This window comes from Mesorhizobium sp. YC-39 (assembly GCF_025753795.1).
Lineage (GTDB): Bacteria > Pseudomonadota > Alphaproteobacteria > Rhizobiales > Rhizobiaceae > Mesorhizobium.
The window spans coordinates 560,812-672,000 of record NZ_JAOWPS010000002.1; the positions used below are offsets into that span (position 1 = coordinate 560,812).

Below are 111,189 nucleotides of genomic sequence, written 5' to 3' on the forward strand. Positions count from 1 at the left end.
CGGCATGATCTTCGGCCTGCTCGGGCTTGCCGCGCTCGGCTACACCCTCTTCTCATGGTTTGCCGGCAGCGTTTTGCCCGGCTGGACCAGCCTGGCCGCGATTGTCCTGATCCTGGGCAGCGTCCAGCTTCTGGTCCTCGGTATTTTCGGCGAGTATCTCGGGCGCATGTATATGGAGACCAAGCGGCGGCCCCTCTACCTCGTCAACGAGATCGCTGCCCACGATCCTGCCGCCGCGAAGCTGCCCGTCCATCACTTGCAGGAGCTGGCCCGGGAAATGACGAAAGGAGCCGCGCGTGCTTCAGGCCGAGTTTGACCAATTCGCGCTCGAATATCAGCAGCAGCACGCCGCAAGCATCCGGCTGAGCGGCGAAACGCCGGATTTCTTTGCGCAGTACAAGATCGACGACGTAGCGGCACGGCTCGCTCGCTCCGGCATGAAACCACGGCGGATACTCGACTTCGGCGCCGGCGTCGGCAATTCGCTCGGACCTATGCGCGCGGCATTTCCCGACAGCGACATCACCTTGCTCGACCCATCCTCGCAATCGCTCGATATCGCCAGCAAGCGCTTTCCCGGCCAGGCCGATTTCAGGCCCTTCGATGGCGAAACCATCCCTTATGAGGATGGCAGTTTCGATCTCGCCTTCGCGGCTTGTGTGTTCCACCACATCCCTGAAGACCTCCATGTCGGCCTGATCAAGGAGATCGAGCGCGTGCTGACCGTCGGCGGCAGCTTCTTCCTGTTCGAGCACAATCCCTGGAACCCGCTGACGACGCACGCGGTGAGAAACTGTGCTTTCGACGAGAATGCGGTGCTGATCAATGGCCGCGACATGCGCGCGCGAATGGAAGCCGCGGGCTTCTCCAGGCCCGACATCGTCTACCGGATTTTCTTCCCGCGCCTGCTCGCAAGATTGCGGCCCCTTGAACGTTACCTGACCAGGATTCCTGTGGGGGCTCAATATTTCGTGCATGCTGTCAAGCTTGCCGTCTGACCGAACGCCTTGCCGTCGGATGAGCGACCAGCCGAAACCTCTGACCAATCTGCCGCAGAGCGGCCTGGAGACATGACATGAACGCGGTTCAGGCGACCATGGCGGCCGTGTCGCCGGTCAACGACGCCCAGCGGGCCAGGTTGCTGTTCTGCCTGCTCGTCGCGCCTCTCGTGGCGTTCGCGCTTTCCACCCATGCTGTCGCAATCCTCCAGGATCCGGACTGTTGGTGGCAGGTCAAGGTAGGACTTGACCTGCTGGCTAACCGTACGTTCCCGCTTGTCGACAGCTATTCTCATACCTTCGCCGGCCAGCCGTGGATCGCCAAGGAATGGCTCGGACAGGTTTTCCTCGCGCTCGCCTACACTGCGGGCGGTTGGAACGGTGTGGCGATACTGATCATTGCCACCATCGCGCTGACGATCTCGCTGCTGTCATGGCATCTCAGCGCTTGGCTGAGGCCGACGGCGGCGGTCGGACTGGCACTGTTCACGGCGGCCATGATCTCGCCCATCTACACCGCGCGTCCCCACATCTTCACCTTGCCCCTCATCGTCATCTGGACCGCAACGCTTTTCCGCGCCGCGCGCGATGAGCAGCCACCGCCTTTGTGGCTGCTTGCCCTGCTTGTACTCTGGGCCAATCTCCATGCCACCTTTACCCTTGGCTACGTCATTGCCGCCTTCGCCGGTCTCGATCTTCTTGCGCGAACCCGCCTGTCCAACCCCATGCTGCTTGCCAAGTGGGTTGCTTTCGGTCTGCTTTGCCCGCTGGTCAGCCTGCTCAATCCCTACGGCGTCAAGGCCATCCTCGCCACATTCACGGTAGCCTACGGCAATGAAGCGGTTCCCCTGATCGTCGAGTGGCGGCCGTTCGACGCCTCGGATCAACCGCTCCAGGAAATGGGTATCCTGCTGTTCGTTTTCGCGCTGCTTGTGTCGAGACTGCGCATCGGCTGGGCCAAGGCGCTGTTCATCATCTTTGCCCTGCATGTCTATCTCACCCATTTGCGCTTCATGTATCTGTTCTTCCTGCTGGTGCCGATCGTGATTGCGGTCGAGGTGGCGGAGCAATATCCCGCACTTTCCCTGGCGAAATGGACGGCGGACAAGCGCGACGGGCTGGAACGGTTTTTCGCCAAATGGTTTTACCAGATCTGCGGCGTGGCCGGCGTTCTGGTGGTGGGCGCGGTAGCCATGCTCACCAGCGCCTATCAGGCAGAGCCAAGCCAGAAGACTTCCGCCAGGGACGCGCTTGCATTCGCGCAAAGCCATCATTTGTCAGGCAATGTCCTGAATTCGTACAATTTCGGCGGTAGCTTGATCTTCCATGGCATCAAGACATTCATCGACGGCCGGACCGATCAGCTCTTTCTCAACGGCTTTGCGAAGACAGATTCCGACATGGGCCGCAGCGGCGGAAAGCCGATCCTTGAGGCGCAGCTCGAGAAATATGCGATCGCCTGGGCGCTGCTGACGGCGGACGACAGCCGCATTCCCTTCTTCGACGAGCTGGGCTGGAAGCGGGCCTATTCAGACAAATACGCCGTGATCTACGTGCCTGGCACCTGATTTCGGTGTCGACAGGCAAATTCCTCGCAGTTCAAGCCGAACAATGCTTGTCGCCCAAAGAACGAGGCGGCAAGTTCGCCACTAAACCTATGACTTTTTAATATTTTTCCCTGTTCACCTCTCTCGAATCCAAATGCCGAACCTTCTATTTTTCTCGACGCAGCAGATCGCTGCGAACGGTCGCCACCTCGTGACGACGACCGAGAAGGAAGAAGGAAAAATCCGATGTATCGCAGCCACGGGCTTTGCGTGCCCACCCACCGTCCCCTGCCTGTCTCGTCGGTGAAGGCCGATATCCAGACAGTGGCCCACGGCGAGCGAAAGCGGCCAATCGCACCTTTCAGATTGACCAAGCTGCTTCTGACAATCGGCTTCCTGCTGACCGCCGCGGCCATCGCCGCCTCGGTTTCCTGAGCTATACCAAAGAGAAATATGATGCCCAACTCAGTACCTCCCCGAACTTCCAACGCTCTCCACCGCTTTGTCGTCGGGCGCGATGGCGAAGGCCATTGGATTGCCCGCGATGAACAGGGCCAGACCGGCGGCGTTTTCACCGACAGGATTTCCGCCATCCGTTTCGCCACCATGGAGAGCGACCATCAGGCGGGTGCGGTAAGGTTCGCGCCTGCGTCCGCACGGCTGTCATTGTTCAATTGAGCCGTGATCCGTAAGGCCCGGGCAACGACAAGCGAGCGACTTCAACAGTTGACGTCGCCGCTGCTCCGGGCAGATCGCGATAGCCGATCATGGAAACTCCGCATCTTGCCGATCTGAGCAGCCTGCTCGCGCGCTTGACGCATGCGCGCAGGCTTCTCGATCACCAACTGTGGGAAGCTGCGCGCAGCCTGTCCATCGACAAATCGTCTCCTGAAGGCCGGCGATTTGCCTGCCTGGTTGATGCCGACGCCACGCTCGACGCCACAATGTTGCTGGTCGCGGTATCAAGCCGCTCCGTGGTCAGCCTCGGCAATACAGGCGGACACTGGACATGCACGGTTCAACCGACGGCGCCTCTCGCCGGAGCCGCGACAAAGAGGTTCCGGATGGAGCATGCGGATCTGCCAGCCGCGGTTCTGGCATCGCTGATTGCCTCGCTTCTGCATGCGGAAGCCTCACGGGGCCTTCCAAACCAACAAAAGGAAATCCGTCCATGACGCCTGAACAAGCACGCCTGCGCCTGAACGGCGCCATGACCGCATTGGTCACGCCGTTTTCAGACGGAGAGGTCGACCTGGCGGGCCTGACGACACTGCTTGAGTGGCAGATCGAACAGGGTATCAACGGCCTTGTCCCGTGCGGCACGACCGGAGAGGCGCCGACCTTGTCGTGGGAAGAGCGTCTCGACGTCATCGCGCGATGCGTCAAGGTCGCCAGCGGCAGGGTGCCGATCATCGTCGGCAGTGGCACCAACAACACCGAAGCGACGATCGCTTTTACCGCCGCTGCGGAGGCCTTTGGCGCCGATGCGGCCCTGATCGTGACGCCTTACTACAACAAGCCTACCCAAGAAGGCATCTATCGTCATTTTGAAGCTGTCGCCCGCAAGGTCAGCATCCCGATCATTGTCTACAATGTCCCGGCCCGCACCGGCGTCGACCTGCTTCCCGAGACGATCAAGCGCCTGGCCCAAGTACCGACCATCGTCGGCATCAAGGACGCAACGGGCGATCTGAGTCGGCCGTCATCGCTTTCATCCGCGCTCGGCGATCGCTTCATCCAGTTCTCGGGTCACGATTCGACGTCCTTCGGCTTCAACACCGTGGGTGGCCGGGGCACGATTTCCGTGGTCTCCAACGTAGCACCCCGCCTGTGCGTCGAAATGCACGATGCATGCCGGGCGGGAGATCACCGCACTGCTCGGGCCATACACCATCGGCTGAGGCCGCTCATCGCGGCGTTGGAACTGGAAAGCAATCCAATCCCGGTGAAATACGCGCTGCACCTCGCACTTGGGCTAAGCGCCGATGTTCGCTTGCCGCTGACGCCGGTGCTACCGGAAACCGCTGATACCATCCGCGAAGCGATGCTGGCGGTGAGAACGACAGCAATGTCTTCAACTCGACACGGGCTATCGTGAGCGCGGGGCAATGGTGGTACTAATGCATATCGCCCAAAAGCCTGCCCTCGGGCTTGACCCGAGGGATCCGCAGCGGTTTTGGGATAACGCCATGCTTAGAAACAAGAACTAAGGCGCGTGGCATGAATCCCTTCAGTCGCGACGCGCTTTGGTCGAACAGGGCACGAAGGTTTTCAAGACACGCCGTCAAACTTTCCGCGGCCGCGCACCCTTCTCGTCCATGAGATAGACCAGCCCGGGTCGAACGATCCATTCGCCTGCGCGCAAGGAATCGACATCGAAGCGTCCGTCGGCAGTGCGCGGTGCAACACCCACATAACGATAGCGATGCCCGCTTGCGTCGACGACGGTTTCCGGGATCGGTTGACCTGCGAGATGGCCGATGGTCGCCCCTTCGGACTCAAGGTTCGCCAAAATGAAATACTCGATCGGCGGGCTTCGCCCAATCCTGGCACCCCGGTTGAACGGATTCAGGCCTTTGTTCATTTTGGACCACCGATCACATTTCAGCGGCGTGGTCAGGTGTGTCACCTTTCCATCAACCCGCGAACAGACCCGCATTAGATAATCGGCAGCCGCATATGAATTCGAGAGGTGTGCGTGGCCCAGTTTATTAGCGCCGCATAGTGAAAAGCGCTTCGGGCGGAGCCAAGCACCGTCTTTCGAAATCTTTATAGGAATTTTATTTCTTTCCTCTCCACCACGTCTCGAACCTTTATGGTGTTTCGATCCATATTCCGGCAGGCAAACCTGGTGGCGACTACCGTCGTTACGAGGTGTTTTCGTATGAATTCGACTGGCAGGCCGCAGAATTTCAACACAATGCGCAAAACCAAGCAAGACTAGTAGCCGCAAGTTTGAAATACAAAGCGCAAAAATAAACAAGGAACACGTACCATGGACATCGTCGTTATCGGAATAGGGGTTTTGTTTTTCGCCCTGTCCTTCGCCTACATCAAAGCTTGCGACAGTCTTTAACGGAAGGATCGCAACATGCTTGTCGACTATATCCTCGGTGGCGGTGTGACGCTGTTCCTTCTCGCCTACCTGACTTACGCCCTCGTTCGCCCAGAACGCTTCTGACAGCAACTGGCGCCAGGCACGGAAAGCTACATCAATGACTCTCAACGGATGGCTACAGATCCTCGTCTTTTGCGGGATCGTCGTTTTGCTGGTGAAGCCGCTCGGCGGCTACATGTATCGCGTTTTCAATGGCGATCGCACATTTCTTTCGCCTGTTCTCGGCCCGATCGAACGGGGTCTCTATCGCATCTCCGGAACCAGCGAGCGCGAGGAGCAGCACTGGACCAGCTATGCGGCGGGCATCATTTTCTTCAGCCTGGCCAGTTTCCTGGTGCTCTATTTCCTGCAGCGGCTTCAGGGTGTCCTGCCCCTGAATCCGGCCGGCATGACCGCGGTTGAACCCAACCTCGCCTTCAACACCGCTGTCAGCTTTCCGACCAACACCAACTGGCAGAATTACGGCGGCGAAAGCACGATGTCCTACCTCGTGCAGATGGCCGGCCTCACCGTGCAGAACTTCATGTCGGCTGCGGTCGGCATTGCCATCGCCGTCGCGCTGATCCGCGGCTTCGCCCGCGCCTCGGTGAAATCGATCGGCAATTTCTGGGTCGATATGACCCGCTGCACCCTCTACATCCTCTTGCCACTCTGCATCGTGCTGACCCTCGTTTATGTCTGGCTCGGCATGCCTCAGACGCTTGGGCCTTATGTCGACGCCACCACGCTCGAGGGCGCGAAGCAGACAATCGCGCTTGGGCCTGTCGCCTCGCAGGTTGCCATCAAGATGCTTGGCACCAACGGCGGCGGCTTCTTCAACGCCAATGCCGCGCATCCTTTCGAAAATCCCGATGCGATCTCCAACCTGATCCAGATGGTGTCGATCTTCGCCATCGGTGCTGCACTCACCAACGTGTTCGGCCGCATGGTCGGCAACCAGCGCCAGGGCTGGGCGATCCTGGCCGCCATGGGCGTGCTGTTCATCGCCGGCGTCGCGGTCTGCTACTGGGCGGAAGCGTCGGGCAACCCGCTCGTTCATGCGCTGGGCATCGACGGCGGCAACATGGAAGGCAAGGAGACCCGCTTCGGCATTGCCCTGTCGGCGCTGTTCGCGGTCGTCACCACGGCCGCATCCTGCGGCGCCGTCAACGCCATGCATGACAGTTTCACCGCGATCGGCGGCCTGATCCCGATCCTCAACATGCAGCTCGGCGAGGTCATCGTCGGCGGCGTCGGCGCCGGCTTCTACGGCATCCTGATGTTCATCATCGTCGCCGTCTTCGTCGCCGGACTGATGGTCGGCCGCACGCCGGAATATCTCGGCAAGAAGATCGAGGCCAAGGAGGTCAAGATGGCGATGCTGGCCATTCTCTGCCTGCCGCTGGCCATGCTGATCTTCACGGCCTTCGCGGTGGTGCTGCCGACCGGCGTCGCCTCCATGGCCAATGCAGGCCCACACGGTTTCTCCGAGGTGCTCTATGCCTACACCTCTGCCGCGGCCAACAATGGCTCGGCCTTCGGCGGCCTGACCGGCAACACGCCCTGGTACAACATCACGCTCGGCATCGGCATGCTGATGGGCCGCTTCCTGGTCATCATCCCGGCGCTCGCAATCGCCGGCTCGCTGGTGGCGAAGAAGACGGTTCCGGCCTCCGCCGGCACCTTCCCGACCGACGGTCCGCTGTTCGTTGGCCTGCTGGTCGGCGTCATCCTGATCGTCGTCGGCCTGACTTTCTTCCCGGCGCTGGCGATCGGACCGATCGTCGAGCACCTGGCGATGATCAACGGGCAGACCTTCTGAGACAGTCATGAACCGGCTCGATATCAAGCGTCGCAAGGCTCGGCCCCGGGCCGGCAATGAGGGGGAGGCAACTCCCCCTCCCTTCCCGACCATCTCCACCTTCCTCGGCATTGCGGCAGTGATGATCGTGATCTGGCTGCTGGCCTACGGGCCGCCGCATCTTTTTTCGGCATCCGATCGATCGGCGCCGTCCACCAACATTGATACTGGAGCCACCAAATGAGCCAGTCCAAATCCGCTGTTATCATGGATGCCCGCATCCTGTGGCCCGCCATCGGTGGGGCCTTCAGGAAACTCGATCCACGCACGCTGATCAAGAATCCGGTGATGTTCGTCGTCGCCATCGTCTCGGTGCTCACCTCGGTCCTGTTCATCCGGGACCTCATAACCGGTGGCGGCGATTTCGGCTTCACCCTGCAGATCATCATCTGGCTGTGGTTCACCGTGCTGTTCGCCAACTTCGCCGAAGCAGTGGCCGAGGGCCGCGGCAAGGCGCAGGCCGACTCGCTGCGCAAGGCGCGCACCGAGACACAGGCCAAGCTTCTGACCGGTGAGGACCGCACCAAATTCAAGCTGGTGCCCGGCACCAGCCTGAAGGTTGGTGACGCAGTGCTCGTCGAGGCCGGCGACATCATCCCGTCGGATGGCGAGGTCATCGAAGGTGTCGCTTCCGTCAACGAGGCGGCGATCACCGGCGAATCCGCGCCGGTCATCCGCGAATCCGGCGGCGACCGTTCGGCGGTGACCGGCGGCACGCAGGTCCTGTCCGACTGGATTCGCGTGCGCATCACCGCCGCCTCCGGCCATACTTTCCTTGACCGCATGATCTCGCTGGTCGAAGGCGCCGCGCGCCAGAAGACGCCGAACGAGATCGCCCTCAACATCCTGCTCGTCGGCATGACGCTGATCTTCGTGCTGGCCACTGCGACGATCCCGAGCTTTGCCTCCTATTCCGGTGGCTATATCTCGGTCACCGTGCTGGTCGCGCTGTTCGTCACCCTGATCCCGACCACGATCGGCGCCTTGCTTTCGGCCATCGGCATCGCCGGTATGGACCGCCTGGTGCGCTTCAACGTGCTGGCCATGTCCGGCCGTGCGGTCGAGGCGGCTGGCGACGTCGACACGCTGCTGCTCGACAAGACCGGAACGATCACGCTCGGCAATCGCCAGGCGACGGAGTTCCGCCCGGTCAAGGGCGTCACCGAACAGGAACTGGCCGACGCGGCGCAGCTCGCCTCGCTCGCCGACGAAACGCCCGAGGGCCGCTCGATCGTCGTTTTGGCGAAGGAGAAATACGGCATCCGTGCCCGCGACATGGCAACGCTGCATGCCGCTTTCGTGCCCTTCACCGCGCAGACCCGCATGAGCGGCGTCGATATCGACGGCTCGTCGATCCGCAAGGGCGCCGTCGATTCGGTTCTCGCCTACGTCAACCAGTCGACATCAGCCGGCAGCGGCACACGCCCAGGCAGCGACTCCGTCCGCGATCTGCAAGCGATCGCCGACGAGATCGCCAAGTCCGGCGGCACGCCACTGGCGGTCGAGCGCGACGGGCGCCTGCTCGGCGTCGTCCATCTCAAGGACATCGTCAAGGGCGGCATCAGGGAACGCTTCGCCGAGCTGCGCAAGATGGGCATCCGCACGGTGATGATCACCGGCGACAATCCGATGACGGCGGCGGCGATCGCCGCGGAAGCCGGCGTCGACGACTTCCTCGCCCAGGCAACACCAGAGGACAAGCTGAAGCTTATCCGCGATGAACAGGCCAAGGGCAAGCTGGTCGCCATGTGCGGCGACGGCACCAACGACGCCCCGGCGCTGGCCCAGGCCGATGTCGGCGTCGCCATGAACACCGGTACGGTCGCCGCGCGCGAAGCCGGCAACATGGTCGACCTCGACAGCGACCCGACCAAGCTGATCGAGATCGTCGAGATCGGCAAGGCGCTCCTGATGACGCGCGGCTCGCTGACGACCTTCTCCATCGCCAACGACGTGGCCAAATACTTCGCCATCATCCCGGCCATGTTTGCCGTCTTCTACGTGGCGCCGGGGCAGACATCAGGCCCGCTGCAGGCGCTCAACATCATGCATCTGGCGACGCCGCAGAGCGCCATCCTGTCGGCGATCATTTTCAACGCGCTGATCATCATCGCGCTGATCCCGCTGTCCTTGAAGGGCGTCAAATACCGCGCCATCGGCGCCGGTGCGCTGCTCAGCCGCAACCTTCTCGTCTACGGCCTCGGCGGCATCATCGTGCCATTTGTTGGCATCAAGCTGATCGACATGATCATCACCGCCATCGGCCTCGCATAAGGAACCACGTCCATGCTCAATCAAATCAGACCCGCGATCATCATGATCGTCTTCTTCACGATCCTGACCGGCCTGATCTATCCGATCGGCATGACCGGCATCGCCCAGGCCCTGTTTCCCAACCAGGCCAATGGCAGCCTGATCGAGAAGGATGGCAAGGTCGTCGGTTCCGAGCTGATCGGCCAGGCCTTCGCCGGCGACAACTACTTCCACGGCCGCCCGTCTGCTGCCGGCGACGGCTACAACGCCGCCGCGTCCAGCGGTTCCAATCTCGGCCCGACCAACCCGAAGCTGATCGATCGCATCAAGGGTGACGCAGAAAAGTTGAAGGCTGAAAATCCGGGCGCGCCGGTGCCGATGGACCTCGTCACCACATCCGGCAGCGGCCTCGACCCGCATATCAGTCCCGAAGCCGCCTATTTCCAGGTCGCCAGAGTGGCCAAGGCCAGGGGCGTCGATGAAGCGAAGATCAAGGCGCTCGTCGACGGCCACGTCGAGGACCGCGAACTCGGCTTCATGGGCGAGCAGGTCGTCAACGTGCTGGCCCTCAACCTTGCGCTGGACGATGCGACGAAGCAATGATGGCGCGTACGGGGATGACGCCATCCCCGGCGCCGTTGATGATCGATGCTGATGCCGGACGAGAGCCGCAACGCAGAAACAAGACCCTCTCCCGACGCGCTGCTTGATCACGCGGAGCGCGAGGAGCGCGGTCGTCTGAGGATTTTCCTGGGCGCAGCCCCCGGCGTCGGCAAGACCTATGAGATGCTGATGTCGGGCCGCGCCAGACTGGCCGATGGGATTGACGTGGTGATCGGCATTGTCGAGACGCACGGCCGCAAGGAAACCCAGGCGCTGGTCGAAGGCTTTGAGGTCATCCCGCGCCGCCATGTCGACTACAAGGGCCGCAAGCTGGACGAGATGGATATCGATGCCATCCTCGCCCGGCGTCCGGCGCTGGTTCTCGTCGACGAGCTCGCCCACACCAACGCGCCCGGCAGCCGTCATCCCAAGCGCTATCTCGACGTCCAGGAAATCCTGACGCATGGCATCGACGTCTATACGACGCTCAATATCCAGCATGTCGAAAGCCTGAACGATGTCGTGGCCCAGATCACGCGCGTCCGGGTGCGCGAAACGGTTCCCGATTCCATCATTGACCAGGCCGACGATGTCGAGATCATCGACCTCACCCCCGACGACCTGATCAAGCGGCTAAGGGAAGGCAAGGTCTACTTTCCCAACACCGCCCAGCGCGCCATCGAAAACTATTTCTCGCCGGGCAATCTGACGGCGCTCAGGGAACTGGCGCTGCGGCGTACCGCCCAGCGTGTCGACGAGCAGTTGCTGAACCACATGCAGGCACACGCCATCCCCGGACCGTGGGCGGCGGGGGAAAGGGTTCTTGTCTGCGTCGACGCGCGTCCGGGCGGGGCGGCCCGCGTGCGCTATGCGCGCCGGCTGGCCGACCGCCTCCGCGCCCCCTGGACGGCACTTCATGTCGACACCCCTCGTTCGGCCGGCATGTCCGAGGAGGACAAGGATCGGCTGGCGAAGCTACTTCGCCTTGCCGAGCAGCTCGGCGCCGAAGTGACGACCATACCGGGTCAGAACGTCGCGCAGGACATCGTTCGACATGCGACCGCGAACAACTTCACCCATATCGTGATCGGCAGGCCGACCCGATCGCGCTGGCGCGAATTGATCGAAGGCTCGCTCACTTACGATCTCATCCGCAATGCCGGCGACATCAGCGTCCATGTCATTTCGGGGACCGATCGGGGCACCGACGCTGCGTCGAGGAGCGTCAAGGCGGCAACCGAGCAGACGCAGTTCGAGGTATGGCCCTATCTCAAGGCCACGGCCTATGTCGCCGGCTCGCTCGGCGTCAGCGCGGTTCTCGACCAGTTTCTCGACGTCCGCAATCTGGCGATCATCTTTCTCATCGGGGTCCTGACGTCGGCGGTGACCGGCGGTCTCTGGCCGGCTCTGTATGCCTGCCTTATCAGCGCCCTAGCCTTCAACTATTTCTTCCTGGAACCACGCTACACGCTGACGATCCAGGATCCGGAGAGCATCGTTGCGCTGGCTGTCTTCCTGGTTGTTGCCGTCATTGCCAGCAATCTGACGGCGCGCGTGCAGCGTCAGGCGGTCGCCGCCCGCTCGCGGGCACGGGCCACGGAAGATATCTATCTCTTCTCCAGGAAGCTCGCCGGCGCCGGCACGCTTGACGATGTGCTCTGGGCCACGGCCTTCCAGATCGCATCGATGCTGAAGCTGCGCGTGGTGCTGCTTTTGCCCGAGGACGGTTCGATCACCGTCAAGGCCGGCTATCCGCCCGACGACACGCTGGCCGAGGCCGACATCGCAGCCGCCCGCTGGGCCTGGGAGCACGATCGCCCCGCGGGCCGTGGCGCCGATACGCTGCCCGGCGCAAAGCGCCTCTATCTTCCCTTGCGGACCGGCCGCACGGCGGTTGGCGTCGTCGGCCTCGACAACGACAAGCAGGGGCCGTTGCTGACGCCCGAGCAGCAGCGTCTTCTCGACGCTCTCGCCGACCAGGCGGCGGTCGCCATCGAGCGCATCCAGCTTGTCGCCGATGTCGACCGGGCCAAGCTCGCGGCCGAGGCGGACCGCCTGCGCTCGGCATTGCTGACCTCGATTTCCCATGACCTGAAAACGCCACTGGCGGCCATCATGGGCGCTGCCGGCACGCTGAGGGAATTCGCGCCTGCACTTCCCGAGCAGGATCGGACGGAGCTCTTGTCGACCGTACTCGACGAATCCGAACGGCTGAACCGCTTCATCGCCAATCTGCTCGACATGACCAAGATCGAATCCGGCGCGATGGAGCCGAACTACGCCTTCCACTATGTTGGCGACATTGTCGGCTCCGCCTTGCGGCGGGCGAAGAAAATCATCGGCGAGCACAAGACAGAAATCGACATTCCGCAGAACTTGCCGATGCTGAAGCTCGATCCGGTCCTGTTCGAGCAGGTGCTGTTCAATCTGCTCGACAATGCCGCGAAATACGCACCGCCAGGGTCGACGATCCGGCTGCGGGGCTGGGTCGACAACGGCTTCGTTACCCTGCAGGTCATGGATGAAGGGCCGGGCATTCCACCGGCGGATCTGGAGCGAATTTTCGACACGTTCTACCGGGTTCGCAAGCGCGACCAGGTCCGGGCCGGCACCGGGCTGGGGCTGTCGATCTGCCGCGGCTTCATCGAAGCGATGGGCGGGACCATAACGGCGGCAAACAGGACCGACCGCTCGGGTGCGGTCTTCACCATCAGGATGCCGGTGCCGACGGAACTGCCCCCCATGGGCGACCCCAATATGGACGAGCCCAATACCGACGACCAGAATACTGGTGACTTGGCATGACACATTCGAACGTCAGCATATTGGTCGTCGATGACGAGCCGCCGATCCGAAAACTGCTTCGGGTCGGCCTCGGCAGCCAGGGCTATGCGATTAGCGAAGCGCCGAACGCCAAGGCGGCGATAGAACTCGTCGAGACGGAAAAACCCGATCTGATCCTGCTCGACCTCGGCCTGCCCGGCATGGGTGGTCACGATTTGCTGCGAAAATGGAGGGACGATGGCCTGGACATTCCGGTGGTCATCCTTTCCAGCCGCACCGACGAGTCCGGCATCGTCATGGCGCTTGAGCTCGGCGCCGATGACTACATCACGAAGCCGTTCGGCATGAATGAGCTTGTCGCGCGCATCCGCGTGGCGCTCCGCCACAAGTTCCAGCAGCAAGGCGAGAAGCCGGTGTTCCATACTGGCGATCTCACGGTCGATCTGGTGAAGCGCATCGTCAAGGTCGAGAACAGGGAGATAAAGCTCTCGCCGAAGGAATACGACATATTGCGCATCCTCGTGCAGCATGCGGGCAAGGTTCTCACCCACCAGTTCCTGCTGAAACAGGTCTGGGGCGATTCGACCGACGTGCAGTATCTCAGGGTCTATGTCCGTCAGCTCAGACAAAAGATCGAGAAAACGCCCGACCAGCCGCGCTACATCACGACCGAAACCGGCGTCGGGTACCGCCTGCGCGAGGTCGAGTGAGTGGGCGTCAACGTGCCCCCAATTCTGCTCCACATCGGAAATCAACGAGAACGATATGAAAATCGCCGAATTCATCCGGCCGGAAAGCGTGGTCCTTGATCTCGCGGCCAAGTCGAAATCGCGTGTTCTCCAGACTATGTCTGCGAAAGCCAGCGAGGCGCTCGGGATAGAAGAAGGGCCGATACTGCAAGCGCTTGTTGATCGGGAAAAACTCGGTTCGACAGGTATTGGCGAAGGGATCGCCATTCCGCATACGCGTGTGCCGGGCGTGGTCCATCCATTCGGCATGCTTGCCCGGCTAAGCAAGGCAATCGATTTTGAGGCCGTCGACGACATTCCGGTGGACATCGTCTTCCTGTTGCTGATGCCGGGCGAAAGCAGGAAGGATCATCTGGACGCGCTTGCCTGCGTGGCGCGGCAGTTGCGCTCGCACGAGGTTTTGAAAAATATCCGCAGCGCTACAAGCGCCGATGAACTGTACGCAGCAATAATTTTCCAGGCGGATTCGCCCGAATGAGAGATTGAAAGCATAATCGCGCAACACCGAGACGCTGGCCCAATCCGCCGAGAGTTCCGCGGTCCTGGCAAGCGCACCGCTGAAGCGGTCAACGAAATAGCCAGCATATTAGGATTGACGAATATTATGTTCTGGCGGCGGGCGCGTCGATTCCGCTGCGATCGAACCTCGACCATGGCATCGCCGGACAGACGCCCTATATTAAGGGTTGTCTCTTTTGGCGCGGGAATGAACGCAATGTCGCAGCCTCGTATTTCAACGATTTTCATGTCGGCAATGCTGGCTATGGGTGTGTTGTCGGGCGCAGCGTCGTCCGTTGCGGCGCAGACCGTCAACTCCGCCAATCGCAACACGCTGATCCAGCAAAATGAGTTGCAAATATTGGAAAACAGGCTGCAGCGGCAGCAATACCAGCAGCAGCAACAGCAGTTCCGTGCCCAGGATCGCCAGATCGCGCCACAACAGCGGCCGGTGGTGCCGCAGATGCAGCCGAGTTGCCAGTTGCAGCCATCGGGCAGCAGTTTTGTCAGAACGTGTCGCTGACAGGCTGGCGTTTTCCATTTATTTAGCCGACTTATTGGATCGAGGTGTCGTCTGATGTGGCGAACCTGATTTCGCTTCACTGGGGCGCTGCCTCGACTGAGGTTTCGCAAATGGCAGCCAGCAAGAAGAAGGCCGTACGCAAGGCAAGAAGAGGCGAAAGGATGCGCCAGGTCGCGGCGATTCCCTTTCGGCTGAGCGAACACGGCAATGTCGAGGTAATGCTGGTCACATCGCGCGCGACCAGGCGCTTCATCGTGCCCAAGGGCTGGCCGATGAAGCGCAAGAGCGGACGCAAGGCGGCCGCCATCGAGGCGCAGGAAGAAGCCGGAGTCGTCGGCAAGACGCTCAGGAAACCGGCCGGCACCTATTCCTATTGGAAGCGGCTTGAAAACCGCTTCGTGCGTGTCGACGTCATCGTCTATCTGCTGGCGGTAACGGAGGAGCTCGCCAGTTGGCGGGAAGCGGAAAGCCGGCAGCGGGCCTGGCTGGCGCCGGAAGACGCAGCGATGCTTATCGACGAGCCCGATCTGTCAACGCTGTTGAGAGACCTGAAGATTCCGGAACCAACCCCCGAGCCAGCCCCCCAACCAGCCAATGGCACATGAGGCCGTGCCTCAACGGCTCTCTTCATCCAGTCCAGGAAAAGGCCGCACCGGGGTGCCGGTATAGGCCCACAGCCACTCGCGCGGCAACGGCCCCTTGTTGCGGTCGCTCTGCTGCGACTGTTCCCACGCATGCGCCAGGATGCCGACGGAGCGCGACAGCACGAAAAGCCCACGTGTCAAAGGCGGCGGAAACCCGAGTTCGCCATAAATGACGGCGGTGGCGCCGTCGATGTTGAGCGGGATTTTCTTGCCCTTTCGCAACGCGACTTCGGCCTCGATAGCCTCGGCGATGTCGGCAAAGCGCCCGCTGACGACACCGCGCGCGGCAAAATCGCGGGTCACTTCCAGCAAGCGCGGCGCGCGCGGGTCGACCGGATGGAAGCGGTGGCCAAATCCCGGTACGTAGCCCTTGTCCTCGGCGAAGAAACGGTCGAGCCGCGCCGAGACGGCATCGGCAAGCGTCGATCCTGCATCCTGCGCCGCGGCGATGTCGCCGTAGAAGGCAAGCGCCTGCTCGCCGGCGCCGCCATGCACGTCGCCAAGCACATTGATGGCCGAGGCCATGGCGCTGTTGATGCCGACGCCACAAGTGGCCGCCATGCGGGCAATGGCGATCGACGGCGCCTGCGGCCCATGGTCGACGGCTGCACCGAGCGCGATGCCAAGCAAGGCGGCCTGCTCCTCGCTGGGCAATTCGCCGCGCAGCATCAGCCAGATCATCGCCGGGAAGCTGACGCGGCCGATTAGATCCTGAATCTCATAGCCGCGCAGCCGGATCACGCCGGGGCGCATCTCGATGATCTCGGTCTGCCACCATTCTTCGCCGCGCCCGCGCCCGGTCCTTTTTTCCGCATCACTCATCCACGCGCCCCCGTCTTGGCCGGCGCCCCAGCCTTGGCCCGCGGCGGCAGGCCGGAAAAGACCTCGTCCATGTGTTCGCCGAGCGCGGGCGGCGGCTTGACCGGCAAGGGTGCGGCGCCATCGACCATGAAGCCGCCGCGCACGACGGTCAGCGGCCGGTCCATGCCAGACACACCATCGAAACGGGTGGTCATGTCGCGCAGGGTCACTTGCTGCTCCTCGAGCACTTGCGGGATCGTCAGCACCCGGCCCGCCGGCACGCCCGCACGATTGAGCTTCTCCTCCCAGGCGGCAGCCGGGTCGCTGGCCAACGCGTCCTCGATCAGCACCTTCAATACGGCGCGATTGCGTTTGCGCGTCTCGCGCTCGGCAAAGCGCGGGTCTGACGCCAGCTCCGGCAGCCCGATCAGTCGGCACAGCGTGACGAACTGCTCCTGCTTGTTGGCGGCGATGTTGAGCAGGCCGTCACCGGTGCGAAACGCGCCGGAAGGTGCCGCCGTCATGTTCTCATTGCCCATCGGCTGCGGCTCGACATCGGCCGTCAGATAGTTGGAAACCGGCCAGCCGAGTGCGGAGAGCGTGCATTCCAGCATCGACACGTCGAGGAAGGCGCCCTCGCCACTTGTCTTCTGCTTCACCAGTGCGGCAGTGATGGCGAAGGCTCCGACCAGCCCGCCCAGCGTGTCGGCCACGGGATAGCCGACACGCAGCGGCGCCGTCTCCGGCGTGCCGGTGATGCTCATGATGCCGGAAAGCCCCTGGATGATCTGGTCGTAGGCCGGATTGTCGCGCATCGGTCCCGTCTGGCCGAAGCCCGATATCGCGCAATAGACAAGACTGGGCCGGACCTCTTTCAGCCTGGCATAGCCGAGGCCCAGCCGTTCCATCACCCCCGGCCGGAAGTTCTCGACCAACGCGTCCGCCGTGGCGACCAGATCGAGGAAGCGCTCGCGATCGGCTTCCTGCTTGAGATCGAGCACCACCGATCGCTTGCCGGCGTTCTGCGCCAGGAACGAAGCGCCCATCCCGGCCTCATTCAGCTCGGGCGAAGCGCCGAGTTGGCGCGCCAGGTCGCCGCCTTTCGGCGCTTCGACCTTGATCACGTCGGCTCCAAGTAGCGCCAGCTGATAGGCGCAGTAAGGGCCGGCCAGAACATTGGTCAGGTCGAGGACGCGGATGCCGGACAAAAGGTCGGTCATGATCTCACAAACAGGTCAGGCATCGCCCGGCACATGCTCCGGTCCGCGCCGGCGTCGGTGCTCGATATAGGCCCAGATATGCGGTCCGACCAGGCCGATGAAGGCCAGCGTCAGCAGCGTCAGCGACAGTGGATGCTTGTAGAACACCGACCAGTCGCCGTTCGAGATGGTCATCGCCCGGCGGAACTGCGTTTCGGCGAGCGGCCCGAGGATCATGCCGATGATCACCGGCGCCGTCGGGAAATCGAAGCGCCGCATCAGGAAACCGGCGGCACCCAGGAGATAGAGGATGACGAGATCGGTCGGCGATTGCGAAATGCCGTAGGTACCGACCGTGGCGAACACCAGGATGCCGGCATAGAGCTGCGGCGCCGGGATCTTGAGGAGCCGCACCCACAGCCCGATCAGCGGCAGATTGAGGATGACCAGAATGACGTTGGCGATGAACAGGCTGGCGATCAGGCCCCAGACGAGATTGGCCTGTGTCGTCAGCAACAGCGGCCCGGGATTTATGCCGTAGCTCTGGAAGGCCGACAGCATGATCGCCGCCGTCGCCGAGGTCGGCAGGCCGAGCGTTAACATCGGCACCAGCACGCCGGCGGCCGAGGCATTGTTGGCGGCTTCGGGGCCGGCAACGCCTTCAATGGCGCCGACCGTACCGAACTCCTCCTTGTGCTTCGACAGCTTCTTCTCGATCGCATAGGACAGGAAGGTCGGGATTTCGGCGCCGCCGGCCGGCATGGCGCCGATTGGAAAGCCGATCGCAGCACCGCGCAGCCATGCCTTCCAGGAACGCCCCCATTCGGCCGCGGTCATGTAGAGCGAACCTTTCAGCGGCACAATCTCGTCCTTGCCGGCATAGCGGCGCGAGGCCATGTACAGCGTTTCGCCGACGGCAAAGAGGCCGACTGCGACGATGATGACATCGACGCCGTCGAGCAGTTCGTTCATGCCGAAGGTGAAGCGCGGCTGCCCGGTCTGCAGGTCGACGCCGATCATGCCGATGACGAAACCGATGAACAGGCTGGTGAGGCCGCGCACCGAAGACGAGCCGAGCACCGCCGACACCGTGATGAAGGCCAGCACCATCAGCGAGAAATATTCGGCCGGACCGAAGGCAAGCGCGAACTTGACCACGACCGGCGCCAGGAAGGCGACGCCGAGCGTGCCGAGGGTGCCGGCGACGAAGGAGCCGATCGCCGAGGTGGCCAGTGCTGCGCCGCCACGGCCGGAGCGGGCCATTCTGTTGCCCTCCAGCGCGGTGACGATGGTGGCGCTTTCGCCCGGCGTGTTGAGCAGAATCGAGGTCGTCGAACCGCCATACATGGCGCCATAATAGATACCGGCGAACAGGATGAAGGATGCTTCCGGCGCCACCTGGTAGGTGATCGGCAAAAGCAGCGCGATGGTCAGCGCCGGCCCGAGGCCGGGCAGCACGCCGATCGCTGTTCCCAATGTCGTGCCGACCAGGCACCACATGAGGTTGACCGGCGTGAAAGCGACCGAGAATCCATGCGCGAGCTGATTGAGGGTTTCCATCGCGTCACCCCCTCAATGTGCTGATGATGGCGTTGATGACCGTGTTCAGCTCGTTCTCGATGAAGCCGGCGCCGATGTTGACGCCAAGCGCCCTGGCGAAGCCGAAATAGGCTGCAAGCGCCAGGATCAGCCCAAGCAGCGCGTCGCGCAGCGGGTGCCTGCTGCCGAATCCGTGGCAGATGAGAACGAACATGATCACCGAGGCGGCGGTGAAGCCGAGCGGCCGTATCAGCAAAAGATTAGCGACCAAGCCGGCAACCACGAAACCCATCGCCTTCCAGTCGGTCGACGTTTCCTTTTCCTCCTCCGGCTGCCAGCCGCCCCTGAGCGCGGCGACAATGAGCAGGAGGGAAAGGATCACCATGCCTGTCATGGTGATGTAGGGAAACACGGTCGGACCGACCTTGGAATAGAGCGGCGACACCGGGATCGCCAGGGTCTGCCATGCGACGGCCGCGGCGCAGGCCAGAAGCCCGATGCCGATCAACAATTCGGGCACGGCAAGGCGCGAGCGCGGCGCCTGCGGATCGCTAATGCTCATTTTGTCCTCCCAAGACGGCCGGCCTCCTCCCGCCGACATCACCGCAGTTTCACTCGCGCCGGATCACATGTCCATGCGATCGGCGAAGGCCGGAAGAAGGGGCGGCGCAGGCCGCCCCTTTCTGAACAATCAGGCGAGGCCGAGATCTTTGAGGATCGCCCCGATGCGGGCGGTGTCCTCGGTGAGGAATTTGGCATAGTCGTCACCGGTGAGCAGGATTTGCGTCCAGTTGCGGTTCTTGCATTCGGTGGCCCATGCCTCGCTCTTGGCCATGGTCTCGACCAGCGTGATCAGCGCCGCCTTGTCGGCGTCGGAAACGCCAGGCGGCGCGAAGACGCCGCGCCAATTGAACAATTCGACATCGATGCCGGCTTCCTTCAGCGTCGGGGCGTCGATGCCTTCCTGGCGCTTGTCGGCCGAGATGGCGAGCAGTCTGAGCGCTCCCGCCTTGACCTGCTCGGAGAACTCGCCAAAGCCCGAGATGCCGGCCGCCACCTGGTTGCCAAGCAGCGCCGACAGCGCCTCGCCGCCGCCGGCGAACGGCACGTAGGACAGGTTGGTTGCCGGAACACCGGCCGTCTTGGCGATGAGACCGAACAGGATGTGGTCCGAGCCGCCGGCCGAACCACCGGCGACCGGCACCTTGGTCGGATCGGCCTTGAGCGCGGCGACGAAATCGGCGGCGGTCTTGAACGGCGAGGCTGCCGGCACCACCAGCGCTTCGAACTCGCCCGTCAGCCGGGCGATCGGCGTCACCTCGGTGAGATTGTTGGCGGATTTGTTGGCGATGATGGCGCCGACCATGACCATTCCGGCCACCATCATCGAATTGCCCTTGCCATTCCATTGGTTGATGAACTGAGGCAGGCCGACCGTGCCGCCGGCACCGCCGACATTGGTGATTTGCGAACCGGAGATCAGCTTCTCACTGCGCAGCACCTGGTCCATCGTGCGCGCCGTCTGGTCCCAGCCGCCGCCGGGCGCCGCCGGCACGAAGATCTGGACCTGCGGCGCGTCCTGCGCAAAGGCGGGCGTAAGATGCAACGCTGCGAAACCGGCTGCGCCCGCTGCAGCGGTGCTCATCAAAAAACTGCGTCTGTTCAGCATGGGATTCCTCCAAATCACGACACCTCCTCCGGTGCCTGCCAGAAACGTAGCCTGAATTCAGACCCGCTCGGAAAAATTCTTGCTGGTTTTATTGCGTTCTGTCAAGAGGAACGGCATTCTACTAGACAGAACATCCTGAATAAGGCATCATCGTTCCGTTGGGTCCGCCTAACCGGAAATGAAATGAGATCGTCGCACAGATGACGCAAGCACGGTCCAAAACGGCATCAGCCGATGGCGTTGCCGCGCTCGATCGCGCCATCGCCATTCTCAACGCCTTCGCGGCGGCCGACCGGTCGCTCAGCCTGGCTGAAATCGCGGCGCGCACCGGCCTCTACAAGAGCACGATCCTGCGGCTGGCGAGCTCGCTGCTGCGCGGGCAGTTGCTGGAGCGCCTCGACGATGGGCGCTACCGCGTCGGCCCGGCAACCTTCCGGCTCGGCACGCTCTATCAGCGTTCGGTGGTCGCAAGCGACGTCCTGCTGCCGATCATGCGCGACCTCGCCGACCGGAGCTGGGAAAGCGTGGCCTTCTATGTACGCTCGGGCGATGTCCGCACCTGTCTCTATCGTGTCGAGTCCAAGCATCCCATTCGCTACACCATACGGGAGGGCGACGTGCTGCCTTTGCTGGCCGGTTCGGGCGGGCGTGTGCTGGCGGCATTTTCCGGTGAGCCAGGCGAGCCTTACGAAACGATCCGCGAAACCTATCACTATCTGACGGTCGGCGACCGCGACCCCGAGACGGCGGGCGTATCGGCGCCCGTGTTCGGGCCGGGGCGCGTCTTGCTCGGCGCCCTGACGCTGGCCGGTCCCAGCACCCGCGTCGACGCAGCCTTCCTCCAGCGCATGAAACGGCCGCTCATCGAAGCGGCAGCCCGCGCCACCCACGCGTTTGGCGAAGATGCCTCGATGCTCGACCAAGCGGCCCACGAGGCGAGCGCGGAACGCGTGGAAACCGTCAATTCGGCTTGACCAGAATCGCGTGATGGCGGGAGCTCAAGGCCGCCGTTCCAGCAGGATCGTCGCGGCGTCGTGATAGGTGGTTCGCAGCACTTCCCTGTAGCCGCACTTGGCCGCGACATTGAGCGAACCGGTATTTTCCGGATCGATGATGCATACGGTTCTGGCGCGCCCGAAAGTCTCGTCACCCCAGGCAAGGATCCGTCCGACAACCTCGCTGGCGAAACCCTGGCCGTGTGCGTTGGAAGCCAGCGCCCAGCCCGCTTCGGGCACGCCCTCGATCGACGGCTCGATATCGCGCTTCAGATCATGAAAGCCAGCCTCGCCGATGAAGCGGCCGGTCGCCTTGTCCTCAATCGCCCAGAAGCCGTAGCCGAGCAGCGACCACAGGCCGGCATGGCGCAGGAAGCGCAGCCAGCTTTCCTCTCGCGTACGCGGCTTGCCGCCGACGAAACGGGTGACGGACGGATCGGCCCACATGGCGACATAGCTGTCGAAATCATCCAGCCGATGCGCCCGCAGAAAAGTGCGCTCCGTCTCGATGACCGGCACGCCGGCTGCTTTCGAACTGCCCATAGGTCCCTCGCTGCGCCTGACCCGGCAAACCGCTCCCGATCCTGGAAAGGATCATGCGCAAATTGAAAGTGGGCAGTGTTAGCAACTTGCTTGCGCCGAACAAGAGCCAGGCCGCGCAGATCGCCTTCCAGCGCTAAAGTCCGCTCCAGGCAATGCCCGTGCTGAGGGCGGCAGCCGGGCCGGCGGCGTAGGCCGCTATGGGAATTTTGCCGAACGATGCTACCCTCGCAGAGGGGCTGATTCAGCGCGTCGGCGCATACCCGTCCGACGGAGGAGAAAGCGCATGGACACCACCGATCTTGTGCTGGCCATCATCCATCATCTGCTGGTGTTTTCGCTGGCCGGCATCATCGGCGCCGAATTTGTCCTGATCCGTAGCGAATTGCCGGCAATGACGCTCCGACGCCTTGTTGGCATTGACCGCCACTATGGCATCATCGCCATGCTGATCATCATCGTCGGCATCGGCCGCGTCATTTACGGCCTGAAGGGCTGGGAATTCTACGTCTACAACTGGGTGTTCTGGGCAAAGATGGCGGCGTTCGCCATCGTCGGCCTCTTATCGATCATCCCGACCGTCCGCTTCCTGTCCTGGAACAGGCAGGCAGTCGCCAATCCCGCCTTCGCCGTGCCGGCGGCTGAACTGGCCTCGGTGAAAACCTATGTTCGCGCCGAAGCCTTCATCTTCCTGCTGATCCCGGTCTTCGCCGCGGCGATGGCGCGCGGCTACGGCTACTAGACCTGATCGAACCGAAGGTCCGCGCCGACGACGGTTGCGGATATCAGAAGTTTGCCGTTTGAGTCCGGTTGCAATCTGCTAACTTGCGCTAATTGTTTCTAAATCCACGGCCGGTGTTGAGAGGAACGTCGCGCCGCGGCTGGAAAATGTATAACCTGGGAGGAAATCACGATGAAAACATTCGCCGCCGCTCTGGCCGCCGCAGCCGTCACGCTTTATTCGTTCGCTGCGGGCGCGCAAACCTATCCCGAACGCACCATCACCGTTGTGGTGCCGTTTTCGGCCGGCGGCCCAACCGACACGGTCACGCGCCTCGTCGCGGAAGCCATGTCGAAGGATCTCGGCCAGCAGATCATCGTCGAGAATGTCGGCGGCGCCGGCGGCACACTGGGTGCGGGTCGCGTCGCGAACGCCGAGCCGGACGGCTATACGCTGCTCCTCCATCACATCGGCATGGCGACCAGCGCGACGCTTTACCGAAAGCTGGCATACGACACGCTGAACGGCTTCGAATATGTCGGCCTCGTCACCGAGGTGCCTATGACCATCGTCGGCCGCAAGGACCTCGAGCCGACCGATCTGAAGAGGCTGGTCGACTACGTCAAGGCTAACAAGGATACCGTCACCGTCGCTAACGCCGGCATAGGCGCGGCCTCGCATCTGTGCGGCATGCTGTTCATGAGTGCGATCGGTACGCCGCTTGTCACCGTACCCTACAAGGGCACCGGGCCAGCCATGACCGATCTTCTCGGCGGTCAGGTCGACATCATGTGCGATCAGACGACGAACACCACCAAGCAGATCCAGGGCGGCACGATCAAGGCCTACGCCGTCACCTTGCCGGAACGCCTCGATGTGCTGCCCGATCTGCCGACAACGACGGAAGCCGGTTTCCCGGAGGTGCAGGTCGGCATCTGGCACGGCCTCTATGCGCCCAAGGGCACGCCGGCCGAGATCACCGAGCGCCTGTCGAAATCGCTTCAGGTCGCGCTGAAGGACCAGAATGTCGTCGCCCGCTTCGCCGAGCTCGGCACCAAGCCGTCGTCCGACGCAGACGCGACGCCGGCCGCGCTGAAGGCCAAGCTGGAAGGTGAGATCGCGCGCTGGAAGCCGATCATCGAAGCTGCCGGCCAGTACGCCGACTGAGGTTTTGAACGGGGCGCTATCGGCGCCCCGTTTTCGCTTCGGCCCGTTTTCGCATTGCATCGTCGCGCCTGCGGCGCGGCCTTGGGAGGAACGCCATGAAACCTTTCGCAATTGACAGGACCAACGGCCTATGCGCCGCGCTGTTCATCCTGTTCGGCGCATTTTTCGCAGCTCAGTCGCTCGGCCTCGAAATCGGCACCGCCTTCCGCATGGGACCGGGCTATTTCCCACTGGTGCTGGCGATCGTGCTGATCCTGCTTGGCGCCATCATCCTCGTCCAGGCGGTGCGCTTCGAGAGTGAGCCGATCGGCCACATTGCATGGCGCGGCATGCTGTTCATTCTGCCGGCTCCGATCTTCTTCGGCCTGACGGTGCGCGGCCTCGGCTTCATCCCGTCGATCTTCCTGACGGCGCTGATCGCATCGTTTGCCAGCGGCCGCATGAAGCCACTGACCGCGCTCGTGCTGTCGGCCGGCCTGACGCTGTTTGCGTTCCTCGTCTTCAGCTACGCACTCGGCCTGCCGTTCCAGCGCTTCGGCCCCTGGCTGCCCCCGTGGCTGACATTGTGAGGAGATGACCATGGAACTCCTCGCCAATCTGGCGCTCGGCTTTTCGACGGCCACATCGCTGGCAAATCTCGGTTTCTGCCTGATCGGCGTCCTTCTCGGCACGCTGATCGGCGTCCTGCCCGGCATCGGCGCCACAGCGACCATCGCCATGCTCTTGCCGATCACCTTCCAGATCGGCGACCCGGTTTCCTCCCTCATCATGCTCGCCGGCATCTATTACGGCGCGCAATATGGCGGCTCGACCACCGCCATTCTCATCAACATGCCCGGCGAATCCTCGTCAGCCGTCACCGCAATCGACGGCTACCAGATGGCAAGGAACGGCCGCGCCGGTGCGGCTCTGGCGATCGCGGCGATAGGCTCGTTCTTTGCCGGCACCGTATCAACCTTCCTCGTCGCCATCTTTGCCCCGCCGCTGACGGCCATTGCGTTGGAATTCGGCGCTGCCGAATATTTCTCGCTGATGATCGTCGGCCTCGTCTCCTCCGTGGCGCTCGCCCACGGCTCGATCGTCAAGGCATTGGCGATGGTCGTGCTCGGCCTGCTGCTCGGCATTGTCGGTACCGACATCTATACCGGCACGCCGCGCTTCACGCTCGGCATCCGCGAATATGCCGACGGACTGAATTTCGTCGCGGTGGCGGTCGGCGTCTTCGGCGTCGCCGAGATATTGCGCAACCTCGAAAACGAGCATGAGCGCTCCGTGCTGATCCGCAAGGTCTCCGGCCTTATGCCGACCCGCGAGGACTTTCGGCGCATGGCAGCACCCATCGTGCGCGGGACGATCATCGGTTCGGCGCTCGGCATCCTGCCGGGAGGCGGCGCTATCCTGGCGGCCTTTGCCTCCTACACGGTCGAAAAGCGCGTATCGAAAAACCCGGGGGAATTCGGCAAGGGCGCCATCGAAGGTGTCGCCGGACCGGAATCGGCCAACAATGCCGGCGCGCAGACCTCCTTCATCCCGATGCTGACGCTCGGCATTCCGGCCAACCCGGTCATGGCGCTGATGATCGGCGCGATGATCATCCAGGGCATCGTGCCCGGCCCCAATGTCGCGACCGAACAGCCGGCGCTGTTTTGGGGCATTATCGCCTCGATGTGGATCGGCAATCTGATGCTGATCGTCTTGAACCTGCCGCTGATCGGGCTTTGGGTGAAGCTGCTGACGATCCCCTATTACGTGCTTTTCCCGATCATCATGGCGTTCTGCTCGATCGGCGTTTACAGCGTCAACACCAATGTCTACGACCTCTATGCCGTCGCCTTCTTCGGCTTCCTCGGCTATCTCCTGACCAAGCTGCGCTGCGAACCCGCGCCGCTGCTGCTCGGCTTCGTGCTCGGCCCGCTGCTCGAGGAGAACCTGCGCCGAGCCATGATTCTCTCACGCGGCGACCCGAGCACCTTCGCGACGAGACCGATCAGCGCCGGCCTGCTCCTCGTCGCGCTCGTCGTGCTCGTCATCGTCTTCCTGCCCGCGGTCAAGAAGAAGCGCGAAGAGGTGTTCGTGGAAGAGAATTAGGTTATTGAATCCGGTGGATTTGACGTTTCATGCCATCAAAATAGCAGGAACTTCAATTCACCACACCAGCACCGCCAAGCACGGGATACGATCCGCCGCGCCTTTCACATTGACCACCGCCCTCGGCCGCCCTCTCCCGTCGCGATCGAAGCTCCTGTCGCGACGGCCGGAACGATGCTTCTGGTCGCCGAAATGGCTCACGCGGCCGTGCGTTGCAACCTGTCGTGCCACTCGGCGGAAATGCGCCTGTCATAGTCGTCCGCCAGGGCGCGCAAGGCGGCGGCGCCGTCGCCGGTGAAGGAAGGTCCGTGCATGAGCGCCATCGTGCGCGGCGCGAGCCCGGCGAGGCTGCGGATCGTTGCACCCATGCAGGGGTTGAGGGCGGAATACTTGAAAATATCCTCTGCGGCCGCTGCCGGTCCGACGATGTCGCCATCCGTCAGCGAGCGATCATTGCCGAGCTGAGTGAAGAGGTCGCCGCACAGCAGTGTGCCGGTCGACTCTTCGTACATGACGCCCGCGTCCCAGCCATGCGGTGTATGCGGCGTGTCGATGAAGCGGACGCGCTTGCCGGCGCCGAGTTCGATCACTTCGCCGTCCTGCAGCATACGGGGAGCACGGTCCGCGAAGTCGTTGAGCGACACGTAGACGCCGGTCTGTCCGTGCGCGGCCGTCGCCTGCGGCGCGACTGCGAGCCACTCGTTCATCGCGCCGCATTCATCGGCCTCGAAATGGCCAAATGCAATCCAGCGCAGCCGCTCGGGCGGGATAATGCGGCTCAGGGCCTCACGGTTGAGCGGGAACATCTTGCGCAGGCCGGTGTGGAACATCAGCGGCTCGTCGCCCAGCACGAGAAACTGGTTGAAGGTGAAGCCGGCGGGCGGCGCAATGTCGGGCACATAGGTTGAAAGGCGATACATGCCGTCGGCGATTTCGCTGATCTTTGTTTCCATTCCATTCTCCTCGAGTGCGGTTCGACGTTCCCTTCTCGCCAGCTGCGGCCGGGGGTGGACTTCGACGAATTTCGAAGTACATATGTGTGTAGTGAAAATTGGCAATTTTGTCAACAATGGATGCACATACATGTGCAGTGGAATTTCATGACGCGGAAATATACACTCAATCGCCGAGCCGAGCAGTTGGCGGAAACCCGTCGCCGCATCGTCGAAGCCGCGGTCGACCTGCACACGAGCGTCGGCCCGGCGCTCACGAGCCTCAGCATGATCGCGGAGCGCGCCGGCGTTCAGCGCCACACGCTCTATGCGCATTTTCCCGACGAACGCAGCCTCTTCCTCGCCTGTTCGGGGCTGGCCATGGAGCGCGACCCGCTGCCGAATGCCGAGCCATGGCGCGCGATTGGCGACAGACGCGAGCGCCTGCGCACCGGATTGCGGGCGATCTATGCCTGGTTCGAGCGCAATGCCGCACATGCCGCCTGCGTGCTGCGCGACGCCGAACATCACGTGCTTACAAAGGAGGTTGCCGAGATGCGGTTCGGGCCGTATCTCGCGGCCTATCAACAAGTTCTCGGCGACGGGCTGAGTGCCAGGCAGCGCCCGGTAATGCGATTGGCGCTGAGCTTCTACACATGGCGCACGCTGGTGCGCGATGGCGGCCTGGAAACGGGCGATGCAGTGGAGGCGATGGTCCGGGCCGTGGATTGCGCGCAGTGACGGCTGGGAGCAACCGTTCAATAGGCCCTGAGCCTAGTCCGACTCTACCGCCTCAGCCGTCCCGAGCGGCGCGATCTCGACCAGCGGCGCCGGTACGTCGGTCGTCTTCTCCTCGGCCTTGCAGATATCGGCGATGACACAGGCCGGACAGTCCGGCTTGCGCGCCTTGCAGATATAGCGGCCATGCAGGATCAGCCAGTGATGCGCGTGGTGCATATATTCGTCCGGAATGATCCGCAGGAGTCCTTGCTCGACCTGTTCCGGCGTCTTGCCGGGCGCGAGACCAAGCCGGTTGCCGATGCGGAAAATGTGTGTGTCGACCGCCATCGTATGCTGGCCGAAGGCCATGTTGAGCACGACATTGGCGGTCTTGCGCCCGACGCCCGGCAGCTGGACCAGCCGATCGCGATCATCCGGCACCTCGCCGCCATGGTCGCGGATCAGCGCTTCCGATAACGCGATGACGTTCTTGGCCTTGTTGCGCCAGAGCCCGATCGTTCTGATATAATCGCCGAGCTTGGCCTCGCCCAGCGCCAGCATCTTCTGCGGCGTGTCGGCCACTTTGAACAGCGCCCGCGTCGCCTTGTTGACGCCGGCATCGGTCGCCTGCGCCGAAAGCACCACCGCCACCAGAAGCGTGAAGGCGTTGACATGTTCGAGCTCGCCTTTCGGCTCGGGCCGCTGCACCGAAAACCGCCGGAAAATCTCGTGCACTTCAGCCGGGCTGTAGAGCGAATAAGATCGCACCGGCCTCGGCCGTGGCTTGGCGTTCGAGCCGTCGCGCCGGCCCGGCGGCAATTCATTTTTGGGTGTGGAGGATTTTTTGGACTTGGGACTCGTCATTCCCTTCCTATAATATCCCGCCATGAGCGACACAAACGCCTCTTTCCAGGCCGACGAGCCCTTCTTCCACGCCTTGCTGACACCACACCGCTCGCTCGGCAAGACTGGCTTTGCGATCCTGATGGGCGCGCTGCTGTTCGGCTGGCTGGTCACCGGCGCGTTTTTCCTGTCGCGCGGCGCCTGGCCGGTGTTCGGCTTCTTTGGGCTGGATGTGATCGCCATCTACATCGCCTTCCGCGCCAATTACCGCGCCGCCCGTGCCCGCGAGGAAGTGTCGGTCTCGCGCACCAGCCTCGACATCCGCAAGACCGCGCCCTCCGGCAAATCGGAAGCGCATCGCTTCAACCCGTTCTGGGCGCGTTTTTCGATTGCCCGCCACGCCGAGATCGGCATCACCAGGATGGCGGTGGAGGCGCAGGGACAGAACGTGCCGATCGGCGGCTTCCTCAACCCCGACGATCGTGAGAGCTTTGCCACTGCCTTTTCAAGGGCGCTGGCGACTGCGAAGGCGCGCTAATGCATGTCGCCCAAAAGTGTGCAGTGGTTTTGGGGCTACGACATGCACAAAAACAAAGACTTCAAAATTGAAACCGCATTAGCCTGCCGACCCTTCGAAGAGCCGGAATGCGGCTCCAGAGGCGAAAGATCAGCCCGGCGAACCAACTCACGCGGGCGGCGTGTTCGGGCTTGTAGGCCATGGTCTCCTCCACCAGCCGCAGGCCGGGCACTGCTTGCTCCAACGCGCGCGGATCGTTGATGGCCCAGTGGAGTTCGGCTCCGGTGGCACGGAACGCCGGGTTGAGACGCACCAGTTTCAGACCCAGATCGCTGTAGGCGTCGCAGACAAGTTCGCCGCTGGCCAGATGCGACACGAGCCGCGAAAACAGTCTTGGCCCCTCGTCGACCGCAAGATAAGGGGTAAGGCCCTCCGCCACGACCATGGCCGGACGATCGCCAGGCACTTCGTCGAGCCATCCCGGCTCGGTGACTGACGAAGCGACCAGGTGGTAATGGTCGCGCAGCGGATAGAGTTTGCGCCGGAGCTCGATCACCTCGGGATAGTCGACATCGAACCACTCCACGCCTGGCGGCGGATCGATGCGGAATACCCGCGTGTCGAGCCCGCAGCCGAGATGCAGCACGACGGCGTCTGGGTTCTTCGCCAGAAAGGCCGATGTCCAGTCGTCCAGTGTCTTCGCCCTGATCGCCAGACTGACGCCGAGATTGTCGTCGATCTTGAGCCTGGAGAAATCATAGTCGATCCGGCGAACCGCCTCGTCCGCGAAATGGTCCTTCAGCAGCGAGTTGGGAAGCCGGCTTTCCAGCGCCTTGCCATAGACGGTGATCAGCAGCGTCTCCTTCTCCTTGGTAAGATGCACCTTCTCGCCAGCCATCATTGTCTCCTCGGATCGAAGCCAGTCCTATCTGGGTATATGCGGCAGGAAGGCAAGTTTCGGGTGGTGGCAAAGGGCGGGAAGGACGATATTCGCGGTCAAGGAGATATTGCCATGAACGCCCAGATGACCATGAATGCACAGATGAAGCCGTCAGCCATCCTTCAGAACGACATCACGCCCGAGGGCGACGACTATGAAGTCGTCCGGCGCGCCATCGAGAAGATCAGCCTCGACTATCGCGACCAGCCCTCGCTGGAAGCCCTGGCCGCCGACGTCGGCGAGACACCGACCGGCCTGCAGAAACTGTTCACCCGCTGGGCCGGCCTGTCGCCCAAGGCCTTTCTGCAGGCGGTCACGCTCGACCATGCCCGCAAGCTGCTCGATTCCGGCATGCCGCTGCTCGAGACGTCCTTCGAGGTTGGCATGTCAGGCCCCGGCCGGCTGCACGATCTCTTCGTCACCCATGAGGCGATGTCGCCGGGCGACTACAAGACGCGCGGCGCCGGACTGACCATTCGCTACGGCTACCACATCTCGCCCTTCGGCATCGCACTGATCATGGTCACCGATCGCGGCCTTGCCGGCCTCGCCTTCAACGATGCCGGCGGCGAGCGCGCCGCCTTCGCCGACATGTCCGGCCGCTGGCCGAACGCGACCTATGTCGAGGACATGGCCGCCACCGCGCCCTATGCCGCGCGCATCTTCGATCCGGCGCTGTGGCGCGCTGACCAGCCGCTGCGCGTCGTCATGATCGGCACCGATTTCCAGCTGCGCGTCTGGGAAGCCCTGCTGCGCATCCCGATGGGCAAGGCCTGCACCTATTCCTCGATCGCCGCCCGCATCGGCGCGCCGAGCGCCAGCCGGGCGGTGGGTGCGGCTGTCGGTGCCAATCCGATGTCCTTCGTGGTGCCGTGCCACCGGGCTCTCGGCAAGTCCGGCGCGCTCACCGGCTACCACTGGGGCCTGACCCGCAAACGCGCCATCCTTGGCTGGGAAGCGGGACAGGTCGGCTCTTGAAGAACCGCCCTAGAACCAGGGCCTGACATCAAACCGCGCGGGATCGTCTCGCGCGGTCTGGCAAGCGGCGGCCTTACAGGATAGCTTCCCGCGCATTCAGCAGGAGGCTTTTCTTGATCATCGTTATCGGCTCAATCAATCTCGACCTTATCGCCAATGTCGACCGTTTGCCCGCACCCGGCGAGACGGTGCGCGGCTCCGGTTTCGCCACCGCGCCCGGCGGCAAGGGCGCCAACCAGGCGCTGGCCGCCGCGCGAGCCGGCGCCAAGGTGCGCATGGTCGGCGCCGTCGGCAGGGACAATTTCGCCACTGAGGCGCTGGCGCTGCTCAGGGATGGCAAGATCGACCTGTCCGGTGTCGGCGAAACCTTTGCCTCGACCGGCATAGCCGTGATCATGGTCGGCGACGACGGCGAGAACGTCATCGCCGTCGTGCCGGGCGCCAACGATTCAGTTGTCCCGGGCGATCTGTCCAAGGCCTTCGTCAAAAAGGGCGATGTCGTGCTCCTGCAGCAGGAGATCCCGCTGCAGACCGTCGATGCAGCACTTGAGGTAGCGCGGGCAGCCGGCGCCATCACCGTGCTCAACACGGCACCGTTCCGCGGCGAGGCCGCCCCTTTCCTCGGCAAGGCTGACTACGTCGTCGCCAACGAAACCGAATTCGACCTTTACGGCGAAGTGCTGTCGTTGAATGGCCGCGACCGTCCGGCACGGATGCGCGACTATGCCGGTAAAACCGGCCGCACCATTGTCGTCACGCTTGGCGGCGACGGCGTGCTGGCCGCGACTTCAGAGGATTTCCTGACGGTTCCAGCGCTGAAGATCACCCCGGTCGACACGGTCGGTGCGGGCGACACGTTCTGCGGCTATTTCGCCGCCGGCCTCTCGTCGGGCCTGCCGCTCGAACAGGCGCTCGCCCGCGCCGCCATTGCCGGCTCGCTCGCCTGCTTGAAACCCGGCGCCCAGCCGGCGATCCCGCTGGCCGGGGATGTCGATGCCGCCTCGCGGAAATCAGCATGACAAGCAACCGCCCTACCACGAAACACGCCGTGCCGGCTGCCGGCGATATCTGCCGCCAGTCGGCGATAGACCTTGCCGAAGCGATCAGGCAGCGCCGCCTGTCGGTGCGCGAGGTGGTGACGGCATTCCTCGACCGGATCGAAGCGGTCAACCCGCTGGTCAACGCCATCGTCTCGCTGCGCGATCGTACCGACATCGTGCGCGAGGTCGACGCGGCGGACGCCCATCTGGCGCGAGGCGGAGATGCCGGATCGCTGTTTGGCCTGCCGATCGCGATCAAGGACCTTGCCCTGACCAAGGGCCTCAGAACCACCTTCGGCTCGCCGATCTTCGCCGATTTCGTGCCTGAGGAGGACGACTTCTTCGTCGAGCGCGTCCGCAAGGCCGGCGCCATCATCATCGGCAAGACCAATGTTCCCGAATTCGGGCTTGGCTCCAACACTTACAACAGCGTCTTCGGGCCGACGCTCAACGCCTTCGATCCGGCCTTGACCGCCGGCGGTTCGAGCGGTGGCGCGGCTGTAGCGCTGGCGCTCGACATGCTTCCCGTCGCCGACGGCAGCGACTTTGGCGGCTCGTTGCGCAACCCGGCCGCCTACAACAACGTCTATGGCTTCCGCCCGTCGCAGGGACTTGTCCCGGCCGGGCCGGACCTTGATGTCTTCCACGCGCAGATGGGCGTGGAAGGACCGATGGGCCGCAACGTGCGCGACATGGCGCTGCTGCTCGACGAGCAGGCCGGCTACCATCCGCGCGCACCGCTCTCGCATCATAAGCAGGGCTCTTTCCTGACGGGACTGCAAACACCGGTGGCTGGCGGCCGCATCGCCTGGCTCGGCGATCTCGGCGGCCATCTGCCGGTTGAGGCAGGCATTCTGCCGCTTTGCGAGACCGCTCTCGGCCGCTTCGCCGAAGTTTCCTTTCAGTCTGAGGCGCTGCTGCCGGATATCAACTTCGAAGCACTTTGGCAGGCTTTTGTGACGCTGCGCCAGGCAAGCAGCGGCTGCGCGCTCAAGGCGCATTATGATGATCCCGTCAAACGCCGGCTTCTGAAGCCGGAAGCGGTGTGGGAAGTGGAGAACGCAATGCGCCTCACGGCGCCGCAGGTCCACGCCGCCACGGTAAGGCGCTCGTCCTGGCATAAAACGCTGCTGTCGCTGTTCGAGCGTTTCGACCTCATTGCCCTGCCGACCGCACAGGTCTTCCCGTTCGAGGTCGCCACCCACTGGCCAAGCCAGGTGGCGGGACGCGCCATGGACAGCTATCACCGCTGGATGCAGGTTTCCGCCTTCGCCACGCTTGGCGGCTGTCCGGCGATCAGCGTGCCCGTCGGCTTCGACGCCAAGGGGAGGCCAATGGGCATGCAACTAATCGGGCGTCCGCGTGGCGATATGGCCGTGCTGAAAGCAGCGGCGGCCTATGAAACCATGCTGCCCTGGCAGGCCGGAGCCTCCTGAAGTCAATTCCGCTTCGTCGGCAATCTGTCGCGCCGGCTTGCACCGGCTTCGCCGCCATGCATTGATCTGGTCAGCCGCGTCGTACAGCGGCATTCTGTCGAGGAAAACCCATGTCGCTGGAACTCTACATCACCTATGTCGTCGCTTGCATTGTCATCATTCTGGTGCCCGGACCGACGGTGACGCTGATCATCGCCAACAGCATCCGCCATGGCTCGCGCGCCGGCCTTGCCAATGTCGCCGGCACGCAGGCCGGCCTTGCGATCATGATCGCCATTGTCGGCATCGGCCTGACCTCGCTGATCGCGGGCATGGGTCACTGGTTTGAATGGGTCAGGCTCATCGGCGCGGCCTACCTGATCTGGATGGGCGTGCAGATGTTCCGCTCCAAGGGGACGCTGAATGCCGACGGATCGGCGAAAAAACCGCGCGGCGGCTTCTTCCTACAGGGCTTGCTGGTGGCGCTGAGCAACCCCAAGACGCTGGTGTTCTTCGGCGCCTTCTTCCCCCAGTTCATTGCGCCGCAAGGCAACTACACGCTGCAGATCGTGGTCATGGGCCTCACCGCCATGATCTTCGCCGCCGTATCGGATTCGACCTATGCGCTCGCCGCCGGCCGCGCCGGGCGTCTGCTCTCGGCCAGCCGCATCAAGCTCATGTCCAGGATCAGCGGCAGCTTCCTGGTCGGCGGCGGTCTTTGGCTGGCGTTTTCCAAGGCGAAGTAACGGCGGCAACCTGAAGCCGGCGGGCGAACAAGAAGGCTGATTGAAACTCGGCCTTCTTGCCACCAAATGAATCGATGCTTGGGGATTCATGTCTGTGTTCTGGACTTATGCGGATATAAAAAGGAACGCGTTTGGCGTGATCCTGGTCGGCGCTTTGTTCGCGGTGATGGTTCCCTCGGCTCTGAACAAATGGGCGGATGACGCAAGCCCGGTCCGGTCGGTTGAAGCGATCGACGCAGCGATCAAAAGTGTTCAGTGGGGCAAAGGACACGGCACTGTTTATGTACTTTTTCTCGAAAACGGTTCACCGGTTCTCATCGACGACGATCGTCCGCACCTGATCGGCTCGCGCGTCAGCATTGAACGCGTCACGCGCGACAGCGGCTCCGTCTCTTACCGTTTCGCCGATTGAGCCACATGGCAAAAGCGCGGTTCGCCCTCACCTTAATGCTCCTGCGGGAAAATCTCCGGGGCATCATTGTCACCAGCCTTGTTGTAGGCGGCTGCCTCCTTGCAATCGGCGCAATGATTGCAAGGCAGAGCAGTCCCATCGTCAACCTGGAGCCGATGACCGGGACAGTCGCCACCGTCCTCAACGCATCTCCGTCACCTGATACCGGGATCACCAGCGGATTCCGTTATTTGTACGGAATCCATCTCGACGAAAATGGCCCGTTGGTATTCGTCTATGACGATGCGCCACGCGCCATCGGCTCACAAGTCTCGATCGAGCGACAGCATCGCCAGAACGACACCGAAACCTACCGTCTCCTGCGCGAGTGAGGAGCGGCCCTAAAGCCGCCCCAGCCTTTCCACCAGCAGCGCGAAAAACGCATCATGGTCGATGTCGCGCATCACCATGGCGTTCTTCGGCCGCTTGGTCACGCGCCACCAGTCGATGACGGTCATGCCCATGGTGAGTTCGGACGCCGTCTCCACGGCAACGTTGCATTTGCGGCCCTTGAACAGCTCCGGCTTCAACAGATAGGCGATGACGCAAGGGTCGTGCAGCGGCCCGCCATCGGTGCCGTACTTTTCCTCATCGAAGCGCTCGAAGAATTCCAGCATCTCCGACGTGGCGATCCCGACTCTGGTGCCGAGCTTACGGAAGGCCTTGGTGCGTGTGGCGGTGGTCAGCGCCTTGTGGGTGACGTCGAGCGGCATCATGACGATCGGAATACCGGATTTGAGCACGACATCGGCGGCTTGCGGGTCGACATAGATGTTGAATTCGGCGGTCGGCGTGACATTTCCGCCCTCGAAGAAGCCGCCGCCCATCAGCACGATCTCCTTGATGCGCGGCGCAATCTTGGGCTCGCGAATCAGCGCCAGCGCGACGTTGGTGAGCGGCCCGAGCGCGCAGAGCGTGATCGCGCCGCTGTCTTCCTTCATCAGCGTCTCGACGATGAAATCGACCGCATACTGGTCCTGCAGCTTCATCTTTGGCTCGGGCAAGTCAGGCCCGTTGAGGCCGGTCTTGCCATGCACTTCCTCGGCGGTGACCAGTTCGCGCACCAGCGGCCGGATGGCGCCGGAATAGACCTTGATGTCGGGCCTGCCGGCCAGTTCGCAGATCTTGCGGGCATTCTTTTCGGTAAGCTTCAGCGGCACGTTGCCAGCGACGGCGGTGATGCCGACGATTTCCAGTTCGGGGCTGCCGAGCGCCAGCAATATGGCGACGGCATCATCCTGGCCGGGATCCGTGTCGATGATGATCTTGCGGGATTGGGGCATTTCAATTCCTTGTCTGGGGAGTCTTTTTGGGCGGGGTCTATGGTGGCTTGAACTTGATGGCGGGGCGGACCATATCAAGACCATCGGGAAAAATGCCATCCGGGTTTTTCCGCTTTATGTCGCTCTCAAGAGGACACTGTAACATGAGCCGAATGACGCCCTTCTCAAGCCCGCTTCTCCTGGGTTTCGACGCTATGGAAAAGACCCTGGAGCGTCTGGCGAAGTCGGGCGACAGCTACCCTCCATACAATATCGAGCGCCTCAGCGGCGCCGACGGCAAGACCGAAAGGTTGCGTATCACCCTCGCCGTCGCCGGTTTCGCCGAAAGCGATCTCGATGTCACCACGGAGGAAAACCAGCTGGTCGTGCGCGGCCGTCAGAACGACGAAACCGAGCGCGAATTCCTTCATCGCGGCATCGCCGCTCGCCAGTTCCAGCGCTGTTTCGTGCTGGCCGACGGTATGCGGGTGATCGCGGCGGAGCTGAAGAACGGGCTTTTGGCGATCGATCTCGATCGGCCCGAGTCCGAACGGCTGGTACGGAAAATAAACATTTCGGTGAAAGACTGATCTTTACCGATGGCTCTCATGCGAGGCGGCCTTGAGCGGCGCCCTCGCGCCAAGGAGGCTTGAAATGACCAGAACTGACGAAAATCTCACCATGACCAATGGCGAATTCGCCCATCTCGGCGAAGGCTCGGTCGCCTATCTCAGGAAAGTGTCGAGCGACGATTTGCGCGGCCGCTTCCCGGGCCTCGGCGAAATCGCGCCCGGCTTGGAACTGTGGGCGCTGTTTGCCGCCAACGGCCAGCCGATCCTGCTTTCCGATGCCCGCGAACGGGCGCTGGCGGGCGCCATGGAAAACGACCTGACCACCGTCGCCATTCACTAGAGCGTGATCCCGAAAAGTTGCAGACTTTTCGGACAAGATCAAGCAAGGCGATCGGGTTGGAAACGGACGGGGCCGCCCGCGGCGGCCCTCAACAGGTTTTTAACCAAAACAACTAGCCATCAAGCAGAACATCAGGCTGCGTGCGAGGCCTGCGTGTCCGACAACAGCGCATGGATTGCGACGGCGTCGCGCGTGCCCCTGATCTTGGCCACCGTGTCGGCATCGCGCAGCACCCGCGCAATGCGCGATAGCGCCTTGAGGTGATCGGCGCCGGCGCCTTCAGGCGCGAGCAGCAGAAACACCAGATCGACAGGCTGGTCGTCCAGCGCCTCGAAATCGACCGGCGTCTCCAGCCGTGCGAAGACGCCTGCGATCCGCTTCACTCCGGCCAGCTTGCCGTGTGGAATGGCGATGCCATTGCCGACGCCGGTCGAGCCCAGCCGCTCGCGCTGCAGGATGGTGTCGAATACCTCGCGCTCCGCAATGCCGGAAATCGCCGCCGCTCTTTCCGACAATAACTGCAGAAGCTGCTTCTTGGAGTTCGCCTTCAACGCCGGCATGATCGCCGGAACGCTGATAAGATCGCTCAGATCCATGCTTGAAAATCCCTTGTTCGCCTGCCGCCGCCAGTCCTCGCCCCCTCGCGCGGCCGGCTTCTTATCCCTGTGCGACCCTGGTCGTCATCCCTGGGCGACCTTAGTCGTAGATGGGTCGATCCAGCCGATATTCCCGTCCGGCCGGCGATAGACGATGTTGAGATGCTCGTTGCCGGCATTGCGGAAGACGAAAACCGGGCTCTCCTTGGTGTCGAGCTCGATGACGGCCGACGCCACCGACATCGTTTGCAGGGTCATGGTCGATTCGGCGACGATGGCCGGCGCAAAATTCTCCGGAATATCCTCATCGTCGTCGGCAAGCGGCGCCATCACCGTATAGGCGATATCGGTGAGCTCGCCGTTGGAACCGCCTGAATTGTGCGATTTCAGGCGCCGCTTATAGCGCCTGAGGCGGGTTTCGAGCCGATCCGCCGCGGCCTCGAAAGCCAGCGTCGGATCCTGCGCATCGCCGGTCGCCTGCAGCGAAGCGCCGGAATCCAGCCGAATCATGCAGTCGGCCGAATAGCGCGATCCCGATTTGATGACCGTGACATGTCCCGAAAAGCCGCGGTCGAAATATTTGCCGATCGCCTCGCCGACACGGTCGTTGATGCGCGTACGGAACGCATCGCCGATATCCATGTGTTTTCCCGATACGCGCAGTTTCATCTGAAAACTGACCTTCCTTGCTCAGGCTTCAAACTGTCCCGAGTTTATACTCGTGGTCTGTGCGCACAAGCTTTGCGGCGTCACTTGGCGCCGATTTTAAATCCGAACTTTCCGGTTGATCACAAGCCGCCTTCTTGGCCGTCCCGTGGCCTACGTCGTGACGGACCATTCGCTTGCGGGCATCAAGCCCGCCTCATGCGGGCGGGCTTCTAGCCACTTCATTGCAGCTTGTCAATGAAGCGCGAAGACTGTGGAAATCCGACGCCTGTGGGAAGTCGAATTAGCGCCCGGCACTGGCCAGCGCGCGTTTTTCGCGCCGCCGCTGCACCGATGAGGGAATGTTCATGCCTTCCCGGTACTTGGCGACCGTGCGCCTGGCGATATCGACGCCGCTTTCCCGCAACATGTCAACAATTGCATCGTCGGAAAGCACATCGACGGGCTTTTCCTCGTCGATCAGCTGCTTGATGCGATCGCGCACCGCTTCCGACGAATGCGCATCGCCGCCGCCCGACGACGCGATCGAGGCGGTGAAGAAATAGCGCAGTTCGAACACACCACGCGGCGTTAGCATGTATTTGTTCGCCGTGACCCGACTGACGGTCGATTCGTGCATGCCGATGGCATCGGCCACCGTGCGCAGGTTGAGCGGCTTCAGATGACGCACGCCATGCACGAGGAAGGCGTCCTGCTGGCGCACGATCTCGGAGGCGACCTTGAGGATGGTCTTTGCCCGTTGGTCGAGGCTCCGCGTCAGCCAATTGGCGTTTTGCAGGCACTCGGCCAGGAAATCCTTTTCCGTCTGGTTTTTGGCATGCGGCGAAACCTGCGCGAAATAGATATGGTCGACCAGCACGCGCGGCAGCGTCTCGGCATTGAGCTCGACCGTCCAGCTCCCATCATTGGCCGCCCGCACCTCGACATCGGCGACGATTGCGTCGCTGGCGCCGCTCGAAAACGCCATCCCCGGGCGCGGATCGAGCGCCCGGATCTCGGCCAACATGTCGAGCAGATCCTCCTCGTCGACCCCGCAGATTCGCTTCAGCGTCTGGAAATCGCGCCGCGCCAAGAGTTCGAGATTGGCGATCAAGGCCTTCATCGCGGGATCGAGCCGATCGCGAACGGCAAGCTGCAGCGCCAGGCACTCGGCGAGGTCGCGAGCAAAGATGCCGGCCGGTTCAAAGGCCTGGCAGACCGCCAGCACCTTCGCCACCACTGCTTCGTTCGTGCCGAGGCGGGCGGCGATCTCAGCCATGTCGGCGCGCATGTAGCCTGCCTCGTCGAGGCCATCGGCAAGTTCACCAGCGATCAGGCGTGCCGCCGGATTGGCGAAGGCCAGCGCGACCTGTTCGCCGACGTGATCGCGCAACGTGATCGCGGCGGCAGCCATGTCCGCCGCGTCGAAGCCTTCGGACGACGACGCGCTGGAACCGTTGCCGGACGCCGATTTCCACTGCGCTGTCAGGTCGGGACCGAGCCGTTCGCTCGTGCCGGGATCGTCGGGGAACAGATTTTCCAGCGAGGTATCGAGCTTTTCCGAGATCGCCTCGGCGCTCCATGCCGTCTCAGCCTCGAACCAGTCACCGTTGGCGGCCTCGCCCGGCGTGGCGTCGATCTTCTGCGCCTGGTCGCTCGCGGCATCATTCTGTGGCTCAGCCCGTTCGAGCAAGGGGTTGCGCTCGATCTCGTCGTCGATGAAGCGCTCGAGCTCGACATGGGTGAACTGCAGCAACCGGATCGACTGCATGAGCTGCGGCGTCATCACCAACGACTGGGACTGTCGTAGTTGTAATTTTGCCGCCAACGCCATGGTTCGGTCTCAAACGCTCCGTCTACGCATCCGGACTCTACTTGCGCGAACTGCCGGAAAAAGAATTTTCGCTAGCATGCATGAAACTGGCCCGGCTTTTGCTTGTCAAGGCGACGACGAGCAAAACCGGCTCAGACGAGCGTTATCTCCGAGAAAACTGAACAAACTGACCGCTGGTTACCCGAAAAGTCACACTGACAGAGGATTTCGCGCTCAGAGCGTGAATCCCTCGCCGAGATAAAGCCTGCGCACATCCGGATTTGCGACCACTTCGTCGGCCCGGCCATGGGTCAGCACCTGGCCGGCATGGATGATGTAGGCGCGGTCGATCAGGCCGAGCGTTTCGCGGACATTGTGATCGGTGATGAGCACGCCGATGCCCCGCGCCGTCAGATGACGCACAAGCTGCTGGATATCGGCAACGGCGATCGGATCGATACCGGCGAAAGGCTCGTCGAGCAGCATATAGGCGGGACGTGTCGCCAGGGCGCGCGCGATCTCGAGGCGCCGCCGCTCGCCGCCCGACAGCGACAGCGACGGGGCCTTGCGCAGATGGCTGATATGAAACTCCTCGAGCAGTTCATCGAGGCTGCGCTCGCGCTCCTTGCGGCTCTTTTCGACCACTTCGAGCACGGCACGGATATTTTGTTCCACGCTCAAGCCGCGAAAGATCGACGCTTCCTGCGGCAGATAGCCGATGCCAAGGCGAGCACGCCGATACATCGGCATCGAAGTAACGTCGAAGCCATCGATCTCGATCGTGCCTTCGTCGACCGGCACCAGGCCGGTGACCATGTAGAAGCAGGTCGTCTTGCCGGCGCCGTTGGGGCCGAGCAGTCCGACCGCCTCGCCGGCACGCACGCCTATCGTCACACCGCTGACCACCGTGCGGCCCTTGTAGCTCTTGGTCAGGCCCTTGGCGATCAAGGTTCCCTTGAACTTTGCCGTATCGACAGTGACCGTGGCCGGGGCCGCGAGTTTGCTGGCGGCGCGTCCTGGTAGACGCGCCATCAGCGATGACAGGCCGGCCATCAGTTCTTCGCCGCTCCCGATTTCGCCGGCGGCGTGATCGACATCATGACGCGCCCGCCGCAGGCATCGACCTGGGCCAGGCCACTCTTCATCTGTACGGTGAGCTTGCAGCCGACCAGCACATTGTCGCCCTGCGAAAGCACGACCTTGCTGCCTGAAAGCACCAGCACCTCGCTCTTCATGTCGAACGTGCCGCGATCGCCGGTGGCGACCTGGTCATCCGATTTGATATAGACTTTGTTGTCGACTTCCAGATGGTCGATGTTGGCCGATCCGGTCATCGCGGCGCCGGCGGCCGCCGCGCCCTTGGCGGCAGCGTCCTTCGCGGCGCCGGCGTCCTTGACGTAATAGACCGTCATCTTGCCGGCCTTGAGCACGGTCGGACCCTGGACAACGCTTACATTGCCCGTGAACACGGCGACGCTGTCCGCCTGGCGGACCTCGAGCTTGTCGCTTTCGATTTGGATGGGCTTGTCGCCGGACAATTTGAGGCCCGACAATTGGCTGGTGGCCTTGGACTGCGCCAGCGATGGCGTCGCTCCCAGGACCAGTGCCAGGATCGGCAATGCCGAAGCCGCGGCCACGAACCGTGCCGAACTAGTGAGCCGCATTGGTTTCTCCGCTCTCTGCCTCTGCCGCCTTCAAGCTGGCGGAATCGATGTTGACACGCACCTTGTTCTCGAAAACCACGATCTTGCCATTGTCCTGGATCGACATCGAATCCGCGATGATTCGCGACCCGCCACGGCTGACATCGACGGGGTCGTTCGTCTTCATAGTGCCTTTGCCCATGTCGAGAAAGACCGATTTGAACTTTGCCTCCAAGCCGTCGGTGGTGGTTATGGTGACATCGCTGGTCAGGTTCATCGTGTTGCCGTCGCGATCATAGGTGCCGTGCGAGGCATTGATGGCTGCCACATTGTCGGACGAGACCGGCAGTTTGGCGTTGATACCTTCCAGATCGATGATGCCTTGCTTGCCCACATCCTGTATGGCGCGCAAGGCCGTCATTGAATAGGGCAGCTTCTCTTTGGTGAACCCGTTGAGCTTGGGATTGGCCATCACCAGCTTGCCATTGGTAAAGGCGCTGCCGTCGGCCTGGACTTTAAACGACACAGGTGCCGCGAGATAGGAATAGACCGGGAAAGCGACCGCGATCACCGTCGCGATCAGCGGCACCGCCAGCTTCAAGACACGCACGCGGCGCGAATGGCGCTGGGCGACGTCGAAGGCGTCGCCCCGCGTTGGGCCTACGGCAGGGGGTGCCAACTCCGCCTCGGTGTTGGTAGGTTCGATCGGTCTGGCTAACATGACTGTTTCTTCTAAACCCCTGCCCGCAAGCACCCTATAGGTGGGATGCCAACGCCCTCAAGCAAGCACAAGCCGACGAAAACCGCAAAAATGTGACGGTTTTGCTATGCGAACGAAAATGGACCCGGCACAACTTGCACGTCATACCAGATACGGACGCAATGCGTTAGAGCCTGGGCAGGCGCTGATACCTTATGACATCCCGGCTTGCGAATGTCGAAGGCTCTGTCTTTGACGCAGGCGCTTCAGAAACGCGTCAGGAAACGGTAGCCGGGCGCGGATGGTTGCTTTAAAAGCATCTCTTCCCACCGACGACGAGGCTGACCATGGCACTGAGAGCCGACGACCTGATCGACCGCCGCCGCTTGCGCCGCAAGCTGACATTCTGGCGCGTTGGAGCACTTGTTGTCGCGGCAGCCGGGTTGATTGCCCTTTCGACCTGGATCTACGGCGACGACTTCACCGGCACGGCGGTCGACCATATCGCCAAGGTCAAGATCGAGGGTACCATCACCGAGGACGAGGAGTTGATCAAGCGACTGGAGACCATTCGCCAGTCCTCGAAGGTGAAAGCTGTGATCCTGTCGATCGATTCGCCGGGCGGCACCACCGTCGGCGGTGAATCGATCTACGAGGAAGTGCGCAAGCTGGCCGCCGACAAGCCTGTGGTGGCGCAGGTCGGCACGCTCGCCGCGTCGGCGGGCTACATGATCGCAACTGCGACCGATCATATTGTCGCGCGTCAATCCTCGATCGTCGGCTCCATCGGCGTGCTGATCCAGTACCCTGACGTCAGCGGTCTCATGGACAAGCTCGGTATCAAGCTGGAGGAGGTGAAATCCTCGCCATTGAAGGCCTCGCCCTCGCCCTTCAAGCCGACCAATGATGACGAACGCGCCATGGTCCGCAAACTCATTCTCGACAGCTATGACTGGTTCGTCGGCATCGTCGCCGAACGCCGCAAGATGACCCATGAGCAAGCTCTGGCACTCGCCGACGGGTCGATTTTCACCGGCCGGCAGGCTGTGACCAACAAATTGATCGACGCGGTCGGCGGCGAAACCGAGGCGATCGACTGGCTCGCAACCAAGGGCGTCGATGCCAAGCTCAAGGTGGTCGAGTGGAAGAATACCGAAGCGCGCGGCGGCTTCCTGTTCTCCAAGGCGATGGCGAAAACCATCGGCAGCGCACTCGGCCTGCCTGACTATGGCGGCGACGTCATTCACGAAATCGGAGCGGACCGCTTGTTTCTTGACGGTCTCGTTTCCGTCTGGCACCCTTGAGGAGCCGTTTGGGACGAGTGAAAAAAGCAAATAAAATCATCCTCATAATTTTGACCGCACTGCTTTCACGGGGACCCTTCTGATGATCAAATCCGAACTTGTGCAGATTATCGCCACGCGCAATCCGCATCTTTTCCTGCGCGACGTCGAAAACATTGTTGGCGCGATTTTCGACGAGATCACTGACGCCCTTGCCGAAGGCAACCGGGTCGAATTGCGCGGCTTCGGTGCTTTTTCGGTGAAAAACCGACCCGCCCGTACCGGCCGCAATCCGCGCACAGGCGAATCCGTCGAGGTCGAGGAGAAATGGGTGCCGTTCTTCAAGACCGGCAAGGAATTGCGTGAAAGGCTGAACGGCGGCAAATAGGCGCCGCATCCGCGGCAAATCAGCCTGTCGACAAGTTCTTCCGACGGAAAAAACATGTTCAATCGCTTCATCCTCATCGTGGTCTTCGTGCCGCTGGCCGTCATCCTGATTGCGCTGGCCGTCGCCAACCGCGAGCTGGTGGCCTTCACGCTCGACCCGTTCAACCCCGGTAATCCGGCGCTGACGCTAACGCTGCCGCTGTTCATCTTCCTGTTCCTGGCTCTTGCCATCGGCATGATCGTCGGCAGCCTTGCGACCTGGGTCAAGCAGGGCCGCTACCGCAAGCTGGCGCGTCAGCGCGGCGTCGAAGCCGAGAACCTGCGCCAGGCGGTCAGCCGTGCACCCTCGGTGCCGCAAGGCTCGGCCCAAGGGTCAGCCTTGCCGAAGCCAACGAATTGAAAATCGGTTTGGCATTTTTTCCTCCACGGAGCTTTTGATGCTGACCATTTCGGCCGCCGAGGTCGATCATGCGCTCACCTTTCCCGGGCTGGTCGAGACGCTGCGCGCCGCCTTTCGCGATGGAGCGGTGCAACCGGTCAGGCATCACCATACGGTCGAACGGCCCGACGGTGCGGCCTCGACGCTGTTGCTGATGCCGGCCTGGACCGATTTCAACGCCGCCGGAACTTCGGCGGGCGGCCATATCGGCGTCAAGATCGTCACCGTCTCGCCCGACAACAATGCTCTCGGCAAACCCGCAGTGATGGGACTTTACCTCCTGCTCGACGGCGCCACCGGCGAGCCCGAGGCCATGATCGACGGCCAGCGGCTGACGCAGTGGCGCACAGCCTGCGCCTCGGCGCTGGCCGCCTCCTATCTCGCCCGCGAGGACGCTTCGCGGCTGCTGGTGGTCGGCGCCGGCGCGCTGTCGCCCTTTCTTGCCAAAGCGCATTCGGCGGTGCGGCCGATCAAGACCATCCGCATCTGGAACCGCACGCCCGCCAATGCCGAAAAGGTCGCGGCGGGTCTGCGCGCCGAAGGTTTTGCGGCGGAAGCCGCCAGCGATCTCGACGCCGAACTTGGCGAAGCCGACATCGTCTCGTCGGCAACCATTACCACGAAGCCGCTGATCCGGGGCGCGCTCCTGCGGTCGGGAACCCATGTCGACCTGGTTGGCGGCTTCACGCCTGAAATGCGTGAAAGCGACGACGATGCGATTGCGCGCGCCCGCGTCTATGTCGACACCCGCGCCGGCGCCACCAAGGAGGCCGGGGACATCGTCCAGCCACTGGCTTCCGGCGTGCTGAAGGTGGATGCCATCGTCGCCGATCTGCATGAACTAGCGCGCGGCGAGAAGAACGGCCGCCAGAGCCCTGGTGAGATCACGCTGTTCAAATCAGTCGGCGCGGCCCTCGAGGACCTCGCCGCCGGCATTGCCGTGTACAAGGGGAGTAAGGGAGTACGGTAATAGGGGAATAGGACTGCTTTTGCCTACTGCCCTACTGCCCTACTCCCTTACTGCCTGATGGGAACCCCTGTCCGGCGACCACGTTTGTTGCGCCGCTGGATGTGCTGTGGCAGAAGCGGGCCAAGCCGCCGTCCGGAGATGCTCCGTCTTGAAACCTTTTCGCGACAAACGCCGCGATAGCCGCTCGCAGTTCGCGAAAAGCGGAGCAGAACAGGCGCGCCCGCGGGAGGGTCACGCAGCGACCAGGCCCGATGCAAAACCGGGCGCGCGCCACGAGACGAGGGACCGTTCCGAACCAAAGGCCGCACCGCGTGTCCTTTCCCGCCGCGACGGTGCCCTGCCCGCTGAACGTCTTCCGGTAATCCTCGAAGTGGCGCCCAACGCCGACTACGCGCTGCTCGACAGCGGCGCCGGGCAAAAGCTTGAACAATACGGTCCCTACCGCATTGTGCGGCCCGAGGGCCAGGCGATCTGGCAAAAGGCGCTGCCGGTAAAAGACTGGGACCGTGCCGACGCCATTTTCACTGGCGATACCGACGAGGAAGGCATCGGCCGCTGGCGCTTCCCCAGGACGCCGCTCGGCGAGACCTGGCCGATGAAGCATGACGGCATCGACTATCTCGGCCGTTTCACCTCGTTTCGCCATGTCGGCGTCTTCCCCGAACAGGCCTCGCACTGGGACCACATGGCCGGACTGATCGCGGCGGCGAAGCGGCCGGTGAAAGTGCTCAACCTGTTCGGCTATACCGGACTTGCCTCGCTGGTGGCGGCCCGCGCCGGCGCCGAGGTCACCCATGTCGACGCCTCCAAGAAGGCGATCGGCTGGGCCCGCGAAAACCAGGAGATAGCCGGACTGTCGCAAAAGCCGATCCGCTGGATCGTCGACGACGCGGTGAAATTCGCCGAGCGCGAGGAACGCCGTGGCAGCCGCTACGACATCGTCCTGTTCGACCCGCCGGCCTATGGCCGCGGCCCCAAGGGCGAGGTCTGGCAGCTGTTCGAGGACCTCCCTGCCCTGACCGACCTTTGCCGCTCGATCCTGACGCCAAGGCCGCTTGCAGTGGTGCTGACCGCCTATTCGATCCGCGCCTCCTTCTTCGCCATCCATGCCCTGATGCGCGACACTTTCGCCGGCATGGGCGGCACGGTCGAATCCGGCGAACTGATCATCCGCGAACAATCCGCCGGGCGGGCGCTGTCGACCTCGCTGTTCTCGCGCTGGGTGGCTTGAATGAGCGGACACGAAGGAACCCGCGCCGTCGGCCAGGTGAAAGAGGTTACCAGCCTCGCCAACCCGCTGATCAAGGACATTAAGGCGCTGGCGCTCAAGAAATTCCGCGACCAGCAGAATGCCTTCATGGCCGAGGGACTGAAACTGGTCATCGATGCGCTCGATCTCGGCTGGCAGATCAGAACGCTGGTTTTCGCCAAGGCCGGACGTGGCAATGCGGCGGTGGAAAAGGCCGCGGCGCGCACGGTTGCCGCCGGCGGCACTGTGCTCGAAGTTTCGGAAAAGGTTCTTGTCGCCATCACCCGCCGCGACAATCCGCAGATGGTGGTCGGCGTCTTTTCGCAAAAGATCCTGCCGCTGAAAGACATCCGCGCCCGGGATGGCGATGTGTGGGTGGCGCTCGACCGGGTGCGCGATCCCGGCAATCTCGGCACGGTCATCCGCACCGTCGATGCCGTCGGCGCCAGCGGCGTCATCCTGGTCGGCGAGACCACCGATCCTTTTTCCGTCGAGACCGTGCGCGCCACCATGGGCTCAATCTTCGCCGTGCCGGTCGCCAAGGCGACACCGGAAGCCTTCCTTGCCTGGCGAAAAGGCTTTCCGGGTCTCGTCGCCGGCACGCATCTGAAGGGCGCGGTGGACTACCGCTCCGTCGATTTTTCCAAAGGCCCGGTGCTGCTGGTGATGGGCAACGAGCAGCAGGGCCTGCCCGACAGCCTCGCCGAAAGTTGCGACAGACTGCTCAGGATTCCACAAGCCGGTCGCGCCGATTCGCTCAATCTCGCGGTGGCGACCGGCGTGATGCTGTTCGAGATCCGGCGCGGCGCGCTGAAACTGGAGCCGGACTAGACCATGATCCTGAAAAGCGTCCGGTTTTCGGACAAGATCATGGTCAAGCAAGAGGGCATCAAATCGTGAAATCCCAGTGGGTCAGATCATGGTCCCCCTACGCGCTTCTGGTCGTTGTGGCAATCGCGCTTGACCAGTGGGTGAAACACCTGGTCGAGACTGGCCTCCCCTTTCAGGAAAAGCTCGATCTTGTGCCGTTCCTGGCGCTTTACCGCACCTACAACACCGGCATTGCCTTCTCGATGTTTTCGTCCTTCGGCGACACGGGCCTGGTGATCATTGCAACCCTGGTTGTCGCTTTCGTGCTCTATCTCGCGGCCCGCACCCCGGCCGGCCATCTGCTTGCCCGCATCGGCTTTGCGCTGATCATCGGTGGCGCGCTCGGCAATCTGCTTGACCGCGCGGTCTATGGTCATGTCATCGACTATATTTTGTTCCACACGCCGGTCTGGTCCTTCGCCGTCTTCAACCTTGCCGACACCTTCATCTCGGTGGGTGCGGTTTTGGTCGTCTTCGACGAACTCATCGGCTGGCGACGCGAAGCCCGGCCTCAAGACCCGAACGCCCAGGGTCCTGACACCTGAACGATTGACCTCAACCACCTGCCGCCACACATTCGAAAGCCCGAGGAGAAAAAATGTCCGAAACCTTCAAAGCCATTCTCGTCTCGCGCGACGCCGAAAAGAAACAATCGGTCGCGGTGACCGACCTGACCGAAGCCGACCTGATGGAAGGCGATGTCACAGTCGCCGTCGAGGCGACGACGGTGAACTACAAGGATGGGCTTGCCATAACAGGCAAGGCGCCGGTGATCCGCCGCTGGCCGCTGGTGCCGGGCATCGACTTTGCCGGCACCGTTATCTCGTCTTCCCATGCCGACTGGCGCAAGGGTGACAAGGTCATATTGAACGGCTGGGGCGTCGGAGAAACGCATTTCGGCGCCTATGCGGCGCGCGCCCGCGTCAAGGGCGACTGGCTGGTGCCGTTGCCGGACGGCATGAGTCCGCATGACGCGATGGCGGTCGGCACGGCCGGCTACACCGCCATGCTTTGCGTCATCGCGCTGGAGCGGCACGGCATCGTCCCCGATCGCGGCCCTGTGGTGGTGACGGGCGCTGCCGGCGGTGTCGGCTCGGTCGCCGTCTCGATCCTGTCCAGCCTCGGCTATCATATCATCGCCTCGACCGGCCGCGGCGCCGAAAGTCCCTATCTGATCGACCTCGGCGCTGCTGAGGTGATTTCGCGCGACGAGCTTGCCCAGCCGGCAAAACCGCTCGCCAAGGAACGCTGGGCCGGTGGCGTCGACGCGGTCGGCAGTCACACGCTGGCCAATGTTCTTTCGATGACCTCCTATGGCGGCGCGGTCGCCGCCTGCGGCCTGGCTGGCGGCATGGACCTGCCGGCAAGCGTCGCCCCCTTCATCCTGCGCGGCATTAGCCTGCTCGGCATCGATTCGGTGATGGCGCCAAAGGCGATCCGCCTGGAGGCATGGCGCCGCATCGCTACGGACCTCGACCATCAAAAGCTTGCCAGCCTGTCCACGACCATCGGTTTCGACGACATCGTCGGCGCCGCGCATGACATCGTCGAGGGCAAGATCCGTGGCCGCGTGGTGGTGGATATGTGAGCTCTTTTCGCCTCTTAATCTTTAGCCGTGAAAGGCAAAAACGGCGCGACCGTTAAAATTCGAACGATCCGCCACAATTTTCCATAATCTCTATCTGGCAAAGGTTCCGCATGATCGCGGAACCCGGCATCAAAGAGACGGAGAGTGCCGAGAGCGTCAATGGGATCGGCCCTGAGGCGCCGAGGCGGCAGATCGTCGCCGCACCGCCGTTGGCGCCGGAATTGCCCAGGGCCAACCGCGAAGGCCTACCGTTCCTGACGCTCGTCGCCATCGTCGTGATGGCAGGGCTTGCCCATCTGACCGGAGCGCCGATCTTCGTTACCGTTGGCCTTCTGGCGACCGGCATCGCCGGTCTCGCCATGCATCTGCGCGCCAAACGCACCGAGCGCCGCACGGTCGCCCTGCTCGACGAAACGACGGCTCGCAGCCGCGCCGAGATCGAAACGCTGGCCGACCGCATGTGGGAGATGCAAGAGAGCGAGGAACGCTTTCGCGGGCTGATCGACGCCCTCGGCGACCTCGTCGTCCACCGCGACCGTGACGGCCACATCGTCTATGCCAACAAGGTCTTCGCCGATCTTGTCGAAACCGACCAGCGCGATCTTGCCGGCAAGACGCTGGCCGAACTCGGCATTGATGTCGGCATCGTTCCCGACGCCGCCTTTTCCGATCACGAATGCCTGAGTTCCACCGACGTCGCCATCCGCACGCCGGGCGGTCCGCGCTGGTTCTCGTGGATCGAACTGTCGGTGCGCGACAAGGACAGCGGTGCGGTGTCGCATCGCGCCATCGCTCGCGACATCACGGCGCGCAAGCGCGCCGAATCGTCGCTCATCACCGCCCGCGAGCGGGCCGAATATGCAAGCCAGGCCAAATCGCGCTTCCTCGCCACCGTCAGCCATGAGATCCGTACGCCGATGAACGGCATCATGGGCATGGCGAGGCTCTTGGCGGACACCAATCTCTCGCCCGAACAGCGGACCTATGTTGGTGCCGTTTCCACCTCGGCCAGCGCCCTGCTGGCGCTGATCGAGGACCTGCTTGACTATTCAAAGATCGAGGCCGGCCGCTTCGATCCCGAACCACAGCCAATGTCCGTGCGCGAGATTGCCGACAACATCATCGAGCTCCTGGCGGCACGCGCCTTCGCCAAGAATATCGGTCTTGGCTGCCATGTCGAACCCGACGTGCCGCAGATGATATCAGCCGATCCGGGAAGGGTCAGGCAGGTGCTGCTCAATCTCATCGGCAACGCCATCAAGTTCACCGACAGCGGCGGTGTGCTGGTGACCGTCGCCCGCATCCGCACTGAAACCACCGACCGCATCCGCTTCACCATAACCGACACCGGTCCCGGCCTGCATGAGGACGACCTGGAGCGCATCTTCGAGGAATTCGAACAGGCGGATGGCACCTCGACCCGCGCGCATGGCGGCGCGGGTCTCGGCCTTGCCATATCCAAGCGCCTGGTGATCGCCATGGGCGGCACGATTTCCGTGTCGAGCCAACTCGGCCAGGGCTCGGAATTCATCCTCGAAATCCCTGCGGTGTCGGCCACCGAGGCGCCGCAGAATCGGCAGAATGCGCTGTCGGACCGGCGCGCGGTGATCCTTTCGAAGAACGCCATCGAGGCCGATGCCATAGCCCGCACCATCCGCGCCAATGGCGGCAAGGTCGATCTGGCCGCGACCGCTGCCCAGGCCGCGCCCTTCGCCGGAAGCTGCGACGTGCTCCTGGTCGACGCGGCCATGGAAGAAAGTGACGGCAGGCTGCTCAAGCGCCTTCGCCAGAGCGGCTTTGTCGATTGCGAGGCGATCACGCTGATCGCGCCGACGGACCGCGGCATGCTTGGCGAGTTCCGCGCCAACGGTTACGCCACCTTCCTGGCAAGGCCGGTGCGCGGCGAGACGCTGCTGCGCGTGCTTTTGACCAGCCATGCGCCGGCGCACGACCAGCCAGAGGCGGAAAAGCATGGCGCGCCATCGGTGCGCGCCATCGGCAGCCGCCAGCACGGCCTGTCCGTGCTGATCGCGGAGGACAATGATATCAATGCCATGCTTGCCCGAGCCACGCTTTTGAAGGCCGGGCATCGGGTGAAAGTGGTCGGCAACGGCAAGGCTGCCGTCGAGGCCGTCATCGGCACCGGCCACAAGCACCGCTTCGACGTGGTGCTGATGGATCTGCATATGCCCGTGATGGATGGACTGGACGCCATCGCCGCCATCCGCCGCTACGAGGAGGAAACCGCCGCGCCGCCGGTTCCGATCATGGTTCTGTCGGCGGACAGTCAGGAAAAAACCCGCCACGCGGTGCTTGCCCATGGCGCCAGCGGTTTCGTCACCAAGCCGCTCGATCCCGATGCACTCGTCCATGCGGTCGAGGGCCAGGTGGCGGCCTGACGCTCGCCTCTCCAGTGAGCGCAGCGCGCCCTGTCCCCAAGCAGTGTGCCGGTAACGGTACTGACGCGCTCCGCGCCTATCGGACACGCAAAAGACGCTCCAGGTCTGCGACTTTTTCGCATGATCCTTTTCCCCGGAAACCGATTCCGGTCTCGCGGGTCATGCGATAGCCAGCCGACGAAGTATTGCCCGCAGCCCCGTATCACGGTACTGTCACAATCCTGTTGCACCTACACCGTATCCCCGTGCCAAGAGGGATGGCTCGAAGGAGAATCACTCGTGCATACAGTTATGCCGGAATGTGACACTCGGCCGAACGCCAGCAGCGCCTTGCTCGTCGGGCGGAATGTCGATGCCGTCATTAAAGGCGCATCTCTCGGCCGCATCGGCAACCTCGAAGTGCGGCTCGCCCGCAACGAGGCTGAGATCGCCGCGGCCCAGGAGGTGCGTTACCGGGTATTCTATGACGAACTCGGTGCCAGGAAGGATCTGTTTCAGGTGCAGGACCGGCGCGATGCCGACCGCTTCGACCCGCTGTGCGACCATTTGCTCGTCTTCGACACCTCGCTGTCCGGTCCCGAGCACCGCCGCATCGTCGGCACCTACCGCCTGCTGCGCCAGGAGATCGCGGCGGCCGCCGGCGGCTTCTATTCCGAGGGCGAATTCGAGCTGACCAAGCTCATCGCCCGCCACCCTGGCCAGCGGTTCCTTGAACTTGGCCGCTCCTGCGTTTTGCCGGAATACCGCTCGAAGCGCACCATCGAGGCGCTGTGGCAAGGCATCTGGGCCTATATCAATCACTACGGGATCGGCGTGATGACCGGTTGCGCCTCGTTCCACGGCACGGTGCCGGCGGCGCATGCCGAAGCGCTGACCTATCTCGCCCATCACTGCCGCACGAACTCGGCCTGGGACGTGCGCGCGGTCGCCGGGCGCTATTGCTCCATGGATTTGATGCCGATCGAGGCTGTCAACGCCAAGGCTGCGATCGCGGCGATGCCGCCGCTGGTCAAGGGCTATCTGCGCGTCGGCGCGCGCATCGGCGACGGCTGCGTCATCGACGGCGAATTTTCGACGGTCGACGTATTCGTGGTGATGCCGGTCAAGGAGATCGGCGCCCGCTACGTCAATTACTATGGCGGGGAAGCGCAGCGTTTCGCCGCCTGAGATTCCAGTGAGTATGGAGTAGCGAGTAGCGGGAGTTTCGCCACAACGCTGCGGACTCTTATTCCCTATTCGCTGCTTCCTATTCGCTACTCACCCTCAAGGAATATCTTCCGGCCGCCTGCCAGGGCGGCTCTTGTAGGCTGGAAAGGCCCAGCCGAATCTGAGCGCGCCGCCACGCACCAGGAATGCCGCGGCGAAGCCCGCCAGACCCGATGCGAGCGGCGGCAGTCCGACAAGATCGCCTGTTGTAAACAGGGTTGCGCCCGCAAGGGCGGCGGTGACATAGATTTCTGGTCTCAAGAGCACCGAGGGCTCACCGGCGAGCAGGTCGCGCAATATCCCGCCGAACGTGGCGGTGAGCACGCCGGTGACAACGGACACCACCGGCGAGCCGGTGATGGCAAGGCCCTTGGCAGCACCCATCACCGAAAACGCGGCGAGACCAACGGCGTCGAGCCAGAGCAGTAATTTCCAGCGGGATTCGACACGGTGCGCCCCGAAGAAGACAAGCATCGCCACCACCGCGCAGATCAGCACATAGCCAGAGTTGGCGATCCAGAAGACCGGTAGATTGAGGATGACGTCACGAAACGTGCCCCCGCCGATGCCGGTGACGCTGGCCAGGAACAGAAAGCCGATGATGTCGAGCTGCTTGCGCGAAGCGGCAAGCGCTCCGGTCGCCGCGAAGACGGCGACGCCGGCATAGTCGAGAAGCTCGATCGGGTCCAAGGGCATGAGGCAGTGGGCAGTAGGGATTAGGATCTAGGGAGTATCAATAACACGAAGCTGCGCGATTGATACGACTGCCTCAGCTTGCCTACTGCCTACTGCCTACTGCCCATTCCCTTCCTCAAGCATCCTTCTCCGCCTGCTCATTGACCGGCCCCGGCTCAACCGGCGCTTCCGCGGCAGCAACCTTGGGACCGCCCTTGGCGACGCCAACCATGGCCGGCCGCAGCACCCGCTCGCCGATCGAATAGCCGGGCTGCACGACCTGGACCACGGTGTTGGCCGGTACTGCCGGATTGGGCACCTCGAACATCGCCTGGTGGAAATTCGGGTCGAACTTCTCGCCTTCCGGCTCGAGCTTCTTCACCCCGTGCCGCTCCAGCGCCGACAGCATGGCACGCTCGGTGATCTCGACGCCCTCGATCAGCGCCTTGAAGCCGGCATCGCCAGACGCAGCGGCCTCGGCCGGAATGGCGTCCAGCGCCCGGCGCAGATTGTCCGACACCGACAGCATGTCGCGGGCGAAATTGGCAACCGCATAGGCACGCGCGTCATGGACGTCGCGTGCGGTGCGACGGCGCAGATTCTCCATCTCGGCTGCGGCGCGGAGCGCCCGGTCCTTCAGATCTTCGTTTTCCTTCATCAGCCGCATAAGCGCTTCATAGTCGCCATCGGCGCTGCCTTCCGTGCGCTCGGCGGCGGCCTCAGTCGCCTCGATATCCTCGGGCGCGCGTTCGTCTTTTGCCTGGTCGCTCATCGCCGTTTCCCGTCATCTCGAATGGTATGGATTTTGTGCCCGATATCGAGGTTTGGCAGCCAAAAATCAAGGGGCAAGCGATACTGCGAGCTGCTGCTCGCGCTTTGACGGCGCATCGTCAAGACCTTTCGATATTAATTCAAATTTTACTGTAATCGCCGGCTTTGCTTGCGATCATGCCACGAAGCGGGAACCATTCGCCTCCTGGGGGAGTTTCGAAGCCGACACAGGATTTTGAAATGACAACCCGCAAAAAAAGCGAAAAGGGCGGAAAACGCGACCGGCTCGCTACCGACGTCAGGCGCCAGTTCGGCACCGAGGCGACGATGCGCTTTTTGCGCACCCTGCCGGCGTTCCGTACCGAATCCGACATTCCCGATCGTTTCAGGGAACTGCTCGACCGCCTGGACGGCATCGAGAGCAGTGTGGCCACCGGTGGACGCCATCGGTAGATAGCGTGCCTTTTTGCGATGCCTTTTCAGCATCGCAGTGGATTTCTGGGCGTCGCGCGGCAATTACGCGCAGTAATTTTGCGTGAGCTGCGCCTTGCGGCAGTGTCATGCTCCGCCTATGCTTCCTGATGAACATGATTTCCCCCGAAGCTGTGGCCAACAGCAAGCGTGCCTGGTTGAAGATTCTGGCGCGCTACAAGAAGCCCGACAGGCGGCGCAGCGCCGTTGAACTCGCCATCACCCTGATCCCTTTCGCCACGCTATGGGCGTTATCCTCGGCTGCCTACTCCTATGGCCATTGGTGGGGTCTGATCCTCATCCTTCCCGCGGCCGGCTTTCTGGTGCGGATCTTCATGATCCAGCACGATTGCGGCCACGGCTCCTTCTTCGCCAATCGCTACGCCGACGATTGGATAGGCCGCGGTCTCGGCGTGCTGACGCTGACCCCCTATGACTGCTGGCGACGCGCCCACGCGACCCATCACGCTACCGCCGGCAATCTCGACGAGCGCGGCATGGGCGACATCAGGACGCTGACCGTCGCCGAGTACCGGCAGATGTCCTGGCGAGGCCGCCTTGCCTATCGTCTCTATCGCCACCCGCTGGTGATGTTCGGCCTCGGCCCGATATGGCTTTTCATTTTCGAGCAGCGGCTGCCGGTCGGCATGATGCGGGGCGGCCTGACACCTTGGGTGTCGTCGATGTCGACCAATCTCGGCATCGCGCTGGCCGCCGCCCTTCTTATCTGGTTCGTCGGGCCTGGCGCCTTCCTGGTCGTCCACTTGCCGATCGTCATCCTCGCCGGCTCGGCCGGCATCTGGCTGTTCTACGTCCAGCACCAATTCGAGGAGACGGAATGGACGAACGATTCCGAATGGGAATTCCAGCATGCGGCGCTGCACGGCTCGTCCTATTATGATCTGCCGCCGGTGCTGAACTGGTTCACCGGAAATATCGGCGTCCATCACGTCCATCACCTCTCCGCCAAGGTGCCGTGCTACCGGCTTCCCGAAGTTCTCAGGGACTATCCGGAACTGCGCAAAATCGGCCGCGTCACGCTTCTCGACAGCCTGCGCTGCGTCAAGCTTGCGCTGTGGGACGAGAGCCGCAGAAAGCTTGTATCCTTCCGTGAAGCGCGCATAGCTGCGTAGGTCAGCAATAGCCGCCGTACCAAGAGCGCGGCGGCTTTCCAAAATCCCTACTCAATGCATGTCGCGTAAGAGCATGCCCTTGGGCTTGACCCGAGGGTGCGCAGCGGTTTTGCGACAATGACATGCATGAAAAAGAGCTTAAAGCGCGTCGCATGTATCCGTTCAAACCCGACGCGCTTTAGGTAGTGTCTCAGTTAGGTCCAGTGGGCATCGTGTAGCCTTAACAATTCTGACTTGGCGTCGGCCAATACCTGTTCCCAATGTGCGATATCGTCCACCGTCGCAGGCAAAGCGTTTGCTGCATAGGCCCTCAACATGGACTCAGCAAGGCGCTTGCTAGACTCGGCAGTGCTTCTCAATAGGGCTAAAACGTCGGGCTGTTCATCGGTCTGATTATCCATGCGACCGAGCATACCGAAATTCGAACCGCTACGCGACAACGGCGTTTGCAGCTTCAAATTCAAACTGAGACACTACCGCGCTTTAGGCCGCCTTGCGCTCGTCGCGCATCAGGGCCTTGCCGTCGCGGATCTCGGTGCCGAGAACCTTCAGGCATTCGCGCATGAACGCCGCCAGGCCCGGCCAGCCCTTGGCCGACACCAGATTGCCGTCGACATGGGCCCCCGTCGGCGCGACATCGATGTAGATGCCGCCGGCCAGCGTAACCTCAGGCTCGCAATATTGAAGGGCGGCGACTTCCCGGCCGCGCACGACGCCATCGACCGCGATCAATATCTGCACACCATGGCAGATGGTGAAGATCGGCTTGCCGGTCTCGTGGAAATGCCGCACCAGCGCCTGCACGCGCTTGTCGATGCGGATATATTCCGGGCCACGTCCGCCTGCCGCATAGACGGCATCGTAGTCCGCCGGATTCACCTCGGCAAAAGTCTTGTTGAGGATGTAGTCGTGGCCGAGCTTTTCCGTATAGGTCTGGTGGCCCTCGAAGTCGTGCAGCGACGTCTTCAATATGTCGCCCGCCTTCTTGTCGGGACAAACGACATGCACCGTATGGCCAACCGCATGCATGGCCTGTTCAAAGACGAAAATCTCGTATTCCTCGCTGAACTCGCCAACGAGCATCAATATCTTCTTACCAGCCATTCCCGGTTCCTCCCTTGGTGGCCACATTTATTTCGGAGAACGAAATAATAAGCCTATCCTAAGGCGCGGATATGGAAAATAAAAGACGGAATCCTCGAATTGGTCCGACCAGATTGGACGAATCCTGCGCCGGGCCCGGTCAGCCGGAGCGCTCTCGCCGCCAGGAATATTTGGGGCCTTTGACCTCCGGCTTCGCGGTTGGCTGGTAGTATAGCGGCAGACCGCCAGTGTGGCCTTCCTCGAGCCGTTTCAAAAGCACCGGATTCGACACTTCGAACTCATCGAAGCCGAGACGCAGCATATGCGGCAGCTGGTCGACCAGTACCTGCCCGGTGGCGCGGACCGCGCCCTTGAAATCGTAGCGGCTGCGCAGCAGTTCGCCCTTGGAGAAGGAACGGCCGTCATTGAATGCCGGGAAGGCCAGCGCCACCAGCGACAGCTGGTCGAGCAGGTCGGCGATCTTTTCGAGTTGGTCGCCGGGCTGAAGCTCGACGCCGAGACGCTCCTTCGCCGAGCGACGCACCTCCGAATCAAGGCCGAGGAACACCTGCAGCGGCAGGATGAAACGGCCATTGCCGGAAAGCGCCTCGGCGCTTTCCGCATGATTCCACTCGTCCTCCTGGAAACCTTGCGGGGTCCAGAGGCGGGTTTCCGGTGTCGGTTCGGTCATCAAAGAGTTCCTAAAGTCCAAAAGTGTCCCAAGATGCCTTGAGATTCAGGTCAGGCCGAGCCGAAAGTACAGGATACCGCCATTTGCAGGCCGGCCTCACCTGAACATCAACATACCCTAGAGTGATGCGTCGGTCAGCGACTTCTCGAGCCCCGACAGGTGGATGCCGCACTCGGTCTTGGCGTGCCCGGCCCAGCGGCCGCTGCGCGCATCCTCGCCCGGCTGTACCGGCTGTGTGCAGGGGAAGCAGCCGATCGAAAGGTAGCCATAGGCGACCAGAGGATTTTCGCGCAGCGCATGCGCGCGCATGTAGGCGGCCTGATCCGATGTCGTCCAGTGCGCCAGCGGGTTGATGCGGATGCGCGAGCCGACCGCCTCGAACACCGGAAGTGCTGCCCGCGTCGACGCCTGGAAGCGTTTGCGGCCGGTAAACCAGGCACGAAACGGCTCGACACCGCGCGCCAGCGGCTCGACCTTGCGCACATCGCAGCACGCGTCGGTGTCGGTTTCGTTCAGATTGCCGGTCGGATCGATCCGTTCGAGCGCTGCTTCGTCAGGCGTGATTACCCTGATATCGGTCAGCCCGAAATCGGCGACCAGCGCGTCACGATAGCCGAGCGTCTCCTCGAAATGCTTGCCGGTATCGAGGAAGATGACCGGCAAGGTACGGTCGATCTCGGCGATCATGTGCAGCAGCACGGCCGAATCGGCGCCGAAGGATGAAACGGCGGCGATTTCGCCGTGGAACAATTCCCGCGCTGACCGCTCGATGATCTTGAGCGGGCTCAGGTGACCGTAGAGCGCGTCGAGCCCCGCCGCCTCGGCGGCGACGCCGGCCTCGACGTCGACAATACGGTCAAGCGGCCTTGGCTTCGCCAGCATAGAGCGCCTCCTTGAACGGCGCGGGACCGACTCTGCGGTAGGCGTCGATGAATTTTTCCTGTGGGTCGAGCCGAAGGCCGAGATAGGTCTCGACGATCTGTTCGATGGCATCGGTGATCTCTTCCGACGAGAAGCCGCGGCCTATGATCTCGCCGACCGAGGTGTTCTCGTCGGCCGAGCCGCCTAGCGTGACCTGATAGAGCTCGGCGCCCTTCTTCTCGACGCCGAGAATGCCGATATGGCCGACATGGTGGTGGCCGCAGGCATTGATACAGCCGGAGATCTTCAGCTTCAATTCGCCGATTTCGCGCTGCCGCTCCAGCGAGGCGAAGCGGCGCGAGATTTCCTGCGCTATCGGGATCGAACGCGCCGTGGCCAGCGCGCAATAGTCGAGGCCGGGGCAGGAGATGATGTCTGATATCAGGTTGGAATTGGCCGTCGCCAGGCCGATATCGGCCAGCGCATCATAGATTGCCTTGAGGTCGGCGCGTGCGACATGCGGCAGGATCAGGTTCTGCTCATGACTGACGCGCAGCTCGTCGAAACCATACTTCTCGGCAATGTCGGCGACTGCTTCCATCTGGCTGTCCGAGGCATCGCCCGGCACCTCGCCGATGCCCTTGAGCGAGATCGTCACCGCCGCATAGTCGGGGTGGCGATGCGTCACCACATTCTGGTCGAGCCAATCCGAAAAGCTCTTCGAATCGAGCCGGGCGAGCTTGACCGCTTCGTCGCCTTCCGGCCGATCGCTGAGCTGAGGTGGCGCGAAATAGGCGTCGATGGCGCGGATGTCGGCTTCCGGTAGCTTCAGCTCCGCGTCCTTCAACTCCTGCCACTCGGCCTCGACCTGCCGCGTGATCTCCTCGACGCCGGTCTCGTGGACGAGGATCTTGATGCGCGCCTTGTACTTGTTGTCACGGCGACCATAGAGGTTGTAAACGCGCAGGATCGCCGTGCAGTAGGACAACAGATCCGCTTCCGGCAGGAAGTCGCGGATCTTCTTGGCCACCATCGGCGTGCGGCCCTGGCCGCCGCCGATATAGACGGCAAAGCCGAGCTCGCCGGCCGTGTTCTTCTTCAAATGCAGGCCGATGTCATGCGTCTGGATGGCGGCGCGGTCGCGTTCCGCACCGGTCACGGCGATCTTGAATTTCCGCGGCAGGAACGAGAATTCCGGATGCACAGAAGACCATTGCCGCAGGATCTCGGCATAGGGGCGCGGATCGGCAACCTCGTCGGCGGCGGCCCCGGCGAAATGGTCGGCGGTGACATTGCGAATGCAGTTGCCGCTGGTCTGGATGGCGTGCATCTCGACGCTGGCGAGATCGGCCAGGATCGCAGGAATGTCGGACAGCGCTGGCCAGTTGAACTGGATGTTCTGGCGCGTGGTGAAATGGCCGTAGCCCTTGTCGTATTTGCGGGCAATATGGCCGAGCATGCGCAGCTGCTTGCTGTTCAGCGTACCGTAAGGCACGGCGATGCGCAGCATATAGGCGTGGAGCTGCAGGTAGACGCCGTTCATCAGCCTCAGCGGCCGGAACTGGTCCTCGGTGATCTCGCCGGCAAGGCGCCGCTGGACCTGATCGCTGAACTCGGCGACACGGGCTTGTACGAAATCATGGTCGAACTCATCGTAACGGTACATAGTCTGGTCTTTCCGGGCGCGTCCGCCCGTGTTTCATTTGTCTTGTTGCTTACGCCGCCCGAACAGCCTGCTTGCCCAGATCGTTGCGGATTGTGGGGCCTGCGGCGCGGATCTTCTCGCGCAGCCGCACCGGCTCGACGACGCCATCGACGACGCTGACGTCGATCAGATTGACGTCGACCACTTCGTTGCTGGCATAGGCCGCGGCACCGATCGCCTCCAGCCGGTCCTCGGCCGCCTTGTCATGGGCAATGTCGGCATTGTCGACGGTGTCGGCCCAGCCGCCATCGGCATACCAGACGGCGATGCCATCAGTGAGGCGGTTTGCAGTTAAAACCTTCACTGTTCAACTCCTTCGGCGGCTGCTGCAGCGCCTTCATGCCTGTGCGCCGCGAGCGGCTCGGAACGTTCAAAATTGGCGCCGGCGACCGCATCGCCAATAATGGTCATTACCGGCCCTGAAAGGTCGGCGCGCGCCTCCAGCGAAGGCAGATCGGCGAGCGTGCCATGGAAACGGCGGCGATTGGCAAGGCTGGCATTCTCGACCACGGCGACCGCGGTGTCCGGCGACAGGCCGGCCTCGATCAGCCGGCCGGCAACCTCGGCCGCGACCGAGCGGCCCATATAGACGGCGACCGTGGCGCCGGAAATCGCAAGCTTGGCCCAGTCGGGTAGCGAATTGCCCTTGAGGTCGTGGCCCGTCGTGAACACCATCGACGACGACACGCCACGCAGCGTCAGCGGCAGTTCGAAATCGGCGGCGGCGGCAAACGCCGCGGTGACGCCCGGAACCACCTCATAGGCGATGCCTGCATCGCGCAGTGCCGCCATTTCCTCGCCAGCCCGGCCGAACACCAGCGGGTCGCCGGATTTCAGCCGCACGACGCGTTTGCCGTCGCGGCCAAGTTCGATCAGCAGCGCGTTGATCTCGGCCTGGCTCTTGGTGTGGCAGCCCTTGCGCTTGCCCACCGGCAGACGCTCGGCGTCGCGACGGCCCATGGCGACGATCGCCTCCGGCACCAGCGCGTCATGGACGATCACATCGGCTTCCAGGAGCAGACGGTGGGCGCGAAGCGTCAGAAGATCCTCAACACCCGGACCGGCGCCAACCAACGCTATATGACCCGAAGTCGGTGCGTTCGAAAGCAGCAGGTCGACGGCGGCATCATGCGCCTTTGCAAGCTCACCGGCATCCACGGCATGGGCCGGCGCGCCGCCGAAAAAGTCACTCCAGAAGCGGCGGCGGGCATTGCCTTTCGGCAGCAGCTTCTCGGCGGCGCCACGGAAGGAAGCGGCAAGCGCGGCAAGCGGTCCGAGCGATGGCGACAGCATGCGGTCGATGCGGCCGCGCAACATCTGGGCCAGCACCGGGCCAGCCCCTTCGGTGCCGATAGCGATGGCGACCGGCGCGCGGTTGACCAGCGCCGGCGTGAAGAAATCGCACAGTTCCGGCCGGTCGACGGCATTGACCGGAATGCCCAACCGGCGGGCGTCCTCGACAACGCGGCGGTCGAGTGCTTCGTCACCGCTGGCGGCAAACACCATCACCGCGCCTTCGAGATGTGCGATATCGTAGGCCGCCGCGATGTGGACGGCGCCGGTGGCAGTGATGAAGGACAGCAATTCGGCATCTGGGGCGTCGGCAATGATGCGCAGCACAGCGTTCGACTGACCGATCAGCCGCGCCTTGGCCAGCGCCTGCTCGCCGCCGCCAACAATGGCCACAGCTTCGCCCTCGACCCGCATGAACACGGGAAAGGCGTTGAGCTTGGGGTTGGCCTGCGGCATGGCGAGCAGATTCCTGAATAATTCGGCAGTTTTACGCGCGGGCGTGAAAAAGCAGAAGGAACGCTCTCGCGCATCGCTTTGTGGGAGGCAATCGCTTTTCTGCAAGCGTAACAGCGAAGAGAAAAATATTCCACATCACCATTCGGGGCGGATTAAAGCCGCTGTTGCGGGCCTTGATCTGCGGCTCTTTTAGCGGCAAGCGGCGCGCGCCACAAAACAGATTTTTCTAAATTCTACCAATCTAGTAGATTAAAGTCGCCGCCGGAACATTCCTGCCTCGGCGGGCGTTTGCCCTGTGGGCCCGGACTTATGCTGCGCGGCTGCGGCAATGGCTCCCGCGATGAGCCGGAGACCGAGAATGAAACCAAGAAAAAAGGAGCGCTCCGTGAACAACCTCAAGCTGAAACATGGTCTGTGGATCGTGGTGGCGGATGGTGAAAAAGCGCTGTTCCTTCGCAACGACGGCGACACGCTCTATCCGAACCTCCAGGTGGTACAGGAAATGGAGCAGGACAATCCCGCTAGCCGCGATCAAGGCAGCGACCGGCCCGGCCGCTACAATGACGGCCCTTCAATCCACCGCAGCGCGGTCGAGGACACGGATTGGCACCGTCTCGGCAAGGAACGTTTCGCCGACGAGATTGCCGAGCGGCTCTACAAGCTCGCCCATCGCGGCACGTTCAAGGAGATCGTGCTGATCGCGCCGCCGCAGGTACTGGGCGAGATGCGCAGGAAATTGCACAAGGAAGTTGCCGAGAAAGTAGCAGCCGAAATACCGAAGACCCTGACCAATCACACCATAGTCGACATCGAGACCCTGCTGCAGGCGGCCTGACCGGATATCCGCGGCGCGCAACCGCTTTTCTCGCATCGACCGCCAACAGCCCGGAGCACGCTGCCGTGGTGACCGATGGCGGGTTAACGCCGCCAGTCTCCGTCTTCCGCCGTCCTTGCCGTCGATTTCATGGCATTGCGGGTTGCCTCATGGCCAACTGCACCCCCATATTGCAAAGGCGGCGGCTTCAGGCGCCGCATATCCGACATCGCGATTTCTGGAAAGGCGCTCCATAGACCATGCCGCATGACACGCCCCTTATCGCCACCATCGTCGCCGGTCTGGGGCTGGCTTTCGTCTTCGGCGCTCTCGCCAACCGCTTCCGCATCCCGCCGCTGGTCGGCTACCTGGTCGCCGGCGTTTTGGTCGGGCCGAACACGCCGGGCTTCGTCGCCGATGCCGGCCTTGCCAACGAACTGGCCGAGATCGGCGTCATCCTCCTGATGTTCGGTGTCGGCCTGCATTTCTCGCTGAAGGACCTGTTGTCGGTCCGCGCCATCGCCGTGCCCGGCGCCATCGTGCAGATCGGCTTCGCAACAGCACTCGGCGCCGGCCTCGCCTGGCTGCTCGGCTGGTCGATCGGCGCCGGACTGGTCTTCGGCCTGGCTCTGTCGGTCGCCTCGACCGTGGTGTTGCTGCGCGCCCTGCAGGAGCGGCGGCTGATCGAGACCGAACGCGGCCGCATCGCCGTCGGCTGGCTGATCGTCGAGGATCTCGCCATGGTGCTGGCGCTGGTGCTTTTGCCGGCGCTGGCCGGCGTGCTTGGCGGCCAGCAGCAGGTCGATACCCACGCCAGCCTGCTGTCGCTGCCAGCGAGCTATGGCATCTGGGGCGTCGTCGGCATCACGCTGGCCAAGGTCGTCGCCTTCGTTGCGGTGATGCTGGTGGTCGGCCGCCGCGTCATTCCCTGGATCCTGCACTACGTCGCCCATACCGGGTCGCGCGAACTGTTCCGGCTGGCGGTGCTTGCGATCGCGCTTGGCGTCGCCTTCGGCGCCGCCAAGCTGTTCGGCGTGTCGCTGGCGCTGGGCGCTTTCTTCGCCGGCATGATCATGAGCGAATCCGAGCTCAGCCACCGTGCGGCCGAGGAATCGCTGCCGCTGCGCGACGCCTTTTCCGTGCTGTTCTTCGTCTCGGTCGGCATGCTGTTCGACCCGTTCAGCCTGATCGACAACGGTTGGCCGATCCTGGCGACGCTGGCGATCATCGTCATCGGCAAATCGCTGGCGGCCTTCGTCATCGTCGTCGCCTTCCGCTATCCCTTGGCCACGGCGCTGATGATCTCGGCCAGCCTCGCCCAGATCGGCGAATTCTCCTTCATCCTGGCCGAGCTCGGTGTCGGCCTCAAGCTCCTGCCCGAACAGGGCCGCGATCTGATCCTCGCCGGCGCCATCCTGTCGATCCTCCTCAACCCGCTGATGTTCCTCGCCCTCGCCTGGATGAAACCGTGGCTGGAGGCGCGAGCCGCGAAAGCGGCGCCACCGGTGGAGGCCAAGCCGATCGGCCCGGCGACGCAGCCCGGCCAAATGGCTTCGGTCGCCGCAGCGCCGGCGAAGGAGGACGGTCCACCGCCCAGGACAGCGCTTGCCGGCCACGCCATCCTGATCGGCTATGGCCGGGTCGGCAGCCTCGTCGGCGCGGCGCTTAAAGAGGCCGCCCTGCCCTTCCTCGTCATCGAGGACGCCGACAAGACGCTGGCCAAGCTCAAGGCGGACGGCATCGAAAGCGTAGCCGGCAACGCCGCCAACAGCGAGGTGTTCGCCGCCGCCAATCCGGAAGGCGCAAAGCGGCTGATCCTGGCCATCCCCAACGCCTTCGAGGCCGGACAGATCGTGTTGCGCGCCCGCGCCGCCAACCCCGGCATCAGCGTCATCGCGCGCGCCCATTCCGACGCCGAGGTCGAGCACCTCAAAGGGCTCGGCGCCGACACGGTGATCATGGGCGAGCGCGAGATCGCGCGCGGGATCGTCGAAGAGGTGCTCGGCCACAAGCCAGGGGCGGCTGAACCGTCCGCTGCCTGAGCCGATCCTGAACGATCACTGGTCGCCACCGGCCAATGGCCAGCGACAGATTGCTCAGTCGATATCAGCCGTCCGCCCGCACCCGACCTGATCACGCCGCGAATGCAGAGCCGCCATTTTGCGCGATATCGCTGAGATATTTTGCCGGCGGCTTCCCAAGCGCCTTCTTGAACATGGTGATAAAGGCGGTGACGGAACCATAGCCGAGATCCCCCGAGACCTGCTGCACGCTGGCGCCTGATGCCAGTTCCCGCAGCGCAACGACCAGGTGCAGTTGTTGGCGCCAGCGTCCAAAGGTCAGCCCTGTTTCCTTCACGACGAGGCGGGCGAGACTGCTCTCGCTAAGCGCCACGCGGTTGGCCCATTTCGCCATTGTGCTGCGGTCGGCGGGATCTTCGGCCAACGCTTCGGCGATCCGCCGCAAGCGTGGCTCGGACGAGATCGGCAGATGCAATTGCTGCACAGGCATACGCGGCAGCTCGGCGAGCAGGACTCCCGCCAGGAGATCGCCTCTTGGCTCGTCCGGCGCACAATCCGACAGCTCGATAATCAGTTCTCGTATCAGCGGCGAGATCGAGAGCGTACAGCACCGATCCGGCAGCTCGGCAGCGCCCGGCTCGATATAGACGAAGAAAATCCGCGCGTTGGCGGTCGCGATGTTGCTGTGCTCCATCGTGCTGGGCACCCACACCCCGCAATGCGGCGGCACCATCCACAGGCCGCTGGGAACGCGACATGTGACGCCACCTCCCAGCGCGAAGACGAGTTGTCCCTTGCGGTGCCAATGGTCAGGTACTTCCGCTCTGGTTTCAGTGACGTCAACACGCACCGCAATCGCCGGCGTGAGCACATCGTCCACATCGAAATCGGGCCAGGGCCAGTGAAGAGGCTGTCTCATAGTTGACGGCTTTTAGCGATTAAATGCTAGGATAGCTAAATTCTTTGACCGGGAAAGTCTATAGGCTCCGGTTCGCGCGTGGCAGGCACCAGTTGATCGCGTTGACGCTGCGCATGCCCATCGCCGGCATATCCGCGGCCACCTTGCCGTGCTTCCAGGGGAAACTGGCGTCCACAAACCAGCAAGAAAAGTAGGAGACCCCATGCTCGCCCTAGTCATGTCTCCCGACAGCATCACCGGACTGACGCTCGCCAAGGTCGAGGAACCTGAGCCCCTCGCGAATGAGGCGCTTGTCTCGGTCCACGCAACCTCGTTGAACCGCGGTGAACTGCGCCTGCTCACCATACGTCCGAACGGCTGGATACCCGGCCAGGACGTCGTTGGAGTCGTCGAACGGGCAGCGGCCGATGGCTCCGGGCCAGCCATGGGCACCCGGGTTGTGGCTTTGGTCGACCAGGCCGGCTGGGCCGAACGTGTCGCCGTCTCAACCGACCGTCTCGCCGTCCTGCCGGATGACGTCGGCTTCGTCTCCGCCGCCACGCTTCCGGTCGCCGGCACGACGGCGCTAAGGACTTTGCGCCATGGCGGCGACCTGGCCGGCCAGCGGATTCTGATCACGGGCGCAAGCGGCGCGGTCGGTCGTTTCCAGGTCCAGATCGCCCGCGAGCAAGGCGCGTCGGTGACCGCGGTCGCCGCCGCCCGGCATGCCGAGGATCTCCGCGGTCTTGGAGCCGAGCAGGTTGTCGAGTCGATCGAGCTGGCCGAGGGGCCTTTTTCGCTGATCACCGAATCAGTCGGCGGTGAAAGCCTCGCGCACGCGATCGAACGTGTCGCGCCTGGCGGCATCGTTGTCATGTTCGGTTCGAGCAGCGGCGAACTCACGCCCGTTGGGTTCCGCCAGTTCGTTCCGGGTCACGAGGGGGCGAGGCTTCAGACCTTCGCTTACTACACTTCCGGCTCAGGCATTGGCGCCGACATCGCCTCGCTGCTCGCTCTGGTCGCGGCTGGCCGCCTGGAGACCCGCGTGGCCTTGACCGTGCCGTGGACAGACATCGCCCAAGCCCTGGACGCCCTGCGACAGCGCAGCTTCAGCGGCAAGGCTGTTCTCACCATAACCGGATGAGCAGTCCTGATCCCGAAGTCGACCGGCTCACACGTGCTGGCCGCCATTGATGTGGATTTCCGAGCCCGTCACATAGGACGCCTGCTGCGAGCACAGGAAGAAAATGATGTCGGCGACTTCCGCCGTGGTGCCAAGCCTTCGCAGCGGGATCGTCTCGACGATTTTTTCCGTGCCAGGCGACAGGATCGCCGTGTCGATCTCGCCCGGCGCAATCGCGTTGACACGGATGCCGTGCGGACCGAAATCATGCGCCATCTCGCGCGTCAGCGAACCGAGTGCCGCCTTCGATGTCGCATAGGCGGTGCCGGCAAAGGGATGCACGCGGGTGCCGGCAATCGAGGTGACATTGACGATCGAGCCTTTCGCCGCCGCCAATTCCTTGAACAGCCCGCGCGCCAGCATGATCGGCGCGAAGAAATTGACCTGGAACACGTCGCGCCAGACATGCATCGGCGTGTCGATCGAGTTCATGCGGCTGTTGCCGTCCTCGAGCTTTGGCGAAATGCCGGCATTGTTGACCAACGCATGCAGCTGCCCGCCATGCGCTTCCAGACGGTGGCGGATTTCCGAGATCGCAATGCCGACATCCTCCTGGTCGGCGAGGTCGACCTTGATGTGGTCTTCCGGGCCGGCCGGCCATGGGCAGTCCTCTGCGAACGCCTGGCGCGAGCAAGTGATGACACGCCAGCCCTCGCGCGAAAAGCGCTTGACCGTGGCATGGCCGATGCCGCGGCTAGCGCCGGTCAGCACAATCGTCTTTCTGGTGTCGGTCTCGGCCATGATAGATCTCCGGCCGGGAGATGTAGCGGAAGGCGGCTGCGCTGGCGAGAGGCGAGTTGACGCTCACCCCCCGGTAAGGATGTCGAGGATCGAGGTCTGCCGCTTCTTGACTGGGCCGCCGACGTTGCCGGGCGGCACCGGGTGCTTGATCGATCCCGTGGTGCCGTCATTGCCCGGCATGCCAAAGCCGCCGGCATCGACCGTTTCCGCGGGACGCGCAGTGCGCGCAGGCGCTTGGGCAGCTGGAGTTGGCTGGCCAACCGAAGCGGGTGGCGCCGGTTGCGCGGTATTGGCCGGAATCTCATCCTGCACGATCGTATCCGGCGGCGTCGATTTCCATGTTCCGGGCAGCGGCCTGACCGGAACGCCCTCATGCGCGGCGACCATGAACTCGTGCCAGGCCTGCGCCGGCAGCGCGCCACCGGTAACCTTCTTCATCGGGCTGCCATCGTCATTGCCGAACCATACGCCGGTGGTAAGGTTGGCGGTGTAACCGACGAACCAGGCATCGCGCGAATTCTGGCTGGTGCCGGTCTTGCCGGCGGACGGCCAGGCGAAAGCCGCCTTCCTGGCCGTGCCGACCTCGACGGTGCCTGTCATCATCGAGTTCATCATGCCGACGATATCGGGCTTAACGACACGCGGCGCGCTGCCGCCATTGTTGTCGTAGAGCACCTTGCCGTCGGTTGTCGTCACGCGGCGGATGAAGTGCACATCCGGCCGATAGCCGCCATTGGCGAAGGGGACATAGGCCGACGTCAGTTCCAGCGGCGTGACTTCCGAGGTGCCGAGCGCGATCGACGTGTTGGCCGTCAAGTCGGACTGGATACCCATGCGATGCGCCGCCTCAACCACCGCGTCGGGTCCAACTTCCATGGTCAGCTGGGCGGCCACCGAGTTCAGCGATTTCGCCAGTGCGGTGGCCAGCGTCACCTTGCCGAAATACTTGCCGCCGTAATTGTCGGGCGTCCATTTGCCGATCTTGATCGGCGCATCGTTGCGCACGCTGTCCGGCGTGCGGCCGGCTTCCAGTGCCGCCATGTAGACAAAGGGCTTGAACGCCGAGCCCGGCTGGCGGCGTGCCTCAGAGGCGCGATCAAACTGGCTGGTCGAATAATCATACCCGCCGACCATGGCGCGTACGGCGCCGGAATTGTCGATCGACACCAGCGCTCCCTGGCTGACATTGAGCTTCTTGCCGCTCTCGTCGATCAGCCTGCGGATCGATTGTTCGGCGAGCTTCTGCAAATTCAAATCGACCGTGGTGTCGACGACGATGTCGCCGCGCACGTCGCCGATCAGGTCGGGCAGTTCTTCCATGATGGTGTCGGCGACATAGTTTTCCGAGCCGGTCCAGTAGGACGGCGAGCGCGTCGCCGGCGCGCTCATCGCGCTGGTCAGCTCCTTGGCGCTGATCTTGCCTTCCTCGCGCATGGCGGCGAGCACGAGCTGCGAGCGTTCCTCGGCGGCCTTCGGGTCGCGCGCCGGTGACAGTCGCGATGGCGCCTTGAGCAGACCGGCCAGAAGTGCGGCCTCCGATAGCGTGACATCGCGAGCGCTCTTACCGAAATAGCGGCGCGAGGCCGCCTCGACGCCATAGGCGCCGGAACCGAAATAGACCCGGTTGAGGTACATTTCGAGGATCTGGTCCTTGGTGTGCTTGTGCTCGAGCCATAGCGCCAGAAGCACTTCCTGCACCTTGCGTTCCAGCGTGCGGTCGGGCGTCAGGAACAGGTTCTTGGCCAATTGCTGGGTCACCGTCGAGCCGCCCTGCGAGAAATGCCCGCCGACAACATTGGTGACCATGGCTCTGGAAAGACCGATCGGGTCGATGCCGAAATGCGAATAGAAGCGGCGGTCCTCGATGGCGATGACGGCCTCGGGAATATAGGGCGACATTTCATGCAGGCCGACGGCTTCGCCGCCGCTCATGCCGCGATTGGCAAGCAGCTGCCCGTCGACCGAAACGATCTTGATGTTGGGTGCGCGGTCGGGGATGGCCCAGGTGGTGGCCGCCGGCATTTTCGCGCCGTAGTAGACGACGATGCCGGCAGCGGCGATGCCGCCCCAGATGGCCAGCACGAAGCACCAGTAGACCAGGCGGCCAAGCACGCCGAACAGGCCGCGCCGGCTTTTGCCGCGCCCGCGACGCGACGATTTCGCCTTGGCCGATTTACCCCTTGCGGCGCTCTTGCGGTTGCCCGGCACGACGCGGTCCTCCTCGCTCACCGAAAAACCGGCCGATGATTTCGCCCCCGGCGCTCCCTCGAAGCTGGGTTCGATGCGGCTGTCTTTGCGGTTCGCCATGCGCTGTGCTGTCTGTCCCGATGCGACGCTTCAAAGTCTTAGAGCGTACTTTGTGCATCCGAATGGACGCACGTCGCTCCATGGCGCTCGGGGTGAAGAGTAGATGCGGCGGTTTAAAGGCGCGTTAAGCGGGAAAAATTCAAAGCAATTGATAATCAAATGGCTGGCGAAGGACCGCTGCCACTTCGCCCGGCAGCTGCAAGATGTAGCCTTGTTGGAGCGCGATCGACAAAGCGGCGGTTAACCTCGCCTTCCACCGCGCTCCATTTCAATCTGCTCACGACCCTGTCACCAAGTCGTTCATCTGGCGGATCTAGCGGATCGCAGCGCGAACCGAAAGCGCTGCCCTGGACGACTGCATCGTCTCGCCGACATGGCAATAGCAGACGATTTCGTGCAGCTGGTTGTCGGTCAGTTCGAAGAAGCGCTTGGCTTCGCCATAGCTGTCGTCTTTCAGACCCTCATCGCGCAGGATGGGATCCGCCAAGGCCACCGATATTGGCGAACCCTCGCCGCGCATGACATTGCGCTCGGCCGGCGCACGGAATTCGGTGCCAGCGAGTGCGGTAAGAAGCCGGCTGGGCTCCCGCTCGAGAAGTTCCGACCAGCGTACGAGACGCTGGGTTCGGTCCATTCCAGGATGTGCTGGATCTTTGCGGACCTCAGCCACTGCATGCAGTTGGTCCAGTGTTTGGTGCCTCATGGCAACCTCCTGAAGTAGGTGGGTTGGCCCCAAACGCCCTTTGCCAGGATGATACCGCGAAAGTGCCGATCCGTCATTCAGATTCCATGTCCGGATTGGCTTCTCTTTCCAGACGCATCGAAGGATGGAGCAGGTTCCGTCGGCAATAGTGTCAACCAGATCAATGGTTTATTTTAGTTGGCCGCAAACTTCGGCAGCGGCCTACCCGCTATCGAGGCGAGCGGAAAGAAGGCGAGTGTCTGCTCTTCGCAGGTTATCGCCACAACGCTGTTAGATCGATCAATATCGAGGCCCTTGGCCTCCCTTCCTCGACGCAGGCCCTGCCTCGCGCGAAAGTCTCGTCGTCAAGGACGGCGATGGAGCGGGAGGGCCTGCGGCAGCCGCTCCAGCCGGTACCGCCATCGTAGACGTGCAGCATCGGACTGCCTGCATCGGCACTCTCGCCGCGCCTGATACGACGCGGTCAGTTCTGCTGGATCGAAATGCCCTTGTCATCGATCTTGAGTTCCACGCCCTTCGGCTTGGTTTGCTCGCGATAGATATAGATGCCGAGCGCGATGACAACGACCAGGAGCGCGCCGACGAGCAGATAGAGCGTATTCTGTTTCATGGCGCGCTCTCTTTGATACCGAGCATCAAGCTCGCTTCAGCACCTTGACCAGCACCAGCAGAATAACGGCGCCAATCGTGGCGTTGATGATGGCGGCGATGGTGCCGCCGCCAATGGCGAAGCCCAGCCTTGGAAAGAGCCAGCCGGCGATAAAGGCGCCGATGATGCCGACGACGATGTTGCCGATCAATCCGAAGCCGAAACCCGAGACGATGAGGCCGGCGAGCCAACCGGCGATGGCGCCGATGATGATGAAGACGAGAAGGCTTTCGATACCCATAGAGCGTTCCTCCGCGAGAAGAGGCTGGAGCGGAAAGCCGAATCAGCCTCGATATCAACGGCCTCACGCTATGCCAAACCTGTTGGTCCCGCCAGCGGCGGCGTCATTCGTCGTCGCTATCTTCAGACGCCGGCCGCCAGCTCGTAGGTTCGACCCTCTTCTGCGTGTCGCTGTCGATATAGGTCCACCAGCCAGTATCGCGGTACTGCGCGATGGATTCGTTGATAACGCCGTTGCTGTCCTTCCAGTAGACAGTGACCTTGGAACCGTCCTTCGGCGCTGTCTCGATTGGTTGGCGTGCAGCCATCTCATCCCCTCCATGGGCCGACGGAACGCCGGGCAGCACGCCCGGTTCCATCATCAACTATGTGCAAAAATATCCTCCTCGTCCCAACCCATCAGGTCGAGCTTCGCACGCGTCGGCAGGAAGCGGAAGCAGGCCTCGGCCTCCTTCTTCCGGTTCTCGCGCGCCAGCCGTGCGCTCAGCACGTCGCGTAGCCGGTGCAGGTAGAGCACGTCGGAGGCGGCGTATTCGAGCTGTTCGGGCGACAGCGTCTCCGCCGCCCAGTCGGACGATTGCTGCGCCTTCGACAGGCCGACGCCGAGAAGCTCGAAGCAGATGTCCTTCAGCCCGTGACGGTCGGTATAGGTACGGGTCAGCCGCGAGGCGATCTTGGTGCAGAACACCGGTTCCGGCATGACGCCGAAGGCGTTGTAGAGCACAGCCAGGTCGAAGCGGCCGTAATGGAACAGCTTGGTCACATTGCGGTTCTTCAACAGGCTGACGAGGTTCGGCGCCTTCTTCTGTCCGGGCGCGATCTGGATGACGTCGGCCGAGTCGTCACCCGGCGAGATCTGCACCACGCAAAGCCGGTCGCGATGCGGATTCAACCCCAGCGTCTCCGTGTCGATGGCGACCGCCCCGACATTGTAGTGCGAAAGGTCGGGCAGGTCATTTTTGTGGAAGCGGATGTCGCTCATCGTCTTCTCCGGTCGCGGCGTGCATCGTCCTCGCCGCGATCCGGCGAAAAATCAACAAAAACTTGTCTTTCCACCAATTCAGTGCGTCAGCGCATCGAGAATGCGGGCCCAGGAGCGCTGTCCCTTGTGGAAGGAAGTCATCTCGTATTTCTCATTGGGCGAATGGATGCGGTCGTCGTCGAGGCCGAAACCGACCAGCAGGGATTCGATGCCGAGATAGGTCTGGAAATCGCCGACCACCGGGATCGAGCCGCCGCCCCCCGTGGTGACCGCCTGCTTCGGCCATTCGTCGGACAGCGCCTCCTTGGCCTTGGCGAGGAATGGCGAGTCGTAGGAAAGCTGGATCGCCGGCGAACCGCCATGCGGGTGGAATTCGACAGAACAATCGGCCGGAATCCGCTCCTTGACGAATGTCTCGAAAGCGGCGCGAATCTTCTGGGGATTCTGCTTGTGGACGAGGCGGAACGAAATCTTGGCTGAGGCCTCCGCGGCGATCACCGTCTTGAAACCCTTGCCGGTATAACCGCCAATGATGCCATTGAACTCGGCGGTTGGCCGCGCCCAGGTGAGTTCGAGTACCGAGCGGCCCTTTTCGCCTGCCGGGATCGACAGGCCAACGGGTCCAAGGAAGGTCTCGGCGGTTTCGCCAAGCCCCTCCCAGGACTTCAGCACTTGCGAAGGCGTTTCCTCGACGCCATCATAGAAGCTCGGAATGGTGACGCGGCCGTCCTTGTCATGGACGTCGGCAAGAATCTTGGCCAGAATGCGGATCGGATTGGCGGCCGGACCGCCGTAGAGGCCTGAATGCAGGTCGCGGTTGGCGGCCTTGACGGTGACCTCCTCGCCGACCATGCCGCGCAGCGAAACGCAGATCGAAGGCGTCTGGCGGTTCCACATGCTGGTGTCGCAGACCAAAGCGAAATCAGCCTTCAGCTCGGCCGCGTTTGCCTCGAGGAATGGCTTAAGCGACGGCGAGCCGGACTCCTCCTCGCCCTCGAACAGGATCGTGATGCGGCACGGCAGGCTGCCATGCACCTGCTTCCAGGCGCGGCAGGCCTCGACGAAGGTCATCAACTGCCCCTTGTCATCGGCCGAGCCCCGGCCGGTGATCACCTTGTGGCCGGGTTCGAGCTCCTTCACGGCGGGGGCGAACGGGTCGTTTTCCCAGAGCTCGATCGGATCGACCGGCTGCACGTCGTAATGGCCATAGAACAGCACATGCGGCGCGGCCGCCGGCCCCTCATGATGCGCCACCACCATCGGATGGCCTGGCGTGTCGCGCACGCTGGCGTCGAAGCCGATCAGCTTCAATTCGGCCACCAGCCATTCGGCGGCCTTGCGGCAGTCGGCGGCATAGACCGGATCGGTGGAGATCGACTTGATCCGGAGCAGGCCGAACAGGCGTTCCAGGCTCTGGTCGAGGTTCTGGTCGAGGTGGTCGAGGACGGGGGAAACTGCGGACATTTTTTCAAGGCCTTTCGATTCAGAACCGGCACCGTAAAGGGAGGACTGGAAAACGAAAAGCCCGTGATCATTGGACCACGGTCCGTGAATGCCCGGCAAAAAAATGCCGCCGTGGTGGAGGGGGAACCACGGCGGCCTTTACTCGAAACGATGCGGCAGCCCGGAGAGGGGGGATAGGCTGCCGCAAGTGTCCGGGATAGGCGGGGGACGGGCCTTGCTCCGGACTTCGGCGAAAACTGCCGATGACGTCTATTTGGGTCTTTGAACGTGGCGATTCAAGGGCATCAAAATTACACTTTTGTAACATGGGCGTGAGCGGCCAGAGTTTGGAGCGGAACCGGCCAGTTCTGTCAGGGTCTTGCCGGAACCAGTGATCTGCGCCGCCTTTGGCATGGACCGCGGCGTCGGGCCGCGCTATCCCTGCCGGCATGAAAAAAGGCGATCATCTCTTTCTTGTCGACGGCTCCGGCTACATCTTTCGCGCCTATCACGCGCTGCCGCCGCTCAACCGCAAATCGGACGGCTTGCCTACCAATGCCGTGCTCGGCTTCTGCAATATGGTGTGGAAGCTGATGCAGGATGCCCGCAACACCGATGTCGGCGTGGTGCCGACGCATTTCGCCGTCATCTTCGACTATTCCTCGAAGACCTTCCGCAATGACCTCTACCCTGAATACAAGGCCAATCGCTCGGCTCCGCCCGAGGATCTGATCCCGCAATTCGGCCTGATCCGCCAGGCGACCACGGCCTTCAATCTGCCCTGCATCGAGATGGAAGGGTTCGAGGCCGACGACCTCATCGCCACCTATTGCCGGCTCGCCTGCGAGGCAGGCGGCGACACCACCATCATCTCCTCCGACAAGGACCTGATGCAGTTGGTCGGCGCCACCGTTGGCATGTACGACCCGATGAAGGACCGCCAGATCGGCATTCCCGAAGTCGTCGAGAAATGGGGCGTGCCGCCGGAAAAGATGATCGACCTGCAGGCGCTGACCGGCGACTCGGTCGACAATGTGCCGGGCGTGCCCGGCATCGGCCCGAAGACCGCTGCGCAGTTGCTCGAGCAGTTCGGCGATCTCGACGGCCTGCTCGCCCGCGCCGGCGAGATCAAGCAGGACAAGCGTCGGGAATCGATCATTGCCAATGCCGACAAGGCGCGCATTTCGCGTGAGCTGGTGACACTGAAGAACGACGTGCCGGTTGCCGAAGGGCTCGACGATTTCGTCCTTCACGCGCCCGACGGACCGAAGCTGATCGGCTTCCTCAAGACCATGGAATTCACCACGCTGACCCGCCGCGTTGCGGAAGCGACCGCAACCGAGATCAGCGATGTCCAGGCCGCCGCCGTCACCATCGAGCGCGCCGACACCGCGCATGGCCCCGATGTCGGGGCCGGAGCGCCGGCGGCCGCCGAAAGCGCGCCTGGTGCTGGAGCTAACGAAGTGGCTTCCGCCAAGGCGCAGGCACCCTCGCAAGGCGATACCCCTTCCCTGCTCTCGGCGCTCCGCCTGGAGGCAGCTTCCGCCGGCAAGATCGATACATCAGCCTATGTCGCCATCCGCGATGCCGCCACGCTAAAGGCCTGGCTGGCAGAGGCGAAGGAGACAGGTGTCGTCGCCTTCGATACGCAGACCACCTCGTCCGACCCGATGCTGGCCGAACTCATCGGTTTCTCCATGGCCGTCGCGCCCGGCCGCTCCGCCTATGTACCGCTCGCCCACACGAGCGGAAACGGCGACCTGCTTGGTGGCGGGCAGATCGAGAGCCAGATCCCGGTCCGCGAAGCGCTGGCCCTCATAAAACCTTTGCTCGAGGACCGCTCCGTCCTCAAGATCATGCAGGACGTGAAATACGACATCGTCGTCATGAGCCGCCATGGCCTCGACGTCGCGCCTTTCGACGACACCATGCTGATCTCCTACGTGCTCGATGCTGGTACCGGCCATCACACCTTGGCGGCTCTTTCCGAAAAATGGCTTGGCCATGCGCCGACGCCGCTTAAGGATCTCGCCGGTTCCGGAAGGAGCTTGGTCGGCTTCGATCAGGTCGATATCGACAGGGCGGCCGGCTACGCCGCGGAGCACGCCGATGTGACGCTGAGGCTATGGCGGGTACTGAAGCCACGACTTGCCGCAAAGGGCCTTGTCTCGGTCTACGAGCGTCTGGAGCGACCATTGGTGCCGGTACTGGCAAGGATGGAGCAGCGCGGCATCTCGGTTGACCGACAGATCCTGTCGCGGCTCTCCGGCGAGCTGGCGCAAGGCGCGGCACGGCTGGAAGAGGAAATCTACGGATTGGTCGGCGAACGCATCAACATCGGTTCGCCCAAACAGCTCGGCGACATCCTGTTTGGACGGATGGGCCTGCCGGGCGGCTCCAAAACCAAGACCGGACAGTGGTCGACCTCGGCGCAACTGCTGGAGGATCTCGCCGCCGAGGGTCACGAACTGCCGCGCAAGATCGTCGACTGGCGTCAGCTCACCAAGCTGAAATCGACCTACACCGATGCGCTGCCCGGTTTCATCCATCCAGACACCAGGCGGGTGCACACCTCATACGCGCTGGCCGCGACGACGACGGGCCGGTTGTCGTCCTCCGATCCCAATTTACAGAACATCCCGGTGCGCACCGCCGAAGGTCGCAAGATCAGGACCGCCTTCATTGCCGACAAGGGTCACAAACTGGTATCGGCCGACTACAGCCAGATCGAGCTGCGCGTGCTTGCCCATGTCGCCGAAATCCCGCAGCTCACGCAGGCCTTTGCCGATGGCGCCGACATCCACGCCATCACCGCGTCGGAGATGTTCAACGTGCCGGTCGAGGGCATGCCGTCGGAGGTGCGCCGCCGCGCCAAGGCGATCAATTTCGGCATCATCTACGGCATCTCAGCTTTCGGCCTCGCCAACCAGCTGTCGATCCCGCGCGAAGAGGCCAGCGCCTATATCAAGAAATATTTCGAACGCTTCCCTGGTATCCGCGACTATATCGAAGCGACCAAGGCCTATGCCCGCGAATATGGCTTTGTCGAAACGATCTTCGGCCGCCGCATCCATTACCCCGAGATACGCTCGTCAAATCCTTCGATCCGCGCCTTCAACGAGCGCGCCTCGATCAATGCGCGCCTGCAAGGCACCGCCGCCGACATCATCCGCCGCGCCATGGTGCATATGGATGAGGCGCTGGAGAAGGCAAAGCTTTCCGCCCGCATGCTGCTGCAGGTGCATGACGAGCTGATCTTCGAAACGGTGGAAGCGGAAGTCGAGGCGACGATCCCTGTCGTGCGCCAGGTGATGGAACACGCGCCGATGCCGGCGGTTTCAATGTCGGTGCCGCTGCATGTCGATGCCCGCGCAGCCAACAACTGGGACGAGGCGCACTAGGTGGACATCTATCTCACCTATCGCGGCCAAATTCCCTCGAAAGCAAGTAGTTTAGACGCGATTTGGCGTATGCGACGGAGCTTCCATCGCCAGATGGAGAAACTATGGGGCAAAGAGCCCTTCGCGATCCTCAAGAAATGGGAGGATTCTAATTTCTCTCCGAAGGCACCAAATTTTCTACGGAAAGTCGGCGATCAGGTATTTGTCCCATTTTACAGTGAAGCCGTCGGCGTAGGTGTCAAACTAGAGATTAAACTTCTGACTGGCTTGCCGCAGCAGCAAGCAGTTATCAGCAGTGGTGATCTGGACAATCGAGTAAAGCGTATAATCGATGCGCTTCGCGCGCCTACTCAGAAAGGCGAACTCATTACAAACCTTGAGCCCGGCTCCCGATGGTATTGCGTTATGGATGACGACAGCTCTGTAAAAGAGGTGACTGCCTCCCTAGCACCATACCTAGATTCTAGCGATCCCGGCGAATCATTCGTATTTGTGAGGGTTAGAACCTCGCCCTCGGCCGTCACATTTGCAAATCTAGCAATGTTGTTTTGACTAACCCCAACCGCTTAGGCAGCCTCGGCCAGGCATTTGGCGCACGTCCCACGGAATTCGATCACCGCCTTCTTGGCGGCAAAACCGGTCGAGCGCACCCATTCGTCCAGCCGGTGGCCGACATCATGGTCGGACATTTCGGTCACTTGCCCGCATGTGTCGCAGATGGCGAAGGCCGTCATCGAATGGCTGTGGTCGTGGGGCTCGGCGCAGGCGACGAACGAGTTGAGGCTTTCGAGCCTGTGCACGAGACCGGACTTAACCAGAGTATCGAGCGCGCGATAGACCTGCAGCGGGGCGCGGAAACCGCGCTCGCGCAACTGGTCGAGCAAGGTATAGGCGCTGAGCGGCCCGCTGGCGGCCTCGAGTTTCTCGAGCACGCACAATTGGTTCTTCGTCAGCACATCCCTAGCCGCCATGATCCCGTTTCCAGCCTGTCAGCGTCATCCGCACGCCACGTCTGCATGCCAATGGATCCTCGTCCCTACCCAGATAGCGACGAACAGGCGTTTTTGCTACTGTTTCCGCCTGAAGGGCAATACCACCGCCCTTCGTGGCGCAATGGCGCGTCGCAGGCCGAGCGTGGCGCCGCATTCGAAGTACCTGAGCGGGTACACGTTCGAATGAAAGACGGCGGGACCAAGCCCGCCGCCTTATATTTTGCCGGCTATTGATTGCCGGTCACTTCCTCGGGGGGCCTTTGCGTTCGGCCGAGGCCGCCCACAGATTGATGTCGGCTTCGCGCGCATAGCTGTCGACCTCGGCGAGTTCGGCGTCACTGAAATCGAGCGCCTTCAGCGCGCCGACGCAATCCTCGACCTGTTCCGGCCGGCTGGCGCCGATCAGCGCCGAGGTCACCCGGCCCTTGCGCAGCACCCAGGCCAGCGCCATCTGCGCCAGCGTCTGGCCACGGCGGCCGGCGATCGCGTTCAGCGCCTTGATGTTGGTGATGGTCTTGTCGTTGATGAAGGCGGGCCGCAGCGACTTGCCCTGGGCAGCACGGCTGTCCTCGGGGATGCCGCCGAGATATTTGTTGGTCAGCATGCCTTGCGCCAGCGGCGAGAACACGATCGAACCGACGCCGAGCCCTTCCAGCGTATCGAGCAGCCCGTCCTCCTCGACCCAGCGGTTGAGCATCGAATAGCTCGGCTGGTGGATGACGCAGGGCGTGCCGAGCTGCTTCAATATGTCGGCGGCCTCACGTGTGCGCTGCGAATTGTAGGACGAGATGCCGGCATAAAGCGCCTTGCCCGAGCGCACAGCATGGTCGAGCGCGCCCATCGTTTCTTCCAACGGCGTGTCCGGATCGAAACGGTGCGAATAGAAGATGTCGACATAGTCGAGACCCATCCGCTTCAGGCTCTGGTCGAGGCTGGCCAGCACATATTTGCGACCGCCCCATTCGCCGTACGGGCCGGCCCACATTTCATAGCCGGCCTTGGTCGAGATGATCAGCTCGTCGCGATAGGCGGCAAAATCGGTGCGCAGGATTTCGCCGAAGGCGGTCTCGGCCGAGCCGGGCGGCGGGCCGTAGTTGTTGGCAAGGTCGAAATGCGTGATGCCGAGATCAAAGGCCTTGCGCACGATGGCCTGCTTGGTCTTGTGCGGCGTGTCGTTGCCGAAATTGTGCCAAAGCCCGAGCGAGATTGCCGGCAGCTTCAGGCCGGACCGCCCACAGCGGTTGTAGACCATTTTCTCATAGCGATTTTCGGCGGCGACATAGGGCATGGGGAAATCCTCGAATGTAAATGGTAGGCACCGTCATCACGAACGCGATGAGCAGGCCTTGCGCCCCACCCTTACCGTCTCCCCACGGCAACGGGGAGAGGGTAAAGTCAAAATTATCGATAATCTCTGCGGCTTATTTCTTCTTCGCCAGCAGCGCCTTCGCTTCCTTGATGCCGAGTGCGGCCGGCCGTTCGCAGCTTGTCTGCATGGCGACGAACTTGCCGCTTTCGCCCGAGCGCAGCATGCCGGTCATGACGTCGACGGCATGCAGCGCCAGCTCCATCGAGCAGCGGTGCGGCCGCCCTTCGGTGATCGCCAATGCCATATCGGCCAGGCCGGCGGTCCGGTAGTTGGCCATCATGCCGTGCGAATGCATCTCGTTGGCGACACCGAACGGATGCTTCCATTTCGGCAGCTTCTTGACCGGCTTGGTCGCTTCGGTGAAGCGCACCTCGCCGCCGAAGAAATTCGGATCCGGCACGAAAACAGTGCCCGTCTCGCCATAGAGCTCCATCGGCGCGTGGCCGTGGCTCCAGACGTCCCAACTGGTGTTGAGCGTGACCACGGCGCCGTTCTCGAACTCCAGCAGGCCGTGGATGGTGGTCGGCGTCGAGACCGGGATCTTTTCACCCGCGCGAGGTTTCGATGAAATCGTCCGCTCCTTCGCCGGCATCGAGGCGAAGGCTGCGACCTGCTTCACTGGCCCGATCAACTGGATCAGATTGGTGATGTAATAGGGTCCGATATCGAGCACCGGTCCCGCGCCTGGCAGGAAGAAGAAATCCGGATTGGGGTGCCAGTGCTCCATGCCATGGCTCATCACATGGCAGGTGCCGCTGGTGATCTTGCCGAGCGTGCCGGTGTCGATCAGATTGCGGACAAGCTGATGCGCGCCGCCGAGGAAGGTGTCCGGCGCCGAGCCGATGCGCAGCCCCCCTTTCTCTGCCCGCTTCTTCAGGTCGAGCCCTTCCTTGACCGACAGCACGAACGGCTTTTCCGAATAAACGTGCTTGCCGGCATCAAGGATCTGCTTCGACACCTCGTAGTGCACCGCCGGAATGGTGAGGTTGACGATGATGTCGATGTCTTCGGCCCTCAGCAGCGCCTCGACGGTTTCGGCGCGCAGCTTGAACTCCTTCGCCCGCGCCTTCGCCGCTTCCATGTTGATGTCGGCGCAAGCACGCATCTCGATGCCCCGGAACAGCGGGGCAAGCGAGAAATACGCCTTCGAGATGTTGCCGCAGCCGATGACGCCGATACCCAGTTTTTTTGCCATGTTGGTTGTTCCTAGTAATTCTTGACGGATGCGATCGAGCGGCGGGCGAAACGCTCGACATCATTGGGATTGTCCTGCTCCATGACGTAGTATTTGGCGACGCTCTTGGTTCGCAATGCCTTGATCAGGCCAGCCCAGTCGATCGTGCCGTGACCGACATCCGACCAGCCGTCCTCCTCGAGCCCCTCGCCCGGCTTGGCCATGTCCTTGACATGGACGGCGACGATGCGCTTGCCGTGCTTCTCGATCCACGGCAGCGGATCATCGCCACCGCGCACCACCCAGGCGACGTCCATTTCCCAGCCGATGTCGGGAGCGGATGACAGTATGTGGTCTTGCGGCACCGAGCCGTCGGCCAATTTCTTGAATTCGAAATCATGGTTGTGCCAGGCAAAGCCGTAGCCGGCTTTCTTTGCGGCCTCGCCGACCTTGGCGAGACGCTCGCCGAAACCGCGCCAGCCGGCTGTGTCGGCCGGCCTGGCCTCGGGCAGCAAATAGGGGCAGATCAGCAGTGTGACGCCGAGCGCGTCGGCGATTTTGCGCACGCCGTCGAAATCCTTCTCCAGCGCATCGATGGAGAAGTGCCCGGTCGGCATGGCAAGCCCGTTCTTGTCGAGCTCGGCGCGGAAGGATTTGGGGTCGTCATAGACACCCCCGAAGCCTTCGACTTGGCGGTAGCCTAGCTCGCCGAGCGTCTTCAGCACCCCCTCCCAAGGCTTGAAGTTGCGGGCGCTGTAAAGTTGGAATGACCAGTTCATCGTCTCTGTCCGTTTTTCTTGGGGGATGGATCTCTTGGAGTTTAAAGGCGGTTGCCGGTTTGGGCGTCGAACAGCGAAGCCCGCATCGGGTCGAAACCGATACCCACCGTGTCCTCATTGTTTGGTGTGCGCTCCGACGTCACCCGCACAGTGAAATTCTGCCCGCCGAGCTTCAGCCAGACCAGCGTGTCGGAGCCCATTGGTTCGACGACCTCGACGCTTGTCGTCGCCGTGAACGGCCAGCCCGCGCCGCTGTTGAAGGCGACATGCTCGGGGCGGATGCCGAACACAGCCGGCCCCGGCGCCGGTTCCTTCTCGAAGGTGTAGGTCGCGAGTGGGATGCGCACATCCTCGACGGCGAACTGCCAGTCGCCTTTGTCCTTCTCCAGCCTCCCCTCAAGAAAATTCATCGCCGGCGAGCCGAGGAAGCCAGCGACGAAACGGTTGACGGGGCGATTGTAGATGGTCTGCGGCGCGTCGAGTTGCTGGATGACGCCGCCCTTCATCACCGCGATGCGATCGGCCAGCGTCATCGCCTCGATCTGGTCATGGGTGACGTAGATCATCGTGTTCTCAAGCTTGCGGTGCAAGAGCTTGATCTCGACGCGCAGCTCGGAGCGCAATTTGGCGTCGAGGTTGGAGAGCGGCTCGTCGAACAGGAAGACATCGACGTCGCGCACCAGCGCCCGCCCGATCGCCACGCGTTGGCGCTGGCCACCGGACAGGGCGGCCGGCTTGCGCTGCAGCAGCGGCTCGATCTGCAGGATTTCTGCGGCGCGTGCGATGCGTTTGGCGATCTCGTCCTTGGCCAGGCCGGCGACGCGCAGGCCAAAGGAGAGATTCCTCTCCACCGTCATTTGCGGGTAGAGCGCGTAGGACTGGAAAACCATGCCGATGCCGCGGTCCTTGGGCTCTTCCCAGGTGACGTTCTTGCCCTTGATGAAGATGCGGCCTTCCGAAATATCGAGCAGGCCGGCGATGCAGTTGAGCAAGGTCGACTTGCCGCAGCCCGACGGTCCGAGCAGCACGATGAACTCGCCCTCGGCGACATCGAGGTTGAGCGTCTCCAGCACCGAGATCGCGCCGAAATTCAGCGACAGATCCTGGATCGACACGCTGGGGTTGGCAATTGCTGTCATCATCACCCTTTCACCGCGCCGGCGGCAATGCCGCGCACGAAGAGCTTGCCGGAGAGGAAGTAGACGATGAGCGGCACGAGGCCGGTCAGGATGGTGGCGGCCATGTTGACGTTGTATTCCTTCACGCCCTGCACTGAGTTGACGATGTTGTTGAGCTGCACCGTCATCGGATAGGTGTCGGGGCGGGTGTAGACGACGCCGAACAGGAAGTCGTTCCAGATGCCGGTCACCTGCAGGATGACGGCGACGACGAAGATCGGCAGCGACATCGGCAGCATGATTCTGAGATAGATGCCCCAGAAGCCGGCGCCGTCGACGCGCGCTGCCCGGAACAGCTCTTCGGGCATCGACGAGAAATAGTTGCGGAACAAAAGCGTCAGGATCGGCATGCCGAAAATGGAGTGGACGATCACCAGGCCGCTCAGGCTGCCATAAAGGCCGATCTCGCGCAGGATGATGACGATCGGATAGATCATCACCTGATAGGGGATGAAGGCGCCGACGATCAGGATGACGAAGAACGTGTCGGCGCCCTTGAAGCGCCAGTTGGCCAACGCGTACCCGTTCACCGAGGCGATCGCGATCGACAGGATCACCGACGGGACGGTGATGCGCACGGAGTTCCAGAAGCCGCGCGAGAGCCCGTCGCAGTTGAGCCCGGTGCAGGCCTGCGACCAGGCCTTGACCCAAGGCTCGAAGGTGATTTCGAGCGGCGGCGAGAAGATGTTGCCCAAGCGGATCTCGGGCATGCCCTTGAGCGACGTGACGACCATCACATAGAGCGGCAGCAGGTAATAGAGCGCCACGACGATAAGCGTGCCATAGAGGAAAATATTGCGGCGCGAGAACCTGTGCCGCGGCTTCGGTCCACTCGGCCCCGAGGCTTCGCGCCCGATGGTGGCAGGGGGCAAGGAGACAGCCTGATCAGACACGCTTCTTGCCTCCGAACTCGAGATAGGCCCACGGCACGATGACGATCATCACCGACAGCAGCATCATCGTCGAGGCGGCGAAGCCCTGGCCGAGATTCTGGGCGAAGAACATATAGTCGTAGACGTACTTTGCCGGCACTTCGGAGGCAATGCCAGGGCCGCCGCTGGTCTGGGCAACGACGAGGTCATAGACCTTGACGATGCCTGAAGCGATGATGACCAGCGTGGTGATGAAGACCGGCCGCATCATCGGGATGATGATGAACAGATAGGTCTTCCACATCGGTATCCCATCCACCCGCGCGGCCTTCCAGATGTCCTCGTCGATGCCGCGCAGGCCGGCCAGCATCAGGCACATAATGAGCCCGGTGCCTTGCCAGAGTGCGGCGATCGATATGCCATAGATCACGATGCTGGAATTATAGAGCGGATCGAAACTGAAGCTTTCCCAGCCCAGATCCCGCACGACATGCTGGATACCGAAATCCGGGTTGAGCAGCCACTGCCAGACGAGGCCGGTGACGATGAAGGAGAGCGCGAAGGGATAGAGGAAGATAGTACGGAACGTGTCCTCGAAGCGGATCTTCTGGTCGAGCAGGGCGGCGAGGACGAAACCAATCACCAGCGAGAATACCAGCGACAGCACGCCGTAGATCAAGAGGTTCTCGATCGAGACCAGCCAGCGCGGCGTCGACCACAGCCGGTAATACTGGTCGAGGCCGACGAAGTTCAACCGTGGCAGCAGCTTCGAATTGGTGAAGGAATAAAGCACCGTCCATGCGGTGCCGCCGACGAACACCACCAGTGCGGTGAGGATCATCGGGATCGATGCGATCTTCGCATTGAGATTGCGGAAAAGCTGATTGGGGCGTTCGCTCTTGCTCATCTCGACAGCCGGGCTGGATCGGGTAAGGGCGGGAGGGTCAGGACCGAGGTCCTGACCCCGAGCTCCCGGCCACGCGCTCGCGCGGCCGGAAGTGAGGCGGTTGCTCGAAAAGTCAGTCGGCCGAGCCGACGATGTCGGCGAAGCGCTTCTGCGCCTCTTCCACGGTCATGTCCGGCTTGGCGAAGAACTCGGAGAACAGATCCTCCTTCTGCTTCTGGGTGTCCTGCGAGAGCAGCTGGTCCGTCCAGGGCATGACGCTGCCCTTGGCCAGGATGTCGAGGCCCTTCTTCATGCAGTCATTCGCCGCCTGCAGGTCTACGTCGCCGCGCACCGGCAGCGAACCCTTCTTGAGGTTGAAGGCAACCTGCGTCTTGGGATCGAGCAGGGTTTCGGCCAGCACCTCCTGCGCCTTGGCCTTGTCGGCGTCCTTCAGCAGCGGGAAGTAGAAGGCATCGCCGCCTGTGGCGATCACCTCATTGAGACCGAGGCCTGGAAGGCAGGTATAGTCCTTGCCGGCGGTCTGGCCAGCGACCTGGAACTCGCCCTGCGCCCAGTCGCCCATGATCTGGCCGCCGGCCTTGCCGGTGATCACCAGGTTGGTTGCCTGGTTCCAGTCCTGCACATTGGTGTTCTTCGCCATCTTGCGGGCATCGTCGGCAGCCTTGAAGACCTTGGCGACCTCGGGCCCGGCGGCGAATGTCGCGTCCTTGTCCTTGTAGACCTTGAGGAAGGTGTCGGTGCCGCCCACTGCCGCCAGCAGCACGTCGAACGCGCCGGAGGACTGCCAGGGCTGCCCGCCAACGGCGAGCGGGATGATGCCGGCCTTCTCCAGCGCGGGAGCGGCCGCCACATATTCATTCCAGTTTTTCGGCACTGGCACGCCGGCTTTTTCGAAGGCCGCGTTCGACAGCCACAGCCACTGCCAGGAATGGATGTTGACCGGCACGCAATAGATCTTGCCATCGATGGTGCAACTGTCGAGCAGGCTCTTCGGCCGCACGACTTCCGTCCATTTGCCCTTGGTGGCGATATCGGTGAGGTCGCGCATCAGCCCGGCCTGCACCAATTCTTCCGCCTGCCGGCCATGGTTGAACTGGGTCGCACCCATCGGGTCGCCGCCGGTGATGCGGCTGATCATGATCGGCCGCGCCGTGCCGCCGGAGCCGGCGATGGCGCCGTCCACCCAGTGATTGCCCGTTGCATCGAAAGCCTTGGCGAATTCGGCAACCGCCGCCGCCTCGCCGCCCGAAGTCCACCAATGGGTGACTTCCAGATCGGTCGCGCTCGCCGGACCAGCGAAGTTCAGCGCAACCGTCGCCGCAAACGCAGCGGTCAGGAACTTGTATCGCATTTCGGTCTCCTCCCAGAATCTGAAACGTTACAGATTTTCGATACGGCAATTGCGCAATCAGCGCAACCCCTCGGGTAATGGACGACTCTATATTTTTTCGGAGCTCGAACAAAATCTCGCTTTCGCGGGGGCCTTTGTGCATCGCAACACACAAAGTTGCATCGTAAAACAATGAGAGCTGGCAAAAAACCTGCACGAAACGCTTTCTCCGCTGATTTCCCACAGTTTTTCGGCACGAGGCACTGACGCGAAATAGTGCTCCTACGAGGGCCTGCTCGTGTGGTTTCGTGACAAGCTGTAACGTTTCAGTATATTGGTTTCGTCAGGCGGAGAGTGGCGTTGCGCAGCGATTGCGGCGATTGCCCACCCGCCCGGCGACTGCTATGCGCCTGACGGGGCGGGACGAATGGACAGAGATCAGGGCGAAAGGGATGACGAGGCGCCGGGCCGGCCGACGCTGAAGACGCTCGCCTTCATGACCGGGCTGGGCGTCACCACCGTCTCGCGCGCCCTCAAGGACGCGCCCGAGATCGGCGCCGAGACCAGGCGGCGCGTCCAGCTCGTCGCCAAGCAGATCGGCTACCGGCCGAACCGCGCCGGCGTGCGCCTCAGAACCGGCAAGACCAACGTCATCAGCCTCGTGCTCAACACAGAGCGCGAGATCATGAGCTTTGTCTCCGATATTATCTATGGCGTCTCGGAAGTGATCGCCGACACGCCCTATCACCTGATCGTCACGCCCTACTCGCGCTCGCAGGATCCGCTCGATCCGATACGCTATCTGGTCGAGACAGGGTCCGCCGACGGCGTCATCATTTCGCGCACCCAGCCAAACGACCCGCGGGCTCGCTATATGCTGGAGCGCGGCATTCCCTTCGCCACGCACGGCCGCACCGACATGGGGCTCGTCCACCCCTATCATGATTTCGACAATTACGCCTTCGCGGCCGAGGCGGTGCGCCATCTGGCCGGCATGGGCCGGCGCCGCCTCGCACTGGTGACGCCGCCCGTCGGGCTGACCTATCACGGCCACACGGTGAACGGCTTCACCGATGCGCTGAGCGAGGTCGGCGCCAGCGAGGTGCCGTTCAACACCGTTTCGATCGACCACTCGATCGAGCAGATCAGGATGCGCACGGCGCAGGTGATGCGCCGCCAGGACCGGCCGGACGGCTTCGTCAGCAGCGCCGCCGCCGCGACGCTCGCCGTCGTCGCCGGCATCGAGGACGCCGGCCTGAAGCTCGGCCGCGATGTCGACGTGGTGTCCAAACAGTCGTCGGAACTATTGCATCTGTTCCGGCGCGAACTGCTGGTCGTCAACGAGAACTTCCGGCTGGCCGGCTCCGAGCTCGCCCGCTCGGTGCTCGGCTGGATCGGCGGCGCGGAGCCTGGCTCACTGCAGTCGCTTAGCCTGCCTGGCGAGGTTGTGGCCTATCACCGCCCCGACTAGCTAGAGCGGGATACGTTCAAATTAAACCGGGCATCCCACTCCATCTATTTGTCTTAGCCGCATTTCTGCGACGCCAAGTGGTTCCACTTGGCTGCAAAATGCGCGCTGCTGACTGGCAGCCTTGGGGCCGGGAGCGGACTATCCGCAAGTAGGGCGGAGTCAGCGGATAGCCGCCGTTTCAGCAACCGACCCGTTCGACCCTCCCAGAACATCCTCATATCTCCAAGGTTACGGCCGGCTGGCCGCCCCTAACAAGCGACTATGGCAGAGAAACATTCCCGGCGCCCGCTGCATGAGAAGCAATGAGCCGATCAATGTTCTCCAGGAAGCTCCGTAGCACCGGCGATGGATTGTCCGCACGGTAACCGACCGCAACCTCGATGGTCGGAGGCCTCCCTGTTAGCGATCGGCTTACGACAGACCGGGGCAGCAGCTTTTCCACATAGGCCGGAAGGAGCGTGACGCCGCCGGTCGACGCGACCAGCGAGATGCCGGTCGCAAACCCGTCGAGGAAGTGACTCGGTGATACGGCCACCCCATGCTCGTGCAAGTAGCGGTCGACGATTCTCGAGAGGACGTGCGGTGTGTCCGAATAGCCGATGAACGGTCCCTGCGCAAGCTCACGGGGCTCGATCTCCGTGCGCTCAGCGAGCGGATGGTCGTGCGGCAGGATGACCACGATCGGTTCGTGCGCGATCACCTTGTAGGTTAGATCTGGCTGCGCCTCCAGTCGCGAGAAACCGAGATCGATCTCGCCGCGCTGCACCGCCGCGGCAATGGCAGGCGAGAAATCGCTGGTTACCCTGAAGTCGATATCCTTAAGCTGCGCGCGCAGGACTTGCGTCACATGCGACAGCCACTCGACTTCTTGGCCGGTCAGGAAGCCGACGGCGAAGCTCGCCTTCGCCGGGCGGGCCGCGCGCCGCGCAGCCGCGACTGCTTCGGCTGCCTGGCTGAGGGCCAGGCGCGCGTGATCGAGGAAAGCCTGACCTGCCGCCGTGAGCGCGACCCCGCGCGAGGTGCGGACGAATAGCAGGGCACCCACCTCGAGTTCGAGGTCGCGCAACTGGCGGCTGAGCGAAGGCTGAGCGGTGTGCAGGCGCCTCTCGGCGGCCACCGTCAGGCTGCCTTCTTCAGCGACGGCAACGAAGTACCGGAGATGGCGTAGCTCCATGCGCCATACCTAGCAGGTATGGCTGACAGAGTCACAAAGTCTTTCCGCCGCGGCGCGCAATGTAGCATCTATAGCGCATCTGAAGAACTGGCCCCTCGATGCCGGCCGGGTATTGCAGAAATCGGAGACAACGCGGTCGCCCTGCATTGCGGGGTGATGACCGCGTGCGCAAGGAACGAGACCATGTCGTACGACCCATTCTCAGCACTGACGGTCATCACTGGGCCGGCAATCCTGACGAACGCCTGCGCGATCCTGCAGAATGGCGTGACCCTGCGCTACAATCTGGCAATTACGCAGTGGCGAGAGTTCCACGCCTCGCTCGCGGCTGAAGACGGCAGACTCTCAATGCTGTTCGTCGATCCCCGTCGCGCTCTGTCGCTAGCGGAGCGGCGTATCCGCCTGCAGCTCCGAGCACTGGAACTGCTGAACGCAGGTGTTGCCCTGTTCGGCGCCACCACAATTTGCGGGCTGCTCGGCGATATCCTCGTCAAGACCCTTCTGGCGCCATCCTGGCTCGTCGGCGTGTGCTTGATCTGCATCGGGAGCGTCGCGCTCGCGGTCATGCTCGCAGCGATCGGCGCGCTCTTTCTGGAAAACGGGTGCAGTCGGTCAATGGTCCGACTGCACCTCGTCGCGAGCGCGACCCCCCGTCGCGCCAGGCAACAGGTCGCCCTAGGCAACGAGGCCTGAGGCCGCGACCCGAACCCCTGCCGGCGGGCCGCCGGCACCCCAAAACACTCAGAAAGGAACCCAGCCATGACAACCATTTCGATCGTCACGGGGGGCAGCCGCGGTCTTGGCCGCAACACCGCCCTCAGCATCGCGCGCCACGGCGGCGATGTCATCCTCACCTACCGCAACGGCGCCGAAGGCGCGAAGGCCGTTGCGGCCGAGATAGAAGGCATGGGCCGCAGGGCGGTGGCGCTGCAGCTCGATGTTGGCGACATCTCCGCCATTCCCGGCTTCGTCGCGGACATCCGCTCAGCACTCGCCACGACGTGGAGCCGGGACACTTTCGACCACCTCATCAACAATGCCGGCCATGGCGAGATGGCCGCCTTCGCCGAGACTACGGAGGCGCAGTTCGACCTGTTGTTTAACGTTCACGTCAAGGGCGTGTTCTTCCTGACGCAGGCGCTGTTGCCGCTTCTTTCCGACGGCGGCCGTATCGTGAATTTCTCGTCGGGCCTCACCCGTGTCAGCTATCCGGGTTTCTCGGCCTATTCTGCCGCGAAGGGAGCCGTCGAGATCCTGACGCTCTACATGGCCAAGGAACTCGGCAGCCGCGGCATCACCGTCAACACCATCGCGCCCGGCGCGATTGAGACCGACTTCCTCGGCGGCGCGGTTCGCGACACGCCGGAATACAATAGGGCTTTCGCCAACATGATCGCGCTCGGCCGCGTCGGCTTGCCAGACGACATTGGCCCGGCGGTCGCCAGCCTGGTCGGCCCCGACAATGGCTGGGTCACCGCGCAGCGCATCGAAGTATCCGGTGGCCAGAACATCTGACAGCTGCCCCGCGTCCACCTGCTAGTTCCGATGGCAAACAAGGAGAATACCAATGACCAACGTACTCATCGTACTTTCCGCCGCGGACAAATGGACTCGCGCCGACGGCTCGATATACGAATCGGGCGTGTGGGCGCAGGAATTCGTCGACCTGGATGAAGCGTTCGTCCGCGCCGGTTTCCGGGTCGATCTCGCCAGCCCGGGCGGGGTCGTGCCAACGATGGACAAGCGCAGTCTCGATCCGGCCACGGTGGGAGAGAAGGTTGCGGAACGTATGCGGGCGTACCTCACCGAGAATGCCAAGCGCCTCGAACATCCGCTGGTCCTCGGCGAGATCGATACGGGCGCCTATGACGCGATCGTCGTTCCCGGCGGCCATGGGCCGGTCGAGGACCTGTACAAGGATCCCGACATGGGCAGGGTATTGATTGAGGCCGATAGGGACTCGAAACTTATCGCCGCCGTCTGTCACGGTCCTGCGGCGCTGCTAGCAGCGCGCGATGGCAACGGCCGTTGGCCGTTCGCCGGGCGAAAGATGACCTCGCTCAGCGACGAAGAGGAAATCGAGTTCGGGACGGCGGAGAACGCTCCCTGGCTCCTGGCAGATACGCTACGCAAGTCGGGCGCTGTCTTCGAGCAGGGGCCGAACTGGCGCACTCATGTCGTCAAGGACGGGAATCTGCTCACCGGCCAGAACCCGCAATCTTCGGCCTCTCTGGCCGAAGTGGTAATCGCCGCGCTCAGATAGCGCTAACCAGCCGGCCAGTCGCGACACGGCTGGCCTGTCGGGCCTCTGTGAGCGCGCGCAGTGAGCTCCCTCATCATCCAGGGCAGAATCGCAACCTTCTTGCAAGAACTGGGGATCCGAACACCGCGCATTGATGCGTCTTCGTGCTGCTGGCTGCTCTTTATGATCGGTCGCCGATGGCAGGTTTCAGGAAGCTACGAGTATTATCTCTTCGGCCGTGATGAGGCGCAGTCCCGACGTCCAGATGGCGAACCGCCGGACCGGCCCTGAGAACTCCCAACGGCGCACTTGAGATCACCCGCGCGCGGCTCTACTAGTCCGAAAACCTCACGCTCACGCCGCGCTGCCGAAAATAGGCCTGCATCAACTTGCGCCCCGAGCGGTTGTTCTGCGCCAACTTGGTCGGATCGAACACCGCCTGCTTTATACCTTCTCGTGTCAGCGCCGCTTTAAGCGTCGCGATATGTGCGTCGATATCGGCATTGTCCGCCCGCAGCGAGGCATAAATACTTTCGGTCGCCTGGGCCACGGTCGGTTTGCTCACAGGTGTCGTCCTTTGGTTGGTTGAGCAGCGGCTTACCACAGATTCGCGGCTCCGCCGATACCGATGAGACCGTCAATCGTCGCTACCGGCATAGCAGATTCCTGGCGCGGCCCGACACCCAGTTGGTCGCTGGAGATGTCTGCTTTCGGGCAACCGCAAAATTGGTCTCTACGTCCAAGTTCGGGCGCTAACCCGCCGCCCCACTCCCCCATGGGCCGTGGAAGGCGCCCTGCCCGTCGATGCGCTCGAAGCCGTGCGCGCCGAAGAAATCGCGCTGCGCCTGGATCAGGTTCGAGGTGCCCCGGCCCTGGCGATAGCTGTCGAAATAGGCAAGCGCCGACGACAGCGCCGGCACCGGCGAACCGGCCTCGGACGCGCGCACCACGATTCGCCTGAGCGACGGATGCGCCTCTTGCATCATCGTGATGAAGGCCGGCGCCATCAACAGATTGGTCGAAGCGCCACCGGCGCCGAAGGCTTCCGCCATCGTGTCCAGCATTTGCGAGCGGATGATGCAGCCGGCCCGCCAGATCTTGGCGATGGTCGGCATCGGCAGGTTCCAGTTGAATTCCTTCGACGCGCCGCTCATCACCGCGAAGCCTTGCGCGTAGGCCGCGATCTTGCCGGCGAACAGCGCCAGTTCGAGATCCCTGAGAAGCGCGTCCTTGTCACCGGCAATCTTCGCGACGCCGCTGTTGCCATAGGCCTTCTCGGCGGCCAGCCGCTCGTCCTTGATCGATGACAGCACGCGCGCCGCCACCGCAGCTTCGATCGCGGTGACGGGGATGCCGAGTTGCTGCGCCTCGATGACCGACCATTTGCCGGTGCCTTTCTGGCCGGCGCGGTCGAGGATGATGTCGACCACAGGCTTGCCGGTCTTCGGATCGTCGGCGGCCAGCACCTTGGCGGTGATCTCGATCAGGTAGGAGTTGAGCCGGCCCTTGTTCCAGCCGGCAAACACCTTCGCGATTTCCTTCGGCCCCATGCCAAGGCCGTCGCGCAAGATGCCGTAGATCTCGGCGATCATCTGCATGTCGGCATATTCGATGCCATTATGGATGGTCTTGACGAAATGGCCGGCGCCGTCGGTGCCGAGCCATGCCGCGCAAGGTTCGTCCTTGAACTTGGCCGAAATCGCGGTCAGCACTTTTTCGACGCGCTTCCACGACTCCTCGGTGCCGCCGACCATGATCGAGGGACCATGGCGAGCGCCCTCCTCGCCGCCGGACACACCCATGCCGATGAAGGTGAGGCCCGAGCCGGAAAGTTCGGAGAAACGTCGCATCGTGTCGCGGAAATTGGCATTGCCGGCATCGATGACGATGTCATTGGCCGACAGCACGCCGCGCAGGGCCGCGATCTGTTCGTCGACCGGCTTGCCGGCCAGCACCATGATGATGATCGGGCGCGGCGGCCGGATCGCGGCGGCGAGTTCCTCGAGGCTGTAGCAAGGCACCACCATGTCCTTCAGCGCGCCGGCGTTCTCGACAAAAGCGTCGGTGCGCGCCCTGGTGCGATTGAAGACGGCGATGCGGTGCCCGTGTTCGGCGATGTTGAGCGCCAGGTTGGAGCCCATCGTGCCAAGGCCGATCAGGCCGATTTCGGCTTTTTCCATCGTTTCTTCCCTGCTTCCGGATCTTTTGTTAAGGGGCGATTTGCGGCGATGCCCATTCTTCCCTGATGAATGACGGGCCTTCGCGGCCGCGTCAACCGCCTCGCCAAGTTGTGTTACGGCCTGATGTCGATCGGTGCCTCGATCTTCACCATCTCGAAATCCGAAACGAGAATATCGAGCCGCGCCGTCCATCGGCCGGGAACCGGAATGACGAGATCGTCGACGCGCCATGTACCGTCGCCAGGCTTGGTCGCCGGACGCTTGATCGGTTCAATGCCGGAGTCGGGCTTCGACAATACCAGCGTCACCTCCTTGGCGTCGAGCGGACCGAAATCGCCGCTCATGACGACGATCGAGGCGGCAACCGGCCCGACATGGCCGGGCGTGATGCTGAGGTCGGCCATCGCTTTCAGCGTGTGGATATGGATCGATGCCGGCTGAGCCGCGGCAATTGCCAGCGCGCGCGGCGGCGGCGTGAAGCGCCAGCCGGCCGCAACGCCGAGGATCGCCAGCACGATAAGGACTTCAACGCCGATCGAGCGAACCAGCCTCCTCTGTACTTCGGTCTCTCCCGCTTCAGCCGGAGCAGTCAGTTTCCAGCGGTTGGTCGCAGCGAGCGTGAAGAGAAAGATCAGCAACGCCAGCTTGACCAGAAGCAGTCGCCCGTAGGCAGTGTCGATCAACGCTCTCGGCATCTGCACCTGGATCACAGCCAACACGATGCCGGCTGCCGCAAGTCCTACCACGACATACGGAATCGCCCGTGAAAACCGGTGCAGGAACAGCCCTGCCTCGGCCGGCTGCCGCCTCACGGCAAGACCGAGCGGCGCCAACGCTCCGGCCCAGAAGGCAATGCCGGCACCATGCAGAAACACCATCGGCCGCGTCAGCCATTGCGGCTCGGCGGCGCTGGCATGCCCACTGGCGGCAAGTGCAACACCGACACACACCAATCCGGCAAAGGCGAACAGTTTTGAATCGGCACGCGGCCCGACCAGCGACAAAAGGCCAAGCCCGAGCGCCATCAGCGCGATCAGCACCGTCCAGCCGAAGCTGGTACCAAGTCCGGTCTGCCAGACGACCGGCTGTGCCAAATGCGCAAGCGGCGCGCCTAACGCGTCGAGCCCCTGCAAGCCAAGCGACAAGGGCGCCGCAACCAGTCCGCACAGCATCGCGGCGATTGCGAAGCGCTGGCCGGAGCGCCCACCCTTTGCCAGCCAGGCAATGGCGAAGGCACCGCCAACGCCGAGAAAAAGGCCGATATAGAGCAAGACCTTGCTGGTCCAGATCGCCGACCGCAACCCCCAGTCGACGGCTTCGGAGACGACAGGCGCCGCACTCGGCGCGCCGATGGAAAACATGACCGAGCCGCCCACCGGATGGCCGTCGGCGGAAATCACCCGCCAGCTCAGCACATGCGTGCCGGCCCCGAGCACCTCCGGATTGCCGATCTCTACGGTCTGGTCGCTGAGGCGAAAGGACGTCAGCGCAACTGGCGTCCCATCGGGCCGCACCAGGGTGAGCACCAGCGGTGAAACTGGTTCGCTGAAAGTCAGCGAAAATTGCGTCGGGCTTTGTCCCAGCACCGCACCATCGGCCGGATCGGTTGTAACCAGCGCCGCATGGGCAAGGGCCCGATTTGGCGCGGCAATGACGGCGAGCAGCATGATCGCGGCCAGCAGACCAATGGCAAGCCAACCGGCGCGCTTGCCGAACCTGCAGGTCGTCCACCGAAAAGATGCCACGCTCATGTCACTGCCACGCAAACGACGGCGCGCTCTTTCGAACCGAGCGCGCCGCCAGAGAGATTACTTCTTGGGCAAAAGCTTGATGCCAGGGGCCGGATATTCCAGCGCGTCCTCGTTCTGCCCGGCCGCCGGAATCTCGATCCAGCGCTCGGCGGCACCGTCGCATTCCTGCACCACCGGGAAGTAAAGCGTTTGGCCGGCCGGTAGGTCGGCAGCCAGTGTCCCGCGGAAGACGAACTCGTCGTAAAACTCGTCCGGCAGGCTGCCGCCGCTCCAGTCGAGTTCCCTAGCGCCTGATGTCACCGCCTCTCCATAGAGCTGGTAGGACTTCTCGTATTTGCCCTTCTTGATCTGCAGCGTCCAGCCGGGCTTCGGCATCGGCTTCACCGAAATCACCCCTTCCGGGATCTGCACGCGCACGGCGGTCGTTGGCTTGCCCTCGCAGCCATGCGGCACGCGCAGGATTGCCTTGTAGGTCGAGCCAACAGCCGCTTCCTGGGTTTCGAGCGTGATATGGGCGACAGCCGTGCCCGTCCCGAGAGCCAGCGCCCAGGCCGACAGAAGATATTTGTTCATTATGGTCCCTCTGATCTTCAATTTCGCGGCTTCGACTGGATCAATTGGCATGGTCGTCCATGCTGCCGCCGATGCCTTCCACGGCGAACTCGACGGTGACGGTGCCGGCCTTCTCGAAGGTGAGTGTCGCGGAAAACTTCTCGCCTTGCTTCGGCTGCCGCTTCAGGTCGACGAACATCAGGTGATAGCCACCGGGCTTGAGCGCCACCTTTCCGCCGGCCGGAATCTCCAGCCCGCCGCTGACCGGCCGCATGGTCATGACGCCGTCCTTGACGCCCATCTCATGCAGTTCGGCTTTGGCCGAGATATCGGAGGAAATCGACAGCAGCCGGTCCGGCGCGCTGCCGGAATTGATGACGGTGAAATAGCCACCGGCAACCTTGGCGCCGGCAGGCGTTGCCCGCGACCAGGGATGTTCGATCTCGAGGTCGCCGACCTTGAACTCGTGCGCCAGGACGCCTTGGGCGCTGACGAACAAAAGGAAGAGGACCAGCATGGCAAGAACGAGACGCTCCTCGAAACTGCTCAGGAAAGGGCGGCCGGGCATAGGGCGCGCCGCGATAGGGAAGGAATGGGACATGGTTTGCTCCATGAATAGGGGATCGCGCCGTTGGCCGGCCGCGAAAAAAATTCGCTCTTTTGATGAACGCGCCAGCGGAAGATTGCGCCAAGCGTACAGGAGATCGCTCAGACCGTCAGCGGCGGCGCGCGCGGGTTCGACGGAGAGCGTTCACGCGCGAAGTCGAGATGCGTGGTCGCCGGGAAGACGAAGGCAACAGCCTCGAAAACCAGGCTGCGGGCCAAGGCGACGGCATCGGGCGGCGACGAAGGAACGGGCGAAACCATGTTGCAGCCGAGCATGCAGCAGGCCGGCATATGCTGCTGGTGTGGATCGCCGCCGGGAAGCTCGGCCGCGCCATCATGGGTGCAGATGATATTGCCGAAGGCATCGAGCTGCGAAGCGACTGGACTCAAGCCGAAGGCGAACGCGCCGAGCGTCGACTGGAGCACGAGCAGATAGGCCGCGACCAGCGCGGCCGGCATGCTCCATCGTCTCCGCCAGATGTTCAAGCCCTGCCTCTTCACGCAGCAACGTCAGCTACCTAGCACGGGGCAGGCATGCGGAAAATCGTCAAATCACTGCTGCGGCAACACGGCGCGATCAGGGATGGAGGTCAAAAGCGTATGGCGCGCCGATTTCAGATGCTTGCGGCAGGCGGCGTCGACCTTGCCAAGGTCGCGCGATTTGAGCGCCGCTATATAGGCCAGGTGTTCCGCCACCGCCACTTCGTTGCGCTCGCGTTCCTGCGCCTTGTTCCACTGGTAATGGTAGTGGAAGATCATGGCGATCACATCATAGAAATCGACGATGAAGCGGTTGTGCGAGGCGCGATGGATCAACCGGTGGAACCGCTCGTCGAGTTCCGAAAACTCGTTGAAGCGCGTGGCGATCTCGCGCGCCAGCAGTCGGTGCTCTTCCTCCAACAGGTCGAGATTGGCCCACACCGGACTGTCCTCAGGCAGCGCGGCAAAGGCGGCGGCCGAGCGCAGTTCGAACATCTCGCGGATTTCGGTCAATTCCAGCGCGAAGGCGCGAGTGAAACCCTTCAGCACCCAGTGGCTGTTGCGGCGTTTTTCGATCAGCCCGAAACGGGAAAAGCGGATCAGGAACTCGCGCACGCTGGTGGTGCCGACGCCGATCTCGCGCGCCAGTTCGAGCTCGTTGATCTGCATACCGGCCTCGGCGCCGCCCGCGAGCAACCGCCGCATGAAGGAACGCTCGATGATCTGCGACAGCGTGTCGGTCTCTTCCTCGGGGAAAAAGTCGTCCGGCCGCGGCGCGCGCAACACCGTCTTGCTGCGTTTGTTCCAGGCGATCAGCCCTGTCTCTTCCATCCGCGCAAGGATGGTACGGATCGTCGTGCGGCTGACGCCGAGCAGCGCACCGAGTTCCGGCTCCGATGGCAGGCTTTTCGTTTCGTCAAGCAGCCTGAGACCGCGATTGTAGGCGTCCTTGTAGACGTTGTTGCTCTTCGACATCCCCTGCCCCGTTGCGCGCCGACGCTTGCAGCGGCCGGCCTGAAGCGCGATATGACAGATGTTCCTAGCGTATGCCCCCGAAAAGCGGAATCGCTTTCCAAAAGGGATGCGCGGCTCCGATGCTGGAGCGTCCTGCAAGACCCAAGACGCCCGGCGCATCCATGAAAAAACGATTGACGCAAAAATGTTTTTTCACGATAAAAGACATTATATGTTAAGAGGTGGGTGTCAATCCGCGCCCATCCCAGGACCATACCCAGGAAACCGCCCGTGAACGCCGCAAACACCATTCTTCTGTCTCCCGCCGACAATGTCGCGGTCGCCAATGGCCGCATCGAGATCGGTACGCCATTGCCGGGCGGCGCTGTCGCCGCCGCGCCGATCGAGCCCGGCCACAAAGTGGCGATCAAGCCGATCGCGGCCGGCGAGGCCGTGGTGAAATACGCCCAGGCGATCGGCCGCGCCACTGAAGCCATCGCGCCCGGCGAGCATGTTCACTCGCACAATCTGGTTTTCGAGTCCGGGCGTCTGCCGGTGGTGCCGCCAAGCGAGGCCGAGCATGCGACCGAGGCCGACCGCGCCCGCACCTTCATGGGCTACCGCCGCGCCGATGGCCGCGCCGGCACACGCAACTTCATCGGCATCGTCGCCAGCGTCAATTGTTCAGCCACTGTCTGCCACTCCATCGCCGACGAGGCGAACCGCAGGCTGTTGCCAAAATATCCGGGCATCGACGGCTTCGTTCCGATCGTCCATGGCCAGGGCTGCGGCATGAGCGGCACCGGCGACGGTATGATGGTTCTGCACCGCACGCTGGCCGGTTATGCCCGGCATCCGAATTTCGGCGGCGTGCTGATGGTGGGCTTGGGCTGCGAGGTCAACCAGCTCACCCTTTACGGCCAGAAGGGCGTCGCTGCCGGCAAACGCCATTTTAACATCCAGGACGCCGGCGGCTCGCGCAAATCGGTCGAGAAGGCGATGGGCGTGCTGGCCGAGATCGCCGAGGAGGTCGGCCAACTGAAACGTGAGCCGATTCCGGTCAGCGAGATCGTCGTCGGCCTGCAATGCGGCGGCTCCGACGGCATGTCCGGCATAACAGCCAATCCGGCGCTGGGCGCCGCCGTCGATATCCTCGCGGACGTCGGCGGCATCGGCATCCTCTCGGAGACGACGGAGATCTATGGCGCTGAGCATCTGCTTGCCTATCGCGCCGCGACCCCCGAGATCGCCGCCAAGCTCGACGGCTATATCAAATGGTGGGAAGACCATGTCGCCAAGCACGGCGCCTCGATCGACAACAACCCCTCGCCTGGCAACAAGCGCGGCGGCCTGACCACCATCCTGGAAAAGTCGCTGGGAGCGGTGGCCAAGGGCGGTCAGACACCGCTCAACGGCGTTTTCGGCTATGCGGAGAAGGTCAGCGGGCACGGCTTGGTGTTCATGGACACGCCCGGCTACGACCCGGTCTCTGCCACGGGCCAGGTGGCTGGCGGCGCCAATATCATCGTCTTCACCACCGGCCGCGGCTCCTGTTTCGGCTGCCGGCCGACGCCGTCGATCAAGGTCGCCACCAATTCGACCATGTATCACCAGATGGAAGAGGACATGGACGTGAATTGCGGCGTCATCGCCTCGGGCGAGAAGACCATCGCCGGCATGGGTCGCGAGATTTTCGAACTGATCGTCGAGACCGCTTCGGGCCGCAAGACCAAGAGCGAAGAGTTCGGCTACGGCGACAATGAATTCGTGCCCTGGCATCTCGGAGCGACCCTCTGATGCGTCCAAAGCTTGTCCCCTGGACCCGAGGTCCATCCCGCGTTACGCACTTTAAAACGGGATCGTTCTAGACACAGTGGACAGGCGCAGAATGTCTGCGGCCCCTAGGAAAGAACGAATATTCCATATTGACACAACTATGGAATTAATATTCCATATCGGTCGGGAGAAATCCAGAGCAATTGAACGTGGCATGGCGACGGGAAGTCTCTTTCCTGTCAGGTCATACGGAAACGTTACGAAACATCGCTTGCGTCGGCCGAACCGATGCAATATCAAAATGCGGTAAATGTTTTTTATTGATAAAGTTCTGTTTGGGCTGCGCCTATCCGAATGGAGCTTCCGTGACGTTCACCGGGCGACTTAGGGAGGAATCCTAAATGAAATTCGTGACCAGCATTCTCAACCGCCGCGCCTTCGTGGCGCTTGCAGCTGCCTCGATGCTTGCCGGCGTGATGCATTCGGCGCCAGCTTCGGCGGCGGACGTGACCATTCCGATCATAGTCAAGGACACCACCTCCTTCTACTGGCAGATCGTTCTGGCCGGCGCCCGCAAGGCCGGCAAGGACCTCGGTGTCAACGTGCCGGAACTTGGCGCCCAGGCCGAGACCGACGTCAACGGCCAGATCTCGATCCTCGAAAACGCCGTTGCCGGCAACCCGGCTGCCGTCGTCATCGCACCGACCGAAGCCAAGGCTCTCGGCAAGCCGATCGACGAGGCCGCCACCAAGGTCAAGATCATCGGCATCGACTCCGGCGCCGACTCCAAGGCCTTCACCTCATTCCTGACCACCGACAACATCCAGGGCGGCCGCGTCGCCGCTGATGGACTGGCGGCAGCGATCGGCGAAGCCAATGGCGGCAAGGTCGAGGGCGACGTTGCCCTGATCACCGCACTTCCGGGCGCCGGCTCGCTCGAACAGCGCGCCCAGGGCTTCAAGGAACAGCTCGCCGCCAAATATCCCGGCCTCAAGCTTGTCGCCGACAAATATGCAGACGGCCAGGCAACGACCGGCCTCAACATCGCGACCGACCTGATCACCGCCAACCCCAATCTCAAGGGCATCTTCGCCTCCAACCTGATCATGGCGCAGGGCGTCGGTCAGGCGATCGCCGAGAACAACCTTGCCGGCAAGGTCGGGCTCGTTGGCTTCGACAGCGACGAGAAGCTGATCAAGTTCCTCAATGACGGTGTCATTTCGGCGCTCGTCGTGCAGGATCCGTACCGGATGGGCTACGACGGCATCAAGACGGCGCTCGCCGCCTCGAAGGGCGAGAAGGTCGAAGCCAATGTCGACACCGGCGCCAATCTGGTGACCAAGGCCAACATGAAAGAGCCGAAGATCGACGCGCTGCTCAATCCGAAGCTCGACTGAGCATCGCCACAGGCGCACTGTTTCCGGGGCGCTTGCCCCGGAAACGACCTACACTCATGCCAATCATGAGGCCAATCTGGGAGGATTGTCATGGCGTCCACGGCGCAGGAACTGCACCCGGCCCCAACGCTGGAACCCGGCAGGACGATCCTCGAACTCAAGGGGCTGGAAAAGCGGTATCCCGGCACGCACGCGCTGAAGCCGGTGAACCTTGCTTTCAAGGCCGGAGAGATCCACGCCATCGTCGGCGAGAACGGCGCCGGCAAGTCGACCCTGATCAAGCTTCTGACCGGCGTCATGCCACGCACGTCCGGCGACGTCGCGTGGGAGGGCCAGCCGGCGGCACTGGCGACCCCGCATGAGGCGATGGCGCTCGGCATCAACGCCGTACATCAGGAGGTCGTGCTGTGCCGCCACCTCACTGTCGCGGCCAACATGTTCCTCGGCGAGGAGGATTCGCGTTTCGGCATCCTGCAGCAGCGGGCCATGGTCAGGCAGGCGCAGAAGATCATCGACGATCTCGGCTTCGACCTGCCCGCGCATGTCGTGCTCGGCGATCTCACCATCGGCCAACAGCAGTTGATCGCCGCCGCCCGTGCCACCGTGCGCGGCACCAAATTCCTGATCTTCGACGAACCGACCGCTTACCTCACCCGCAAGGAGGCCGACCAGCTCTTCACGCTGATCCGCCGGCTGAAGGGCGAAGGTGTCACCATCATTTATATCAGCCATCGCATGGAGGAGGTGTTCGAGCTTGCCGACCGCGTCTCCGTGCTGCGCGACGGCACGCTGGTCGGCACCAGGAACATCAGTGAGACCAACGATGCCGAGCTGGTCAAGATGATGATCAACCGCTCGATCGAGCAGGTCTACCACAAGGAGCATTTCACCCCAGGCGCGGCGATCGTCGAAGCGCGGAACCTGTCCGGCAAGGGTTTCGAGAATGTCTCGATGTCCGTCCGCGCTGGCGAGATCGTCGGGCTCTACGGTCTGATCGGCGCCGGGCGCAGCGAATTCGTCACCACGCTCTACGGCCGCCATCGCAAGTCGGCCGGCCAGATCCTCTGGGAGGGCAAGCCAGTCCAGGTCAACTCCGAGCACGATGCGATCAGGCTTGGCATGGCGTTGGCGCCGGAGAGCCGCCGCGACCAGGGCCTGTGCCTCAATTTGCCGGTCGGCTTCAATCTCAATTTGCCGATCTACAAGCGTATCTCGAGCAATCTCCTGATCTCGAATGCACAGGAGAAGACCGAGGCGGATCGCCAGATCGCCGATCTCAGGATCAAGACCCCGACGCGCAACGCCTTGGCCTCCAGCCTGTCCGGCGGCAACCAGCAGAAGATCGTCATCGGCAAATGGCTGGCCCACGGCGCCAAGCTGTTCATCTTCGACGAGCCGACGGTCGGCGTCGACGTCGGCACCAAGGCCGAAATCTATCGCCTGTTCGGCGCGCTTCTGTCCAAGGGCGCCGGCATCATCCTGATCTCGTCCTATCTGCCGGAGGTCTATGAACTGGCCGACACGCTGCACGTCTTCCGGCGCGGCAAGCTGGTGGCCACGCATGGATTCCGTACCGCCGATCACGAGGAAATTCTCACACAGGCGCTTGCCGAGAAACAAGAAAAGCTGGGAGGACAGACATGAGCACGGAGGCTATTCCCGCCGAAAAGCCGAAGCGCAATTACAACGCCCTGTTCGGGCTGACGCTGTTGGCGTTGCTGGTTCTTTTGTGGATCATCCTGTCTGTGGCGACGCCAAGTTTCGCCTCGGCCAACAACATTTCGAACCTCCTGCGGCAGGGCTCGATGATCGCGATCCTGGCGGTCGGCCAGACCTTCGTCATCATCACCGGCGGCATCGACCTCTCCGTCGGCGCCGTCGTTGGCTTCGCAACCGTCATCGTGGCGATGCTAATCAATGCCGGGGTACCGGTTTTTATCGCCATCCTGATCACCTTGCTGGTCGGCGTCGCCATCGGCATGTTCCATGGCTTCGGCATCGTCAGGATGGGCCTGCCGCCCTTCATCATCACGCTGGCGACGCTGACATCGTTGCGCGGTATCGGCCTGTTGATGACCAACGGCAACTCGATCTCGATCAACAACGATGCCTTCCAGTTATTCTCGCGCAGTTCCTTCCTCGGCGTCCCCAATCTGTTCTGGATGGTGATCCTGGTCGGTATCCCGGCGTACATCTTCCTGCACCACAGCCGCTGGGGCCGCTATCTGTTCTCGGTCGGCTCCAACGCCGAAGCCTCGCGTCTGTCCGGCGTCAATGTCCAGCGCACCATCTACATGGCCTATACGCTGTCTGGCCTGTGCGCAGCTTTCGTCGGCGTGCTGCTCGCCTCACGCATCGGCATCGGCAATCCAACGCAGGCGGAAGGCTGGGAATTGCAGGCGATCGCCTCGTCGGTGATCGGCGGCACTTCGCTGTTCGGCGCGGTCGGCTCTGTGCATGGGCCGCTGCTCGGCGCCTTCATCCTCGCCACCATCAACAATGGCGCCAATCTCCTGAACGTCAACGCCTTCTGGCAACGCATCATCACCGGCGTGCTGATCATCGTCATCGTCTATTTCGACGGATTGCGCCGCCGCGGCAAATAGACCCCATCCAAGGCTACCGGCCTTGGCGATAGCCGATGGCCGGTGGCACCGTGAACCGACTGGATTGAAGCATGAAAGCTGTCGTCTGCCGTTCGCCCGGCGACCTCGTCCTGGAAGACCGTGCCGCTCCCGGCGTACCACCTTCCGGCTGGGCGCTGGTCGCGGTCAGCCATGTCGGCATTTGTGGCACCGACTATCATATCTTCGAAGGCAAGCACCCGTTTCTCGCCTATCCCCGCATCATGGGCCACGAGGTCTCCGGCACGGTGATCGAGGCTGGCCAAGGCGTCGATCTTGCCATTGGCGAAGCCGTAATCATCAACCCCTATCTCGCCTGCGGCAAATGCATCGCCTGCCGGCACGGCAAGCCGAACTGCTGCGTCAGGATCGAAGTGCTCGGCGTCCATCGCGACGGCGCCATGTGCGAGAAAATCCTGGTGCCGGCGCAAAATCTCTATCCGGCTAACGGCCTGTCTCTGGCCGATGCCGCCGCGGTCGAGTTCCTGGCGATCGGCGCGCACGCGGTGCGGCGCTCGCGGGCTGATACCGGCGCCCGCACACTGGTCATCGGCGCCGGGCCGATCGGGCTCGGCACCGCGCTGTTTGCCCGCATCGCCGGGCTAGAAGTGAGCCTGCTCGACATGAGCACGGAGCGGCTGGACTTTGCCGCAAGCGAACTCGGCTTCGCCACCCTCGACGGCTCGCGGGCAGCGGCGGCCGATCTGGTGCGGGACGCGACCGGCGGCGAGGGTTTCGACGTGGTTTTCGACGCCACCGGCAACACCCAGTCCGTGCAATCGGCCTTCACCCATGTCGCGCATGGCGGAACCCTCGTCCTGGTCAGCGTTGTCAAGGACGACATCGCCTTTTCCGACCCCGAATTCCACAAACGCGAGATGACGCTTATCGGCAGCCGCAACGCGCTGCGCGCCGACTTCGACCATGTCGCTGCCTCGATCCGCAACGGCGCGGTGCCGCTGGCAAAGCTCGTCACCCATCGCACGACGCTTGGCCAGACCCCACGCGATCTCGCCCGCTGGGCGCATGAGAAATCCGGCCTGATCAAGGCTGTGATCGAGGTCGGATAGGCTCCAGAGCAATTCCAGGAAAAGTGTGAAACGGTTTTCCGTCCGGAATTGCGCAAAACAAGAGATAGAGCGGTTCGGCGTTTCCGTGAAACGATGAACCGCTCTAAGCGGCTCACAACGCAGACAGTTTCAGCTCCACCCGCTCCGCCGGAAACCGCGTCTCGGCGAACTGGATCGGCTGGCCGTCGGGTGTGACGTTGACGGCGACGGTGACCAGCACGATGGCGCCGGGCTGCAGGTCGAGATCGGCGAGATCGGCGGCATCGGCATGGCGCGCCGACAACACTGTCGATTGCCTGAGATAATCGCTGACACTGAAGCGTTCGAGCGAGGCGGTGATCGATCCCGTTTCCGCCATGGCCGCCTCGATGCCGGCAAACCGCCTTGCTTCGAACCAGGCGGTGGCGCGCGAGACCGGCTGTCCATCGGCTTCGCCGCGCATTTCCAGGCGTATCACATTCGCGCCCTTGGCAAGCCTTAGTCCCTCGGCGACGCGCCTACTGGCCGGCTCGATCGCCGACGCGAGCAGCACGCTGCGGCGCTCGGACGCTTGCCCTTGTAGGCCCGCCGAAAAGCGCGTGCGGGCGCCGATCGGATAGGACAGGCGCTTGCGCGACAGCACGAAGGTGCCGCGCCCCTGCTCGGCCCGAAGCACCCCCTCCTGCACCAATGCGGCGATGGCGCTGCGCACCGTATGGCGGTTGACGCCATAGCGTTCGGCAAGCGCCATTTCCGCCGGCAGCGCCGCATTCTCGGTGAAATCGCCGCTCGCGATCGAATGCAGGATCTGGTCGGCGATCTGTCGCCACAGCGAGACGCCGCTGCGCCGCTCGATGCTATTGGCCATCGCCTTGTCGACGATCGCTTGTCCAGCCATTTCCTGCCCCGATTTCCGCCTTGTCACGCACTCGTCATGGACTCACGCTACCCAAGGGTATAAATTGTATAGTTGTCTATATCAATAGACAAATTTTACGCAAAACGGAGTGCAAGCCATGCGAGGACAGGAAGCGCGCGAACAGGCCGAACGCAAGGCGGTCATGGCGACGCTGGCGCAATCCTCCGGCGCTGACATCGTGCGCCTCTGGAACGAGGCCGGACTGCCTTCAGAAGCGGAACTGCTGCGCGGTCCCGAGACCGGCCTGGTCACCGTGCGCGGCCGCATCGGCGGTGGCGGCGCGCCGTTCAATGTCGGCGAGGCGACGGTCACGCGCGCCACCGTCCGGCTGGCGTCCGGACAAGTCGGCCATTGCTATGCGCTCGGCCGCGACCGGGAAAAGGCAAGACTGGCGGCGATCGCCGATGCGCTCTGGCAGGACCCCGCCCGCCGCGGCGAAGTCGAGACCAGGCTGGTCGCACCGCTGCGGGCCGCTCAGGACGAAGCACGCGAAAAACGCCGTGCCGAGACGGCGGCGACGAAGGTGGATTTCTTCACCATGGTGCGCGGAGAAGACTGATGGAGATCGCGACACAATCGATCGAAGGCGGCTTCGCCGATCCGGTGTTCAACGCGCAGACAGTGTTTCGCGCCGTCATGGACGCCATGGCCCGGCCGGGCAGCGTGCAGTCCCTTCCGGCTTTTGCCCGTCCGCCAGCGCCGCTCTCGGCCACGGCGGGCGCCGTCGCCCTGGCGCTCTGCGACAACGATACGCCGCTCTGGCTCGACCCTGCCCTGCAGATCTCCGCAGCGGTGAAATCCTGGCTCGGCTTCCACACCGGCGCGCCGCTGGCCAACACGCCGGCCGACGCGCATTTCGCGCTGATCGCCACGCCGGCCAAGATGATGTCGCTCGATGGCTTTTCACAAGGCACCCAGGACTATCCCGACCGCTCCACGACGCTGATCCTGCAAGTCAGCGATCTCGTTTCAGGCGCGCCTCTGCTGCTCGAAGGTCCCGGCATCGAAATGACTGCAACCATCGCGCCGGCGCAGATGCCGCGCCATTTCGTCGAACAGTGGAAGCAGAACAACCAGCGCTTTCCGCGTGGCGTCGACATGATCCTTGTCACCCCCGACGGCGTTACCTGCCTGCCGCGCACGACGCGGATCAAGACGATGGAGGCGTGATATGTATGTCGCAGTAAAAGGCGGCGAAGCGGCCATTGCCAACGCCCACGCTCTGCTCGCCGATCGCCGGCGTGGCGACCGCTCGGTGCCGGCGCTTCGCCTCGACCAGATCGTCGAGCAACTGGCGCTCGGCGTCGACCGGGTGATGAGCGAAGGTTCGCTCTACGACAGGGAATTGGCGGCACTCGCCATTGTCCAGGCGCGCGGCGACATGATCGAGGCGATCTTCCTGGTTCGCGCCTATCGCACGACGCTGCCGCGCTTCGGCTACACCAAGGCGATCGACACCGGCGCGATGCTGGTCGAGCGGCGTGTGTCGGCGACCTACAAGGATCTGCCCGGCGGCCAGCTGCTCGGCCCGACCTTCGACTACACCCACCGGCTGCTCGATCCCGAACTCGCCGCCGGTGGCGATGTCACCGAGCCGCTGCAGCGCGCCAGCGAGGCGGAAGCCATGCCGCGCGTCTCCGCGATCCTCGCCCGCGAAGGCCTGATCGAGCCTGATGGCGACATGCCTGGGGATCATGTCCCCGGCGACATCACCCGCGAGCCGCTGGAATTTCCGATGGCGCGCGACATCCGCCTGCAGGCGCTGTCACGCGGTGATGAGGGTTTTCTCCTCGCACTGGGCTATTCCACCCAGCGCGGCTATGCCCGCAATCATCCCTTCGTTGGCGAGGTTCGCATCGGTGAGGTCGAGCTGGAACTCGACGTGCCGGAGCTGCCTTTCGCCGTACCGCTCAGCTCGGTGCGTGTCACCGAGTGCCAGATGGTCAACCAGTTCAAAGGCTCGGCCAAGGCGCCGCCGCAATTCACCCGCGGCTACGGCCTCGTCTTCGGCCAGAGCGAGCGCAAGGCGATGGCCATGGCGCTATGCGACCGCGCTCTTCGTGCAACTGAATTCGGCGAGGACGTCGTCGCCGCGGCTCAGGACGAGGAGTTCGTCATCTCGCATTCCGACAATGTCCAGGCGACCGGCTTCGTCGAGCACCTCAAGCTGCCGCACTATGTCGATTTCCAAGCCGAGCTCGACCTGGTGCGCCGCATGCGCGCCGAGCACGACGCCCGCGAAAATGCCGACATGCTGGAAGAAAAGAAGGAGGCCGCGGAATGAGCCTAGTCGCCCGACCCGCCATCACCGCCACCGCTGTCGTGCGAATGGTCGCCATGCCCTCCGCTGTAGCCGCCGCTGGGGCCAATGCTCTCGCCGTGCGCGCCTTCCCTGGCTGCGGGAAAAACCATTCTTCGAAGGATAAAGGCAACCACGCAGGCGAACACCAGCAGGAGAATTCCGAGATACATCCGACCGGTTTGGGTCATCCGATTTCGCCCCTGTTTCCGCGTCTTGGACGCCGATTCGATAGCACAATGCGGATGTGATCGCCATGACCGACATCGCCACCTACAACTTCGCCTATCTCGACGAGCAGACCAAAAGGATGATCCGCCGGGCGATCCTCAAGGGCATCGCCATCCCCGGCTATCAGGTGCCGTTCGCGTCGCGCGAAATGCCGATGCCCTATGGCTGGGGCACTGGCGGCGTGCAGGTCACTGCCTCGATCATCGGTCCCGACGATGTGCTCAAGGTCATCGACCAAGGTGCCGACGACACCACCAATGCCGTTTCGATCCGCGCTTTTTTCAAGAAGGTCGCCAATGTCGCCGTGACCACCGAGACGGCGAAGGCGACCATTATCCAGACCCGCCACCGCATCCCCGAACATCCGCTGAGCGCGGGCCAGGTGCTGGTCTATCAGGTGCCGATTCCCGAACCGTTGCGCTTCCTCGAACCGCGCGAGACCGAAACGCGCAAAATGCATGCCCTGGAGGAATACGGCCTCATGCATGTGAAGCTCTACGAGGACATCGCCAGGCACGGTCGCATCGCCACCACCTACGCCTACCCGGTCAAGGTCGAGGGCCGCTATGTGATGGACCCGTCGCCGACGCCGAAGTTCGATAACCCGAAAATGCACCGTTCGCCAGCTTTGCAACTGTTCGGCGCCGGCCGCGAAAAGCGTATCTATGCAGTGCCGCCCTTCACCGAGGTGGTCAGTCTCGACTTCGAGGACCATCCGTTCGAGGTGCAGACCTTCGACCAGCCCTGCGCGCTGTGCGCGGCCGAGAACGTCTATCTAGACGAGGTCATCCTCGACGACCATGGCGGCCACATGTTCGTCTGCTCCGACACCGATCATTGCGAGAAGCGGCGTGAAGAAGGCCATCGCGGCCATCTTGCGCCCGAAACCCCTCTTGCCCTGGAAAAAACGGAGCCGGCGCAATGACCGACGAACCGCTGCTGCGCGTCAGCGCGCTTTCCAAGTTCTACGGCTCGCGCGTCGGCTGCGAAAACGTCACCTTCGACTTGTGGCCGGGCGAGGTGCTGGCGGTGGTCGGCGAATCCGGTTCCGGCAAGACGACGCTGCTCAACTGCCTGTCGACCAGGCTGCTGCCCAGTTCCGGCACCGCCAGCTACCGCATGCGCGACGGCCAGTTCCGCGAGCTCTACCGCATGAGCGAGGCGGAGCGCCGCTTCCTGATGCGCACCGACTGGGGTTTTGTTCATCAGAACCCGGCAGATGGACTTCGTATGACAGTGTCGGCCGGCGCCAATGTCGGCGAGCGGCTAATGGCGGTGGGCGACCGTCACTACGGCAAGATCCGCGCCACTGCCGTCGACTGGCTGTCGCGCGTCGAGATCGACGAGGACCGCATCGACGACGAGCCGCGCGCCTTTTCCGGTGGCATGCGCCAGCGCCTGCAGATCGCCCGCAACCTCGTCACCGGGCCGCGGCTGGTGTTCATGGACGAGCCGACCGGTGGCCTCGACGTCTCGGTGCAGGCGCGCCTGCTCGACCTGCTGCGCGGCCTCGTCACCGACCTTGGCCTGGCGGCCATCGTCGTCACGCACGACCTTGCGGTGGCACGGCTCCTGTCGCAGCGCATGATGGTGATGAAGGACGGCCGCGTCGTCGAAAGCGGCCTCACCGACCGCGTGCTCGACGACCCCCGCGCGCCCTACACGCAGCTCCTCGTTTCTTCGATTTTGCAGGTGTAACCATGCCAACCCCGCTCGTCGTCTCCGATGTCGCAAAAAGCTTCACCATGCATCTCCGCGACGGCATCAGACTGCCGGTGGTCGCCGGCGTCTCGTTCTCGATCCAGGCCGGAGAATGCGCCGTGCTCGGCGGCCCTTCCGGCGCCGGCAAGAGCTCGATCCTGAAGATGCTCTACGGCAACTATGCCGTCGACGAGGGGCAGATCATCGTCCAGCACGATGACGGTCTCATCGATCTCGCGACAGCCAGCCCGCGCACCGTGCTTGCCGTGCGCCGGCAAACGATCGGCTATGTCAGCCAGTTCCTGCGCACCGTGCCGCGCGTCTCCGCACTTGACGTCGTCGCCGAGCCGCTGGTCGAGCGCGGCGAGGAACGCGAGGCCGCGCGGGAGAAATCTCGTTCTCTGCTGGCTGAGCTCAACCTGCCGGAAAAGCTCTGGGCGCTGCCGCCGGCGACGTTTTCCGGCGGCGAGCAGCAGCGCGTCAACATCGCGCGCGGCTTCATCACCGAGCACCCGATCCTGCTGCTCGACGAGCCGACCGCATCGCTCGACGCCAGGAACCGCGACGTGGTGATTGCGCTGATCGCCGCCAAGAAGGCGGCGGGCGTCGCCTTGCTCGGCATCTTCCACGATCACGACGTGCGCGAGGCGGTGGCCGACCGCATCATCGATGTGACCGCCTTCGCCGCCGGGAAAATCGCAGCATGAGCAAAAAACTGTCGGAAGCGCCGCTGGTCCATGAGACGGCGCAAGTCGAGAACTCGACGCTCGGCCGCTGGACCGAGATTGCCGATCGCAGCCGGGTCTCGGAAAGCACGCTCGGCGACTATTCCTACATGATGCAGGATTGCGCCGTCTGGTGCGCAACGATCGGCAAGTTTTCCAATATCGCCGCCAGCGTGCGCATCAACGCCACCAATCATCCGACCTGGCGGCCGACGCTGCATCATTTCACCTACCGCGCTTCGGACTATTGGGACGACGCCGAGCACGAGAGTGAATTCTTTGCCCAGCGCCGTGCCAAACGCGTCACCATCGGCCACGACACCTGGCTTGGCCACGGCTCGATCATCCTGCCCGGCGTCACCGTCGGCGATGGCGCCGCGGTCGGCGCCGGCGCGGTTGTGTCCAGGGATGTCGCCCCTTACACCATCGTTGGCGGCGTGCCGGCAAAACCAATTCGCGAACGCTTCGACCGCCGCACGGCGGAACGCTATCAGGCACTCGCCTGGTGGGATTGGGACCACGCAAGGCTGCGCGCCGCGCTCGACGATTTTCGCGAGTTGGAGGCGGAAGCCTTCCTGGAAAAATACGGCGGATAGCTCATCACGACATTGTCATGGAGCGGGCTAATTCACATCCCTGACACATGACTCGGACAGGACGCGGTCTTCCCAAGGAGATCGCCATGCTCGACAAGCCAAAATCCTCGCTCGCCGGATTTTTCGAAGGCACCAATCCGACTCCTCCCGTGCATCTCGGCAGGCGCTACGACACGGCAGGCAATTTCCTGACCGAGCCCGGCAACACGGTCGTCTGCCATCTCGTCAACGGCTCAGCTTCAGAGGCGGTGGTCCTCGACGTGCGCGAGCGCATGCGCGCGATGCCCGACGCCGACCGGCTGGCCTTCACACCCGTTTCCAGCCTGCACATGACGCTGTTCCAGGGCATCATCGAATACCGCCGCCGGCTTCCCTATTGGCCGGGGGATGTGCCGCTCGACACCAGCATCGACGGCATGACCCGCCTCTATCAGGAGCGCCTGAACGGCTTCGAAGGCTGCGGCGCCTTCAAGATCAAGGTCGTCGATGTCGTGCCGACGGGCTTGACGGTTGCCGGCGC

General features: G+C 62.9%; 118 protein-coding genes (2 of these 118 cut by a window edge). 66 read left to right on the forward strand and 52 right to left on the reverse strand.

Annotated features, from left to right (window positions below; genetic code table 11):
- The 6 genes from OHD62_RS12100 to dapA all read left to right on the forward strand — a co-directional run.
- Window positions 1–316, forward strand: the final stretch of a protein-coding gene (locus OHD62_RS12100) for a glycosyltransferase family 2 protein (RefSeq protein ID WP_263782920.1). Its footprint begins 734 nt before the window's first position; 316 of the gene's 1,050 nt are visible here — the last part of the coding sequence; the start codon falls outside the window, past its left edge; its stop codon occupies window positions 314–316.
- Entirely contained in the window at window positions 297–998 is a 702-nt protein-coding gene (locus tag OHD62_RS12105; RefSeq protein ID WP_263782921.1) for a class I SAM-dependent methyltransferase, read from the forward strand. Before OHD62_RS12100 ends, OHD62_RS12105 begins: the two co-directional genes overlap by 20 nt.
- 77 nt (window positions 999–1,075) lie before the next feature.
- Window positions 1,076–2,566: a hypothetical protein gene (locus tag OHD62_RS12110; protein WP_263782922.1), complete on the forward strand. Its 1,491-nt coding sequence runs from the start codon at window positions 1,076–1,078 to the stop codon at window positions 2,564–2,566.
- A 225-nt stretch (window positions 2,567–2,791) separates the two neighbouring features.
- Entirely contained in the window at window positions 2,792–2,980 is a 189-nt protein-coding gene (locus OHD62_RS12115; protein WP_263782923.1) for a hypothetical protein, read from the forward strand.
- A gap of 21 nt (window positions 2,981–3,001) precedes the next feature.
- Complete coding sequence (locus OHD62_RS12120; protein WP_263782924.1) at window positions 3,002–3,223, forward strand: hypothetical protein; 222 nt, start codon at window positions 3,002–3,004, stop codon at window positions 3,221–3,223.
- 331 nt (window positions 3,224–3,554) lie between these two features.
- Window positions 3,555–4,643, forward strand: a complete 1,089-nt coding sequence (dapA, locus tag OHD62_RS12125; protein WP_318528596.1) for a 4-hydroxy-tetrahydrodipicolinate synthase — start codon at window positions 3,555–3,557, stop codon at window positions 4,641–4,643.
- A gap of 186 nt (window positions 4,644–4,829) precedes the next feature.
- Here the strand turns inward: dapA and OHD62_RS12130 are convergent, their stop codons facing one another.
- A complete protein-coding gene (locus tag OHD62_RS12130; RefSeq protein WP_263782925.1) occupies window positions 4,830–5,129 on the reverse strand; it encodes a hypothetical protein in 300 nt (99 codons plus the stop codon).
- A gap of 507 nt (window positions 5,130–5,636) precedes the next feature.
- Here OHD62_RS12130 and kdpF point away from each other — a divergent pair.
- The 10 genes from kdpF (at window position 5,637) to OHD62_RS12180 (ending at window position 15,518) form a co-directional block, all read left to right on the forward strand.
- The gene (gene kdpF, locus OHD62_RS12135) at window positions 5,637–5,726 is read left to right on the forward strand and encodes a K(+)-transporting ATPase subunit F (protein ID WP_081609884.1); all 90 of its coding nucleotides are present in this window, start codon (window positions 5,637–5,639) and stop codon (window positions 5,724–5,726) included.
- A gap of 34 nt (window positions 5,727–5,760) precedes the next feature.
- Window positions 5,761–7,464 carry a potassium-transporting ATPase subunit KdpA gene (kdpA, locus tag OHD62_RS12140; protein ID WP_263782926.1) on the forward strand — a complete coding sequence of 568 codons (1,704 nt, stop codon included), beginning with the start codon at window positions 5,761–5,763 and terminating at the stop codon, window positions 7,462–7,464.
- 7 nt (window positions 7,465–7,471) lie between these two features.
- Entirely contained in the window at window positions 7,472–7,687 is a 216-nt protein-coding gene (locus OHD62_RS12145; RefSeq protein ID WP_263782927.1) for a hypothetical protein, read from the forward strand.
- Window positions 7,684–9,777, forward strand: a complete 2,094-nt coding sequence (kdpB, locus tag OHD62_RS12150; RefSeq protein ID WP_263782928.1) for a potassium-transporting ATPase subunit KdpB — start codon at window positions 7,684–7,686, stop codon at window positions 9,775–9,777. The genes OHD62_RS12145 and kdpB overlap by 4 nt, the downstream gene beginning before the upstream one ends.
- 12 nt (window positions 9,778–9,789) lie before the next feature.
- Window positions 9,790–10,359 carry a potassium-transporting ATPase subunit KdpC gene (gene kdpC / locus OHD62_RS12155; RefSeq protein ID WP_263782929.1) on the forward strand — a complete coding sequence of 190 codons (570 nt, stop codon included), beginning with the start codon at window positions 9,790–9,792 and terminating at the stop codon, window positions 10,357–10,359.
- Between the two features lie 51 nt (window positions 10,360–10,410).
- On the forward strand, window positions 10,411–13,164 hold the full coding sequence (locus OHD62_RS12160; protein WP_263782930.1) for a sensor histidine kinase: 2,754 nt from the start codon (window positions 10,411–10,413) through the stop codon (window positions 13,162–13,164).
- The gene (locus tag OHD62_RS12165) at window positions 13,161–13,853 is read left to right on the forward strand and encodes a response regulator transcription factor (protein ID WP_263782931.1); all 693 of its coding nucleotides are present in this window, start codon (window positions 13,161–13,163) and stop codon (window positions 13,851–13,853) included. The genes OHD62_RS12160 and OHD62_RS12165 overlap by 4 nt, the downstream gene beginning before the upstream one ends.
- A gap of 55 nt (window positions 13,854–13,908) precedes the next feature.
- Entirely contained in the window at window positions 13,909–14,370 is a 462-nt protein-coding gene (locus OHD62_RS12170) for a PTS sugar transporter subunit IIA (protein WP_263782932.1), read from the forward strand.
- 237 nt (window positions 14,371–14,607) lie between these two features.
- On the forward strand, window positions 14,608–14,913 hold the full coding sequence (locus OHD62_RS12175) for a hypothetical protein (RefSeq protein ID WP_263782933.1): 306 nt from the start codon (window positions 14,608–14,610) through the stop codon (window positions 14,911–14,913).
- Window positions 14,914–15,023: 110 nt separating this feature from the next.
- Complete coding sequence (locus tag OHD62_RS12180; protein WP_263782934.1) at window positions 15,024–15,518, forward strand: NUDIX hydrolase; 495 nt, start codon at window positions 15,024–15,026, stop codon at window positions 15,516–15,518.
- Between the two features lie 9 nt (window positions 15,519–15,527).
- Here OHD62_RS12180 and OHD62_RS12185 read toward each other — a convergent pair whose 3' ends face one another.
- From OHD62_RS12185 to OHD62_RS12205, 5 genes are all read right to left on the reverse strand, one after another.
- Window positions 15,528–16,379 carry a citryl-CoA lyase gene (locus tag OHD62_RS12185; RefSeq protein ID WP_263782935.1) on the reverse strand — a complete coding sequence of 284 codons (852 nt, stop codon included), beginning with the start codon at window positions 16,377–16,379 and terminating at the stop codon, window positions 15,528–15,530.
- Window positions 16,376–17,578, reverse strand: a complete 1,203-nt coding sequence (locus OHD62_RS12190; RefSeq protein WP_263782936.1) for a CaiB/BaiF CoA transferase family protein — start codon at window positions 17,576–17,578, stop codon at window positions 16,376–16,378. Before OHD62_RS12190 ends, OHD62_RS12185 begins: the two co-directional genes overlap by 4 nt.
- Before the next feature lie 15 nt (window positions 17,579–17,593).
- Window positions 17,594–19,117, reverse strand: a complete 1,524-nt coding sequence (locus tag OHD62_RS12195) for a tripartite tricarboxylate transporter permease (RefSeq protein ID WP_263782937.1) — start codon at window positions 19,115–19,117, stop codon at window positions 17,594–17,596.
- A gap of 4 nt (window positions 19,118–19,121) precedes the next feature.
- Window positions 19,122–19,658 carry a tripartite tricarboxylate transporter TctB family protein gene (locus tag OHD62_RS12200; RefSeq protein ID WP_263782938.1) on the reverse strand — a complete coding sequence of 179 codons (537 nt, stop codon included), beginning with the start codon at window positions 19,656–19,658 and terminating at the stop codon, window positions 19,122–19,124.
- A 129-nt stretch (window positions 19,659–19,787) separates the two neighbouring features.
- Complete coding sequence (locus OHD62_RS12205) at window positions 19,788–20,765, reverse strand: Bug family tripartite tricarboxylate transporter substrate binding protein (RefSeq protein ID WP_263782939.1); 978 nt, start codon at window positions 20,763–20,765, stop codon at window positions 19,788–19,790.
- A gap of 200 nt (window positions 20,766–20,965) precedes the next feature.
- On the opposite strand from OHD62_RS12205, the gene OHD62_RS12210 reads away from it, so the two are divergent.
- Window positions 20,966–21,739 carry an IclR family transcriptional regulator gene (locus OHD62_RS12210; RefSeq protein ID WP_263782940.1) on the forward strand — a complete coding sequence of 258 codons (774 nt, stop codon included), beginning with the start codon at window positions 20,966–20,968 and terminating at the stop codon, window positions 21,737–21,739.
- Between the two features lie 24 nt (window positions 21,740–21,763).
- On the opposite strand, the gene OHD62_RS12215 is transcribed toward OHD62_RS12210, so the two are convergent.
- Window positions 21,764–22,303, reverse strand: a complete 540-nt coding sequence (locus OHD62_RS12215) for a GNAT family N-acetyltransferase (protein WP_263782941.1) — start codon at window positions 22,301–22,303, stop codon at window positions 21,764–21,766.
- 283 nt (window positions 22,304–22,586) lie between these two features.
- Between OHD62_RS12215 and OHD62_RS12220 the strand changes: the two genes are divergently transcribed.
- The 4 genes from OHD62_RS12220 (at window position 22,587) to OHD62_RS12235 (ending at window position 26,276) form a co-directional block, all read left to right on the forward strand.
- Window positions 22,587–23,042 (forward strand): DUF2214 family protein, encoded by a 456-nt coding sequence (locus OHD62_RS12220; RefSeq protein ID WP_263782942.1) that lies wholly within the window; start codon window positions 22,587–22,589, stop codon window positions 23,040–23,042.
- 171 nt (window positions 23,043–23,213) lie between these two features.
- The gene (locus OHD62_RS12225; protein ID WP_263782943.1) at window positions 23,214–24,188 is read left to right on the forward strand and encodes a tripartite tricarboxylate transporter substrate-binding protein; all 975 of its coding nucleotides are present in this window, start codon (window positions 23,214–23,216) and stop codon (window positions 24,186–24,188) included.
- 95 nt (window positions 24,189–24,283) lie between these two features.
- Entirely contained in the window at window positions 24,284–24,757 is a 474-nt protein-coding gene (locus OHD62_RS12230) for a tripartite tricarboxylate transporter TctB family protein (RefSeq protein ID WP_263782944.1), read from the forward strand.
- Window positions 24,758–24,767: 10 nt separating this feature from the next.
- Window positions 24,768–26,276 (forward strand): tripartite tricarboxylate transporter permease, encoded by a 1,509-nt coding sequence (locus OHD62_RS12235; protein WP_263782945.1) that lies wholly within the window; start codon window positions 24,768–24,770, stop codon window positions 26,274–26,276.
- Window positions 26,277–26,473: 197 nt separating this feature from the next.
- On the opposite strand, the gene OHD62_RS12240 is transcribed toward OHD62_RS12235, so the two are convergent.
- Window positions 26,474–27,229 carry an MBL fold metallo-hydrolase gene (locus OHD62_RS12240; protein ID WP_263782946.1) on the reverse strand — a complete coding sequence of 252 codons (756 nt, stop codon included), beginning with the start codon at window positions 27,227–27,229 and terminating at the stop codon, window positions 26,474–26,476.
- Between the two features lie 54 nt (window positions 27,230–27,283).
- Between OHD62_RS12240 and OHD62_RS12245 the strand changes: the two genes are divergently transcribed.
- On the forward strand, window positions 27,284–27,949 hold the full coding sequence (locus tag OHD62_RS12245) for a TetR/AcrR family transcriptional regulator (protein WP_263782947.1): 666 nt from the start codon (window positions 27,284–27,286) through the stop codon (window positions 27,947–27,949).
- 33 nt (window positions 27,950–27,982) lie between these two features.
- Here OHD62_RS12245 and nth read toward each other — a convergent pair whose 3' ends face one another.
- Window positions 27,983–28,792 (reverse strand): endonuclease III, encoded by an 810-nt coding sequence (gene nth / locus OHD62_RS12250; protein WP_263782948.1) that lies wholly within the window; start codon window positions 28,790–28,792, stop codon window positions 27,983–27,985.
- Window positions 28,793–28,814: 22 nt separating this feature from the next.
- Here nth and OHD62_RS12255 point away from each other — a divergent pair, with 22 nt between their 5' ends.
- Window positions 28,815–29,309 carry a DUF2244 domain-containing protein gene (locus OHD62_RS12255; RefSeq protein ID WP_263782949.1) on the forward strand — a complete coding sequence of 165 codons (495 nt, stop codon included), beginning with the start codon at window positions 28,815–28,817 and terminating at the stop codon, window positions 29,307–29,309.
- Window positions 29,310–29,370: 61 nt separating this feature from the next.
- Here the strand turns inward: OHD62_RS12255 and OHD62_RS12260 are convergent, their stop codons facing one another.
- Window positions 29,371–30,186 carry a class I SAM-dependent methyltransferase gene (locus OHD62_RS12260; RefSeq protein ID WP_263782950.1) on the reverse strand — a complete coding sequence of 272 codons (816 nt, stop codon included), beginning with the start codon at window positions 30,184–30,186 and terminating at the stop codon, window positions 29,371–29,373.
- A gap of 132 nt (window positions 30,187–30,318) precedes the next feature.
- Between OHD62_RS12260 and OHD62_RS12265 the strand changes: the two genes are divergently transcribed.
- From OHD62_RS12265 to OHD62_RS12290, 6 genes are all read left to right on the forward strand, one after another.
- The gene (locus tag OHD62_RS12265; RefSeq protein ID WP_263783867.1) at window positions 30,319–31,206 is read left to right on the forward strand and encodes a methylated-DNA--[protein]-cysteine S-methyltransferase; all 888 of its coding nucleotides are present in this window, start codon (window positions 30,319–30,321) and stop codon (window positions 31,204–31,206) included.
- A gap of 113 nt (window positions 31,207–31,319) precedes the next feature.
- Window positions 31,320–32,225, forward strand: coding sequence for a ribokinase (locus OHD62_RS12270; RefSeq protein ID WP_263782951.1), 906 nt, complete (start codon window positions 31,320–31,322; stop codon window positions 32,223–32,225).
- Window positions 32,222–33,682 (forward strand): amidase, encoded by a 1,461-nt coding sequence (locus OHD62_RS12275; protein ID WP_263782952.1) that lies wholly within the window; start codon window positions 32,222–32,224, stop codon window positions 33,680–33,682. The genes OHD62_RS12270 and OHD62_RS12275 overlap by 4 nt, the downstream gene beginning before the upstream one ends.
- A 110-nt stretch (window positions 33,683–33,792) precedes the next feature.
- Window positions 33,793–34,407 carry a LysE family translocator gene (locus OHD62_RS12280; protein ID WP_263782953.1) on the forward strand — a complete coding sequence of 205 codons (615 nt, stop codon included), beginning with the start codon at window positions 33,793–33,795 and terminating at the stop codon, window positions 34,405–34,407.
- 88 nt (window positions 34,408–34,495) lie between these two features.
- Window positions 34,496–34,819 (forward strand): hypothetical protein, encoded by a 324-nt coding sequence (locus OHD62_RS12285; RefSeq protein WP_263782954.1) that lies wholly within the window; start codon window positions 34,496–34,498, stop codon window positions 34,817–34,819.
- 5 nt (window positions 34,820–34,824) lie between these two features.
- Window positions 34,825–35,190 carry a hypothetical protein gene (locus OHD62_RS12290; protein ID WP_263782955.1) on the forward strand — a complete coding sequence of 122 codons (366 nt, stop codon included), beginning with the start codon at window positions 34,825–34,827 and terminating at the stop codon, window positions 35,188–35,190.
- Window positions 35,191–35,199: 9 nt separating this feature from the next.
- On the opposite strand, the gene OHD62_RS12295 is transcribed toward OHD62_RS12290, so the two are convergent.
- Window positions 35,200–36,141, reverse strand: coding sequence for a nucleoside hydrolase (locus tag OHD62_RS12295; protein ID WP_263782956.1), 942 nt, complete (start codon window positions 36,139–36,141; stop codon window positions 35,200–35,202).
- A gap of 143 nt (window positions 36,142–36,284) precedes the next feature.
- On the opposite strand from OHD62_RS12295, the gene OHD62_RS12300 reads away from it, so the two are divergent.
- Entirely contained in the window at window positions 36,285–36,710 is a 426-nt protein-coding gene (locus OHD62_RS12300) for an Hsp20 family protein (protein ID WP_263782957.1), read from the forward strand.
- Window positions 36,711–36,774: 64 nt separating this feature from the next.
- Window positions 36,775–37,032, forward strand: coding sequence for a DUF1150 family protein (locus OHD62_RS12305; protein ID WP_263782958.1), 258 nt, complete (start codon window positions 36,775–36,777; stop codon window positions 37,030–37,032).
- A gap of 131 nt (window positions 37,033–37,163) precedes the next feature.
- Here OHD62_RS12305 and ptsN read toward each other — a convergent pair whose 3' ends face one another.
- The 6 genes from ptsN to lptC all read right to left on the reverse strand — a co-directional run bounded on the left by ptsN (window position 37,164) and on the right by lptC (window position 42,450).
- Entirely contained in the window at window positions 37,164–37,628 is a 465-nt protein-coding gene (gene ptsN / locus OHD62_RS12310) for a PTS IIA-like nitrogen regulatory protein PtsN (protein ID WP_263782959.1), read from the reverse strand.
- An 84-nt stretch (window positions 37,629–37,712) separates the two neighbouring features.
- Complete coding sequence (hpf, locus tag OHD62_RS12315; protein WP_263782960.1) at window positions 37,713–38,297, reverse strand: ribosome hibernation-promoting factor, HPF/YfiA family; 585 nt, start codon at window positions 38,295–38,297, stop codon at window positions 37,713–37,715.
- 280 nt (window positions 38,298–38,577) lie between these two features.
- Window positions 38,578–40,107: an RNA polymerase factor sigma-54 gene (gene rpoN, locus OHD62_RS12320; protein ID WP_263782961.1), complete on the reverse strand. Its 1,530-nt coding sequence runs from the start codon at window positions 40,105–40,107 to the stop codon at window positions 38,578–38,580.
- Window positions 40,108–40,320: 213 nt separating this feature from the next.
- Entirely contained in the window at window positions 40,321–41,139 is an 819-nt protein-coding gene (lptB, locus tag OHD62_RS12325; RefSeq protein WP_263782962.1) for an LPS export ABC transporter ATP-binding protein, read from the reverse strand.
- Window positions 41,139–41,750: an LptA/OstA family protein gene (locus tag OHD62_RS12330; protein ID WP_263782963.1), complete on the reverse strand. Its 612-nt coding sequence runs from the start codon at window positions 41,748–41,750 to the stop codon at window positions 41,139–41,141. Before OHD62_RS12330 ends, lptB begins: the two co-directional genes overlap by 1 nt.
- Window positions 41,737–42,450 (reverse strand): LPS export ABC transporter periplasmic protein LptC, encoded by a 714-nt coding sequence (gene lptC / locus OHD62_RS12335; RefSeq protein WP_263782964.1) that lies wholly within the window; start codon window positions 42,448–42,450, stop codon window positions 41,737–41,739. Before lptC ends, OHD62_RS12330 begins: the two co-directional genes overlap by 14 nt.
- A 326-nt stretch (window positions 42,451–42,776) precedes the next feature.
- Here lptC and sppA point away from each other — a divergent pair, with 326 nt between their 5' ends.
- From sppA to OHD62_RS12385, 10 genes are all read left to right on the forward strand, one after another.
- Window positions 42,777–43,733 carry a signal peptide peptidase SppA gene (gene sppA / locus OHD62_RS12340; protein WP_263782965.1) on the forward strand — a complete coding sequence of 319 codons (957 nt, stop codon included), beginning with the start codon at window positions 42,777–42,779 and terminating at the stop codon, window positions 43,731–43,733.
- 82 nt (window positions 43,734–43,815) lie between these two features.
- Window positions 43,816–44,100, forward strand: coding sequence for an integration host factor subunit beta (locus OHD62_RS12345; protein WP_006200394.1), 285 nt, complete (start codon window positions 43,816–43,818; stop codon window positions 44,098–44,100).
- 54 nt (window positions 44,101–44,154) lie between these two features.
- On the forward strand, window positions 44,155–44,499 hold the full coding sequence (locus OHD62_RS12350; protein WP_263783001.1) for a DUF1049 domain-containing protein: 345 nt from the start codon (window positions 44,155–44,157) through the stop codon (window positions 44,497–44,499).
- Between the two features lie 37 nt (window positions 44,500–44,536).
- Window positions 44,537–45,508, forward strand: a complete 972-nt coding sequence (locus OHD62_RS12355; protein WP_263783002.1) for an ornithine cyclodeaminase family protein — start codon at window positions 44,537–44,539, stop codon at window positions 45,506–45,508.
- Window positions 45,509–45,656: 148 nt separating this feature from the next.
- On the forward strand, window positions 45,657–46,739 hold the full coding sequence (locus OHD62_RS12360) for a class I SAM-dependent rRNA methyltransferase (RefSeq protein ID WP_263783003.1): 1,083 nt from the start codon (window positions 45,657–45,659) through the stop codon (window positions 46,737–46,739).
- A complete protein-coding gene (locus tag OHD62_RS12365; RefSeq protein ID WP_263783004.1) occupies window positions 46,740–47,588 on the forward strand; it encodes a TrmH family RNA methyltransferase in 849 nt (282 codons plus the stop codon). It begins immediately after the preceding gene.
- A 65-nt stretch (window positions 47,589–47,653) separates the two neighbouring features.
- A complete protein-coding gene (gene lspA, locus OHD62_RS12370) occupies window positions 47,654–48,172 on the forward strand; it encodes a signal peptidase II (protein WP_263783005.1) in 519 nt (172 codons plus the stop codon).
- Between the two features lie 53 nt (window positions 48,173–48,225).
- Window positions 48,226–49,215, forward strand: coding sequence for an MDR family oxidoreductase (locus OHD62_RS12375; RefSeq protein WP_263783006.1), 990 nt, complete (start codon window positions 48,226–48,228; stop codon window positions 49,213–49,215).
- A 110-nt stretch (window positions 49,216–49,325) separates the two neighbouring features.
- A complete protein-coding gene (locus OHD62_RS12380; protein WP_263783008.1) occupies window positions 49,326–51,614 on the forward strand; it encodes a PAS domain-containing hybrid sensor histidine kinase/response regulator in 2,289 nt (762 codons plus the stop codon).
- A 291-nt stretch (window positions 51,615–51,905) separates the two neighbouring features.
- Complete coding sequence (locus OHD62_RS12385; RefSeq protein ID WP_263783868.1) at window positions 51,906–52,781, forward strand: GNAT family N-acetyltransferase; 876 nt, start codon at window positions 51,906–51,908, stop codon at window positions 52,779–52,781.
- Between the two features lie 96 nt (window positions 52,782–52,877).
- Here OHD62_RS12385 and OHD62_RS12390 read toward each other — a convergent pair whose 3' ends face one another.
- Together OHD62_RS12390 and grpE are read right to left on the reverse strand one after the other, a co-directional pair.
- Window positions 52,878–53,510: a trimeric intracellular cation channel family protein gene (locus tag OHD62_RS12390; RefSeq protein WP_263783869.1), complete on the reverse strand. Its 633-nt coding sequence runs from the start codon at window positions 53,508–53,510 to the stop codon at window positions 52,878–52,880.
- Between the two features lie 121 nt (window positions 53,511–53,631).
- On the reverse strand, window positions 53,632–54,267 hold the full coding sequence (gene grpE, locus OHD62_RS12395) for a nucleotide exchange factor GrpE (RefSeq protein ID WP_263783009.1): 636 nt from the start codon (window positions 54,265–54,267) through the stop codon (window positions 53,632–53,634).
- 239 nt (window positions 54,268–54,506) lie between these two features.
- Here grpE and OHD62_RS12400 point away from each other — a divergent pair, with 239 nt between their 5' ends.
- Entirely contained in the window at window positions 54,507–54,719 is a 213-nt protein-coding gene (locus tag OHD62_RS12400; protein ID WP_263783010.1) for a hypothetical protein, read from the forward strand.
- A gap of 128 nt (window positions 54,720–54,847) precedes the next feature.
- Complete coding sequence (locus OHD62_RS12405; protein ID WP_263783011.1) at window positions 54,848–55,870, forward strand: fatty acid desaturase; 1,023 nt, start codon at window positions 54,848–54,850, stop codon at window positions 55,868–55,870.
- A 483-nt stretch (window positions 55,871–56,353) separates the two neighbouring features.
- Here the strand turns inward: OHD62_RS12405 and OHD62_RS12410 are convergent, their stop codons facing one another.
- The 6 genes from OHD62_RS12410 to cysG all read right to left on the reverse strand — a co-directional run bounded on the left by OHD62_RS12410 (window position 56,354) and on the right by cysG (window position 61,959).
- Window positions 56,354–56,974, reverse strand: coding sequence for a DJ-1/PfpI family protein (locus tag OHD62_RS12410; protein WP_008874278.1), 621 nt, complete (start codon window positions 56,972–56,974; stop codon window positions 56,354–56,356).
- 139 nt (window positions 56,975–57,113) lie between these two features.
- Window positions 57,114–57,644 carry a DUF934 domain-containing protein gene (locus tag OHD62_RS12415; protein WP_263783013.1) on the reverse strand — a complete coding sequence of 177 codons (531 nt, stop codon included), beginning with the start codon at window positions 57,642–57,644 and terminating at the stop codon, window positions 57,114–57,116.
- 117 nt (window positions 57,645–57,761) lie between these two features.
- Window positions 57,762–58,526 (reverse strand): phosphoadenylyl-sulfate reductase, encoded by a 765-nt coding sequence (locus tag OHD62_RS12420; RefSeq protein ID WP_263783014.1) that lies wholly within the window; start codon window positions 58,524–58,526, stop codon window positions 57,762–57,764.
- Window positions 58,501–60,171: a nitrite/sulfite reductase gene (locus OHD62_RS12425; RefSeq protein WP_263783015.1), complete on the reverse strand. Its 1,671-nt coding sequence runs from the start codon at window positions 60,169–60,171 to the stop codon at window positions 58,501–58,503. Before OHD62_RS12425 ends, OHD62_RS12420 begins: the two co-directional genes overlap by 26 nt.
- Window positions 60,172–60,220: 49 nt before the next feature.
- Window positions 60,221–60,514 carry a DUF2849 domain-containing protein gene (locus OHD62_RS12430; protein ID WP_263783016.1) on the reverse strand — a complete coding sequence of 98 codons (294 nt, stop codon included), beginning with the start codon at window positions 60,512–60,514 and terminating at the stop codon, window positions 60,221–60,223.
- A complete protein-coding gene (gene cysG / locus OHD62_RS12435; protein ID WP_263783017.1) occupies window positions 60,511–61,959 on the reverse strand; it encodes a siroheme synthase CysG in 1,449 nt (482 codons plus the stop codon). The genes OHD62_RS12430 and cysG overlap by 4 nt, the downstream gene beginning before the upstream one ends.
- Window positions 61,960–62,344: 385 nt before the next feature.
- Here cysG and OHD62_RS12440 point away from each other — a divergent pair, with 385 nt between their 5' ends.
- Window positions 62,345–62,794, forward strand: coding sequence for a host attachment family protein (locus OHD62_RS12440; protein WP_263783870.1), 450 nt, complete (start codon window positions 62,345–62,347; stop codon window positions 62,792–62,794).
- Window positions 62,795–63,033: 239 nt separating this feature from the next.
- Window positions 63,034–64,815: a cation:proton antiporter gene (locus tag OHD62_RS12445; RefSeq protein ID WP_263783018.1), complete on the forward strand. Its 1,782-nt coding sequence runs from the start codon at window positions 63,034–63,036 to the stop codon at window positions 64,813–64,815.
- Window positions 64,816–64,906: 91 nt separating this feature from the next.
- Here OHD62_RS12445 and OHD62_RS12450 read toward each other — a convergent pair whose 3' ends face one another.
- A complete protein-coding gene (locus OHD62_RS12450) occupies window positions 64,907–65,713 on the reverse strand; it encodes an AraC family transcriptional regulator (protein ID WP_263783019.1) in 807 nt (268 codons plus the stop codon).
- Window positions 65,714–65,915: 202 nt separating this feature from the next.
- Between OHD62_RS12450 and OHD62_RS12455 the strand changes: the two genes are divergently transcribed.
- Window positions 65,916–66,836, forward strand: coding sequence for a zinc-binding dehydrogenase (locus OHD62_RS12455; protein WP_263783020.1), 921 nt, complete (start codon window positions 65,916–65,918; stop codon window positions 66,834–66,836).
- 27 nt (window positions 66,837–66,863) lie between these two features.
- Here the strand turns inward: OHD62_RS12455 and OHD62_RS12460 are convergent, their stop codons facing one another.
- The 8 genes from OHD62_RS12460 to OHD62_RS12495 form a co-directional block, all read right to left on the reverse strand.
- Entirely contained in the window at window positions 66,864–67,616 is a 753-nt protein-coding gene (locus OHD62_RS12460) for an SDR family NAD(P)-dependent oxidoreductase (protein WP_263783021.1), read from the reverse strand.
- Window positions 67,617–67,679: 63 nt separating this feature from the next.
- A complete protein-coding gene (locus tag OHD62_RS12465) occupies window positions 67,680–69,923 on the reverse strand; it encodes a transglycosylase domain-containing protein (RefSeq protein WP_263783023.1) in 2,244 nt (747 codons plus the stop codon).
- A 313-nt stretch (window positions 69,924–70,236) separates the two neighbouring features.
- Window positions 70,237–70,626, reverse strand: a complete 390-nt coding sequence (locus tag OHD62_RS12470; protein WP_263783024.1) for a hypothetical protein — start codon at window positions 70,624–70,626, stop codon at window positions 70,237–70,239.
- 463 nt (window positions 70,627–71,089) lie between these two features.
- Window positions 71,090–71,236, reverse strand: coding sequence for a hypothetical protein (locus OHD62_RS12475; protein WP_263783025.1), 147 nt, complete (start codon window positions 71,234–71,236; stop codon window positions 71,090–71,092).
- Window positions 71,237–71,261: 25 nt separating this feature from the next.
- Window positions 71,262–71,516 carry a GlsB/YeaQ/YmgE family stress response membrane protein gene (locus OHD62_RS12480; protein WP_263783026.1) on the reverse strand — a complete coding sequence of 85 codons (255 nt, stop codon included), beginning with the start codon at window positions 71,514–71,516 and terminating at the stop codon, window positions 71,262–71,264.
- A gap of 103 nt (window positions 71,517–71,619) precedes the next feature.
- A complete protein-coding gene (locus OHD62_RS12485) occupies window positions 71,620–71,823 on the reverse strand; it encodes a hypothetical protein (protein ID WP_263783027.1) in 204 nt (67 codons plus the stop codon).
- Between the two features lie 53 nt (window positions 71,824–71,876).
- Entirely contained in the window at window positions 71,877–72,497 is a 621-nt protein-coding gene (locus OHD62_RS12490; RefSeq protein WP_263783029.1) for a ribonuclease D, read from the reverse strand.
- A gap of 78 nt (window positions 72,498–72,575) precedes the next feature.
- Window positions 72,576–73,961, reverse strand: a complete 1,386-nt coding sequence (locus tag OHD62_RS12495) for a M20/M25/M40 family metallo-hydrolase (protein ID WP_263783030.1) — start codon at window positions 73,959–73,961, stop codon at window positions 72,576–72,578.
- A gap of 428 nt (window positions 73,962–74,389) precedes the next feature.
- On the opposite strand from OHD62_RS12495, the gene polA reads away from it, so the two are divergent.
- Together polA and OHD62_RS12505 are read left to right on the forward strand one after the other, a co-directional pair.
- On the forward strand, window positions 74,390–77,341 hold the full coding sequence (gene polA, locus OHD62_RS12500) for a DNA polymerase I (protein ID WP_263783031.1): 2,952 nt from the start codon (window positions 74,390–74,392) through the stop codon (window positions 77,339–77,341).
- On the forward strand, window positions 77,342–77,893 hold the full coding sequence (locus tag OHD62_RS12505; protein WP_263783032.1) for a hypothetical protein: 552 nt from the start codon (window positions 77,342–77,344) through the stop codon (window positions 77,891–77,893).
- A 14-nt stretch (window positions 77,894–77,907) separates the two neighbouring features.
- Here OHD62_RS12505 and OHD62_RS12510 read toward each other — a convergent pair whose 3' ends face one another.
- The 8 genes from OHD62_RS12510 to OHD62_RS12545 form a co-directional block, all read right to left on the reverse strand.
- Window positions 77,908–78,312 carry a Fur family transcriptional regulator gene (locus OHD62_RS12510; RefSeq protein WP_107651200.1) on the reverse strand — a complete coding sequence of 135 codons (405 nt, stop codon included), beginning with the start codon at window positions 78,310–78,312 and terminating at the stop codon, window positions 77,908–77,910.
- A gap of 262 nt (window positions 78,313–78,574) precedes the next feature.
- Window positions 78,575–79,621, reverse strand: a complete 1,047-nt coding sequence (gene mgrA / locus OHD62_RS12515; RefSeq protein ID WP_263783033.1) for an L-glyceraldehyde 3-phosphate reductase — start codon at window positions 79,619–79,621, stop codon at window positions 78,575–78,577.
- Window positions 79,622–79,754: 133 nt separating this feature from the next.
- Window positions 79,755–80,897 carry a Gfo/Idh/MocA family protein gene (locus OHD62_RS12520; protein ID WP_263783034.1) on the reverse strand — a complete coding sequence of 381 codons (1,143 nt, stop codon included), beginning with the start codon at window positions 80,895–80,897 and terminating at the stop codon, window positions 79,755–79,757.
- An 11-nt stretch (window positions 80,898–80,908) separates the two neighbouring features.
- The gene (locus OHD62_RS12525; protein WP_263783036.1) at window positions 80,909–81,655 is read right to left on the reverse strand and encodes a sugar phosphate isomerase/epimerase family protein; all 747 of its coding nucleotides are present in this window, start codon (window positions 81,653–81,655) and stop codon (window positions 80,909–80,911) included.
- A 41-nt stretch (window positions 81,656–81,696) separates the two neighbouring features.
- Window positions 81,697–82,794 carry an ABC transporter ATP-binding protein gene (locus OHD62_RS12530; RefSeq protein WP_263783871.1) on the reverse strand — a complete coding sequence of 366 codons (1,098 nt, stop codon included), beginning with the start codon at window positions 82,792–82,794 and terminating at the stop codon, window positions 81,697–81,699.
- Window positions 82,795–82,796: 2 nt separating this feature from the next.
- Window positions 82,797–83,726, reverse strand: a complete 930-nt coding sequence (locus OHD62_RS12535; protein ID WP_263783038.1) for a carbohydrate ABC transporter permease — start codon at window positions 83,724–83,726, stop codon at window positions 82,797–82,799.
- On the reverse strand, window positions 83,719–84,612 hold the full coding sequence (locus tag OHD62_RS12540) for a carbohydrate ABC transporter permease (RefSeq protein WP_263783039.1): 894 nt from the start codon (window positions 84,610–84,612) through the stop codon (window positions 83,719–83,721). The genes OHD62_RS12535 and OHD62_RS12540 overlap by 8 nt, the downstream gene beginning before the upstream one ends.
- 112 nt (window positions 84,613–84,724) lie before the next feature.
- Window positions 84,725–85,963, reverse strand: a complete 1,239-nt coding sequence (locus tag OHD62_RS12545) for an ABC transporter substrate-binding protein (protein WP_263783041.1) — start codon at window positions 85,961–85,963, stop codon at window positions 84,725–84,727.
- A gap of 406 nt (window positions 85,964–86,369) precedes the next feature.
- On the opposite strand from OHD62_RS12545, the gene OHD62_RS12550 reads away from it, so the two are divergent.
- Complete coding sequence (locus OHD62_RS12550) at window positions 86,370–87,413, forward strand: LacI family transcriptional regulator (protein WP_263783042.1); 1,044 nt, start codon at window positions 86,370–86,372, stop codon at window positions 87,411–87,413.
- Window positions 87,414–87,672: 259 nt separating this feature from the next.
- Here the strand turns inward: OHD62_RS12550 and OHD62_RS12555 are convergent, their stop codons facing one another.
- Window positions 87,673–88,587, reverse strand: coding sequence for a LysR family transcriptional regulator (locus OHD62_RS12555; protein WP_263783043.1), 915 nt, complete (start codon window positions 88,585–88,587; stop codon window positions 87,673–87,675).
- Between the two features lie 183 nt (window positions 88,588–88,770).
- Here OHD62_RS12555 and OHD62_RS12560 point away from each other — a divergent pair, with 183 nt between their 5' ends.
- The 3 genes from OHD62_RS12560 (at window position 88,771) to OHD62_RS12570 (ending at window position 90,850) form a co-directional block, all read left to right on the forward strand.
- Entirely contained in the window at window positions 88,771–89,280 is a 510-nt protein-coding gene (locus OHD62_RS12560; protein ID WP_263783044.1) for a hypothetical protein, read from the forward strand.
- A gap of 66 nt (window positions 89,281–89,346) precedes the next feature.
- Window positions 89,347–90,102, forward strand: coding sequence for an SDR family NAD(P)-dependent oxidoreductase (locus tag OHD62_RS12565; RefSeq protein WP_263783045.1), 756 nt, complete (start codon window positions 89,347–89,349; stop codon window positions 90,100–90,102).
- Window positions 90,103–90,154: 52 nt separating this feature from the next.
- The gene (locus tag OHD62_RS12570) at window positions 90,155–90,850 is read left to right on the forward strand and encodes a type 1 glutamine amidotransferase domain-containing protein (protein WP_263783046.1); all 696 of its coding nucleotides are present in this window, start codon (window positions 90,155–90,157) and stop codon (window positions 90,848–90,850) included.
- 313 nt (window positions 90,851–91,163) lie between these two features.
- Here OHD62_RS12570 and OHD62_RS12575 read toward each other — a convergent pair whose 3' ends face one another.
- Window positions 91,164–91,394, reverse strand: a complete 231-nt coding sequence (locus tag OHD62_RS12575; protein ID WP_263783047.1) for a hypothetical protein — start codon at window positions 91,392–91,394, stop codon at window positions 91,164–91,166.
- Here OHD62_RS12575 and OHD62_RS35730 point away from each other — a divergent pair.
- A complete protein-coding gene (locus tag OHD62_RS35730) occupies window positions 91,387–91,461 on the forward strand; it encodes a hypothetical protein (protein ID WP_412177385.1) in 75 nt (24 codons plus the stop codon). The two genes, OHD62_RS12575 and OHD62_RS35730, sit on opposite strands and share 8 nt — an antisense overlap.
- A gap of 120 nt (window positions 91,462–91,581) precedes the next feature.
- On the opposite strand, the gene gndA is transcribed toward OHD62_RS35730, so the two are convergent.
- The 6 genes from gndA to OHD62_RS12605 all read right to left on the reverse strand — a co-directional run bounded on the left by gndA (window position 91,582) and on the right by OHD62_RS12605 (window position 97,373).
- Window positions 91,582–93,009: an NADP-dependent phosphogluconate dehydrogenase gene (gene gndA, locus OHD62_RS12580; RefSeq protein ID WP_263783049.1), complete on the reverse strand. Its 1,428-nt coding sequence runs from the start codon at window positions 93,007–93,009 to the stop codon at window positions 91,582–91,584.
- 113 nt (window positions 93,010–93,122) lie between these two features.
- Window positions 93,123–94,760 carry a copper resistance CopC/CopD family protein gene (locus OHD62_RS12585; protein ID WP_263783050.1) on the reverse strand — a complete coding sequence of 546 codons (1,638 nt, stop codon included), beginning with the start codon at window positions 94,758–94,760 and terminating at the stop codon, window positions 93,123–93,125.
- 57 nt (window positions 94,761–94,817) lie between these two features.
- On the reverse strand, window positions 94,818–95,333 hold the full coding sequence (locus tag OHD62_RS12590) for a YcnI family protein (RefSeq protein ID WP_263783051.1): 516 nt from the start codon (window positions 95,331–95,333) through the stop codon (window positions 94,818–94,820).
- Between the two features lie 40 nt (window positions 95,334–95,373).
- Window positions 95,374–95,913, reverse strand: a complete 540-nt coding sequence (locus OHD62_RS12595; protein WP_263783052.1) for a copper chaperone PCu(A)C — start codon at window positions 95,911–95,913, stop codon at window positions 95,374–95,376.
- A gap of 107 nt (window positions 95,914–96,020) precedes the next feature.
- Window positions 96,021–96,377, reverse strand: a complete 357-nt coding sequence (locus tag OHD62_RS12600) for a DUF2946 family protein (protein ID WP_263783053.1) — start codon at window positions 96,375–96,377, stop codon at window positions 96,021–96,023.
- Between the two features lie 93 nt (window positions 96,378–96,470).
- Entirely contained in the window at window positions 96,471–97,373 is a 903-nt protein-coding gene (locus tag OHD62_RS12605) for a GntR family transcriptional regulator (RefSeq protein ID WP_263783054.1), read from the reverse strand.
- 270 nt (window positions 97,374–97,643) lie between these two features.
- On the opposite strand from OHD62_RS12605, the gene OHD62_RS12610 reads away from it, so the two are divergent.
- From OHD62_RS12610 to OHD62_RS12630, 5 genes are all read left to right on the forward strand, one after another.
- Window positions 97,644–99,149: a UxaA family hydrolase gene (locus tag OHD62_RS12610; protein ID WP_263783055.1), complete on the forward strand. Its 1,506-nt coding sequence runs from the start codon at window positions 97,644–97,646 to the stop codon at window positions 99,147–99,149.
- A gap of 380 nt (window positions 99,150–99,529) precedes the next feature.
- Complete coding sequence (locus OHD62_RS12615) at window positions 99,530–100,525, forward strand: ABC transporter substrate-binding protein (protein ID WP_263783056.1); 996 nt, start codon at window positions 99,530–99,532, stop codon at window positions 100,523–100,525.
- Between the two features lie 90 nt (window positions 100,526–100,615).
- Window positions 100,616–102,169 carry a sugar ABC transporter ATP-binding protein gene (locus tag OHD62_RS12620; RefSeq protein ID WP_263783057.1) on the forward strand — a complete coding sequence of 518 codons (1,554 nt, stop codon included), beginning with the start codon at window positions 100,616–100,618 and terminating at the stop codon, window positions 102,167–102,169.
- Window positions 102,166–103,131, forward strand: a complete 966-nt coding sequence (locus tag OHD62_RS12625; RefSeq protein ID WP_263783058.1) for an ABC transporter permease — start codon at window positions 102,166–102,168, stop codon at window positions 103,129–103,131. The genes OHD62_RS12620 and OHD62_RS12625 overlap by 4 nt, the downstream gene beginning before the upstream one ends.
- 71 nt (window positions 103,132–103,202) lie before the next feature.
- On the forward strand, window positions 103,203–104,219 hold the full coding sequence (locus OHD62_RS12630; RefSeq protein WP_263783059.1) for a zinc-binding alcohol dehydrogenase family protein: 1,017 nt from the start codon (window positions 103,203–103,205) through the stop codon (window positions 104,217–104,219).
- A 112-nt stretch (window positions 104,220–104,331) separates the two neighbouring features.
- On the opposite strand, the gene phnF is transcribed toward OHD62_RS12630, so the two are convergent.
- Window positions 104,332–105,096, reverse strand: a complete 765-nt coding sequence (phnF, locus tag OHD62_RS12635; RefSeq protein ID WP_263783060.1) for a phosphonate metabolism transcriptional regulator PhnF — start codon at window positions 105,094–105,096, stop codon at window positions 104,332–104,334.
- Between the two features lie 118 nt (window positions 105,097–105,214).
- On the opposite strand from phnF, the gene phnG reads away from it, so the two are divergent.
- The 3 genes from phnG to OHD62_RS12650 are packed head-to-tail and all read left to right on the forward strand — an operon-like array spanning window position 105,215 to window position 107,401.
- Window positions 105,215–105,676, forward strand: a complete 462-nt coding sequence (gene phnG / locus OHD62_RS12640) for a phosphonate C-P lyase system protein PhnG (protein WP_263783061.1) — start codon at window positions 105,215–105,217, stop codon at window positions 105,674–105,676.
- Entirely contained in the window at window positions 105,676–106,287 is a 612-nt protein-coding gene (phnH, locus tag OHD62_RS12645; RefSeq protein ID WP_263783062.1) for a phosphonate C-P lyase system protein PhnH, read from the forward strand. The genes phnG and phnH overlap by 1 nt, the downstream gene beginning before the upstream one ends.
- A 1-nt stretch (window position 106,288) precedes the next feature.
- Window positions 106,289–107,401, forward strand: coding sequence for a carbon-phosphorus lyase complex subunit PhnI (locus OHD62_RS12650; protein ID WP_263783064.1), 1,113 nt, complete (start codon window positions 106,289–106,291; stop codon window positions 107,399–107,401).
- 2 nt (window positions 107,402–107,403) lie between these two features.
- On the opposite strand, the gene OHD62_RS12655 is transcribed toward OHD62_RS12650, so the two are convergent.
- A complete protein-coding gene (locus OHD62_RS12655; protein ID WP_263783065.1) occupies window positions 107,404–107,607 on the reverse strand; it encodes a hypothetical protein in 204 nt (67 codons plus the stop codon).
- 65 nt (window positions 107,608–107,672) lie between these two features.
- Between OHD62_RS12655 and OHD62_RS12660 the strand changes: the two genes are divergently transcribed.
- From OHD62_RS12660 to OHD62_RS12680, 5 genes are all read left to right on the forward strand, one after another.
- Complete coding sequence (locus tag OHD62_RS12660; RefSeq protein WP_263783066.1) at window positions 107,673–108,572, forward strand: alpha-D-ribose 1-methylphosphonate 5-phosphate C-P-lyase PhnJ; 900 nt, start codon at window positions 107,673–107,675, stop codon at window positions 108,570–108,572.
- Complete coding sequence (phnK, locus tag OHD62_RS12665) at window positions 108,569–109,345, forward strand: phosphonate C-P lyase system protein PhnK (protein WP_065009749.1); 777 nt, start codon at window positions 108,569–108,571, stop codon at window positions 109,343–109,345. The genes OHD62_RS12660 and phnK overlap by 4 nt, the downstream gene beginning before the upstream one ends.
- A 2-nt stretch (window positions 109,346–109,347) precedes the next feature.
- Window positions 109,348–110,055, forward strand: coding sequence for a phosphonate C-P lyase system protein PhnL (gene phnL, locus OHD62_RS12670; RefSeq protein ID WP_263783075.1), 708 nt, complete (start codon window positions 109,348–109,350; stop codon window positions 110,053–110,055).
- Window positions 110,052–110,669 (forward strand): DapH/DapD/GlmU-related protein, encoded by a 618-nt coding sequence (locus OHD62_RS12675; RefSeq protein ID WP_263783076.1) that lies wholly within the window; start codon window positions 110,052–110,054, stop codon window positions 110,667–110,669. Before phnL ends, OHD62_RS12675 begins: the two co-directional genes overlap by 4 nt.
- Window positions 110,670–110,755: 86 nt before the next feature.
- Window positions 110,756–111,189: the 5' portion of a DUF1868 domain-containing protein gene (locus OHD62_RS12680; RefSeq protein WP_263783077.1), read on the forward strand. It continues 277 nt past the right edge of the window; only the first 434 of its 711 coding nucleotides appear in the window; it begins with the start codon at window positions 110,756–110,758; its stop codon lies off the right edge, out of view.

Bases quoted from the DNA above. Each gene is read 5' to 3' on its own strand.
- OHD62_RS12110 (WP_263782922.1), top strand. From the start codon at position 1,076: ATGAACGCGGTTCAGGCGACCATGGCGGCCGTGTCGCCGGTCAACGAC.
- OHD62_RS12115 (WP_263782923.1), top strand. From the start codon at position 2,792: ATGTATCGCAGCCACGGGCTTTGCGTGCCCACCCACCGTCCCCTGCCT.
- OHD62_RS12120 (WP_263782924.1), top strand. From the start codon at position 3,002: ATGCCCAACTCAGTACCTCCCCGAACTTCCAACGCTCTCCACCGCTTT.
- dapA (WP_318528596.1), top strand. From the start codon at position 3,555: ATGCACGGTTCAACCGACGGCGCCTCTCGCCGGAGCCGCGACAAAGAG.
- OHD62_RS12130 (WP_263782925.1), bottom strand. From the start codon at position 5,129: ATGAACAAAGGCCTGAATCCGTTCAACCGGGGTGCCAGGATTGGGCGA.
- kdpF (WP_081609884.1), top strand. From the start codon at position 5,637: ATGCTTGTCGACTATATCCTCGGTGGCGGTGTGACGCTGTTCCTTCTC.
- kdpA (WP_263782926.1), top strand. From the start codon at position 5,761: ATGACTCTCAACGGATGGCTACAGATCCTCGTCTTTTGCGGGATCGTC.
- OHD62_RS12145 (WP_263782927.1), top strand. From the start codon at position 7,472: ATGAACCGGCTCGATATCAAGCGTCGCAAGGCTCGGCCCCGGGCCGGC.
- kdpB (WP_263782928.1), top strand. From the start codon at position 7,684: ATGAGCCAGTCCAAATCCGCTGTTATCATGGATGCCCGCATCCTGTGG.
- kdpC (WP_263782929.1), top strand. From the start codon at position 9,790: ATGCTCAATCAAATCAGACCCGCGATCATCATGATCGTCTTCTTCACG.
- OHD62_RS12160 (WP_263782930.1), top strand. From the start codon at position 10,411: ATGCCGGACGAGAGCCGCAACGCAGAAACAAGACCCTCTCCCGACGCG.
- OHD62_RS12165 (WP_263782931.1), top strand. From the start codon at position 13,161: ATGACACATTCGAACGTCAGCATATTGGTCGTCGATGACGAGCCGCCG.
- OHD62_RS12170 (WP_263782932.1), top strand. From the start codon at position 13,909: ATGAAAATCGCCGAATTCATCCGGCCGGAAAGCGTGGTCCTTGATCTC.
- OHD62_RS12175 (WP_263782933.1), top strand. From the start codon at position 14,608: ATGTCGCAGCCTCGTATTTCAACGATTTTCATGTCGGCAATGCTGGCT.
- OHD62_RS12180 (WP_263782934.1), top strand. From the start codon at position 15,024: ATGGCAGCCAGCAAGAAGAAGGCCGTACGCAAGGCAAGAAGAGGCGAA.
- OHD62_RS12185 (WP_263782935.1), bottom strand. From the start codon at position 16,379: ATGAGTGATGCGGAAAAAAGGACCGGGCGCGGGCGCGGCGAAGAATGG.
- OHD62_RS12190 (WP_263782936.1), bottom strand. From the start codon at position 17,578: ATGACCGACCTTTTGTCCGGCATCCGCGTCCTCGACCTGACCAATGTT.
- OHD62_RS12195 (WP_263782937.1), bottom strand. From the start codon at position 19,117: ATGGAAACCCTCAATCAGCTCGCGCATGGATTCTCGGTCGCTTTCACG.
- OHD62_RS12200 (WP_263782938.1), bottom strand. From the start codon at position 19,658: ATGAGCATTAGCGATCCGCAGGCGCCGCGCTCGCGCCTTGCCGTGCCC.
- OHD62_RS12205 (WP_263782939.1), bottom strand. From the start codon at position 20,765: ATGCTGAACAGACGCAGTTTTTTGATGAGCACCGCTGCAGCGGGCGCA.
- OHD62_RS12210 (WP_263782940.1), top strand. From the start codon at position 20,966: ATGACGCAAGCACGGTCCAAAACGGCATCAGCCGATGGCGTTGCCGCG.
- OHD62_RS12215 (WP_263782941.1), bottom strand. From the start codon at position 22,303: ATGGGCAGTTCGAAAGCAGCCGGCGTGCCGGTCATCGAGACGGAGCGC.
- OHD62_RS12220 (WP_263782942.1), top strand. From the start codon at position 22,587: ATGGACACCACCGATCTTGTGCTGGCCATCATCCATCATCTGCTGGTG.
- OHD62_RS12225 (WP_263782943.1), top strand. From the start codon at position 23,214: ATGAAAACATTCGCCGCCGCTCTGGCCGCCGCAGCCGTCACGCTTTAT.
- OHD62_RS12230 (WP_263782944.1), top strand. From the start codon at position 24,284: ATGAAACCTTTCGCAATTGACAGGACCAACGGCCTATGCGCCGCGCTG.
- OHD62_RS12235 (WP_263782945.1), top strand. From the start codon at position 24,768: ATGGAACTCCTCGCCAATCTGGCGCTCGGCTTTTCGACGGCCACATCG.
- OHD62_RS12240 (WP_263782946.1), bottom strand. From the start codon at position 27,229: ATGGAAACAAAGATCAGCGAAATCGCCGACGGCATGTATCGCCTTTCA.
- nth (WP_263782948.1), bottom strand. From the start codon at position 28,792: ATGACGAGTCCCAAGTCCAAAAAATCCTCCACACCCAAAAATGAATTG.
- OHD62_RS12255 (WP_263782949.1), top strand. From the start codon at position 28,815: ATGAGCGACACAAACGCCTCTTTCCAGGCCGACGAGCCCTTCTTCCAC.
- OHD62_RS12260 (WP_263782950.1), bottom strand. From the start codon at position 30,186: ATGGCTGGCGAGAAGGTGCATCTTACCAAGGAGAAGGAGACGCTGCTG.
- OHD62_RS12265 (WP_263783867.1), top strand. From the start codon at position 30,319: ATGAATGCACAGATGAAGCCGTCAGCCATCCTTCAGAACGACATCACG.
- OHD62_RS12275 (WP_263782952.1), top strand. From the start codon at position 32,222: ATGACAAGCAACCGCCCTACCACGAAACACGCCGTGCCGGCTGCCGGC.
- OHD62_RS12280 (WP_263782953.1), top strand. From the start codon at position 33,793: ATGTCGCTGGAACTCTACATCACCTATGTCGTCGCTTGCATTGTCATC.
- OHD62_RS12285 (WP_263782954.1), top strand. From the start codon at position 34,496: ATGTCTGTGTTCTGGACTTATGCGGATATAAAAAGGAACGCGTTTGGC.
- OHD62_RS12290 (WP_263782955.1), top strand. From the start codon at position 34,825: ATGGCAAAAGCGCGGTTCGCCCTCACCTTAATGCTCCTGCGGGAAAAT.
- OHD62_RS12295 (WP_263782956.1), bottom strand. From the start codon at position 36,141: ATGCCCCAATCCCGCAAGATCATCATCGACACGGATCCCGGCCAGGAT.
- OHD62_RS12300 (WP_263782957.1), top strand. From the start codon at position 36,285: ATGAGCCGAATGACGCCCTTCTCAAGCCCGCTTCTCCTGGGTTTCGAC.
- OHD62_RS12305 (WP_263782958.1), top strand. From the start codon at position 36,775: ATGACCAGAACTGACGAAAATCTCACCATGACCAATGGCGAATTCGCC.
- ptsN (WP_263782959.1), bottom strand. From the start codon at position 37,628: ATGGATCTGAGCGATCTTATCAGCGTTCCGGCGATCATGCCGGCGTTG.
- hpf (WP_263782960.1), bottom strand. From the start codon at position 38,297: ATGAAACTGCGCGTATCGGGAAAACACATGGATATCGGCGATGCGTTC.
- rpoN (WP_263782961.1), bottom strand. From the start codon at position 40,107: ATGGCGTTGGCGGCAAAATTACAACTACGACAGTCCCAGTCGTTGGTG.
- lptB (WP_263782962.1), bottom strand. From the start codon at position 41,139: ATGGCCGGCCTGTCATCGCTGATGGCGCGTCTACCAGGACGCGCCGCC.
- OHD62_RS12330 (WP_263782963.1), bottom strand. From the start codon at position 41,750: ATGCGGCTCACTAGTTCGGCACGGTTCGTGGCCGCGGCTTCGGCATTG.
- lptC (WP_263782964.1), bottom strand. From the start codon at position 42,450: ATGTTAGCCAGACCGATCGAACCTACCAACACCGAGGCGGAGTTGGCA.
- sppA (WP_263782965.1), top strand. From the start codon at position 42,777: ATGGCACTGAGAGCCGACGACCTGATCGACCGCCGCCGCTTGCGCCGC.
- OHD62_RS12345 (WP_006200394.1), top strand. From the start codon at position 43,816: ATGATCAAATCCGAACTTGTGCAGATTATCGCCACGCGCAATCCGCAT.
- OHD62_RS12350 (WP_263783001.1), top strand. From the start codon at position 44,155: ATGTTCAATCGCTTCATCCTCATCGTGGTCTTCGTGCCGCTGGCCGTC.
- OHD62_RS12355 (WP_263783002.1), top strand. From the start codon at position 44,537: ATGCTGACCATTTCGGCCGCCGAGGTCGATCATGCGCTCACCTTTCCC.
- OHD62_RS12365 (WP_263783004.1), top strand. From the start codon at position 46,740: ATGAGCGGACACGAAGGAACCCGCGCCGTCGGCCAGGTGAAAGAGGTT.
- OHD62_RS12375 (WP_263783006.1), top strand. From the start codon at position 48,226: ATGTCCGAAACCTTCAAAGCCATTCTCGTCTCGCGCGACGCCGAAAAG.
- OHD62_RS12380 (WP_263783008.1), top strand. From the start codon at position 49,326: ATGATCGCGGAACCCGGCATCAAAGAGACGGAGAGTGCCGAGAGCGTC.
- OHD62_RS12385 (WP_263783868.1), top strand. From the start codon at position 51,906: ATGCCGGAATGTGACACTCGGCCGAACGCCAGCAGCGCCTTGCTCGTC.
- grpE (WP_263783009.1), bottom strand. From the start codon at position 54,267: ATGAGCGACCAGGCAAAAGACGAACGCGCGCCCGAGGATATCGAGGCG.
- OHD62_RS12400 (WP_263783010.1), top strand. From the start codon at position 54,507: ATGACAACCCGCAAAAAAAGCGAAAAGGGCGGAAAACGCGACCGGCTC.
- OHD62_RS12405 (WP_263783011.1), top strand. From the start codon at position 54,848: ATGAACATGATTTCCCCCGAAGCTGTGGCCAACAGCAAGCGTGCCTGG.
- OHD62_RS12410 (WP_008874278.1), bottom strand. From the start codon at position 56,974: ATGGCTGGTAAGAAGATATTGATGCTCGTTGGCGAGTTCAGCGAGGAA.
- OHD62_RS12415 (WP_263783013.1), bottom strand. From the start codon at position 57,644: ATGACCGAACCGACACCGGAAACCCGCCTCTGGACCCCGCAAGGTTTC.
- OHD62_RS12420 (WP_263783014.1), bottom strand. From the start codon at position 58,526: ATGCTGGCGAAGCCAAGGCCGCTTGACCGTATTGTCGACGTCGAGGCC.
- OHD62_RS12425 (WP_263783015.1), bottom strand. From the start codon at position 60,171: ATGTACCGTTACGATGAGTTCGACCATGATTTCGTACAAGCCCGTGTC.
- cysG (WP_263783017.1), bottom strand. From the start codon at position 61,959: ATGCCGCAGGCCAACCCCAAGCTCAACGCCTTTCCCGTGTTCATGCGG.
- OHD62_RS12445 (WP_263783018.1), top strand. From the start codon at position 63,034: ATGCCGCATGACACGCCCCTTATCGCCACCATCGTCGCCGGTCTGGGG.
- OHD62_RS12450 (WP_263783019.1), bottom strand. From the start codon at position 65,713: ATGAGACAGCCTCTTCACTGGCCCTGGCCCGATTTCGATGTGGACGAT.
- OHD62_RS12455 (WP_263783020.1), top strand. From the start codon at position 65,916: ATGCTCGCCCTAGTCATGTCTCCCGACAGCATCACCGGACTGACGCTC.
- OHD62_RS12460 (WP_263783021.1), bottom strand. From the start codon at position 67,616: ATGGCCGAGACCGACACCAGAAAGACGATTGTGCTGACCGGCGCTAGC.
- OHD62_RS12465 (WP_263783023.1), bottom strand. From the start codon at position 69,923: ATGGCGAACCGCAAAGACAGCCGCATCGAACCCAGCTTCGAGGGAGCG.
- OHD62_RS12470 (WP_263783024.1), bottom strand. From the start codon at position 70,626: ATGAGGCACCAAACACTGGACCAACTGCATGCAGTGGCTGAGGTCCGC.
- OHD62_RS12475 (WP_263783025.1), bottom strand. From the start codon at position 71,236: ATGAAACAGAATACGCTCTATCTGCTCGTCGGCGCGCTCCTGGTCGTT.
- OHD62_RS12480 (WP_263783026.1), bottom strand. From the start codon at position 71,516: ATGGGTATCGAAAGCCTTCTCGTCTTCATCATCATCGGCGCCATCGCC.
- OHD62_RS12485 (WP_263783027.1), bottom strand. From the start codon at position 71,823: ATGGCTGCACGCCAACCAATCGAGACAGCGCCGAAGGACGGTTCCAAG.
- OHD62_RS12490 (WP_263783029.1), bottom strand. From the start codon at position 72,497: ATGAGCGACATCCGCTTCCACAAAAATGACCTGCCCGACCTTTCGCAC.
- OHD62_RS12495 (WP_263783030.1), bottom strand. From the start codon at position 73,961: ATGTCCGCAGTTTCCCCCGTCCTCGACCACCTCGACCAGAACCTCGAC.
- polA (WP_263783031.1), top strand. From the start codon at position 74,390: ATGAAAAAAGGCGATCATCTCTTTCTTGTCGACGGCTCCGGCTACATC.
- OHD62_RS12510 (WP_107651200.1), bottom strand. From the start codon at position 78,312: ATGGCGGCTAGGGATGTGCTGACGAAGAACCAATTGTGCGTGCTCGAG.
- mgrA (WP_263783033.1), bottom strand. From the start codon at position 79,621: ATGCCCTATGTCGCCGCCGAAAATCGCTATGAGAAAATGGTCTACAAC.
- OHD62_RS12520 (WP_263783034.1), bottom strand. From the start codon at position 80,897: ATGGCAAAAAAACTGGGTATCGGCGTCATCGGCTGCGGCAACATCTCG.
- OHD62_RS12525 (WP_263783036.1), bottom strand. From the start codon at position 81,655: ATGAACTGGTCATTCCAACTTTACAGCGCCCGCAACTTCAAGCCTTGG.
- OHD62_RS12530 (WP_263783871.1), bottom strand. From the start codon at position 82,794: ATGACAGCAATTGCCAACCCCAGCGTGTCGATCCAGGATCTGTCGCTG.
- OHD62_RS12540 (WP_263783039.1), bottom strand. From the start codon at position 84,612: ATGAGCAAGAGCGAACGCCCCAATCAGCTTTTCCGCAATCTCAATGCG.
- OHD62_RS12545 (WP_263783041.1), bottom strand. From the start codon at position 85,963: ATGCGATACAAGTTCCTGACCGCTGCGTTTGCGGCGACGGTTGCGCTG.
- OHD62_RS12550 (WP_263783042.1), top strand. From the start codon at position 86,370: ATGGACAGAGATCAGGGCGAAAGGGATGACGAGGCGCCGGGCCGGCCG.
- OHD62_RS12555 (WP_263783043.1), bottom strand. From the start codon at position 88,587: ATGGAGCTACGCCATCTCCGGTACTTCGTTGCCGTCGCTGAAGAAGGC.
- OHD62_RS12560 (WP_263783044.1), top strand. From the start codon at position 88,771: ATGTCGTACGACCCATTCTCAGCACTGACGGTCATCACTGGGCCGGCA.
- OHD62_RS12565 (WP_263783045.1), top strand. From the start codon at position 89,347: ATGACAACCATTTCGATCGTCACGGGGGGCAGCCGCGGTCTTGGCCGC.
- OHD62_RS12570 (WP_263783046.1), top strand. From the start codon at position 90,155: ATGACCAACGTACTCATCGTACTTTCCGCCGCGGACAAATGGACTCGC.
- gndA (WP_263783049.1), bottom strand. From the start codon at position 93,009: ATGGAAAAAGCCGAAATCGGCCTGATCGGCCTTGGCACGATGGGCTCC.
- OHD62_RS12585 (WP_263783050.1), bottom strand. From the start codon at position 94,760: ATGAGCGTGGCATCTTTTCGGTGGACGACCTGCAGGTTCGGCAAGCGC.
- OHD62_RS12590 (WP_263783051.1), bottom strand. From the start codon at position 95,333: ATGAACAAATATCTTCTGTCGGCCTGGGCGCTGGCTCTCGGGACGGGC.
- OHD62_RS12595 (WP_263783052.1), bottom strand. From the start codon at position 95,913: ATGTCCCATTCCTTCCCTATCGCGGCGCGCCCTATGCCCGGCCGCCCT.
- OHD62_RS12600 (WP_263783053.1), bottom strand. From the start codon at position 96,377: ATGCCGGCCGCGCTGGTCGCGGCCTATCTGCTCGTGCTCCAGTCGACG.
- OHD62_RS12605 (WP_263783054.1), bottom strand. From the start codon at position 97,373: ATGTCGAAGAGCAACAACGTCTACAAGGACGCCTACAATCGCGGTCTC.
- OHD62_RS12615 (WP_263783056.1), top strand. From the start codon at position 99,530: ATGAAATTCGTGACCAGCATTCTCAACCGCCGCGCCTTCGTGGCGCTT.
- OHD62_RS12620 (WP_263783057.1), top strand. From the start codon at position 100,616: ATGGCGTCCACGGCGCAGGAACTGCACCCGGCCCCAACGCTGGAACCC.
- OHD62_RS12625 (WP_263783058.1), top strand. From the start codon at position 102,166: ATGAGCACGGAGGCTATTCCCGCCGAAAAGCCGAAGCGCAATTACAAC.
- OHD62_RS12630 (WP_263783059.1), top strand. From the start codon at position 103,203: ATGAAAGCTGTCGTCTGCCGTTCGCCCGGCGACCTCGTCCTGGAAGAC.
- phnF (WP_263783060.1), bottom strand. From the start codon at position 105,096: ATGGCTGGACAAGCGATCGTCGACAAGGCGATGGCCAATAGCATCGAG.
- phnG (WP_263783061.1), top strand. From the start codon at position 105,215: ATGCGAGGACAGGAAGCGCGCGAACAGGCCGAACGCAAGGCGGTCATG.
- phnH (WP_263783062.1), top strand. From the start codon at position 105,676: ATGGAGATCGCGACACAATCGATCGAAGGCGGCTTCGCCGATCCGGTG.
- OHD62_RS12650 (WP_263783064.1), top strand. From the start codon at position 106,289: ATGTATGTCGCAGTAAAAGGCGGCGAAGCGGCCATTGCCAACGCCCAC.
- OHD62_RS12655 (WP_263783065.1), bottom strand. From the start codon at position 107,607: ATGACCCAAACCGGTCGGATGTATCTCGGAATTCTCCTGCTGGTGTTC.
- OHD62_RS12660 (WP_263783066.1), top strand. From the start codon at position 107,673: ATGACCGACATCGCCACCTACAACTTCGCCTATCTCGACGAGCAGACC.
- phnK (WP_065009749.1), top strand. From the start codon at position 108,569: ATGACCGACGAACCGCTGCTGCGCGTCAGCGCGCTTTCCAAGTTCTAC.
- phnL (WP_263783075.1), top strand. From the start codon at position 109,348: ATGCCAACCCCGCTCGTCGTCTCCGATGTCGCAAAAAGCTTCACCATG.
- OHD62_RS12675 (WP_263783076.1), top strand. From the start codon at position 110,052: ATGAGCAAAAAACTGTCGGAAGCGCCGCTGGTCCATGAGACGGCGCAA.